105 protein-coding genes, 10 tRNA genes, 3 rRNA genes, 1 riboswitch and 1 other annotated feature (2 of these 120 running past the window's edge) are annotated in these 115,343 nt (G+C 38.6%); of the genes, 18 read left to right on the top strand and 100 right to left on the bottom strand.

Translation table 11 applies throughout. The annotated features are described in order from the left end of the window. The 6 genes from JNUCC76_RS09385 to JNUCC76_RS09410 all read right to left on the bottom strand — a co-directional run. Positions 1-71, bottom strand: partial view of a DUF956 family protein gene (locus JNUCC76_RS09385; protein ID WP_454154316.1) — the start only. Its footprint begins 289 nt before the window's first position; the window shows 71 of its 360 coding nt (coding positions 1-71); the start codon lies at positions 69-71; its stop codon lies beyond the left edge, outside the window. 76 nt (positions 72-147) lie between these two features. Further along, the gene (locus tag JNUCC76_RS09390) at positions 148-1,062 is read right to left on the bottom strand and encodes a PTS system mannose/fructose/sorbose family transporter subunit IID (protein WP_260355465.1); all 915 of its coding nucleotides are present in this window, start codon (positions 1,060-1,062) and stop codon (positions 148-150) included. A gap of 14 nt (positions 1,063-1,076) precedes the next feature. Beyond that, positions 1,077-1,883, bottom strand: coding sequence for a PTS mannose/fructose/sorbose transporter subunit IIC (locus JNUCC76_RS09395; protein WP_454154319.1), 807 nt, complete (start codon positions 1,881-1,883; stop codon positions 1,077-1,079). A gap of 39 nt (positions 1,884-1,922) precedes the next feature. Next, positions 1,923-2,873 carry a mannose/fructose/sorbose PTS transporter subunit IIA gene (locus JNUCC76_RS09400; protein ID WP_454154321.1) on the bottom strand — a complete coding sequence of 317 codons (951 nt, stop codon included), beginning with the start codon at positions 2,871-2,873 and terminating at the stop codon, positions 1,923-1,925. A gap of 253 nt (positions 2,874-3,126) precedes the next feature. Then, complete coding sequence (locus JNUCC76_RS09405; protein WP_454154322.1) at positions 3,127-4,086, bottom strand: type I phosphomannose isomerase catalytic subunit; 960 nt, start codon at positions 4,084-4,086, stop codon at positions 3,127-3,129. Between the two features lie 32 nt (positions 4,087-4,118). Further along, complete coding sequence (locus tag JNUCC76_RS09410; RefSeq protein WP_454154323.1) at positions 4,119-4,862, bottom strand: nitroreductase family protein; 744 nt, start codon at positions 4,860-4,862, stop codon at positions 4,119-4,121. 92 nt (positions 4,863-4,954) lie between these two features. Here JNUCC76_RS09410 and JNUCC76_RS09415 point away from each other — a divergent pair, with 92 nt between their 5' ends. Continuing rightward, positions 4,955-5,437 (top strand): FUSC family protein, encoded by a 483-nt coding sequence (locus tag JNUCC76_RS09415; RefSeq protein WP_454154324.1) that lies wholly within the window; start codon positions 4,955-4,957, stop codon positions 5,435-5,437. Between the two features lie 9 nt (positions 5,438-5,446). Here the strand turns inward: JNUCC76_RS09415 and JNUCC76_RS09420 are convergent, their stop codons facing one another. The 16 genes from JNUCC76_RS09420 to JNUCC76_RS09495 form a co-directional block, all read right to left on the bottom strand. Next, positions 5,447-6,265 (bottom strand): HAD-IIB family hydrolase, encoded by an 819-nt coding sequence (locus JNUCC76_RS09420; protein ID WP_454154326.1) that lies wholly within the window; start codon positions 6,263-6,265, stop codon positions 5,447-5,449. A gap of 66 nt (positions 6,266-6,331) precedes the next feature. Continuing rightward, entirely contained in the window at positions 6,332-7,369 is a 1,038-nt protein-coding gene (locus tag JNUCC76_RS09425) for a lipid II:glycine glycyltransferase FemX (RefSeq protein WP_454154328.1), read from the bottom strand. A gap of 6 nt (positions 7,370-7,375) precedes the next feature. Then, complete coding sequence (locus JNUCC76_RS09430; protein ID WP_454154329.1) at positions 7,376-8,026, bottom strand: redox-sensing transcriptional repressor Rex; 651 nt, start codon at positions 8,024-8,026, stop codon at positions 7,376-7,378. 97 nt (positions 8,027-8,123) lie between these two features. Beyond that, the gene (tsaD, locus tag JNUCC76_RS09435) at positions 8,124-9,140 is read right to left on the bottom strand and encodes a tRNA (adenosine(37)-N6)-threonylcarbamoyltransferase complex transferase subunit TsaD (RefSeq protein ID WP_454154330.1); all 1,017 of its coding nucleotides are present in this window, start codon (positions 9,138-9,140) and stop codon (positions 8,124-8,126) included. After that, on the bottom strand, positions 9,133-9,543 hold the full coding sequence (rimI, locus tag JNUCC76_RS09440) for a ribosomal protein S18-alanine N-acetyltransferase (protein ID WP_454154332.1): 411 nt from the start codon (positions 9,541-9,543) through the stop codon (positions 9,133-9,135). The genes tsaD and rimI (JNUCC76_RS09440) overlap by 8 nt, the downstream gene beginning before the upstream one ends. Next, entirely contained in the window at positions 9,521-10,078 is a 558-nt protein-coding gene (gene rimI, locus JNUCC76_RS09445; protein ID WP_454154334.1) for a ribosomal protein S18-alanine N-acetyltransferase, read from the bottom strand. The genes rimI (JNUCC76_RS09440) and rimI (JNUCC76_RS09445) overlap by 23 nt, the downstream gene beginning before the upstream one ends. Beyond that, the gene (gene tsaB, locus JNUCC76_RS09450) at positions 10,062-10,772 is read right to left on the bottom strand and encodes a tRNA (adenosine(37)-N6)-threonylcarbamoyltransferase complex dimerization subunit type 1 TsaB (RefSeq protein ID WP_454154336.1); all 711 of its coding nucleotides are present in this window, start codon (positions 10,770-10,772) and stop codon (positions 10,062-10,064) included. The genes rimI (JNUCC76_RS09445) and tsaB overlap by 17 nt, the downstream gene beginning before the upstream one ends. A 113-nt stretch (positions 10,773-10,885) precedes the next feature. Next, the gene (gene ptsP / locus JNUCC76_RS09455) at positions 10,886-12,601 is read right to left on the bottom strand and encodes a phosphoenolpyruvate--protein phosphotransferase (RefSeq protein ID WP_454154338.1); all 1,716 of its coding nucleotides are present in this window, start codon (positions 12,599-12,601) and stop codon (positions 10,886-10,888) included. 1 nt (position 12,602) lies between these two features. Continuing rightward, positions 12,603-12,872 (bottom strand): phosphocarrier protein HPr, encoded by a 270-nt coding sequence (locus JNUCC76_RS09460; RefSeq protein ID WP_002815800.1) that lies wholly within the window; start codon positions 12,870-12,872, stop codon positions 12,603-12,605. A gap of 259 nt (positions 12,873-13,131) precedes the next feature. Further along, positions 13,132-14,622 (bottom strand): carboxypeptidase M32, encoded by a 1,491-nt coding sequence (locus JNUCC76_RS09465; RefSeq protein WP_454154341.1) that lies wholly within the window; start codon positions 14,620-14,622, stop codon positions 13,132-13,134. 149 nt (positions 14,623-14,771) lie between these two features. After that, a complete protein-coding gene (locus JNUCC76_RS09470; RefSeq protein ID WP_454154342.1) occupies positions 14,772-15,785 on the bottom strand; it encodes an L-threonylcarbamoyladenylate synthase in 1,014 nt (337 codons plus the stop codon). Further along, a complete protein-coding gene (gene prmC, locus JNUCC76_RS09475) occupies positions 15,782-16,774 on the bottom strand; it encodes a peptide chain release factor N(5)-glutamine methyltransferase (RefSeq protein WP_454154344.1) in 993 nt (330 codons plus the stop codon). Before prmC ends, JNUCC76_RS09470 begins: the two co-directional genes overlap by 4 nt. After that, on the bottom strand, positions 16,771-17,841 hold the full coding sequence (gene prfA / locus JNUCC76_RS09480; protein WP_454154346.1) for a peptide chain release factor 1: 1,071 nt from the start codon (positions 17,839-17,841) through the stop codon (positions 16,771-16,773). Before prfA ends, prmC begins: the two co-directional genes overlap by 4 nt. A gap of 81 nt (positions 17,842-17,922) precedes the next feature. Next, positions 17,923-18,534 carry a thymidine kinase gene (locus JNUCC76_RS09485; RefSeq protein WP_454154347.1) on the bottom strand — a complete coding sequence of 204 codons (612 nt, stop codon included), beginning with the start codon at positions 18,532-18,534 and terminating at the stop codon, positions 17,923-17,925. 201 nt (positions 18,535-18,735) lie between these two features. After that, positions 18,736-19,641 (bottom strand): NlpC/P60 family protein, encoded by a 906-nt coding sequence (locus JNUCC76_RS09490; RefSeq protein ID WP_454154349.1) that lies wholly within the window; start codon positions 19,639-19,641, stop codon positions 18,736-18,738. Positions 19,642-19,747: 106 nt separating this feature from the next. Further along, positions 19,748-20,365, bottom strand: coding sequence for a non-canonical purine NTP pyrophosphatase (locus JNUCC76_RS09495; protein WP_454154351.1), 618 nt, complete (start codon positions 20,363-20,365; stop codon positions 19,748-19,750). Positions 20,366-20,612: 247 nt separating this feature from the next. Between JNUCC76_RS09495 and JNUCC76_RS09500 the strand changes: the two genes are divergently transcribed. Continuing rightward, complete coding sequence (locus tag JNUCC76_RS09500; RefSeq protein WP_454154353.1) at positions 20,613-21,971, top strand: MurT ligase domain-containing protein; 1,359 nt, start codon at positions 20,613-20,615, stop codon at positions 21,969-21,971. Beyond that, entirely contained in the window at positions 21,971-22,702 is a 732-nt protein-coding gene (locus JNUCC76_RS09505; RefSeq protein ID WP_454154355.1) for a type 1 glutamine amidotransferase, read from the top strand. Before JNUCC76_RS09500 ends, JNUCC76_RS09505 begins: the two co-directional genes overlap by 1 nt. Before the next feature lie 40 nt (positions 22,703-22,742). Here JNUCC76_RS09505 and JNUCC76_RS09510 read toward each other — a convergent pair whose 3' ends face one another. The 3 genes from JNUCC76_RS09510 to JNUCC76_RS09520 form a co-directional block, all read right to left on the bottom strand. After that, on the bottom strand, positions 22,743-22,907 hold the full coding sequence (locus JNUCC76_RS09510) for a hypothetical protein (protein ID WP_454154357.1): 165 nt from the start codon (positions 22,905-22,907) through the stop codon (positions 22,743-22,745). An 89-nt stretch (positions 22,908-22,996) separates the two neighbouring features. Further along, on the bottom strand, positions 22,997-24,841 hold the full coding sequence (locus JNUCC76_RS09515) for an APC family permease (protein WP_454154359.1): 1,845 nt from the start codon (positions 24,839-24,841) through the stop codon (positions 22,997-22,999). Positions 24,842-24,970: 129 nt separating this feature from the next. After that, entirely contained in the window at positions 24,971-26,101 is a 1,131-nt protein-coding gene (locus tag JNUCC76_RS09520; protein WP_454154361.1) for a PTS sugar transporter subunit IIC, read from the bottom strand. Positions 26,102-26,537: 436 nt separating this feature from the next. On the opposite strand from JNUCC76_RS09520, the gene JNUCC76_RS09525 reads away from it, so the two are divergent. Further along, positions 26,538-27,533, top strand: a complete 996-nt coding sequence (locus tag JNUCC76_RS09525) for an AI-2E family transporter (protein ID WP_454154363.1) — start codon at positions 26,538-26,540, stop codon at positions 27,531-27,533. A gap of 35 nt (positions 27,534-27,568) precedes the next feature. On the opposite strand, the gene metE is transcribed toward JNUCC76_RS09525, so the two are convergent. From metE to JNUCC76_RS09585, 12 genes are all read right to left on the bottom strand, one after another. Beyond that, entirely contained in the window at positions 27,569-29,869 is a 2,301-nt protein-coding gene (gene metE / locus JNUCC76_RS09530; RefSeq protein WP_454154365.1) for a 5-methyltetrahydropteroyltriglutamate--homocysteine S-methyltransferase, read from the bottom strand. Between the two features lie 167 nt (positions 29,870-30,036). After that, a complete protein-coding gene (locus JNUCC76_RS09535; RefSeq protein ID WP_454154367.1) occupies positions 30,037-30,930 on the bottom strand; it encodes a methylenetetrahydrofolate reductase in 894 nt (297 codons plus the stop codon). A 20-nt stretch (positions 30,931-30,950) separates the two neighbouring features. Next, complete coding sequence (locus JNUCC76_RS09540; RefSeq protein ID WP_002815820.1) at positions 30,951-31,073, bottom strand: hypothetical protein; 123 nt, start codon at positions 31,071-31,073, stop codon at positions 30,951-30,953. A 356-nt stretch (positions 31,074-31,429) separates the two neighbouring features. Then, positions 31,430-32,146: a gamma-glutamyl-gamma-aminobutyrate hydrolase family protein gene (locus tag JNUCC76_RS09545; protein WP_454154369.1), complete on the bottom strand. Its 717-nt coding sequence runs from the start codon at positions 32,144-32,146 to the stop codon at positions 31,430-31,432. A gap of 8 nt (positions 32,147-32,154) precedes the next feature. After that, entirely contained in the window at positions 32,155-33,750 is a 1,596-nt protein-coding gene (locus JNUCC76_RS09550) for a peptide ABC transporter substrate-binding protein (protein ID WP_454154371.1), read from the bottom strand. 113 nt (positions 33,751-33,863) lie between these two features. Further along, positions 33,864-35,156, bottom strand: coding sequence for an O-acetylhomoserine aminocarboxypropyltransferase/cysteine synthase family protein (locus JNUCC76_RS09555; RefSeq protein ID WP_454154373.1), 1,293 nt, complete (start codon positions 35,154-35,156; stop codon positions 33,864-33,866). 193 nt (positions 35,157-35,349) lie between these two features. Next, positions 35,350-36,477, bottom strand: a complete 1,128-nt coding sequence (locus tag JNUCC76_RS09560) for a 5-methyltetrahydropteroyltriglutamate--homocysteine S-methyltransferase (RefSeq protein WP_454154375.1) — start codon at positions 36,475-36,477, stop codon at positions 35,350-35,352. A 425-nt stretch (positions 36,478-36,902) separates the two neighbouring features. Next, positions 36,903-37,379, bottom strand: coding sequence for an S-ribosylhomocysteine lyase (locus JNUCC76_RS09565; protein WP_002815828.1), 477 nt, complete (start codon positions 37,377-37,379; stop codon positions 36,903-36,905). 201 nt (positions 37,380-37,580) lie between these two features. After that, entirely contained in the window at positions 37,581-38,708 is a 1,128-nt protein-coding gene (locus tag JNUCC76_RS09570; RefSeq protein WP_454154377.1) for a vitamin B12 independent methionine synthase, read from the bottom strand. A 51-nt stretch (positions 38,709-38,759) separates the two neighbouring features. Continuing rightward, positions 38,760-39,899 (bottom strand): trans-sulfuration enzyme family protein, encoded by a 1,140-nt coding sequence (locus tag JNUCC76_RS09575; protein ID WP_454154379.1) that lies wholly within the window; start codon positions 39,897-39,899, stop codon positions 38,760-38,762. Further along, positions 39,896-41,005, bottom strand: a complete 1,110-nt coding sequence (locus tag JNUCC76_RS09580; protein ID WP_454154381.1) for a trans-sulfuration enzyme family protein — start codon at positions 41,003-41,005, stop codon at positions 39,896-39,898. The genes JNUCC76_RS09575 and JNUCC76_RS09580 overlap by 4 nt, the downstream gene beginning before the upstream one ends. Then, a complete protein-coding gene (locus tag JNUCC76_RS09585; protein WP_454154383.1) occupies positions 41,002-41,919 on the bottom strand; it encodes a homoserine O-succinyltransferase in 918 nt (305 codons plus the stop codon). Before JNUCC76_RS09585 ends, JNUCC76_RS09580 begins: the two co-directional genes overlap by 4 nt. A gap of 54 nt (positions 41,920-41,973) precedes the next feature. Further along, positions 41,974-42,274 (bottom strand) — a binding site (T-box leader). A gap of 155 nt (positions 42,275-42,429) precedes the next feature. Here JNUCC76_RS09585 and JNUCC76_RS09590 point away from each other — a divergent pair. Further along, complete coding sequence (locus JNUCC76_RS09590) at positions 42,430-42,756, top strand: thioredoxin family protein (RefSeq protein ID WP_454154385.1); 327 nt, start codon at positions 42,430-42,432, stop codon at positions 42,754-42,756. Between the two features lie 94 nt (positions 42,757-42,850). Here JNUCC76_RS09590 and JNUCC76_RS09595 read toward each other — a convergent pair whose 3' ends face one another. The 11 genes from JNUCC76_RS09595 to JNUCC76_RS09645 all read right to left on the bottom strand — a co-directional run bounded on the left by JNUCC76_RS09595 (position 42,851) and on the right by JNUCC76_RS09645 (position 52,347). Further along, positions 42,851-43,708: a S1C family serine protease gene (locus tag JNUCC76_RS09595; RefSeq protein ID WP_454154387.1), complete on the bottom strand. Its 858-nt coding sequence runs from the start codon at positions 43,706-43,708 to the stop codon at positions 42,851-42,853. A 91-nt stretch (positions 43,709-43,799) separates the two neighbouring features. Then, on the bottom strand, positions 43,800-45,098 hold the full coding sequence (locus tag JNUCC76_RS09600; RefSeq protein WP_454154389.1) for a sensor histidine kinase: 1,299 nt from the start codon (positions 45,096-45,098) through the stop codon (positions 43,800-43,802). Continuing rightward, entirely contained in the window at positions 45,079-45,780 is a 702-nt protein-coding gene (locus tag JNUCC76_RS09605) for a response regulator transcription factor (RefSeq protein ID WP_454154391.1), read from the bottom strand. The genes JNUCC76_RS09600 and JNUCC76_RS09605 overlap by 20 nt, the downstream gene beginning before the upstream one ends. A gap of 80 nt (positions 45,781-45,860) precedes the next feature. Then, entirely contained in the window at positions 45,861-46,226 is a 366-nt protein-coding gene (locus JNUCC76_RS09610) for a type II toxin-antitoxin system PemK/MazF family toxin (RefSeq protein ID WP_002815839.1), read from the bottom strand. A 38-nt stretch (positions 46,227-46,264) separates the two neighbouring features. After that, positions 46,265-47,386 carry an alanine racemase gene (alr, locus tag JNUCC76_RS09615; RefSeq protein ID WP_454154394.1) on the bottom strand — a complete coding sequence of 374 codons (1,122 nt, stop codon included), beginning with the start codon at positions 47,384-47,386 and terminating at the stop codon, positions 46,265-46,267. Then, positions 47,383-47,793 carry a holo-ACP synthase gene (gene acpS, locus JNUCC76_RS09620; protein ID WP_002815841.1) on the bottom strand — a complete coding sequence of 137 codons (411 nt, stop codon included), beginning with the start codon at positions 47,791-47,793 and terminating at the stop codon, positions 47,383-47,385. The genes alr and acpS overlap by 4 nt, the downstream gene beginning before the upstream one ends. Positions 47,794-47,863: 70 nt before the next feature. Then, positions 47,864-49,150 (bottom strand): D-alanyl-lipoteichoic acid biosynthesis protein DltD, encoded by a 1,287-nt coding sequence (gene dltD / locus JNUCC76_RS09625; protein ID WP_454154396.1) that lies wholly within the window; start codon positions 49,148-49,150, stop codon positions 47,864-47,866. Positions 49,151-49,154: 4 nt separating this feature from the next. Further along, positions 49,155-49,391 (bottom strand): D-alanine--poly(phosphoribitol) ligase subunit DltC, encoded by a 237-nt coding sequence (gene dltC / locus JNUCC76_RS09630; protein ID WP_010292689.1) that lies wholly within the window; start codon positions 49,389-49,391, stop codon positions 49,155-49,157. 70 nt (positions 49,392-49,461) lie between these two features. Continuing rightward, positions 49,462-50,670, bottom strand: a complete 1,209-nt coding sequence (gene dltB, locus JNUCC76_RS09635; RefSeq protein WP_454154399.1) for a D-alanyl-lipoteichoic acid biosynthesis protein DltB — start codon at positions 50,668-50,670, stop codon at positions 49,462-49,464. Beyond that, positions 50,663-52,192 (bottom strand): D-alanine--poly(phosphoribitol) ligase subunit DltA, encoded by a 1,530-nt coding sequence (gene dltA / locus JNUCC76_RS09640; protein WP_454154401.1) that lies wholly within the window; start codon positions 52,190-52,192, stop codon positions 50,663-50,665. The genes dltB and dltA overlap by 8 nt, the downstream gene beginning before the upstream one ends. A 14-nt stretch (positions 52,193-52,206) precedes the next feature. Next, positions 52,207-52,347 (bottom strand): teichoic acid D-Ala incorporation-associated protein DltX, encoded by a 141-nt coding sequence (locus JNUCC76_RS09645; RefSeq protein WP_002815850.1) that lies wholly within the window; start codon positions 52,345-52,347, stop codon positions 52,207-52,209. Positions 52,348-52,493: 146 nt separating this feature from the next. Here JNUCC76_RS09645 and JNUCC76_RS09650 point away from each other — a divergent pair, with 146 nt between their 5' ends. Both JNUCC76_RS09650 and JNUCC76_RS09655 read left to right on the top strand, forming a co-directional pair. Further along, the gene (locus tag JNUCC76_RS09650; RefSeq protein ID WP_454154403.1) at positions 52,494-53,690 is read left to right on the top strand and encodes a PTS sugar transporter subunit IIC; all 1,197 of its coding nucleotides are present in this window, start codon (positions 52,494-52,496) and stop codon (positions 53,688-53,690) included. Then, complete coding sequence (locus JNUCC76_RS09655; protein ID WP_454154405.1) at positions 53,680-54,516, top strand: alpha/beta hydrolase; 837 nt, start codon at positions 53,680-53,682, stop codon at positions 54,514-54,516. The genes JNUCC76_RS09650 and JNUCC76_RS09655 overlap by 11 nt, the downstream gene beginning before the upstream one ends. Before the next feature lie 22 nt (positions 54,517-54,538). On the opposite strand, the gene JNUCC76_RS09660 is transcribed toward JNUCC76_RS09655, so the two are convergent. From JNUCC76_RS09660 to JNUCC76_RS09755, 20 genes are all read right to left on the bottom strand, one after another. Continuing rightward, positions 54,539-55,090: a sigma-70 RNA polymerase sigma factor region 4 domain-containing protein gene (locus JNUCC76_RS09660; RefSeq protein ID WP_454154407.1), complete on the bottom strand. Its 552-nt coding sequence runs from the start codon at positions 55,088-55,090 to the stop codon at positions 54,539-54,541. 38 nt (positions 55,091-55,128) lie between these two features. Beyond that, the gene (gene rlmB, locus JNUCC76_RS09665; protein ID WP_454154409.1) at positions 55,129-55,878 is read right to left on the bottom strand and encodes a 23S rRNA (guanosine(2251)-2'-O)-methyltransferase RlmB; all 750 of its coding nucleotides are present in this window, start codon (positions 55,876-55,878) and stop codon (positions 55,129-55,131) included. Next, positions 55,875-56,282, bottom strand: coding sequence for a Mini-ribonuclease 3 (locus JNUCC76_RS09670; protein ID WP_454154411.1), 408 nt, complete (start codon positions 56,280-56,282; stop codon positions 55,875-55,877). Before JNUCC76_RS09670 ends, rlmB begins: the two co-directional genes overlap by 4 nt. Before the next feature lie 216 nt (positions 56,283-56,498). Beyond that, entirely contained in the window at positions 56,499-60,161 is a 3,663-nt protein-coding gene (rpoC, locus tag JNUCC76_RS09675; RefSeq protein WP_454154413.1) for a DNA-directed RNA polymerase subunit beta', read from the bottom strand. Positions 60,162-60,184: 23 nt separating this feature from the next. Continuing rightward, positions 60,185-63,793: a DNA-directed RNA polymerase subunit beta gene (rpoB, locus tag JNUCC76_RS09680; protein ID WP_454154415.1), complete on the bottom strand. Its 3,609-nt coding sequence runs from the start codon at positions 63,791-63,793 to the stop codon at positions 60,185-60,187. A 249-nt stretch (positions 63,794-64,042) separates the two neighbouring features. Next, positions 64,043-64,126 (bottom strand) — tRNA-Leu (locus JNUCC76_RS09685). A gap of 26 nt (positions 64,127-64,152) precedes the next feature. Further along, positions 64,153-64,225: transfer RNA gene (locus JNUCC76_RS09690), tRNA-His, on the bottom strand. A gap of 2 nt (positions 64,226-64,227) precedes the next feature. Further along, positions 64,228-64,301, bottom strand: a tRNA-Trp gene (locus JNUCC76_RS09695). A gap of 97 nt (positions 64,302-64,398) precedes the next feature. Then, positions 64,399-64,472: transfer RNA gene (locus tag JNUCC76_RS09700), tRNA-Asp, on the bottom strand. Positions 64,473-64,474: 2 nt separating this feature from the next. Beyond that, positions 64,475-64,547: transfer RNA gene (locus JNUCC76_RS09705), tRNA-Val, on the bottom strand. A gap of 4 nt (positions 64,548-64,551) precedes the next feature. Further along, positions 64,552-64,642 (bottom strand) — tRNA-Ser (locus JNUCC76_RS09710). Between the two features lie 41 nt (positions 64,643-64,683). Then, positions 64,684-64,800 (bottom strand): 5S ribosomal RNA (gene rrf / locus JNUCC76_RS09715). A 97-nt stretch (positions 64,801-64,897) separates the two neighbouring features. Next, positions 64,898-67,813, bottom strand: a 23S ribosomal RNA gene (locus tag JNUCC76_RS09720). Positions 67,814-68,001: 188 nt separating this feature from the next. After that, positions 68,002-68,074 (bottom strand) — tRNA-Ala (locus JNUCC76_RS09725). Between the two features lie 114 nt (positions 68,075-68,188). Then, a 16S ribosomal RNA gene (locus tag JNUCC76_RS09730) occupies positions 68,189-69,739 on the bottom strand. Together the 16S, 23S and 5S rRNA genes with 7 tRNA genes alongside form the textbook arrangement of a ribosomal RNA operon. Positions 69,740-69,936: 197 nt before the next feature. Continuing rightward, the gene (locus tag JNUCC76_RS09735) at positions 69,937-70,059 is read right to left on the bottom strand and encodes a hypothetical protein (RefSeq protein ID WP_454154417.1); all 123 of its coding nucleotides are present in this window, start codon (positions 70,057-70,059) and stop codon (positions 69,937-69,939) included. 185 nt (positions 70,060-70,244) lie between these two features. Then, the gene (locus JNUCC76_RS09740; RefSeq protein ID WP_454154419.1) at positions 70,245-71,303 is read right to left on the bottom strand and encodes a PTS sugar transporter subunit IIC; all 1,059 of its coding nucleotides are present in this window, start codon (positions 71,301-71,303) and stop codon (positions 70,245-70,247) included. A 34-nt stretch (positions 71,304-71,337) separates the two neighbouring features. Continuing rightward, positions 71,338-72,327 (bottom strand): D-2-hydroxyacid dehydrogenase, encoded by a 990-nt coding sequence (locus JNUCC76_RS09745; RefSeq protein ID WP_454154421.1) that lies wholly within the window; start codon positions 72,325-72,327, stop codon positions 71,338-71,340. Beyond that, positions 72,324-73,517 carry an aminotransferase class I/II-fold pyridoxal phosphate-dependent enzyme gene (locus tag JNUCC76_RS09750; protein ID WP_454154423.1) on the bottom strand — a complete coding sequence of 398 codons (1,194 nt, stop codon included), beginning with the start codon at positions 73,515-73,517 and terminating at the stop codon, positions 72,324-72,326. The genes JNUCC76_RS09745 and JNUCC76_RS09750 overlap by 4 nt, the downstream gene beginning before the upstream one ends. 276 nt (positions 73,518-73,793) lie before the next feature. Continuing rightward, positions 73,794-74,384: a guanylate kinase gene (locus JNUCC76_RS09755; RefSeq protein WP_454156561.1), complete on the bottom strand. Its 591-nt coding sequence runs from the start codon at positions 74,382-74,384 to the stop codon at positions 73,794-73,796. A gap of 115 nt (positions 74,385-74,499) precedes the next feature. On the opposite strand from JNUCC76_RS09755, the gene JNUCC76_RS09760 reads away from it, so the two are divergent. Continuing rightward, entirely contained in the window at positions 74,500-75,900 is a 1,401-nt protein-coding gene (locus JNUCC76_RS09760; protein WP_454154425.1) for an APC family permease, read from the top strand. A gap of 52 nt (positions 75,901-75,952) precedes the next feature. On the opposite strand, the gene ezrA is transcribed toward JNUCC76_RS09760, so the two are convergent. Then, positions 75,953-77,668 (bottom strand): septation ring formation regulator EzrA, encoded by a 1,716-nt coding sequence (gene ezrA, locus JNUCC76_RS09765; RefSeq protein ID WP_454154427.1) that lies wholly within the window; start codon positions 77,666-77,668, stop codon positions 75,953-75,955. 305 nt (positions 77,669-77,973) lie between these two features. Between ezrA and rpsD the strand changes: the two genes are divergently transcribed. After that, on the top strand, positions 77,974-78,585 hold the full coding sequence (gene rpsD / locus JNUCC76_RS09770) for a 30S ribosomal protein S4 (RefSeq protein WP_072614252.1): 612 nt from the start codon (positions 77,974-77,976) through the stop codon (positions 78,583-78,585). Between the two features lie 123 nt (positions 78,586-78,708). On the opposite strand, the gene JNUCC76_RS09775 is transcribed toward rpsD, so the two are convergent. Both JNUCC76_RS09775 and JNUCC76_RS09780 read right to left on the bottom strand, forming a co-directional pair. Further along, positions 78,709-80,031, bottom strand: coding sequence for an ABC transporter substrate-binding protein (locus JNUCC76_RS09775; protein ID WP_454154429.1), 1,323 nt, complete (start codon positions 80,029-80,031; stop codon positions 78,709-78,711). After that, the gene (locus tag JNUCC76_RS09780; RefSeq protein WP_454154431.1) at positions 80,032-80,418 is read right to left on the bottom strand and encodes an SgrR family transcriptional regulator; all 387 of its coding nucleotides are present in this window, start codon (positions 80,416-80,418) and stop codon (positions 80,032-80,034) included. Positions 80,419-80,528: 110 nt separating this feature from the next. Here JNUCC76_RS09780 and JNUCC76_RS09785 point away from each other — a divergent pair, with 110 nt between their 5' ends. The 4 genes from JNUCC76_RS09785 to JNUCC76_RS09800 all read left to right on the top strand — a co-directional run bounded on the left by JNUCC76_RS09785 (position 80,529) and on the right by JNUCC76_RS09800 (position 84,356). Next, a complete protein-coding gene (locus JNUCC76_RS09785; protein WP_454154433.1) occupies positions 80,529-81,758 on the top strand; it encodes an MDR family MFS transporter in 1,230 nt (409 codons plus the stop codon). A 94-nt stretch (positions 81,759-81,852) separates the two neighbouring features. Next, the gene (locus JNUCC76_RS09790; RefSeq protein WP_454154435.1) at positions 81,853-82,227 is read left to right on the top strand and encodes a YueI family protein; all 375 of its coding nucleotides are present in this window, start codon (positions 81,853-81,855) and stop codon (positions 82,225-82,227) included. Positions 82,228-82,233: 6 nt separating this feature from the next. After that, complete coding sequence (locus tag JNUCC76_RS09795; protein WP_454154437.1) at positions 82,234-83,520, top strand: replication-associated recombination protein A; 1,287 nt, start codon at positions 82,234-82,236, stop codon at positions 83,518-83,520. A 392-nt stretch (positions 83,521-83,912) separates the two neighbouring features. Next, complete coding sequence (locus JNUCC76_RS09800; RefSeq protein WP_454154439.1) at positions 83,913-84,356, top strand: universal stress protein; 444 nt, start codon at positions 83,913-83,915, stop codon at positions 84,354-84,356. Positions 84,357-84,411: 55 nt separating this feature from the next. On the opposite strand, the gene JNUCC76_RS09805 is transcribed toward JNUCC76_RS09800, so the two are convergent. Both JNUCC76_RS09805 and JNUCC76_RS09810 read right to left on the bottom strand, forming a co-directional pair. Further along, complete coding sequence (locus JNUCC76_RS09805; RefSeq protein WP_454154441.1) at positions 84,412-85,851, bottom strand: amino acid permease; 1,440 nt, start codon at positions 85,849-85,851, stop codon at positions 84,412-84,414. 70 nt (positions 85,852-85,921) lie between these two features. Next, positions 85,922-86,089, bottom strand: a riboswitch (Lysine riboswitch). Between the two features lie 17 nt (positions 86,090-86,106). Next, positions 86,107-86,535 carry a hypothetical protein gene (locus tag JNUCC76_RS09810; RefSeq protein WP_454154443.1) on the bottom strand — a complete coding sequence of 143 codons (429 nt, stop codon included), beginning with the start codon at positions 86,533-86,535 and terminating at the stop codon, positions 86,107-86,109. Between the two features lie 716 nt (positions 86,536-87,251). Between JNUCC76_RS09810 and JNUCC76_RS09815 the strand changes: the two genes are divergently transcribed. Next, positions 87,252-88,433 (top strand): LCP family protein, encoded by a 1,182-nt coding sequence (locus JNUCC76_RS09815; protein WP_454154444.1) that lies wholly within the window; start codon positions 87,252-87,254, stop codon positions 88,431-88,433. Between the two features lie 60 nt (positions 88,434-88,493). On the opposite strand, the gene JNUCC76_RS09820 is transcribed toward JNUCC76_RS09815, so the two are convergent. The 9 genes from JNUCC76_RS09820 to trpS form a co-directional block, all read right to left on the bottom strand. Beyond that, positions 88,494-89,699: a metal-dependent hydrolase family protein gene (locus tag JNUCC76_RS09820; protein ID WP_454154446.1), complete on the bottom strand. Its 1,206-nt coding sequence runs from the start codon at positions 89,697-89,699 to the stop codon at positions 88,494-88,496. Between the two features lie 26 nt (positions 89,700-89,725). Beyond that, the gene (locus JNUCC76_RS09825; RefSeq protein ID WP_454154448.1) at positions 89,726-91,342 is read right to left on the bottom strand and encodes a peptide ABC transporter substrate-binding protein; all 1,617 of its coding nucleotides are present in this window, start codon (positions 91,340-91,342) and stop codon (positions 89,726-89,728) included. Between the two features lie 316 nt (positions 91,343-91,658). Next, positions 91,659-91,802, bottom strand: a complete 144-nt coding sequence (locus JNUCC76_RS09830; protein ID WP_454154450.1) for a hypothetical protein — start codon at positions 91,800-91,802, stop codon at positions 91,659-91,661. Positions 91,803-91,986: 184 nt separating this feature from the next. After that, positions 91,987-92,280, bottom strand: coding sequence for a hypothetical protein (locus JNUCC76_RS09835; protein WP_454154451.1), 294 nt, complete (start codon positions 92,278-92,280; stop codon positions 91,987-91,989). A 6-nt stretch (positions 92,281-92,286) separates the two neighbouring features. Beyond that, positions 92,287-92,496: a hypothetical protein gene (locus JNUCC76_RS09840; RefSeq protein WP_454156563.1), complete on the bottom strand. Its 210-nt coding sequence runs from the start codon at positions 92,494-92,496 to the stop codon at positions 92,287-92,289. Between the two features lie 71 nt (positions 92,497-92,567). Beyond that, positions 92,568-92,858, bottom strand: coding sequence for a hypothetical protein (locus tag JNUCC76_RS09845; protein ID WP_454154453.1), 291 nt, complete (start codon positions 92,856-92,858; stop codon positions 92,568-92,570). Then, a complete protein-coding gene (locus JNUCC76_RS09850; protein ID WP_454154454.1) occupies positions 92,785-92,964 on the bottom strand; it encodes a hypothetical protein in 180 nt (59 codons plus the stop codon). Before JNUCC76_RS09850 ends, JNUCC76_RS09845 begins: the two co-directional genes overlap by 74 nt. Before the next feature lie 338 nt (positions 92,965-93,302). Next, positions 93,303-94,634 carry an APC family permease gene (locus JNUCC76_RS09855; RefSeq protein WP_454154456.1) on the bottom strand — a complete coding sequence of 444 codons (1,332 nt, stop codon included), beginning with the start codon at positions 94,632-94,634 and terminating at the stop codon, positions 93,303-93,305. A 94-nt stretch (positions 94,635-94,728) separates the two neighbouring features. Next, a complete protein-coding gene (trpS, locus tag JNUCC76_RS09860; protein WP_454154458.1) occupies positions 94,729-95,748 on the bottom strand; it encodes a tryptophan--tRNA ligase in 1,020 nt (339 codons plus the stop codon). Between the two features lie 293 nt (positions 95,749-96,041). Between trpS and hflX the strand changes: the two genes are divergently transcribed. Beyond that, positions 96,042-97,343 (top strand): GTPase HflX, encoded by a 1,302-nt coding sequence (hflX, locus tag JNUCC76_RS09865; protein WP_454154460.1) that lies wholly within the window; start codon positions 96,042-96,044, stop codon positions 97,341-97,343. A gap of 30 nt (positions 97,344-97,373) precedes the next feature. Here the strand turns inward: hflX and JNUCC76_RS09870 are convergent. The 4 genes from JNUCC76_RS09870 to mutY form a co-directional block, all read right to left on the bottom strand. Next, positions 97,374-97,446, bottom strand: a tRNA-Thr gene (locus JNUCC76_RS09870). Between the two features lie 74 nt (positions 97,447-97,520). Next, positions 97,521-97,602, bottom strand: a tRNA-Leu gene (locus JNUCC76_RS09875). Positions 97,603-97,691: 89 nt separating this feature from the next. Continuing rightward, the gene (locus JNUCC76_RS09880; RefSeq protein ID WP_454154462.1) at positions 97,692-98,801 is read right to left on the bottom strand and encodes an AI-2E family transporter; all 1,110 of its coding nucleotides are present in this window, start codon (positions 98,799-98,801) and stop codon (positions 97,692-97,694) included. Then, entirely contained in the window at positions 98,785-99,813 is a 1,029-nt protein-coding gene (mutY, locus tag JNUCC76_RS09885; RefSeq protein ID WP_454154464.1) for an A/G-specific adenine glycosylase, read from the bottom strand. The genes JNUCC76_RS09880 and mutY overlap by 17 nt, the downstream gene beginning before the upstream one ends. An 87-nt stretch (positions 99,814-99,900) precedes the next feature. Here mutY and JNUCC76_RS09890 point away from each other — a divergent pair, with 87 nt between their 5' ends. The 3 genes from JNUCC76_RS09890 to proC all read left to right on the top strand — a co-directional run bounded on the left by JNUCC76_RS09890 (position 99,901) and on the right by proC (position 102,348). Next, positions 99,901-100,044 carry a hypothetical protein gene (locus JNUCC76_RS09890; RefSeq protein ID WP_002815612.1) on the top strand — a complete coding sequence of 48 codons (144 nt, stop codon included), beginning with the start codon at positions 99,901-99,903 and terminating at the stop codon, positions 100,042-100,044. Positions 100,045-100,126: 82 nt separating this feature from the next. Then, positions 100,127-101,524, top strand: coding sequence for an MDR family MFS transporter (locus JNUCC76_RS09895; RefSeq protein ID WP_454154466.1), 1,398 nt, complete (start codon positions 100,127-100,129; stop codon positions 101,522-101,524). 56 nt (positions 101,525-101,580) lie between these two features. Continuing rightward, a complete protein-coding gene (proC, locus tag JNUCC76_RS09900; protein WP_454154468.1) occupies positions 101,581-102,348 on the top strand; it encodes a pyrroline-5-carboxylate reductase in 768 nt (255 codons plus the stop codon). A gap of 72 nt (positions 102,349-102,420) precedes the next feature. Here the strand turns inward: proC and JNUCC76_RS09905 are convergent. The 14 genes from JNUCC76_RS09905 to atpF all read right to left on the bottom strand — a co-directional run. After that, positions 102,421-102,492, bottom strand: a tRNA-Glu gene (locus JNUCC76_RS09905). Between the two features lie 55 nt (positions 102,493-102,547). Then, entirely contained in the window at positions 102,548-103,792 is a 1,245-nt protein-coding gene (locus JNUCC76_RS09910; RefSeq protein WP_454154470.1) for an NADH-dependent flavin oxidoreductase, read from the bottom strand. Between the two features lie 58 nt (positions 103,793-103,850). After that, entirely contained in the window at positions 103,851-104,465 is a 615-nt protein-coding gene (locus JNUCC76_RS09915) for a LysM peptidoglycan-binding domain-containing protein (protein WP_454156565.1), read from the bottom strand. Positions 104,466-104,668: 203 nt separating this feature from the next. After that, positions 104,669-106,174, bottom strand: a complete 1,506-nt coding sequence (locus JNUCC76_RS09920) for a bifunctional metallophosphatase/5'-nucleotidase (RefSeq protein WP_454154472.1) — start codon at positions 106,172-106,174, stop codon at positions 104,669-104,671. Positions 106,175-106,210: 36 nt separating this feature from the next. Next, on the bottom strand, positions 106,211-107,020 hold the full coding sequence (gene phnE, locus JNUCC76_RS09925; RefSeq protein ID WP_454154474.1) for a phosphonate ABC transporter, permease protein PhnE: 810 nt from the start codon (positions 107,018-107,020) through the stop codon (positions 106,211-106,213). Between the two features lie 10 nt (positions 107,021-107,030). Continuing rightward, entirely contained in the window at positions 107,031-107,852 is an 822-nt protein-coding gene (gene phnE, locus JNUCC76_RS09930; RefSeq protein WP_454154475.1) for a phosphonate ABC transporter, permease protein PhnE, read from the bottom strand. Next, a complete protein-coding gene (phnC, locus tag JNUCC76_RS09935) occupies positions 107,852-108,598 on the bottom strand; it encodes a phosphonate ABC transporter ATP-binding protein (protein ID WP_454154477.1) in 747 nt (248 codons plus the stop codon). Before phnC ends, phnE (JNUCC76_RS09930) begins: the two co-directional genes overlap by 1 nt. 93 nt (positions 108,599-108,691) lie before the next feature. Next, complete coding sequence (locus JNUCC76_RS09940) at positions 108,692-109,735, bottom strand: phosphate/phosphite/phosphonate ABC transporter substrate-binding protein (protein WP_282834889.1); 1,044 nt, start codon at positions 109,733-109,735, stop codon at positions 108,692-108,694. A 335-nt stretch (positions 109,736-110,070) separates the two neighbouring features. Then, positions 110,071-110,514, bottom strand: coding sequence for a F0F1 ATP synthase subunit epsilon (locus JNUCC76_RS09945; protein WP_454154479.1), 444 nt, complete (start codon positions 110,512-110,514; stop codon positions 110,071-110,073). Between the two features lie 14 nt (positions 110,515-110,528). Beyond that, entirely contained in the window at positions 110,529-111,929 is a 1,401-nt protein-coding gene (gene atpD, locus JNUCC76_RS09950; protein ID WP_454154481.1) for a F0F1 ATP synthase subunit beta, read from the bottom strand. 155 nt (positions 111,930-112,084) lie between these two features. Beyond that, positions 112,085-112,993 carry a F0F1 ATP synthase subunit gamma gene (locus JNUCC76_RS09955; RefSeq protein ID WP_211636809.1) on the bottom strand — a complete coding sequence of 303 codons (909 nt, stop codon included), beginning with the start codon at positions 112,991-112,993 and terminating at the stop codon, positions 112,085-112,087. 14 nt (positions 112,994-113,007) lie between these two features. After that, the gene (atpA, locus tag JNUCC76_RS09960) at positions 113,008-114,525 is read right to left on the bottom strand and encodes a F0F1 ATP synthase subunit alpha (RefSeq protein WP_272205220.1); all 1,518 of its coding nucleotides are present in this window, start codon (positions 114,523-114,525) and stop codon (positions 113,008-113,010) included. A gap of 12 nt (positions 114,526-114,537) precedes the next feature. Then, positions 114,538-115,080, bottom strand: coding sequence for an ATP synthase F1 subunit delta (atpH, locus tag JNUCC76_RS09965; protein ID WP_454154484.1), 543 nt, complete (start codon positions 115,078-115,080; stop codon positions 114,538-114,540). Positions 115,081-115,091: 11 nt separating this feature from the next. After that, positions 115,092-115,343, bottom strand: the 3' end of a protein-coding gene (atpF, locus tag JNUCC76_RS09970) for a F0F1 ATP synthase subunit B (protein ID WP_454154485.1). It continues 252 nt past the right edge of the window; 252 of the gene's 504 nt are visible here — the last part of the coding sequence; its start codon lies off the right edge, out of view; the stop codon is at positions 115,092-115,094.

The following is a 115,343-nucleotide window of genomic DNA, read 5'->3' on the forward strand; positions in this document are numbered from 1 at the left end:
TTAGCCCCAATACCAAGATAAGAAATCCCCGGTGTTGCTAATTCTGCCTTCGTATTCAAAGATTGTACCATGATTTCTTTCCCCTAACTTCTTATGTATTGACAAAAGCGCTCGCCTCATCGACAAGCACTTTTATCAGAAATCTTATTACATTATGTTTAAAGCATGCATTGCGATACCAAAGATGAAAATACCAATAATCATAACAATTGGAGAAACCTTCTTCTTTAACAACCACATTGCCAAGAATGTCAACAAAAGACCCATCAAACCAGGAATCAAGCTATCTAAGTTACTTTGTAAAGTATTAGGCGCCATCTTAGTTAAAGACAACCCTGATGCCTGTTCACTTAAAATTTTTTGTAATTGTCCACCTGTAACGGCGCCATTTGGGAAGTTAATATAAGCCCCTTCGGACAACTTCTTTGCAGGTAACTCAAGAATAAATTTAATCGATACCCAACGTTCAACTAAGACCGCTAAGATAAACATTCCTAAAATCGAAGCACCTTTGGTAATATCTTTTAGTAAGCCACCTGATAAATCTTGTGTGATAGCGCTACCAGCTTTATAACCAAATTCTTGTGTATACCATAAGAAGGCCATACGGATAATATTCCAAAGAACAAAGAATAGGATAGGGCCAAGAATATTACCGCTCATTGCTAAGGATGCACCTAATGCACCTATAATTGGTCGAATCGTAAACCAAAAGACAGGATCACCAATTCCAGCTAGCGGACCCATCATACCAATCTTAACCCCTTGAATGGCAGTATCATCAATCGGAGCACCGTTGGCACGTTCTTCTTCCAAGGCCAATGTTACACCAAGAATAGGTGAAGCAACATAAGGATGAGTGTTAAAAAATTCTAGATGTCGCTGCAAGGCAGCTGAACGATCTTCTTTTGACTTGTATAACTTTTTAATCGCCGGAATCATGGCATAAGCCCATCCAACGTTTTGCATACGTTCGTAGTTCCATGATCCTTGCAAGAATTGTGAACGCCATGCAACTGACATACGATCTTTTCGTGTTAGTTCAATTTTTGTTTCAGCCATTATCTTGCCCCTTTCTAATACTTATTCAAAATGTCGCCGACTGGATCGCCGCCACCATTTGAACCGCCGCCGTTGTTGTTACCACCCATCTTTGACAAATTAATATAAATCAAAGCAAGAGCAAGACCGATTGCACCTAAAGCAATTAATGTCAGTTCACTAACAGCTGCAAGTGCAAAACCAATGGCGAAGAATGGCCATACTTCACGTGTTGCCATCATATTGATAACCAAGGCATAACCTACGGCAACAACCATACCACCACCGATTGTCATACCACCAGTCAACCATTCAGGCATTGATGTTAATACTGCTCGAACAGCTGCTGCAGGAACAGCAATTAATATTGCAGCCGGAATGGCAATTCGTAGTCCCTGTAATAGCAGAGCAAACAAGTGCAATCGTTCAATTGTTCCTATTTTTCCTTCTTTAGCGGCAGCATCAGCACCGTGAGTCAAACCCACCGCAATAGTACGAACAATCATGGTTAAGAAAAGACCGGCAACAGCCAATGGAATAGCAGAAGCAACAGCCACTGAAATACCAGTTCCTGAGAAATCGCCACCCTTAACCATAATAATCGAAGAGGCTACTGAGGCCAAAGCAATATCAGGAGCAACAGCAGCACCAATATTAGCCCAACCCAAGGCAATCATTTGTAACGTACCACCTAGAATTATACCAGCTGTAAGATGACCAGTTACTAAACCGATCAGTGTAGCTGATACTAGTGGTTGATGAATTTGAAATTCATCAAGAATACCTTCCATACCTGCAAAGAAGGCAATAATTACGACTAACACTATCGCAATAACAGACATATTAGACACCTTTCTTAATTAAACATTTTTCATGTAAAATTATTTAACATTCGCTTTCTTAATCAATTCAAACAAGTTAGCCTTACTATCATTAGGAACCTTTCGAACATCGAATTCAACACCTAAATCACGCAACTTTTCAAAGGCCGCGACATCAGTTTTATCCATTGATAAGACCTTATTGACCATTGTCTTTCCTTCTGAGTGTGCCATCGATCCCACATTCAACGTCTTGATTGGAACACCACCTTCAACAGCAGCCAAAACATCCTCAACAGTCTCAAACAACAAGAAAGCATCAACGCCACCAAAACGATCGTCTTTTGCAACCTCAATCATTTTGCTGATTGGCACAATGTTTGCACGGACATTATTAGGAGCAGCTTGTTGAATCAAACTTTTACGCAACTCGTCTTTTGCAACCGCATCTGAAACCACGATAATGCGATTCGCTTTTGAATCAGGTGTCCATGCAGTGGCGACTTGACCATGAAGCAATCGAGTATCCAATCTCGCTAACTTAATATTAATGTGCCCTTCTTTCAATCCTACTGTAGATGCTTTAGTTGTGTTATCCGCAGACGTATCTTCCTCAGCTTCCGGAACTGACTTCACGCCATCTTTAGCGACAGGAACCAAATAAGTTGCCAAACCTGCTGCAGTTTCCTGACTCAAACGACCAGCGTACGCTTCAATTAACATTGGCAAATTCAATCCGGCAACAATAGCCATCTTTTCTGGATTTTCCTTTTGAATAAGGCTAGCACGATTAAATGGTGAACCACCCCACAAATCAACTAAGAATAGAACTTGATCGTCATTGCTAAACTTAGCCAATGCTTCTTGATAATGTTTATCTAAGTCATCTGGACCTTCATTAGGTAAAAATGTAACGACTTCAACATTTTCTTGTTCACCGAAAATCATTGAACCCGACATCAGTATACCTTTTGCAAAGTCTCCGTGACTGGCAATAATTAGATTAACCATCCGGTTATCTCCTTCTCATTAAAATACTTACTATATGATTATAACGGAACAAAACAGTTTTGTAAACGCTTTCAGTAAAGTTTTTTGTTACCGTTTACATATTTAATTATAATCCTAGTTTACAAAAAAGTACAAGCTTTCACCTTTTCTTACATAGCTTGTATTTTCTTTTCATAAAATAATTTTTTCTAAAAGTAAATTGTGATGAAAACTAATGAAATAATAACTTACAATTTAGCGACATCTTCTAAATTCATCTCACAAATGCGTCTTTATTTGTTGTTGTAGGCGTGACAAAACTGCGTATGAGTGTCATATCACCGTCTAATCGGTAGTTTTTTGCATCACTCAATACGATAAAACTATCACCTTTTTTGATTTGATCGGCATCGATAAAACCGGACCCTTCAATCACTGTAAACAGTTCATAATGATGAGTTTGTTCAAACAATGATGGGCCGCGAACCAACAACTTATCTATGGTAAATTTTGTTGCTACTACCAAACGTTCAATGACAGTTTGATCAACAATCGTTGTATCTTGAATTAAGGTAGGATCTACATGAGGCACAGTCGTAACTGCTAAGGCCTCTTCAATTTGGAGCGGGCGCTTTTCTTTTGTGGTGGCATCAATTCGATCAAAGTCGTAGAATCGATATGTTGTGTCAGAACTCTGCTGTATCTCAAGAGCAATAATACCAGCCCCTAAAGCGTGAAATGTACCAGAAGCAACATAAAAGAAATCTCCTTTCTGCACTGGAATCGTGCGCAATAACTTGTGCCATTCTTTTTGATCAACCATCTTTTTTAATTCATCTCGTGTTTTCGCATGATGACCATAATATATTTTAGAACCTGGCTTTGCCTCTAAAATATACCAACTTTCTGTTTTGCCAAATTTTTCGTAAGACTGTTTATCATTCGGATGAACCTGAATTGATAGATTTTCATGAGCGTCCAAAATTTTCACTAATAGTGGAAATGCTTCATCACGTCCATGACCACCAAACAACTCTGGATGATCTTGCCAAACTCGACTCAATCCTTGACCTGCTAATTTCCCGTTAATTACAGTAGATTGTCCATTACTATGGGCAGCAATTGTCCAAGCCTCCCCAGTATGATCACTCGGAATTTTATAATTAAAGGCTTTCAGGGCACTTCCACCCCACATCTTTTCATGTAGCTCTGCTTGTAAATGTAATATCGTCATAATGTAATCGCTTTCATTTTTATTTAAAAAAATTATTTTAAGTTAAATCCTTTATCTTTAGCATACTTCGTCAATAATGGTGTTGTTTTTTGTTCACGAGTTAACATTCGAGCATTGTTTTCTGTCCAAGAACGTTCAATACCTCGATTCGCATAATATTCAACCATCACTTTATTATACGCGGTAACTGCCTCTTCTAACTGTTCTTGATTATAGCGATCCTTCATCAAAAAGCCACTTTCACCAAGTTTTGGCTTAATACCAGGATTATCCGCCGGATGACCAACCGAGAAGCCCATCACCGCTTTCACATAACGTGGCAAGTTGAGATGCTCTTCGTAAATTTCTAAGGCTCCTAATGCACCAGCCATAGTCACACTGCCTAATCCCAGTGATTCAGCAGCAACTTGAGCCCGTCCGAGAGCAATTCCGGCGCTCACAATACCACCTTCAAGTACTGCATAGCTCTGTATGTTCTCTTCTGCCTGACGGCGCTGCTCATCGTTTAAGCCTATTAAATCTTTATTGTAGTCAACCGTTACAACAAAGTATCTTGCTGCAGTTTCAATATATTTCATGCCTACTTTAGTAGTAATATCAGCCTTTATATCTTGTGATGTAATTTCTATAAAAGTTACTGGTTGGTAATTATTCATATTAGGTCCTGCAGTTGCAGCACGAATAATTTCTGAAACCTGTTGATCAGAGACCATTTCATCTGTAAAGGAACGTATGGACATATGTTGATTAAGCACATCTAAGGTTGGGTTAGACATAGTAAAATCCTTTCATGAAACCAAATAATATTCATACCTAGATAGTACCATAAAATTATGATAAAATAATAAAATATTCATTGGAGAAATTTATGCAATTCGGGAAATTCCGGTTAGGATTACGTACATTAAAGACTGCCCTGGCCGTTATGATAATTATTACGTCTTTTTATTTTTTTCATCGACCACCATTTGTTGCTTGTCTAGCAGCAGTTTTTGCTTTGCGTGAAAGTTGGGACAAAACACTAAATTTTGCGAAAGTTCGTTTGATTTCTAACACTGTTGGCGGTGCCTTTGCACTTTTTTACTTTATTGTTCATCAGCAAACACATCAAGCAGCATGGGTATCCATGATTTTGTTACCAGTATTGGTAATTGTTGTCATTGTTTTATTAGATGGCTTCAACTACAACAGTGGCGTCATTGGTGCAATGGCCGCTTTACTAATGATTTCACTTAATATTCCTGCTGGTGCAACAATTATTTACGTCATTGATCGAATTGTTGATACATTTATTGGTGTTGTCATGGCAATAGCAATTAATCGATTTTGGTCACCAAAAAAAGCGACGTAAGTCGCTTTTTTAGATACCTAAATATTTTTCAATAGTCTTCAAAACCCCATCGTTTGTGTTCACATCGACGGCTTTTTTAGTTACTCTTTGTTGCATAAACGGCTCAGCATTAGGCATCACGAACCCATTTTCGTATTTAGTCAGCATCTCTAAATCATTACCATTATCGCCAAATACCATCACTTCACTATCTAAAACATTGTAGTAATCTTGCAAAACTTGTAGTCCTGCTGCCTTATCAACACCTTTTCCAAGTACATCAACTGAACCAAATCCAGATCCCGTGGCATGTAGCTCGTCACCGAAAATATTGCGAAGTGCAGCCACATGTTGCTGCACTTCATTATTTGGCCACACAAAAGTAATACCTAAGATATGATCATCAACTTGCATTAATTTTTCAACTTGCTTGACATTGGGATAAAATTGAAATACCATTTCTGCTACTTGCCCAGTGGCATGATTAGATACATAAGTCCCCTTATCACCAGTCATGATAATAATATTTTCTGCCGAGTCTGGATTTTTTGCATTCCATTCAATTACTTTTTCTAATTGTTGTGCTGATAAGTGAACCGAATATAATTGTTGTTCAAATGTTGATACAACTGCACCATTGGATCCAACAAAATCCATTTCAAAGCCATTATTAATTGTTGGGGCAAACAATTGTTGTAGATTTTTAACTTGGCGCCCTGATGCTGCCACAAAACGCATCTCACGTGTATTCATGACTGATAAAACACGCTCAAATCTAGCTTGACTGTATTCATCATTTGCAGTCAAAAATGTACCGTCCATGTCTGACGCAATTAATTTAATTGACATTACTTGTCTCCTACCTGTAAATACTATCTTTCAATTGTACCAAAAAAGCGCCGTTAAGCGCTAATTTCATTCAAATTGTTTAAGATATTCTTGGTACCCTGATTCATCAACAACCCAATCTAATTCACCAATATATTCTGCATGTGGATCATGATAGGCAAATTCATGTTTGAATTTGTACAATCCATCCGAATTATCAAATTCGCCAATGCCACCGAAATCATATTCGACTTTGCCTAATTCAAGTCCCCACTTAAGCATCTCATATTGAATAGCTGCAGGTGCATTATGCTTTCCAAATTCACGATATGAACCAGCATACATATACCAAATTTCATCACCATAAGAAAATCCAAGACCACTGGCAATAACTTGCCCTTCAAAATGAGCCAAATAAACACGGAACAATCCTGTTCCACGCCATAACTTTTGCATGCGCAAGAAATAGTCAATTGGTCGATGCGTTATACCATGATTTTTAGCCATTGAAACATAAGTGTCAAAAAGTGCTCGAACATCTTCTTCACTATCACCACTTGTAATCGTTACACCATCACGAAAAGCACGACGAATATCATTTCTAACCTTTGGCTTAAAATGTAACATTAATTCATCTTCATTAGTAATGGGGTCAGCTCCCTCACCACGACCGTCATAATATAAGACCACATTCTTACGCGGTTGAATATTACCATGCATATGTTGAACTTGTTTATTTCTGGTTTGAAAACCAGCATCAAGGTATTTCTGATTTAATTCATCTGAATATGCAATTTCTGGATCCATACGAACCAAAAATACATTATCTGGCAAAGCTGCTAAGGCCTCAGAAATCATTGACTTAATTAAATCAATATTTTCAACGTCTGCCACTGGGCCACGCCCAACATAAGCCAGTAGTTTCCCGGGAACTGCTTCAACAGTCAAAATAGACATCACAGCATCAATTTTTCCATCTGTCTCATGATAAACATAAAGATGTCCCCAATTAGATTTTAATTTCCCCCACAATGGATCTTGTGTCACTTGCCCGCGTGGATTTTCACGAACAAATTTTTGATAATCAGTTACTTTTTTGGAATCATCTAAATTTAAAATAGTCATGTGAAATTATAGTCCTGTCGTAATTGAGCCGTAGTTTTCAATGAAGTAAACTAACGTCTGTAATTCATTTGTTAAATCAACGTTTTGTACACGAACACCTGCCGGAACAGTTACACGCACCGGTGTAAAGTTTAAAATGCCCTTAACGCCCGTTTCTACTAATTGATCTGTTATTTCTTGTGCTACACCTTGAGGAACAGTTAGAATCGCAATATTAATGCGTTGTGCTGTCATCTGTTCTTGTAATTCTTCCATAGAATAAATAGGCACACCTGATAAAATTGTACCAGCACGTTTTTCGTCAGCATCAAAGGCTGCTGCAATACGCATATTCGACGATTGATGAAAGTTGAAATTTAATAACGCTTGTCCAAGATTTCCTGCACCAATTAAGGCCACATTAATTAGACTATCTTGGTCTAAAACATTAGCAAAAAAATCTAAAAGCGCTTTGACGTCATAACCATAGCCACGCTTACCTAGCGCACCAAAATATGAAAAATCTCGACGAATTGTTGCCGCGTCGAACTTAATAGCTTCACTCAACTCTGAGGAAGAAATCCGTTCCTTACCAGCATCATGTAAAAATGTTAGATAACGAAAATATATAGGTAGCCGCTTAGCAGTTGCACGCGGTATTTTAGGTTGTTGAGTCATAATTATCTCCATTAATTAAACTTGTGAACTTTTGCATAACTAGTATACCATATATAAAAAGGTTTTAGCAAAAGATAGTGATGTTTTCACAATGATGTCAGGATTGTAACAATTCAAAATCTAATCCCGGATCCGTGTTTAAATCTAAATCAGCAAAAATATTTTTCTTGTAATTCCAATAACCTGCAGCACCAATCATTGCCGCATTATCCCCTGTATACTGCATCGGAACGGGGATAAATTCTGTCTTTGGAAAATCGTTTAATAGCATAGTCAATTCTTCACGTAATTGAGAATTTGCGGCGACACCACCAGCTAATACAAAACTTTTAACGGGAAAATTTTCTAATGCTCGTTTTGTTCGACCAATTAATGCATCAACAACAGCATTTTGAAAGCTAGTCGCCAAATCATCCTGATTGATCGTTTCCTCTTTTTGATTGGCGTGATGCACATAATTAATTACCGCACTCTTCAAACCAGAAAAACTAAAATCATAATTATCTTCATATGCCATGGCAGTTGGAAATTTAATGGTTGGTTGGCCTCTATGAGCCATCTCATCAATTGTCTTCCCAGCAGGATACGGCAAATTTAATAGCCGCCCAACTTTATCAAAACTTTCTCCAGCCGCATCATCACGTGTTTCACCAATAACTTCAAATTGGTTTTCTTCACGCATCAATACAAGTTCAGTATGTCCACCAGATACCATTAATGCCATGGCTGGATATTTAATTGGTTTGTTGAAATTTGCCGCTGCAATATGGCCTGCTAAGTGATTAACTGGAATAACTGGCAAGCCATGCGCCAGAGCAAATGTTTTCGCCCCCATTAAGCCGACTAATAAAGATCCAACTAGTCCCGGGCCATATGTTACAGCAACCGCGTCAAGCGCTTTGGGTTCGACATGAGCGGTGTCTAAAGCATCGTTTAATACCCGGGTAATCCATTCAATATGATGTCTACTGGCCACTTCAGGAACAATACCACCAAAGCGTTGATGTGAATTAATTTGGGTAGCCACACTGTTGCTTAGAACAATGTTACCGTCTTCAACAATGGCGACACTTGTTTCATCCGCACTTGATTCAAAGGAAATTATTTTAGTCAATTTTTTTCTCCATCATAATTGCATCATCACCATTTCTATAATATTTTTCACGACGATAATACTCTGTAAATCCCAGCTTTCTATATAGTGCTTGGGCACTTCCATTTTGTGCTGATACTTCAAGTAAAAATCGAGTAACTTGCTTCATATTAAAAATATGTTTAAAAATGTTCTGTGCAACACCTTGCTTTTGATAATCAGGATGTACTGCAACACTAACAATTTCAGCTTCATCAAGTATTGTCGTAATACCAACAAAACCACCATCCCCGATAAAATAAGCTGTCCTGGGACTAGCTAAATCATGTTCAAAAACGCTTTTGGGCCAAGGAGATGATCCAAAAGCAGCATCGGCTATATGCCATATCAAGTCAATATCTTCAGTTGTTGCTCGTCGAATCATCAAAGTGTAATGCCATCGATACCGCATCTTCGCGATTATCGAGGTAATATCCTTTCTTAATACCTGTTTGCTTATAACCTAGTCGTTCATACAATGCCAGTGCGCCCAGGTTGGACACTCTGGCCTCCAAAGTCATTGATGACACACCGGTTTTTTTGGTAAACAATTTCAGCTCTTGCATGAGTATCGTGCCTAAGCCGCTATTTTGCCACACGGGTAGGACAGCTATATTAGTAATGTGCATGTCATGAATCTCAGTGCGTAAAGCAGCACCTGCAAAACCAACAATTTGACCACGTCGTTCAATGACCAAATACAGTCGGACATGGGGACGTGACAGTTCACTCACAAAATCACGTAAAAGCCATGGCGCTGAACCATTATAAACTGCTTCTTCAATTTTTATTAGCATATCGATGTCTGACATCGTAGCTCGCCTTAATAAAAATGTTGTCCCTTGGACATCAACAACTTTTTCGGTATATTTTGGCAAACTATTTAATAAATGCTTTGATTTTCTAAATTTCAAAAACATAGTTTTCTGGTTTATCCTCACCAGGATGAGCAGCAATCCAGTTCAGCTCTGCTTGCGTTTTGCGTAGATAATTTGGATTAAAATCCTGAATATTTTCTGTAGGTGTTTCTTGCAACCCAAGTGTTACAATACCCACCCCATCCGGTAAACTCTCTTCTGGTGACAAAATTTTTGCGCGTTCACCAAAAAGCGTTTGCATTTCATCACTAAATTCTGAGGTATCACCCAAAAAAGTAATTGGTTCGTCCTTTGATTCCAAAAAAGCAAATAGATTTGTAATTGGCTGATGAGATTCAGCAAATATACTCATGCCATTTTGATATACACCAGCAAAAACGTTTCTATTGCGGGCGTTAAATAGTGGTACCACTAGCCCGTCAGCTTTAACTTGTTCCGCTAAAATTGCTAAGCTAGATACACCACATAATTCAGCACCTAAGGTATCGGCTAAAACTTTTGCCACCGTGACACCAATTCTTAATCCCGTAAACGATCCTGGACCTTGAGCCACAACAACACGATCAATATCTTGTAGTGTCAAATTTTCAGAGGCCACAACATCTCGAATGGCCGGTAGCAACTGAATGGAATGATTACGTGCTACATTGGTAGTGAAAACGTTTTTTACGCTATTATTTTCTGCCAAGCTCACTGTTAGTGGTTGGTTACTTGTATCAAATGCTAAAATCTTCATAAGTTTAATTTTATCACAAATAATAAAACTTGAATGAGAATTGTTATATTTATTAATAGTCATAAAAACGGTTATAAAGCACAAAAAAACGCCAATGGCGCTTTTCCTAAACCTTACTTTGTTGCTTGCTTAACTAACTCAATCACTTCATCGTTTGTTTCAACGTCCAATGCTTTTTCAGCCAACACTTTCATGTCAGCTGTGTTGAGCTTTTTCATCAAGGAACGAGTTTGCAAAACAGATGGCGCACTCATTGAAAACTCATCTAATCCCATACCCACTAATAGTGGTACTGCCACAGGATCACCAGCCATTTCACCACACATTGCGACAAACTTGCCCTCTTTGTGCGCAGCTGAAATCACAGTATTAATTAACCGTAAGATAGACGGATTATATGGTTGATACAAATACGCCACACGATCATTTCCACGATCTGCAGCCATTGTATAGGCAATCAAATCATTTGTACCAATAGAGAAGAAATCAACTTCTTTGGCAAATTTATCGGCTAAAATTGCTGCAGCTGGAATTTCTATCATAATGCCCAACTTAACTTCACCCGTAGCCACGCCCGCTTTTTCAAGCTTTTCACGTTCTTCAAGGTAAATCTTTTTCGCAGCACGGAATTCGCTTAGTGTTGCAATCATTGGGAACATAATCCATAAATTACCAAACGCAGACGCCCGTATTAATGCACGTAATTGCGTGCGAAAAATATCAGTCTGATCCAATGAAATACGAATGGCACGATAACCTAAGAACGGATTCTCTTCTTCAGGTAATTTCCAATAATCAAGATGCTTATCCCCACCAATGTCCATCGTACGAACTGTAACGGGCTTGTCACCCATTTGTTCGACAACAGCTTTGTAAGCCTCAAACTGTTCATCTTCAGTTGGCAAATGATCAGATTCCATATACAAGAATTCTGTTCGATACAAACCAACGCCTTCAGAACCATTGTCTAAAACAGCTTGCATATCTTTTGGTGCGCCAATGTTAGCACCAACGATAAATTCTTTACCATCAGCAGACACTGATTTCTCATCTTTCAACTTAGCCCATTCTGCACGTTGTGCGAAATAATCGGCTGCCTTTTTTTGATAAGTAGCAAGTGTATCGGCATCAGGATTAACAATTACATCGCCTGTCAAGCCATCAACAATGACCACATCACCACTAGAAACTTCAACTGTTGCTTTTTCAGAACCAACCACCGCTGGAATTTCCAATGTACGTGCCATAATTGATGCATGCGCTGTTCGACCACCAAGGTCAGTTAAGATGCCTTTTACGAACTGACGATCTAGTTGCGCTGTATCAGAAGGAGTTAAATCCTTTGATACAAGAATTACTTCTTCATCAATTAATGCTGGATTAGGCAAAGAAATATTCAATAAATGTGACAAAATGCGCTTCGTTACGTCGCGAATATCTGCTGCACGTTCTTGCATATATTCATTATCCGTCATTGCATCAAACATACTGATGTACATATCTGTGACTTCTTTGACAGCTTGCTCAGCGTTAACTTTGTCATCTTCTATTTTTTGTTTAATTGCACCAGACATTTCTGGATCAGCCAAAACCATTAGGTGTGCTTCGAATACTTCAGCCTCTGCAGCACCTAAACTTTCGGTTGCCTTTGCCTTTATCAATTTAACATCATCACTAGAAGCCTTCAAAGCATCGTCGACACGTGCTTGTTCAGCCGCCACATTTGTTACTGTTGTCTTCTCAAAAGACAAATCTGGATCAACTAACAAGTAGGCTTTAGCAATTGCTACGCCGTTACTTGCCGCGATTCCTTTGAAGTTTTTCGTCATTTTATTCTGCTAGTCCTTCTGTAGCCATTGCTTCAGCAATTGTTGTCATTGCTGCTTCTTCATCAGCACCTTCGGTCTTGATAGTAACATCGGCGCCTTGACCAACACCCAATGACATTACACCCATGATTGACTTCAAGTTAACATCCTTACCTTGATATGACAAAGTAACATCTGAAGCGAACTTTGAAGCTGCTTGTACTAACAAAGTTGCTGGACGTGCGTGAATACCTGTTTCTGCGATGATATGAAAGTCTTTTGATTGTGCCATGTTTAAAATTCTCCTTTGTGCTGTTAATCAGCTTCTGAATATAGTTTATCAAAGCGCTTACAAAATATCAAGTAAAATATTGCACAAATCATTGTTATATCAAGCGCTAAAGCTAGAAATGCCTATTTAACGGCTTTTTTAATGAAAACGTTTACATTGATTATGCGTCCTCTTTTCTGAAAAATAGATTGTTCATACTTGAAACAACTTATATCAACAATAAAAAAAGCGTTAAACATCATCAGTTCAACGTTTTTTTTCAATTAAAATTTTCATACAGGCCATTAACAAAATCTAGCCAGTACTGTGGATTTAGAGGTTCTCCCGTAGCATCTTCCAATACTTTATTAGGGTCTACGGCTCCACCATATTGCCAAACATGCTCCTTGCGCCATTCAAAAATTGGTGAATAATCTCCCGATTCAAAGATAGCTTTAAAATCTAACGTCTTTGTCATGGTTGCTCTAAATTGAGCTGCATATAAATGACCGAGTGCATAACTTGGGAAGTACCCAAATGATCCACCTGCCCAGTGAATGTCCTGTAAAATACCAGTCAAATCATCTGGTACTTCTAAACCAAGATATTCTTTATATTTCTTATTCCAGAGTGCTGGCAAATCACTTATATCAACGTTATCGTTAAAAATTGCTTTTTCAATTTCATAACGAATAATGATGTGCAATGGATAAGTTAACGGGTCCGCTTCAGTACGAATCAATGTGGCTTCAGTTTTTAACCACGCTTGATAAAATTGATCAAAATTAATATCATCAAATGTTGGTGCTACAGTTGCTTGTAACTTTGGATATTCAACTGCCCAAAATTCTTTTGATCTTCCAACCATAACTTCATTAAACAACGATTGTGATTCATGAATACTCATGCTGATTGGCAAAACTGAACGTACATCGTCATACTTAGCATCAACATTTTGTTCAAAGAGTCCATGACCTGCCTCGTGGAGAATACCTAGAACCGCCATTTGAAAATTATTTTCGTCCCAGCGTGTGGTGATACGAGCATCATCACGATTCAGAGCTTCCATAAATGGATGGATTGTATCGTCTAGCCGACCTTTATTTAGGTTGTACCCCAATCTTTGTGCAGCCGCCATAGCATACTTACTTTGTTGTACCTTAGTGACCTTACGGCTTAAAAATTCATCATTAGGTATCGAATCATTGGCTGACAATTTGTGACGCAATGTTGTGATACCATTCTTAACTTGGTCGAATACTGCATCCAATTTTTCGACAGTTAATCCTGGTTCATATTGATTTAATAAAACATCGTATGGTGTTTTTTCATTTTTTTGCCATAGCGGAATGAATTGCTTCAAATAACTAATAATTCGTTCCAAATATGGCTGATAAACTTTATAATCGTTAGCCTCACGCGCTCTTGCCCAAAAATCTTGTGCTTCCGAAAGTGTTTTCTGAAAAGCAATAAAATCCTGTTCAGGAATATTGCCTGTCATATCAAAATCTTTACGTGCCTTTTGAAGCACAAGATGACCTAAACTATCTAATGATGAATCGTCAGCTTCCAAATCTTCTAATATTTTTTTTCGAGCATTTCCAGTTGAAGCTTGAAATAATTTTTCAGCTAGATATGCGTCCATCTCTGCACGAAAATGCCCCGCATCCTTTGGCATCCCCGTCAAAGCATCCCAACCTGAAAGCGCAGCTATTTGTGTCAAAATAGTCTGCTCTTTAACTGAATCAAATAAATTATGTTGCGTCGTCATATACAACTCCTATTAGAATATTTTTAGTTAATAATTATTTTATCATTTCATTTGAAGAAATGTGCCATCATTGATCATTATTTAGAAAACTGTCTTAATTATAAATAAAAAAGAACTAAACCTTTTAGCAAATTTAGTTCTTTTTATTTTTAGTTTTGAAATTCCTGATTTCCCGCTGACTTTCCTAAACGATTATTAAAGGCTTTACCAATACCAATGGGCGGCATCTTTTGAACGTAAATCGTGGTTATCTGACTATCATCATCGTAGAAACGTAACCCAGCAAATAACTGTTCAGTAGCCGTTTCTAGGGTGTTGCCTAATGACCACGCCTGACGGTTCGTTAATCCCATTTTTTCAATCATATCATCTTGGGCCATTACAACATCATTTGGTGCAAGTACTTGTTTTAATTCTAAGGCATCTAATTCGTCAAACATTACGACATTTTTGTCTGGGGCATAGTGGCGATATTTCATACCAGGTGCCTTAGGTGTTACATTGCTCGCAACAGATTCTGTACTAGTTGCATCAATAACTTTCATTTGTAAAACATCTTCAAGTTGTGGTTGGGTCACTGCGCCTGGCCGTAAAATAATTGGTGTCGATATTGACATATCGACAACCGTTGACTCAACACCTACTTGTGTTGGTCCATCATCAACAATACCGGCAATTTTATTTTGCATATCATGCCACACATGCTGCGCTGTTGTTGGGGATGGCTTCCCTGATGTATTTGCACTTGGTCCCACAATTGGTACACCAGCAGCACGAATTAATGTACGTGCCGCGTCGTTAGCAGGTAAGCGAAAAGCAACTGTCTGTAATCCACCGGTTACCAACATGGACACCTTCCCTGGTTTAATAGGCAGGATAATAGTTAATGAACCCGGCCAAAAATGGTTCATCAACCTCCTAGCTTGATCAGAAATGGTTACAAATTCATCCAATTGTGTAGCATCTGCTACGGTCATAATCAAAGGATTATCAGCAGGTCGTCCCTTAGCGACAAATACCTTTTTAATTGCTGATTCATTCGTTGCATCGGCTCCCAAGCCGTAAACTGTTTCTGTTGGAAAAGCAACTACTTCGCCGTTTTGGATAAGTCGACTAGCTTCTTCAATATCATTTTTAGTGGTTTCAAAAATTTTTGTTTTCATTTTTCTACTCGAATCATGCGATCAAGACCTGAAAAATCTTGTCGCAAAGTTATCTTCGCTTTGGGCAATGCCGCTTGTAGTAACTGCTGTACTGCCTTTCCTTGTTTATAACCAATTTCAAAATACGCACGGCCATGTTCAGTTAAATGCGCATCTAATCCACGCGCAAGTTTTTCGTAAATTGCTAAACCATCATTTTCAGCAAATAAAGCTGTATGCGGTTCGAAAGTTACCACACTGTCATCCATCTCATATTCATCACTATTAGAAATATATGGTGGATTACTAACAATAAGATCAAATTTCAATCCGCTTAATGCGCTAAAAACATCGCTTTCAACAAAATGTAGATGTGATAAATTAAAACGTTGCGCATTCATTTCAGCTACCGTCAAAGCATCTTGAGAAATATCTGCGGCAAACCCTTTCACTCGGTCGTTCTCAAGCATTAATGTTTCGATAATAGCCCCACTACCTGTGCCAACATCTAACACAGAAACCGGATGTTTAGCATTACCAGCATCTTTCAAAATCCATTCAACCAGTTGCTCGGTTTCTGGTCGTGGAATCAACACACGTTCATCTACCATAAATTCGCGGCCATAAAATGGTGCATGACCTAAAATATATTGTGGCGGCTTATTTTTAACTAATTCTGCTATCCAACTGGGCCAAAGTGCCGCTAATGATGCCGGCATTTGTCGTGACATATTTGCTCGTAGCATACCATAATTAACATTCAGTGCTCCACTAAGAAGAAAATCAATATTATCCTTAGCATCTTCTGCTGGCATACCAACATTGGTTAACTCCAAGAGAGCCCATTTTTTGGCCTCAAGCAATGAAATTTTTACTGTGGCTGAATTAACTGGCTTTTGAATGTCGTCCCATTCAAACCATTTTGGTGTGTTTAATTTGCTCGAAAGTACTTTTGAATCTGATTTAGATTTTTTAAACTGATCTGGCGTTTCAAAATGCTTTCCAGTCATTTGTTTAGTTCCGCCAACTTTGCTGTTTGATCTGCAATAACCAATGCGTCGATAACCTCACCAAGTTCACCATTCATAATACGATCCAACTTATTCAGTGTCAGACCAATGCGGTGATCTGTCACACGGTTTTGCGGATAATTGTAGGTTCTGATTCGTTCCGAACGATCACCAGTTCCCACTGCCGATTTACGCTGAGCTGCATACTCAGATTCATTTTGTTGTGCATAAAAATCATACACACGACTTGCCAGTAACTTTCGGGCCTTATCACGGTTTTTAATTTGCGTTCGTTCTTCTTGCATCTTGACCATAATACCTGTTGGTTTGTGAATTAAGCGAACTGCTGTTGACACCTTATTGACGTTTTGTCCACCAGCGCCACCTGAGCGGAAAAATTCTTCTTCCAAATCTGATTCATTTAGTTCAAAGTCAATTTCTTCAAATTCTGGCATGACACCAACCGTTGCTGTAGAAGTATGAACACGTCCTTGCGTTTCAGTAGCCGGAACACGTTGCACTCGATGAGCACCAGATTCAAATTTTAGCTTAGAATAAACATTGTCACCCGTAATCATAACAGCAACTTCTTTATAACCACCGACTTCAGTACTACTTTCATCAATAATGCTTAATGACCATCTTTGGCGTTCAGCATACCGGCGGTACATATCCAACAAGTCGGCAGCGAAAAGTGATGATTCATCACCACCAGCTGCCCCACGTATTTCCATAATAATATTTTTGTCGTCATTAGGATCTTTTGGCAACATCAAAACTTTCAATTGTTCTTCCAGTTGCTCTTTTTCAGGTCTCAATGTATTGAGATCTTCTTTAGCTAAAGGTGCCATTTCAGCATCATTTAAAAGTTCTTCGGCATCTTGAATATCTTGAATTACCTGCTTATAACGTGTATAAACCTCAACGGTTTGGCGTATTTCACCGGCTTCTTTAGAAAGCTTCATATAATGTTGACCATCATTCATTACTTCAGGATCAGCCAATTGCTCATTTAGCTCATCATAGTGATCAACGACGGTTTGTAAAGATTGAAATATTGGATCCATTTTATTCTCCAGTAGAAGCTGCCAGTGCTAACACACTAACAGAATTTTATTTTTTATGTACAGGGTCAATGGCCCCTTGATTCACTGACCATGGTCAGTTGGAAACATCTCAGCAATTTTATCTAAATCTGGATTAAACCAATGGTGGCGGCACGTTGGAATGTAAGCTTCATCTCCACCGATAAAAACCTGCGCCCCTTCTCGTTGTGGCTTTCCATCAACAATACGTAGCTGAGTTGTTGCCTTTTTGCCACAAAAAGAACAAATCGTTTTCATTTCTTCTAATTTATCAGCTAATTCAATTAAGCGTTTTGAACCTTCAAACAAATGGTTAAAAGCGTCTTGTTTTAAGCCGAAAGTCATAACAGGAATATTCAGGTTATCAACAACATACGCTAGTTGATCAACCTGTTCAGCGGCTAAAAATTGCGCTTCATCAATTAACACTACTGCTAAATTATCATTTTTCATTTTTTTAATTAACTGATACAAATTTTGATTGGGTTGAACTGTTACTGCTTCACGTGACAAACCAATTCGACTAGCAACAACACCAACACCATTTCGGGAATCCACAATAGGTGTCATCAACAACACTTTCCGACCTTGTGATTCATAATTATGGGCGACCTTGAGGATTTCAATAGACTTTCCGGAACTCATTGCGCCATATTCAAAAAATAATTGTGCCATATCTTTACTGTGTTTAATCCATAGATTATAAACACTTATTCCCCTTTTTATTAGTTTGAATGAAGCCTGAGTACCATATATAAATGAATGCTATTTTTGCTAAAATATTTATCCACACAGACATGCAGACACTGCTAATAATATTATACCAATATTTACAGCAACAAAAAAGCCACGATTAAGTGGCGCTATAATAAATCTTTATTCCGTTACTTCACGACGTACTGTTCCTGGCTTTAATAAATCAGCCCACGTTAATGTCTTAGATGTTTTATAGTTAACCAATTCATTTAAACGACTAACTGCGACACCGTTAGTAGGCGATGAATCATGTAAGATGAATCCATCCCCGAGGTAAATGGCAGTATGAAGACGATCCTCAGTGTAAGTGTTTGGGGTAACAAGAATATCTCCTCGTTGCATATCAGACCATGCGACCTCAGTTCCTGTTTGTGCTAATAAAGTTGTAGAAGCAGCAGATTGCACCACTAATGGTAATCCGGCTTTTCTATAAAACCATGCAATGAATGATGAACAATCAAATTCATTCTTAGCTATAGAACTATCAGTACGACCACCACCATAAGCGTAGGGGCTCTTTCCGACCAAAGTCATACCACCTGAAATAACTTTTTCAATGGTTTCATTGTCACTTTTAACAGACGCCGCAATTTTTTGGTATGCTGTGACAGAATTATTCACGCCATTTTTATCAAAATAATAATAATAACCGTCAATCTTTTTCAAACCATACACCATTTCACCAGTTTGAGGTGAGAAATAATATTCTTTTTTGCCGATTGTTTGTAGTCCCGTCAACTTCTTTTTAGTTGTATCTGAAATCAAAAATGTTTTCCCTAAGACAGTCGTCTTTAAAATAACTTTTTCACCACCAATTGTTGTGAATTTTTGTGATGCGTTGTTCAATGGCGTTGCTTTCAACACTTTTTGTGGCAATGCTTTTATATTATCTGGTAGGTCAATAACGTTTGTTCTGACCACATACGTTCCGGCTAGACCAATAATGATGGGTACTGCCACAATCCACCACCAATGCGTACGCCGTGCATGCTTTTTTGATCTTGATACTTTCTTTCTTGATTTCATTTATCTTAGTTTCCTTCATAAATAAGCAGCTTAAACTTCGTCTTTAGTTTAACAAACGGATCTTATAATAAGATTAAATAATTTTTGAATCCTAGAAAGTTACTGATTACTTATGAACCAAACTTGACAATTCACTAGATTTTAATTGTGCCAATAAGTTTTTTGCAGCCCGCCCACGATGTGAATAAAATACGCGAACGTCAATTGGCATTTCTGCAAAAGTCTGGCCATTTTCAGCTTCAAACAAGGTATCAAATCCTACCGAAAACCGACCTCGTTCTGCCGAAGCTAACTTAGTTCCTCCTCGCCCAATAGCGCGCTGCACTTGACCATCTGGTGTTAATAAGACAAATAAAGCCTCTAAATAAGCACTTCGATCCATATCTGATGTATACAACCCTAATAAATATTCATCTTCTTCCTGAATAGATTTAAGTCCCAAACTTTTAAATTCGCGAGCAATAGTTAATCCAAATCTGGCTGGGAAAGCAGCAAAATATGCACCTGTGTCATCAGCTAAAATCCATTCTTTTGGCAAAAATTGCTTAATAAAACGTGCCTTAGCTAAAGCATTTTCATATTGATCATCAGTAGTTTCTTCTGGAAAAGTTTTTTCACTTATTATCGAGCGATAATTAACCACTTGGACCCCAAACTCAGCAAATACTTGTTGAATTTCCCGTGTTTTAGCTGAATTATTAGATGCAATTACTATTTTTTTCATTATGAAACCTTTCCAAAATAAATTCATACTACTATATTATTATAGTCAGCAGAGTATGGCTTATTTCCCGTCTGTTGGCTCATTTTAATTTTACCATGACTAAGAAGGGACATTTTAGTTAGGTTGGTAACCTATTGTAAAACCTCCTTCAAAATGAAACTTTACAAGTATCTATGCAAACATTGTATGAAATTCCCCACCGCAGACTTGTTCATGGTAAAATTATAATCATGAAAGTGGGGATATTATGACACTTAAAAGTTCAATTGCACGCGCCACAGCAAAATCTTCGTATTGGTTCTTAAGAAATGTTTTGCATCGTGGTGGGACCAGTTTACCCGGTAAACTAGCTGTTTCGATTGATCCTGACATTTTAAAAACAATTCAACAAGATTTTGATTTGATCATTGTCACTGGAACCAACGGAAAAACACTCACAACCGCCTTGATTACTCGTGTCTTACAAGCTGGTGGCTATCAAGTCATCACTAACCCTTCTGGGTCAAACATGATTCAAGGTATTACCGGAACTTTAGTGACAACCAAAGTAAAAAAATCATCTAACGGTAAAAAGCCGCTAGCCGTACTCGAAGTTGATGAAGCCAATGTTGAGAAAATCACGGCAGCAATCCAACCAAAAATGTTTGTACTGACCAATATTTTCCGTGATCAGATGGATCGCTACGGCGAAATTTACACGACTTACGAAAAAATTGTTACTGGAATTAAGAATGCACCTGAAGCGCTCGTTTTAGCAAATGGTGACTCACCTATATTTACTCGCGGCAATTTCACCAACACACGTCGTTATTTTGGTTTTGATCACGTTGCACCAACAGATTACAATCCTGACGTTGCACCAATTAACACTGATGGTATTTTGTCACCGACCGATAATTCTGTACTCCACTATGATTTTATTACTTATGCTAATTTAGGGAAATATTTTAGTACAACAGACGAGTTTTTACGTCCCAAGTTAAATTATCGCATCACTAGTGTGGATGAATTAACACCACGATATTCAACTTTTAGCATTGACAACACACCATTGCGCATTGAAATTGGTGGCTTATATAATATCTACAATGCCCTAGCAGCTTTCTCAGTCGGACGAGAATTCGGCGTGACTCCTGAACAAATTAAAAAAGCATTTGAATCAAATGCTCAAATTTTTGGACGTCAAGAAGCCATTAATGTTGATGGTAAAGATGTAATTATTGTGTTGATTAAAAACCCAGTTGGCACAAATTCAGTCATTGACATGATGTTAACTGAAAAAGATGAGTTTTCTCTTTTAGCATTACTAAACGCAAATTACGCAGATGGCATTGATACTAGTTGGATATGGGATGCTGAATTTGAGAAATTGCATGATACAAAAATACAAGCCGTAGCCACTGGCGGCGAACGTTATAAAGATTTACGCGTGCGTTTAAAGATGGCTGGTTTTACAGACCAAGCCGTTTATGAAGATCTATCAGAAGTCGTGACAGCTATCAAGTCATTACCAACCAAAAAAGTTTATATTGCTGCTACTTATACGGCAATGCTTCAATTGCGCGAACAATTAAGCGCTAAGGGCTACATCAAAGGAGGTTTCTAATGACTAATTATGATATTTCTGTGGCTCATTTATATGGTAACCTAATGAACACCTATGGTGATTATGGCAACATAATCGCCTTAACCTATTATGCTAAGCAAATCGGTGTTTCCGTTGATTACCATTTGGTATCTCTTGGGGATGAATTTGATGCAGATTCTTATGACTTTGTATTATTTGGTGGTGGACAAGATTATGAAGAGACTATTGTCGCCCATGATCTGAAGTTTAAAGCAAAGCAATTACAAGATTATATTGAGAATGACGGTGCATTATTAGCCGTCTGCGGTGGTTTTCAATTATTAGGTAAATATATGCTCATGGCTGATGGTACAAAAGTTGACGGTATCGGCGTGATGGATCATTACACTACCAATATGCATGATAAAAAAATCACCGTTCTAAATGGCGAACGACTAACTGGCAATATTGTGATTAAAAATAATGAGACTGGTGAAACTTATCATGGATTTGAAAATCATCAGGGACGTACCTTTTTGGGTGAAAGCGAGCGCGCATTAGGCACTGTTGTTTCCGGTAATGGTAATAACGGTCTGGACAAAACAGAAGGTGTTATTTATCGTAACGTGTATGGTTCTTATTTCCATGGACCTATTTTCACGCGCAACGGCAACTTAGCCAAACGTGTTTTGGCAACAATATTGAATAAAAAATATCCTACGGTTAATTGGCAAGATAAGTTAAAGGCCGTTGAAACAGAAACATTCTAATAAAAAACCACAACTACTTTCGGAGTTGTGGTTTTTTATTTTAGCGATTATTCAATTCTTTTTTACGATCTTCGGCTTGTTGTTTCTTAACCTTATTAACTTCTCTATGGTACCAACGCATAATCATGACTAACCCTACTGTTGAAATCAACATAGCAATGACTACCCAAATAAAAAATAAAATTAATTTTGTATCTTGTGACATCGTTGTAGCTAATACAGAATGTTATTCAATCTGCACTTTTCCCCTTTTTAATTACTTTATGTACACAACCCTTATTGGGCTGCATTAATTTATTCTGACAAATGGTAATAATAGGTTGATACTGAAATATCCTCACGAGCTGCGAAAGCAGCACGTAAACGAAGTGAATTTTGGTTATGCAAAATATTTTGCCATGGTTGTTTTGGAACAAATTGTGGAATTAATACTGTCACTGAATGATTGCGCTTTTTTGCTTGTTTAACTACAGCATCCACAAAACTCAGAGAAGGCTTAACAATTGAACGATAAGATGAATGAATATCAACATAACGTACATCAGGAAAATCGACTTTAAATTGAGTTGACGTTTTTAATTCTTTTTTAGGATTGACGTCAAAACTAACGTGCATAGCAACAACATAATCACCGATAGACTGTGCATAATCAATAGCTTCCATAGTTACTTTCGTAATATTTGATACCAAAACAATAACTGTTGCCCCATCATAATGATGACGCTCAGCATTATCATTTTCGAGGTATTGTAAACGTAATTGTTTTCCAATACTCATATAATGATGCTTAATTTTTAAGAACATAAACAACACGATAGGCATAATCAGCAAATAAGGCCACACATGTTCAATTCTCGTTGCAAATAGTGTAATTACTAAAACTGCTGAAATAAATGCACCAACAAAGTTAATAATCGCCTTAATAATCCATTTTTGTGGTTTCTTACGCCACCAGTGAATAATCATGCCAGACTGGGACAAAGTAAAGGGCACAAATACACCAACAGCATACAATGGAATCAAAGCATCGGTGGAACCATGAAAAATCATTAACAGAATAATCGCACCAAAGGCTAGTGATAAAATACCATTAGAATATCCTAAACGATCACCTTTATCCATATAAAGATGTGGTAGGTACTTATCTCGTGCTAAATTTAGGGCAAGCATTGGAAAAGCTGAAAATCCGGTATTAGCTGCAACAGCCAAAATCATTGCCGTTGCGAATTGTACAATATAAAAGCCAATGTTATAGCCACCAAATGTTATGGCAGCAATTTGTGACAAAACAGTTGATTTACTATTGGGTGTGATTCCTAACCAATAACTCAAAAATGTGATACCACCAAAAAATATTGCCAAAATGACTGCCATAGTAGCTAACGTTGCAGCTGCATGCTTTTCTTTTGGTTTCTTAAAATTGGGTACAGCATTTGAAATTGCTTCAACACCAGTTAATGATGATGAGCCACTTGAAAATGCACGCATAAACAAAACTAGTGATAAGCCACTAAAGCTTGTACCAACTTTTGCGGCTGCATGATAAGGCAATTGACCTGTTGCTGCTTGAAAAACACCCCAAGCAATCATTATCACTAATACAACAATAAAGAAATACACTGGTACCATCAAAAAATTGGCACTTTCACGTAATCCCCGTAAATTCATTCCCGTTAATAAAAGAACAATAATAATTGACAAAGGCACAGTAAACGGCAGAATAGCAGGAAATGCAGCAGTAATGGCATCAGCTGCGGCTGATGCCGAGACCGCCACTGTCAACATGTAGTCGACGAGTAAGGAGCCGCCAGCGACCAACCCTGCCTTTGCTCCCCAGTTTTCACTGGCAACAGCGTAAGCTCCCCCACCTGATGGATAAGCATGAATGATTTGTCGGTAACTCATCACAATAGCTGCTAAAAGTACTAAAACAAGTAATGCGATAGGAATTTGTAACCATAAAGCAACCGCACCGGCTGTCAATAAAGCAGTCGTAATAGATTCAGTACCATAAGCCACTGATGATAAAGCATCAGATGATAAAAGTGCTAACGCCTTTGTTTTAGATAACGATTGACCACCTTCATCAAGTGTTTTCAATGGTTTTCCAATCAAGGTTCGTTTGATATTTTCAAACATAACGTTTCTCTCAATACAATTATTTATTACTCAACATATTCTACGCCATTTCTTGAAGTAAAAAAAGCCGTCTATATGACGACTCTATGACATTTCTATTGATGACCTATTTCTAGATGATGTTTATATTTAAACTACGTCCAAATGTAAGTCATTTTTCTTAGTCTTACCAAACTTTTTCAAGACATAATAGAATACCAATCCAGCAACAGTTGGTATCACTGCTCCAAAGATAACCATAAGAGCAAAGCCACGTGGGTCAGTTGTTGCCAAAGCAATAGGAGCAATGAATCCGTTAAGACCTAGTCCAGCAATTGCATAAGGTACTTTAAAACTGAAAACACCTACAGCAAAGACTGCTGAAACACCAGCAATGAAAGCAGGACCAAAAAGCAATAATGGACTTTTAAGTAGATTAGGGAATTGCACTTTTGGTGTGACAATTACTTGTGCTAAGTTAGCACCCAAATCATTTTGTTTCCAGCCCATAGCTGTATACATTACAAATCCTGCAGTTGTACCAACAAGAGCTGCCCCACCTGACAATGGATCTAACATAACCGCAATTGCCAAAGCTGCAGATGATGCTGGTGTCATCAAGAATAAGAACCAAACAACAGCAACAACGAAAGCACCTAAGAACGGGTTGATTTTCATTGTGGAAGCAAGTTCTTCAGAAACCCAATTCAAGAAAGGGGTTGTTACAGAGGCAGTAGCTAAACCAAAGAATGTTCCGACTAATACAGCTCCCAAAGGAACTAACATCATATCTAGCGGGGTTTTCCCAGTTAACCAATTACCAACTAATACTGCAGCCAAGGCTGCCAATACAGCTGATACAGGTTGTCCAGATGTCATTACCAATGAACCGGCAGCCTGATCAGCAACCCATCCAGTAGCTGTGTGCGTTGCTGGGGCAACAGCTGTAGTAAAGTAAACAGCGTTTGAGCCAACTGTTGCAGCAATTAAAGCCGCTCCTGTTGTCAGAATATTTGCCCGCATCATCATCGCAATACCAACTCCTAAAGCTGGTGCCAACATTTTTTGACCCATTAAACCGGCTTGAATTAATGGTGTGTAATGAAAAATGTTTCCAATTGACGACATCAAAAGTCCCATACCAAGAACAGCCAAAATGGCATTTGAAATTCCTTGTGAAACATCGAAAACGACTTCGCTTACCTTACGTGGTTTTGCTTTCATATCGCTTACTGTTTTGGCCTCTTCTTTGGCCGGTGTTGTAGACAATGGTGCATCCATAGTCCTATCCTCCTGTATTATCAACAAAAATTTTGCTCTCCATCATAAGTTACCTAATGATTATGGTAAAACTATAAGAAAAAAAAGAAGCGCTAGATATACTAGCGCTTCCTAAAGTATGTTGAAAAAATTCAACAACTCCACGCCAGCCTTTCTTCAAGGCTGGCATCAAAAAGTAGACCAACCGAGAAGTCAAATAATAATGACGACGTTGATCTTAATGACTTTTGTGAAGTTAGTTGAACTTAGACTTTTCATAAGATTTTTTCCTTTTAGTTAATAAAAACATTATGACATGAAAAACAATAAATGTCAATAGTCTAATTTTATTAATTATAAACACATTTTATAGAATGTGTATCATTATCATAAACATAAAACATTTTGATAAAATTCCTATATAATAGAATAATACGATTATTCAGGGGGAAACAACATGAATCTACTAGAAGCAATACAAAAACGAATACCTTATCGATATGGTGTTTTGTTGGTCATCATTTTACTAATTTTTGGCTTGAAAAAATTTATGCCTTTGTTACTGTTAACTATTATCTTTGCTTATTTAGCAATGAGTGTGGCTAAACCTGTAGCCAAATTTTTAAAAATTTCACGAACCTTATCCATTGCACTAGTTTACATCATTTTTATTAGCGTTGTTTCCTTCGCAATTGAGCACGGTGCTTCAACATTAATTCAACAAATCAGAAGCATGCTTACATTGGCTATGCACTGGAACTGGCAAGATAACAGCGTATTACAAGATGTTTATAAAAATGTAAACCAATATACTTCTTTCTTCGATAGTAATAACTTAATTTCGGAAAGTTTATCTCAATTAAGTCAAATAGGACATATTTTATATCAGCTAGTACTTGCTTTGTTATTTAGTTTCATATTTAGCATGACTTATCCAAAACTACGATCATGGAGTATGAATTTTTTACATAGTCCGTTTAAAAAATTCTTTGGTGAATTTTATATCATTGTCCACCGTTTTATTATTATTTTGGGTAAGTTGTTTGAAATCCAACTCATCATTTGTACCATCAATACAGCGCTGATGTTCTTAGTGCTATTATCATTGCATTTCCCCTATTTGTTAGGATTTACTATTTTAATTTTCGTGTTGGGATTGATTCCTGTATTTGGTGTTGTTATTTCATTGGTGCCTTTGACTATCACTGCTTTTATCATTGGTGATTGGGATACCGTGATCATCATTGTAGTTGCTGTTGCTTTAATTCATCTGTTCGAGTCTTACTTCCTACATCCTCACCTAATGTCTCAGAAAACACACATGCCAATTTTAATTATCTTATTAAACTTAATTATCATGGAACATTTTTTTGGTGTTTGGGGTCTAATTATTGGATTACCCATTTTGACTTTCTTACTTGATTTTTTCCAAATACAAAAATTCAATCATTAAAAAAAGATGAACCGCAAGGCTCATCTTTTTTTGTTCTACTCATTGCTAGATATCTCAGAAAAGACTAGATTACGCGCATCTTCCAGATTTTGCAATGCTTCAAGGGTTTGCTTTTCATTACGTGTTTTCAAACCACAATCTGGATTGACCCAGAACTGATTATGATCAATAACTTTCAAGCCACGACGGATATTGTCCGCAATTTCTGCAACTGAAGGAATACGAGGTGAATGAATGTCATAAACACCTAACCCAATTTGCTTATCATAATGTGCATCTTCAAAAGCTGAAATAATTTCACCATGTGAACGAGAAGTTTCAATGGAAATCACATCAGCATCTAATCCGGAAATAGTGCTGATAATATCCTCAAAATCTGAATAGCACATGTGTGTGTGAATCTGCGTCTCATCACGCACACCGGTTGTGGTAATTTTAAATGAATAAATTGCTTCGTCCAAATAATCCTGCCAATTACGTTGTTTCAATGGTAGCCCTTCACGCAAAGCTGGTTCATCTACTTGAATAATTTTAATACCAGCCTTTTCCAAATTAATAACTTCTTGACGCAAAGATAAGGCAATCTGATTCTGAACTGTAGCGCGTGGAATATCATCACGCACAAATGACCAATTAATAATTGTTAATGGCGCAGTTAACATCCCCTTTACGGGTTTATTAGTTTGCGCTTGTGCAAAGGCTGACTCCTTCACAGTAATGGGCTCAACATAATCAACATCTCCAAAAATAACTGGTGGGCGAACACCACGTGAGCCGTAAGATTGAACCCAACCATTTTGTGTGGCAAAGAATCCAGCCAGTTTTTGTCCAAAGTATTCCACCATATCAGTACGCTCAAATTCGCCATGGACCAGAACATCTAGATCAATATCTTCTTGTAGCTGTATCCAACGCTTGGTTTCTGATTCAATGAAATCATTGTATTGCTCATCAGACAGTTCACCCTTACGCCAAGCTGCACGCTTAGCTCGTACATCGGCTGATTGCGGGAATGATCCAATTGTAGTTGTTGGCAACAATGGCAGGTGCAAGCTGGCTTGTTGCTTCTTAGAACGTTCTGCATACTTTGAATCACGCTCGAACCGTTCTTGTGATAAATGTTTTATGGCTTCTTGCACTACTTTGTTATTCCGGGCTTGTGAACTATTCAATGCATCCAGAGCAGCGGCATTCTGTTCAAATAATGCTTTCACGTCATCGCCATTCAACTTTTTAGTTAAAGCAACTAACTCTTGCACTTTTTCGTCAGCAAATGCTAACCCACCAAATAGTTCAGGACTAGCCTTAGTTTCATACTTTTTAGTAATGGGTACATGAAGCAACGTATTGGAAGGCTGTAACCATAGTTTTGGTGCTAGCGTGCGTAGTTTTTCAGCAAAATTAGCTTTTTCTTGCAAATTAGCAGTCCAAACATTGTGCCCATCAATTATGCCTGCTGCCAATATTTTATCTTCTGGAAATCCAAACTTGCGAATATTATCGAAATTTTCACCGTTACCATGAACGAAATCTAATCCGATCGCTTGTACGGGCAATTTAGTGACTGCCTGATAAGGATCAATTGAATCAAAATACGTTTGCAATTCAATGTTTAATTGCGGTGCCACCTCATTCAAATACTCAGTAGCACGACGATATGGTGCCACCTCAGCTTCATCCGCTACTTTAACTAGCGTGGGTTCATCTAGTTGGACCCATGTCACACCAGCTGCTTGTAGTTCCTTAAATACTTGTCCATATAGTGGTAAAATTTGCTCTAATAATTGATTAATGTCAGATGAAGCAGATACATATTCACCACTCAACTTACCAAGCTTGATCAATGTCACAGGACCAACAATGACAGGCTTACCATTGATACCTAATTCATCTTTAGCTTCCTGCCAATACTTTAACCAACGATTTTCTAACAAACGTGGGGTTGTATTATCAAATTCAGGAACCGTGTAGTGATAATTGATATTAAACCACTTTGTCATATCGGCAGCCACGTTGTCTTTGTTCCCACGAGCCACTGCAAAATATTCATCTAACGTTAAGGGACGATCATAACTACCAAACCGAGTAGGAATTAAGTTAAAAGCAGCTATCGTATCTAATACATGGTCGTAGTTTGAATTGTCCGCGACAGGAACAATATCCAAACCAAATTCAATTTGTTTTTTTAAATTAATTAAACGTAGGTTTTTAGCAGTTTTATTAAACTGCGCTTCATCTATTTTACCTTGCCAATAAGATTCAAGTAGTTTTTTCCACTCACGGTGTTCGCCTAGTCGTGGGTAACCTAAGTTTGATGATTTTACTGTATTTGTCATGTTTTTCTCCTAATTTTAAATAAGTTGGTAATTGACAAATAACTTCATCTAAACCTATCAACAGAACCACTACCGGTAAGAAAGACAGCCGTTAGAATTTTATTAGCATGCAAGTAATAGACTTTTCGACATGTTACTTTCATGAGCTTCTTCTTTCGTTTATTGCATCAAAGCGTTAATATTTTTGATTGAATGTGCTTATTAATTTCTGGCAACATTGTCTTCAAAACATTTGGTTGATTCATCGCATACAAATGAATACCGTCAACCCCATGATCTAACAAATCATGAATTTGCTCCAATGCATATTCAATTCCAGCCTGTTGCAAGGCTTCTGGTTGATTTTCATATTTATGAACAATTTTTGCCAAACGTGCCGGTAAAGATGAACCAATCATATAAGTAATACGTTCGACTTGCGCACGACTAATGATAGGTAAAATACCAGCAGATACTGGTACCTTAATATAATTTTCCTTCAGTGCCTCTTGCATGTTATAGAAAACGCCATTATCGAAAAATAGCTGAGAAATTAGAAATTCTGTACCACTAATCACTTTTTCTTTAACCCCAGTTACACTAATTCCTGTAATTGGATTATCAACATGTCCTTCGGGATAAATTGCTGCACCAATATCAAACCGTCCGTCTTTTTTAATCTCTTTAATTATATCTTTTGCAAACGGATAATATTCATTCACATAATCTTTTGTCGGTGTGTCACCGCGAAGTGCAAATATATTTTCAATGCCCGCCACGCTTATCTTTTCAAGATTATCCTTTAAACTACTTGGTGTTTGATTAATGCCAGTGAGATTGTGTAAAGCTGTTATACCGCAATTCCTTTCGATATATTCCGCAATCTCTTTAGTCCTTTTATGATTACTACCACCGCCTGCACCGTATGTCACACTAATATAATCAACGCCAGTTTCTTTTGGATCTACTTCTTGTAAAGTTTTATACAAAGCGTGTAGTCCATTTTCTGTTTTTGGCGGAAATATTTCAAAAGACAGCACCGGAGCTGACTTCTTTTTATAAATGTCCGTAATTCTAGTCATAGATATCCTCTCAATTTTTACTACCAAATCAATGAAAATTGAGTTAATATAACCGCATCAACGGCCCCACTGCCATTTAAATAAACTGCTGTCGTCATTTTATCAGTGTGTAAATAATAAATTGTTTGATTATTTACGCGCACAATCTTCTCTCCTTGCTAATTAAACTCACCTTAGCAAACTCCCTACTCTTAAAACATAAAAAGTCCCGCAATCCGAAAAAATTCAGATTGCGGGACGATTTCTCGTGTTACCACCCGTTATTCGTATGCTTTGTTGCACACCTTAACTTCAGTCTTCCAATACAGGATTAGAAAACCAAAACAGCTATAACGGGCTTTCCCGGCCATAGTTTACGTCGCTTTGATTTCAAAAATCATAGCACGCTCACTAAAGCAAAACTCCAAGACCATCTTCATGATATGGCATTACCTGTTTTCACCAAACACAGGCTCTCTATCAATGCATCAATCACTACTTATCTTTTCTTCGTATAAAACTATTCAATCTTTTCCACAAATGAATCAAACAATTCTTGAGCATCTGGATTGTCCATCAATAACATTTCTGGATGCCACTGTACTGCATAAATACGTCGTGATTCATCCGAAAATGCCTCTACAACGTTATCCGAACTCGTGACGTCCAGTTTCAACCCATCTGCCAATCTTTTCACTGCTTGATGATGAAAAGAATTAACCAGTGATTTTTCATCAAAAATATCACTCAACCAACTTTGACGTTGCAATACTATATGGTGTGTTGGTACATACCATTTTGTCGGATATTGATTATGCTTTACTGACAAGCCGTCATACTGACTACCTAAATCTTGGTACAAGGTGCCACCCAGTGTAACATTAATAATTTGCAATCCACGACAAATACCTAGAATTGGTTTTTCTTGTTTAAGCGCTTCGATTACCAGCGCCACTTCAAAAGCATCACGTCGATCATCAGTTTCATGTAAATTAATATGTGGATCTTCACCAAAATACACTGGTGAAACATCTTGACCGCCTGCTAATAACAAAGCATCAACTGAATCGATATATGCCTTAGCCAACTTTATATCACCAATTGGGAACACAATAGGTAGCGCATTCGCACCGCTAATACCATCAATATAATTTTTTTGGATGTAGTCGACATAATTGGTGCCAAAATGAGCATTCGCATGAACAAGATTATTACTTGGTATACCTATTTTTTTCATCTTTCCACTCACTTTGCATACTTATAGTTCTGATAACCAATTAAGGGATAATCTAAGTTTTTAACCGATGAGCGTAATAAATGAACATTGGATACTTGATACAATGGCGTAACACCATTTAAATCATTATTCAACTTGGCTGCTTGTTGTTCCAACTTATAACGGGCGTCATTGGCCTCATGTTGCTCAGAAACCTTGTTGATAATCTTCTCATATTCCGAATTAGTCCAATTTGTAAAATTAATCGCGCCCTTCGAATAAGCTATATCCAAGAAATCAATGGGATCATTATAATCTGTTGACCATGTTAAAGTTCCAGCCTGAAAATCATGATTTTCAAAAGCGGAAATTTCAGCATTTAATGGCAACTGCTTTAGGTTAATTGTAACATCAGGCAACGTTGCTTCAATGCTCTGTTTCAAGTAAACACCTAATGCCTTATAAGCATCAGTATCAGCTGTATTAAGTGTAATTGTAATTTTTTGTTGATTTAATTCTGATTGCGCTTGTTTCAAATACTTTTGAGCCAATGCCTTGTTATAAGGTAGTGACAAGTTCGCATTGAAATCTTTACCGTCTACTTTTACTTCACCACTTGGCACAATTGATTTGGCAGGTGTTGAACCATCAGCCAACGCTGATTTTGTTAACTCCTTGCGGTTTATTGCTAAACTCAAAGCTCGTTTGAGATTTGTATTGCTGACTGTCTTATCAGCAGCATTCCAAACAATAAACGCCACACGTCCCTTTTGTGTTGATTTAATATCAGTAGCATGACTCTTCTTCAAATCCGTTAAAATACCACCAGAAATTTCTGCTTCATCGACCTTCTTCGCTAGATATTGTTTAGAAGCTAGCGTTGCATCAGTAACTTGAGTAGCCTTAATGGTATCATAATGAACATTTTTAGCATCAGCATAATACTTATTTTTAACAAATTCCCAAGTCGTTGATGATTGATTCCATTTTTTAACCGTATAAGCACCATTTGAGACAGTCGTCTTAGCTGTTTGGCCATACTTGCTACCATATTCTTTTAATTTATCCGAATTAATTGGATACAGTTGATTAGCCAATATAAAATTAAAATAAGGGACTGGATGGGACAGTTCGATTTTCACCGTGTATTTGTCTGGTGCACTAATACCAAGTTTATTAACGTTTTCTTTATTATTATATACAGCATCATACCCAGCGATATCCTTAAAATGGTTAGCACGAGTAGATTTTGTCGCTGGATTTACTTGACGTTTAACTGAATTAACAAAATCAGACGCCGTTACTTGTGATCCATCAGACCACTTTTGATTCTTCTTGAGCTTAATTGTATAAACCTTATTACCTTGGGTTGGTTGAACTATTTTTTGAGCGACCCCCGGAATAATTTTGCCATTAGCAGATGTTGTATAAAGCCCCTCAAGTGTTTGCACTTCTGCCCAATTCGCACCAACTTGATCAGCTAGATTGGGATCCAACGTTGAGATGTTGTTTTGAACAGCAACTCTTAACGTATGACCTTCCGCTGATTTTGACGGACGCGTTGCAGCATAAATGCCAGCAACTGCGATAACAGCTACAGCACCAATGACTATTTTTTTATTCATATTCTTTCGCTCCCAAATACATTAATAGTGTCATTTTAACATGCCTATGACTTTATAAAAGCAATAACCACTATTAAATGCTGTTACATCTCTCCCACAGTAGTAAACGCTACTTATTTAACATATGATAACGCTTCGTCTAAAGCGTTAATTAAATCATCTACATTTTCAATACCAATTGAAATACGTATCAAATCCGGTGTAATACCTGCTGCTTGCAACTGCTCATCATTTAACTGGGCGTGTGTTGTTGATTTTGGATGAATAATCAAAGACTTAGCATCCCCAACATTAGCCAGTAACGAGAAGATATCTAAGTTATTTATCAATGTTTCTGCACCAGCTTCGCCAGCTTTTAAGCCAAATGTGAAAATCGATCCAACACCATTCTTAAAGTATTTGTCAGCGAGTGGCTTGTATGGAGAATCATCTAATTCTGGATAACTGACCCAAGCCACTTTATCATTATTGTTCAAGTAAGAAACAATTTTACGTGTGTTTTCTACATGGCGCTCAACACGCAAAGATAATGTCTCTAGTCCTTGCAACAGATAAAACGCTGATTGTGGTGATAATGTTGCACCTGTATCACGTAAATGTTCTGCACGAATTTTAGTTACAAATGCGCCTCCTTTTAGATCAGCCCAAACAATACCATTGTACGAAGGTGTTGGCGTGGTGAAATCAGGGTAGCGTCCTGAAGCCTCATAATCAAAATCTCCTTTTTCAATCACTACTCCACCTAACGTTGTACCATGTCCACCAATAAACTTAGTAGCTGAATGAACAACTACATCAATGCCATATTCCAGCGGACGAGTCAAAAATGGTGTTGCAAAAGTAGAATCCACAATAGAAATAATACCATGTTTTTTCGCAATTGCTGCAACGGCTTCAAAATCAACAATATTTATTTTCGGATTTCCTAAGCTTTCGAAAAAAATAACTTTTGTATTATCTTGAATGGCCTTTTCAAAATTTTCAGGATCATCTGGGTCAACAAATGTTGTATCAATAGATAATTTCTTCAATGTTTCTGAAAACAACTCGACTGTGCCACCATATAGCGTTGATGCGGCAACAATATGATCGCCAGCTCCAGCAACATTCAATATTGCTGCAGTAATTGCAGCTGCACCAGAAGCTAGCGATATAGCCGCCGTACCACCTTCGAGCGCTGCAACTCTTGCTTCAAAAGCTGAATTTGTTGGATTGGTTAAACGCCCATAAATATTGCCAGCATCCGTTAAAGCAAATCGCCCAGCAGCTTGTTTAGCATCCTTAAAGACAAAAGAAGTTGTCTGATAAATTGGTACAGCACGAGCACCTGTCGCTGAATCTGGCTCTTCTTGGCCAGCATGAAGTTGTAGTGTTTCAAATGCGTATTTTTTTTCTGGATTAGTCATAGAGTATTTTCCTCAAGTAAGTTATTTTTATGCAACATTTAATAAAATTATTACTGATACCACATTCGTGTTTGCACTAAACCACAACCAAGAAGTGTACTTAATGCTCGTGTTGTCTCAAAAAATCGATTAGGCGCTGTTGCTTGCATTTTTCTATTCCCTATAAATATCACATCATATATGATGCATTCATCTATCCCCAAACTTCATCGAGGATTTCTTTAACGAGCGCTAACTTAGCCCATTGTTGTTCTTCTGTTAAAATATTACCTTCTTCAGTAGAAGCGAATCCGCATTGTGTTGACAACCATAAACGATCCAATGGCAAATATGTTTCCGCTTCATGGATTCGCTTAATAACGTCTTCCTTCTTTTCTAATTCACCTGTTTTAGTTGTAATCAAGCCGAGAACAACTTTTTTATCCCCTGATACTTTAGCCAATGGTTCAAAGCCACCTGCTCGTTCTGAATCATATTCTAGGAAGTAACTTGATACATTTTCTTGACCAAATAATTCATCAGCAACAGCTTCATAACCACCAGAAGCTGCCCAATCTGAATGGTAATTTCCACGACAAATATGTGTGTTAATGGTTAAATCTTCTGGCAAGTTAGCAATTGCACCATTGTTCAAGTCCAAATACAGCGCCTTTAGTTGTTTAACATCAAAGCCTGATCCAGCCATTTTTTCCCAGAAATCAGCATCTACTAACATACCCCATGTACAGTCATCTAATTGAACTGTTTTAGCACCTGCTTCATACAATGCAAGAATCTCTTCATGATAAACACGCTTAATATCTGCAAAAAATTCTTCGTCAGAATCATAGAAGTTCGATACAACATCAGCATTTGTACCACGAACTAGTTCCGCATAAAATTGAGATGGCGCCGGAATTGTAATTTTGGCCTCTACGCCCGCTTCATCAGCAAGTGCTTTGAGAAACTTAAAATGTTTAATAAATGGGTGTACATTAGCATCAAAGCTCAATTTACCATTTAAACGTGCTGAATCATCACGTGTTTCCTCATGAGCAAAGAAGTAGCCTTCTCCGTAGCTTAATCTTTCAACACCACCAAATCCCCAGAAATTATCCAAATGCCAATATGAACGGCGGAATTCGCCATCTGTTACTACTGCTATTCCAGCAGCCACTTGTTGGTCAACCAAATGTGCAATCGTTGAATTTTCAACACCTTCAAGTTCTTCTTGTGTCAATTTACCAGCTTCAAAATCTTGCCGTGCTTGTTTTAATTCAGCTGGTCGTAGAAATGAACCAACATGTTGAAATCCTAATGCCTTTAGTGTCTGTGTTGTCATAATTTTTCCCCTTGTACTTTTTCGCATTTTAGCAGTGGTTACAAAACAACAAAAAAGTCCCGCAGTCTAATTAATTTAGACTGCGGGACGACTCGTCGTGTTACCACCCGGTGTTTATGTGTCGACAAAAAGCCTACACACCTCAATATCAATCATCTTTATTATGCTTCGAGAACATCTGTACATAATATTGAGAATTGATGTCGCTATATCGGGCTCTCCCGGTTATCGCTTGCGTCGTTTCAACAAATGAATCAGCGTGCGTTCGCAATAACAGTAACTCCAAGACCATTTTCATGTGTTCGCGATGTCTACTTTCACCAAACGTAAACTCTCTTTCTAACGCTCCAACACTACTTATCTTTTCTTTGTTAAAATAATCATACTATATTATAATAATTTGTCAATACTTTTTTCATTAAACGTTAAACAATTTTACGTTCGAACGCATCACTGGAAATGCCTTGTGCCAAGATGATTTTTGCCCATTCCTTAGCTGAATGTAAGCTATGATCTTTATAGTTACCACAACTTTCGATTTCTGCTGCCGGTACCTCTGTTACTTCATCACTGACAATTTTTTCCAATACTTTTTTGAAAACTTTAGCTAACGTTTCCGAATCATAGTTCACCCATGAGATAACATGGAATCCAGTACGGCATCCAAACGGTGACATATCAATAATGCCATCAATTTCATCACGAACAAGACCCGCAAATAAGTGTTCCAATGTGTGTAATCCACCCGTTTCAATAGATGTTTCATTAGGCTGTGTTAAACGCAAGTCGTAGTTTGTAATGCTGCCGCCATTAGGACCAGCTTGTGTTTCAATCACACGCACATACGGTGCCTTAACCTTTGTATGATCCAAAGTAAAACTTTCAACAACTGTTTCTGACATTATTTTTCTCCTTCAAGATAAGATAGTGGCTTAATGACTTGCGTCTTTATGCCATACTGCTTCTTAGTGACATACTGTTGGAACGTTTTTGCGCGGTACAACGTTGCCAACATTTTATCTGTCTTTTGATCTTTATTTTTAGCCGCGGTTATTATTATATTAACATTTTACAGGTGTGATTGTTAACACATGTGTTCATTCTCAAGCAAGTTCCTCATCAGCAATATGTTTGATCAACGCTAATTTTTTCCATTGATCAGGAATCGTTAAGATATTTCCCTCTTCCGTTGAAGAAAATCCACATTGTGTTGACAGAGCCAAGTTAGACTTAGGCACATAGTTGGCTGCCTCGTCAATTCTGGCAACGACTTCATCAACATCTTCCAAATCTGCTGACTTAGAAGTTAACAGTCCTAATACAATTTCAACATTTTGACGATTATTGTATATTTCTTTCAAAGGCTCAAATCCACCCGAACGATCATTATCATATTCTAAGAAAAAGGCATCATAGTTAAGTTGGCCTAGATATTTTGCAATTGGCTCATAACCGCCTTCAAACAAGTAAGTCGACTTAAAGTTACCACGACAAATGTGTGTTGCTAATTTCAAGTCCTCTGGTAAGCCAGCCAATGCCTTGTTAATTACATAAACATCATCGGCTGCTGTTTTTTCAAATTTTGCACGCTCCTCGGGATTGCCAACATTGGCGTTCAATTGCGCTATCAAGTATGCCCAAGTTGTATCATCAATTTGTACATAGCGCGCGCCTAGATCATAGAACTTCTGCAGTGTATCATGATAAGCTTGAGCTAAATCGTCTAAAAAGTCTGACCATGAATCATAATATTTTGACCATAAATCAGAACGGTGATCGCGATTAATAATCAAGCTCGGTGATGGAATCGTTTGTTTTGGCTCCACCCCTTCAGGCGTCACTGACTTCAAATATTCAAAATCCTTAAAGAATGGATGGTCTAAATTAGCATGCACTTTCCCATTTAAACGAACATTAGTTGATCGCGTTTTTTGACCGTGAAATTTGTACGAGTCATTTTGATCATAAAACTCAAATCCACCAAGTTGACCTAAAAAGTCTAAATGCCACCATGAACGGTTAAATTCCCCATCAGTGACAGCTGATAGACCAACCTTGACTTGTTCATCAACTAGATTTTTAATTTCATCATATTGAACCTCTAGTAAATCATCGTGCGAAATTTCGCCTTGTGCGTATTGCTCACGCGCTTTTTTCAGGTTTTCTGGACGTAAGTAAGATCCCACTTGATCAAAATGATAATTTAATTTTTTTGTTTCTGTAGCCGTCATGTTTTTCTCCTTAAACACCGGTATTTTAATACCTACAAGTAATCTATCAAGCTAAATTAAGGCTAATGCACTATCTAAATCTGCAATCAAATCATCTGCATCCTCTAATCCAACCGAGAAGCGTAACAAACCAGGAGTAATACCGCATTTAGCCAACTCATCAACATTTAACTCTGCGTGGCTCATTTTTGGCGGGTAACTAATGATTGTTTCCACTGCTCCTAAACTAACCGAAAATACTGGGATATGTAAGGACTCCACTACTTTCTTAGCATTTTCTTGACTTCCTACATCAAAGCTCAACACCGCCCCACCATTTTTAGCTTGTGAAGCATGAATTTCATAGCCTTTATGTGTTTTTAACCCTGGGTATAGGACATTTGATACTTTTTCATGTGCCGCTAAATGCTCAGCTATTTTATACGCTGATTCACTTGAATGTGTCATACGAACACCAAGTGTCTTTATGCCACGCAACAACAGCCACGTATCAAAAACGCTCAGCGTTGCCCCAACCGCATTTTGAACAAAATAAATTTGGTCTGCTAACTTTTCATCATTAACTACAACAGCACCAGCAAGAATATCAGAATGTCCTGCCAAAAACTTTGTTGCCGAATGAACCACAATATCAACACCTAGATCCAAAGGCTTCTGCAAGAATGGTGATAAAAAAGTATTGTCAGCAATAGTAAACAACTGATGTTTCTTGGCGATACCAACTACCGCACGAATATCAGTAATGTTCAAAACTGGGTTCGAGGGTGTTTCAATATACAATGCTTTGGTCTCTGGTTTAATAGCCTTCTCGATTGCTGCCAAATCGCTAAAGTCAACAAAGTCGTGTGTGATACCCCAGCGCGGCAAAACATCTTCTAAAACTCGAAATGTGCCACCATAAACATGTTTACTAACAACAATATGATCGCCAGCTGATAAGGTAAACAACACACTACTAATTGCTGCCATTCCAGTACTAAAAAGGTACCCATACTTTCCATGTTCAAGCTGCGCAACTGCTTTTTCACCCGCATCACGAGTGGGATTTCCAGAACGAGCGTAGTCATATTCTCCAAATTCATCAAAAGATTTTTGACTAAAGGTTGAACTTAGTTGAATCGGTGTATTAATTGCACCTGACAGTGGATCATTTGTTGTTGCTGCATCAATAATATTTGTCCAATCACTCATCTCTTTGCTCCTTCAACTGCTTGTCTTAAATCTGCCAATAGGTCCTCTTTATCTTCTAATCCGGCACTCACACGCACCAATTGGTTGGTAATACCCAAGTGATCACGCTGCTCTTGACTCATATCGTGATGTGTTTGCACCGCAGGAATCGTAATTAGCGTTTCTGGGCCACCCAAGCTTTCTGCAAAAGACCCGATTTGTAATCCTTTCAAGAAGGCATCCACATCATAATCTTTTGACAAATAAAAGCTTAACATTCCACCAACACCAGCATATAAGACTTTATCTACACCGGGAATACACGGTAATTTTTTGGCCAAATATTGACCATTTTCATTGTGCCGTTGCATCCGTAGATGCAGTGTTTTCAGACTGCGTAACAATAACCAAGAACTAAATGAATCTAAAACTTGACCACGTGTTGTTAATGATGTTTCTAATTTTTCAGCTAAAACATCACTATTAACAATTACTGCTCCAGCCAAAATATCATTATGTCCACCAAGATACTTTGTGGCGGAATGAACGACAATATCTGCGCCAAGTGTTAGCGGTTGTTGAAAAATAGGTGTTAAGAAAGTGTTATCAACAGCAATTAAAATATCGGGATTGATGTCTTTTACTTTTGCACTTATCTGCTGAATATCAATCACTTTCATCGTTGGATTAGATGGGGTTTCCAACCAAACAAGTCGCGTGGCTTCGTTAATTAAGCTCGAAATGTCATCCACACCATTCCAAACATCATAGTTCACACCACTCTGTTCAACAATGGCATCAAAATAGCGATATGTGCCACCATATAGATCATCCGAGGTAACAAAATGATCACCATTTTTAATCAATGAAACGAACAAAAGATCAATTGCTGCCATACCAGAGCTGGTAGCAAATGCCTGAACGCCCTGTTCCAAATCCGCTAACTGCTCTTCCAATATTTGACGTGTGGGTGTTTGTAGTCGTGCATAGTCAAAACCAGATGATTCACCCAAATTGGGATGTCGATAGGCCGTTGAAAAATATAGCGGACTAACTACTGCCCCTGTTTTAATGTCATCACTGCCGTTACCGCCCTGTGCTAATAATGTATCAATTTTAACGCTCATAAGTATTTACATTGCGAGGTCCCTAGACCGAGCTTATTCCTCTCCTGATTTAATGTTGATATTGCTGATCTTGATGAAGTCATCTTTTCCACCAACAGTTCCCCCCAATTTACAAAAAATTTTTCAGCATAAGTCTGCCATATATTGGTTGGTTTATTATTATAAAAATAGTTCTTAGGTTTAATTGTGTTTGGGTCAATTGCTATATCACGAAGATATTCGTTCTCTAAGGTCTCAGTGTCGTATTCAAAATGGCCAGTAATGTAGGTTGAATTTACATGTTCATCCCTCAAAATGAATGCGCCCAAAATATCATCGCCAGCAACTTTCAAGCGCCGAGCCACACCAAAGTTTGGTACCGTAAAATAACGAGATTGTGGCATACTAATGTTTTCCAAATCTTTTAATAATGAATGACGTTTAAAAATTTGGCTAGCTTGAAAGACACCAGAAATTTTTTCTGACAAGGCTTTGACAGGAAAGTTTCTCTCTGCATAACCAGCGCCATACGCTGCCCAACATGCAAATAGACTTTCCGTTACATGTGTCTTTCGCCATTCCAGTAAATGACGAAATTCATCCCAGTAATCAATTTGTTCAAATTTCATGCGATCCACTGGCGCACCTGTAACGATCATGCCATCGAATTTTTTGTGCCAAATGTCGTTGAGTGTGACATAGCTAGTCATAATTGCATCCGTGTCGTGGCGAATTTTATGCTGACTTGGTACTGCAAATGTTACTCGCACATTCACAGATAAATGACTCAATAATCTCGTGAACTGCTTTTCAGTTTGTAATCGATTGGGCATTAAGTTGACCAAGAGTATATTAATAGTCGGTTCTAATATTTCAAAACGACCGATTACAAAGCTTTCCCGCTTCAACAAACCGTTATTTAATATAACACTCATACGTTCCCTCCAAATTCTTAAGAAATAAAAAACGTCCCGTAGTATCCAAAGATACTACGGGACGTTAATTGACGTGTTACCACCCGGTATTTATGTAAACATTCCCAGCTTACACTTCTCCAAACGTACGCCAAAAACTTTCGTCGAGAACATCTGTGAAAGCTTTGGTTTATACGTTGTCCAGTAACGGGGACGCCCGATTTCAACTTACCGCGTAACACATATGAGTGTCCGCTTGCTCGTATCCGTGAAAAACTCCAAGACCATTTTCCAACTAATTATCTTACCCGTTTTCACCAAACACGAGCTCTCTAACTAAGACTCAAAGATGTACTTATCTTTTCAACGTTTATATTGACTATTACTATAACTTTTAATTTGATATATGTCAATAGTTTTTAATATTTCTCATGGTATTTTCTTATACCTTCTTTCATCTCGGTTTTATATTCAGCATTAGAAACTACTTTATGGTACAATTCTACTAGAATTTAGTGAGGTGAATAAATTATGTACGAACCAACACATAACTCAAATGAAGCTGTTGAAGAGCATATAAACAAGCCAGGTCGGCATGTCATGTTTCTTTCTGCAGATTGGTGTGGCGATTGTAAAGCCATAAAGCCTTTTGTTCAAACTATCAAAGATGAAGTTACACAAACTGCTGAATGGTTTGATGCTGATAGAGACGAAAATATTGATGTCGCAACAAAACATAACATGCGTGGTATTCCATCTTTTGTTTTGTTTGAGAATGGACAAGAAGTTTCACGTATCGGACACGGTGAACGCCTAACACCAAAAGAAATTGTAGATTGGTATCATTCAACACTTTAGTTTCAGTGCCAAAAATAGCCCACAAACATCGCAAGAAATTACTAAACTTGTGATATTTATGGGCTATTTTTATGTTGCATTAATATACTAGTTACTACTTTTCGGTATTCTTAATAAATGTCTGAACAATATCTGCTGGAATAGCAAATCCCATGCCTTCGACACTCGTACCATCCGTAGAAGAAGCTATTTTTGACGAGTTAATACCAACTACTTCACCTTTTAGGTTAATCAATGGTCCACCAGAATTACCAGGATTGATAGCAGCATCTGTCTGAATAGCAGTAGTTGCTGAAGAACCCGTTTCTTCAGCAGAAAGTGTACGGCGTGGGGCTGAAACAATACCGCTAGTCAAAGAAGTAGCATAATCAGAACCCAAAGGAGAGCCGATTGCTAAGACCTGTTGACCAGACTGCAGTTTTTTAGCATTGCCAAAGAACGCTGATGTTTTGATATCTGTGGTTTTTGCCTTTAATAGAGCCAAGTCTTTGCTTGAATCTGTGCCAACGATAGTGGCTTGAATTTTTTTACCGCTAGCGGTAATTAGTTGTAATTCATCAGAATCAGCTACGACGTGATTATTAGTAATAATATACGCATAGCCACCAGAAATTTTATAAATAACACCTGAACCTTCTGATGCTGTTTCCAATTCAGAACTGCTATCTTGCTGATTTTGCTGGAAATATGATGACCAACTATTGCTTGATGATGTTTTCTGTAAATTCTGAACAGTAACCACAGCGTTTTTCACTTTATTATAAGCTGTTGTTGCCGTGTCACTACTTGTGTAAGCTGTTTTGGCAACAGTTGTTGTGCCAACTGAGTTGCTTGTTTTTGTTGTATTTGTACGTTGCTGGAACCAAGAATCTGGTTGTAATCCAGAATAGACAACAAAACTTGCTACCAATGCCGAAACTATAGCAACGATAATTAAAGAATGCTTTTTCATAACTCGCCCTTTCATCCATGTACATTATTGCTTTTCTGACAAAATCCACACCCTATTATGTTCATAATAATAGCATAAAGTAAATTAAACATTAAAGGGGTAAATTGACTTTAAAAACAGTACCTTGCGGCTGATTATCTGCAACTGTTATTTTACCACCGTGAGCATGAACTACCCACTCAGCAATCGATAATCCAAGTCCGGTACCACCAGTTTGACGATTACCAGTTTTATCTTCGCGATAGAAACGATCGAAGACATGTTTTTTAGCTTCATCACTAATTCCTCGACCGGTATCAGCAATGGTGAGGACAAATTTTTTCTTTTCAATACCTGCTTTCACAGCAATTGTCGCACCAGCATCTGAGTACTTCAATGCGTTATCAAGTAACAAAACTAATAACTGATGAATTCGTTTCTGATCTATAAAAATCGCTTGATTTACATCAACCTCGAGTGTTACAGCTTTCTCTTCAAACTCTGCCATTTCTTGGTATGGTGTGATAATGTTTTCTAAGAATTGCTTGATATCCGTTGATTCTTTTTCAATGGTCGTCATATTAGAACCCGTTTTTGCTAACGTTAACATATTATTTGTTAACGAATTTAACCGTCGCACTTCAGACAGCGATAAAATAATAGCATTCGACTGTTCACGAACTGTTGATTCCGGTTTTGTCAGCATTGTCTCTAGCTTACCTTGAATGACGGCCATAGGTGTCCGTAATTCATGAGCCGCATTGTTAACGAAGTCTTGTTGTTGTTGCCAAGATTTTAATATTGGTTTCATATTTCGCCGAGCAATTAAGTACGATACTATCACTAACAAAATACCAAAGAGACCAAAGGACCAGAACAATACTTTCTTAAAATTATTCAAGTTATCCATAGTGTCTGTAACATTAACCGTCACCATACCATGGACTGCAATTTGATTATAACCTTTAGCGGCATTTTTCTTGAACTGAAAACCAATGATTCGGTAATAATTACCATAAAATTTATAAGTATGGGGTTTAACCGTCATTGTTGTTTTATCAAATTTGATAGCTTGCTGCAGTGCTTTTTGCAAAGCTGCTTGACGAGTCTCCTCTGTATTACTATCAATTATCAATTTACCATTTTTGTCAAATAGCCATGTTTCTGTTCGCGTACTAGTATTATTATACAAAGGTTGTGGCTTCTTGACGACCTTGTCAGAAGTTGAAAGTAAACCATTACTATCATACATCGAAAGCGTCTGATTGATTGCAGAATCCGCACTGTTAAAGACCGTTCGAGTGTATGATACGAAAATGACACTAGCTAAAATTGAAAATATAACAAAAAAGCTGGCGAGTAGCCAGATAAATCCACGTACTTGTTGCTTTTTATTGATTGCGTTCGGCATCCTCTACCTCTAGAATAAACCCTATATTACGTAAGGTCTTAATTAAATTGTTTTGTCCAACGGCTTCTAATTTTCGACGTAAGTTATTTAAATAAATATTAACAACGTTAATTGTCGTATCTGAATCAATACCCCATACGCGATCAAAAATTTGATCACGAGTGACAATAATATTTTTATTTTGTGCAAGATAAGTTAAAATATCAAATTCTTTACCAACCAATTTAACCGGTTGACCATGCACTTGCACACCACGATTTTCTAGGTTAATCATCACATCCCCAACCGCTAGCGTATTATCCTCAGAATAGACTCCCGAACGGCGCAAAAGTGCTTTTACACGAACAAGTAATTCTTCTCGATGAAAGGGTTTCGTTAAATAATCATCAGCACCAACATTGAAACCCTCTATTTTATCATCCAGTGAAGTTTTTGCTGTTAAAATCAAAACTGGCGTTTCAACATCATTAGCGCGCAAATTTTTGATCAACTCTAAGCCAGTTTCGCCAGGTAGCATGAGGTCAGAAATAATCAAGTCATATGGTACTTCTTGCGCCTCAAATTCACCATCAAGTCCATCTGTAACAGCATTGATATCTGCAAAGTCCTGCAAAAAACCAACAACATTATCTGCTAGATTGACATCATCTTCGATTAGTAGTATTTTAATTGCTTTTGACATTTTTATATCCCTATTTACCTGTTTTATTACATTTATTATACAAATTGTAGGTTAAAAATAAGTTAAATATACTGACAACTTCACTTCAACCCCACACTAATCCGCAAAGCATGTGCCACAAGTTGCATTTCATTTGAAGAAGCATTTATATGTGCAATTTTGTCACGTAAGCGGCGTTTATCTATAGTTCGCACTTGCTCTGCTAAAATGACGGAGTCTCTTTTCATACCGCTCATATGTTCAGGTAATAGTACATGTGTCGGCAATTTTGGTTTAGAAATTTGAGACGTTATCGCAGCGACAATAGTTGTAGGTGAATTGGCATTTCCTACATCATTTTGAATGATTAAAACGGGCCGTACACCAGCCTGCTCAGATCCTATTCCTTGCTTTAAATCGGCGTAAAATACGTCACCACGCATAACTGCTTGATGTTCTTCTGTCATAATATTCTCACTTCTATGTACGCGCCGTTAGACGCTTTTTAATAAATTCTAGGCAAACGAGCACCAAAATTTGTTAGTATTTCATGCGGAATCGTCTGAGCATATTCCGCAACCTCTTCCACCGATATTTGATTCTCACCTTCAAAGCCAACCAAAGTAACAGTTTTCCCAACAGGGTATTTCTGATTTAATGTTATCACAATCTGGTCCATTGTGACACGTCCAATTACATGTTCAATATGTCCATCGACCAAGACTTTCATACCACTCATGCGACGCAAATAGCCATCTGCGTAACCAATAGGCAAAGTAGCTATCCATTGTGGCTTCTCTGCCGTATACATTGCACCGTAACTTACTGATTCACCAGTTTTTAGCTGATGTACTGAACCCAACTTTGATTTCAATTGTAGGGCTGGTTCTAAGGGTAAAGGCATTTCTTTTTCGGGGGCACCCGGATTATACCCATAAAGCACAGAACCTACCCGGATCGTATTCGTATAAATTTCATCATGATGCCAAATCGCAGACCCTGAATTTGCTAAATGCCAGTACTGTTTAGGAATACCAGCCGATTGTACCCATTGGTAAAAACGCTGAACTTGTTCATCATAATAGTTTTGATTATTATCATCAGCTGTGGCAAAATGAGTAAACACACCAGCCAATCGAAACTTTTCAGTACTTTGAATCAGATGATACATGTCTTCAACAGCACTTGCTGAATGAGCACCCATTCGCCCCATACCAGTATCAACAGCCAATTGAACATCTAGCTTCTGACCGTCTTTGATGTAATTTACTGCCTCATCGAGCCATTCAATCGTTCCAACAGCTGGTGATAAACGATTTTCCACCATAACTTCTGTTTGGGCAACATCTTGGACACCAAGCAGAAAAATATTTATTTTTGCTTGGGGATAATATTTACGTAGTTCAACACCTTCACCGATCGTCGCTACCGCAAAATCATAGACACCCACCTCAAGTAACGCCCCCACAACTTGTTTTGCACCGTGTCCGTAAGCATTGGCTTTAACCACAGCAATCAATCTCTGTGCGCCCGCGTGCTTCATAATTAATTTAGCATTTGTTTGAATTGCCTTTAAATCAATATCTAGCCATGTCGGCCGTAAACATAATATATCATTGTCTGTCATGATAATACTCCTCGTTTAGGAAACAGCTTTATACTCATTTTTTCCAGCAGCGTCAAACGTTCAATAACAACAACCGTATTCACTTGATCACCGCTATGTGTGATTGCAACATAGGTGTGATAGGGGAAGTTTTTCACTTTCATTACAGGTCGACCATTTGGCTCATTTAAAATTTCAATATCTTGCCACTGAACTTTCTCACCGATTCCATAGCCGGTAGCTTTTGAAAAAGCCTCTTTGGCAGAGAAACGTCCGGCAATATATTCGTTTTGATGCTTACCTTTTCGCTCAGCCGCTGCAGCACGTTCTGCCGGCGTTAAAATGAGTGTTATAAAACTCTTCTGACGCTCGACTATTTCTGCAACTCGACTGATCGCTTCTGTGTCATTTCCAATTCCTATAATCATGGTTCTATTGTAACAAAAGGTCAAGTGTTGACAAAGTTTTTTTGCCTACACTTAACCTTTTTGACCCTTATTATTTAAAGTTTTTAAGATTTGTGTCTGTTGGTATCAAATTTTGCCATTTTTTGGATAGATAATTATCATTGATATGATATGTTGGTTCTTGATAACCTCGTGCAAAAAAAGGCTTTATCTTCGTATCAGCAGCTACCCAGCCTCGCCATCCCATATGAATGGTGTCCTGCATAAAGTACTTATGTCCACCATCATGAGAAAAATCAGCAATTTGGTTAAAGCCTTGTGACTGTAACTGTTTTTTTACTTTATCCACACTCTGATAATATCTTTTTGTACTCAGCCCAGTATACTTTGACCATTTTTTATTAACAGGCTGAATAATGAACAAAACGTCAGTATGCTCTTTTGCAAACTCTTGTAATACAGCCTGAAAATCAGAATACTCATCAGACTGTCGGTAATCAAAATGACTTTGAGAGTTCTCCAGCTTCTTCAAACTTGGTTTGACTCGCATTTTGAAAAATGAGTTTTTTATGCCAAATTTATTATTACCAGTTTGCTTCTTCGCAACTCTCATCGCTTCCCGCTCTAACAACGATATATTATCAGTTTTTGGTAACGACTTTAGTGCTGGCTCAACTTGCTTATCCCAATTATTAGATACTTTAAAATTTGAGAATAGTTGGTCTTCGCGCAATAACATTCTATTTCGTAACATTAACAAGCTCTGATCAGTTTCTGACAAAGGTTCATTATTTTTAATCTTCGTAATGAGACGAGCATAAAAGCTATTATCACTAATTTGTTTTTGTTCCAATAATCGTTTCGCAATAAATCGATCAGTTGCACTAATTGTCTTAATGTTTCGCAACCAGTTAACAGTCTGCAACGGTGAATAAAACTGTGGAAATGCCCACTTACTATCACGTTTGGTAAACCACTGTTGCGAAATAATAAATACCGCCTGTTTTTTATGCAAAGCCGGTGTCATTTCTTGCATCCCCAAGTAATGCGAAAGAGATTCTGTTCCAGCCTGACCAAGCAAAAATGGTTGATAATTACGCTTATACTTTGCCGCCAACACCGATGGATGCATTGTATCCAAACGGAGAAGTTCGCTTGACCCAAAGAAAGGCACATAATTTGTCTTTGAATTACTGAAGGCCGCCATTTTGACACTTTCGCCTTTAAAAACGTTTTTAGAAAATGACACAGACGCTTTTTGAATATCTTTATTTGATAAATAATTTAATGAAAATGGTGCCAAAAATAGTGCAGTAACCATGACGAATGCCAAGATTACTGGACCAAATATCCACCATAGCCCCCGTTTTTTCAGCATTTTTTTATCCAATCAATGATTCAACTTTGGCAACTACCTTGTTTGGTGTATTCCATTCATCGCGATTAAATTCAGAAACAGGTGCTTGAATATTGAACTTACTTTCTAAATCAAGCAACAATTCCACCGTCGCCATTGAATCTAGCAACCCATTCTCAAAAAAATCATCGTCCATTTGATCAGAAATGTCTTCACCAATAATTGTGTTTAAGATTTCTACTATTTGTTCTTTCAAGTCCATTATTCTTTTCCTCGATTTCTAATACTATTATTTATATAATAACTATTACTTTCCATTTGTTTCCATTACATTAACCTTGGAACCAGATTTTGTCCAACAAACCACTGAATAATAAGAAACTAATCATTACTACGTTGAATGTTATCACAATCGCTAACGCATTCGTAAACTTATTATGCGGTACATGATGTTTTTTCTTATATCGTAACCACATATCATTAATAACAAGACCAACACCATGAAACAAGCCATAAGCGATATAGTACCATTTCAATCCGTGCCAAAATCCCATAATCAACATATTAATGATATAAGCCACGTTTGAGGTTGTGACTCGACTTTTAAACCACTTTTTCTTCATCATCAGAAACACGAGTCTCATAAAGACAAAGTCACGGAACCAAAATGATAAAGTCATATGCCAACGATTCCAAAATTCTTTTAAGTTTCTGGACAAAAATGGTAAATTAAAGTTCATTGGCACTTCAATCCCCATCACATACCCAGTTGCTACAGCGAACATGGAATACCCTGCAAAGTCAAAAAACAAATTCAAACCGTAAATATACATATACGCTATAATCCACCATGACCATCCGCCTTGAGCATGTGCAGAAACAATCGCCATATGCTCAACATTTGGCATTAATACAGTTCCCAAAACATGAGACACGATGAATTTATACAAAAAACCAATGAAAAGATATTTGACAGCTTTGCCAAGCATTTCTAGATACTTATCACGTGTCGGTGCTTTCTCAACATCTTTCACAAAACGACGGTACCGATCAATAGGACCTGACGAAATTGTTGGCATGAACAGCATGAAGCGCAGGAAAAACCAAGGCTTAAATTCTTGAATCGAACCATCACGTATTTCCATCACCATACCAACTGAACGGAATGTCAAATACGAAATACCCATGAATCCGAGTAAGGTTGTCACTTGCAACCAATTAGTAACTGGCGCAACCTTAATTAATACTAGCGGCAAGATAGCTAAAATAGTTGTGACATAAAACACCCAAGTTTGGTTGTACTTTTTACGATACAAAGTATAGGTCCAAACAAGCAGCCATTGCCAAATCATGTAGATAATTAATGCAATACCTTCATGGTATTTCTCACCATCAAACATCAAGAAAATAAAGACAAGTGAGACCAATACTTCATACCAAGCTAGACGCTTCCCAAAGTATAAACCGATGGCTAGAGGCACTAGTGCCAACAACAAAATAATGAAGTACTGCGGATCTGCATAAGGTTGTAGATTAAGCATTGCCGTTCACCTCAGTAATCAACCCTTTTAAATCAATTTTACCATTCGGTGTCAATGGCATTGACTCACGATATATAAATCGACTCGGCATCATATAAGGCATCATAATGTCTTTCATGTCATCTTTAATTGCATTTGTTAACAACATAGGTTTAGAAAAATCATTTTCTTTAGGCACTACAACGGCCAATAACTGCTTAACTTTACCATCAGCGTCATAACGTGGCACAGCGACCACTTGTTCTATCCATTGACTTTGTTGTAGTTGTTGCGCAACTTCTTCCAATTCAATTCGGAATCCATGTAATTTTATTTGAAAATCACTACGTCCTTTATAATGCAACAAACCATTTTCATCAATTGTTGCTAAATCACCAGTTTTATACGCTTGTTCACCGTTAAATTTCGTGAAAGCGGCATTTGTTTTTTCAGGGTTGTTCAAATAACCTTTGGAAACTGAAGGGCCTGAAATAATAATTTCACCTTTTCCCCCTAAAGAAACTTCTTGGTCATCGCTATCTTGAATACTAATTGCCGTATCTTCCTTTACGTAACCAATTGGCATTTTATCGTAGTTTTCGATGATTTTCTTAGTAATGCGTATACTTGAAACAGCAACTGTGGCTTCCGTCGGCCCATACGTATTGTATATTTTTACCTTTGGAAAGCGCGCTAGTAATTTCTCGGCTGTCGTTCGTGTTAATACTTCGCCACAAAACAAAAAGGCCTTCAAATTTGGATTGTTCGCTTGATTAAATTCTGGATCCAAGAGAGCAACATCAGCAAATGATGGTGTCGACACCCATGTAGTTAGATCTAACTTTGGTAAAGTAGCAAATAATAGTTTAAAATCCTCAGCTACTGATTTGGGTAATGCTTTCAAAGTCCCGCCCGTAACAATAGTGGGGACCCAATCCATCACTGATAAATCAAAAGAATATGGTGGCTGTGATAACACATTGCTGCCTTCTTGCCAATCAAATGTGTCGCCAATCATCCAATTAGTAAAACTTAGTAAATTACGATGTGAAATTTGAACGCCCTTTGGACGCCCTGTTGTCCCAGAAGTGAAAATAATATAAAAATTATCATCGTCTTTAACAGAATGTGTCAATTCATAAGAAACATTCGTAGAAAGTATACGATCAAGATGTTCTTTATCAATTATTAGAATATCTGAAATTGATGTTGGTAACTCATCAATGGCTAATATCACTGCAGGCTTAGCAATTTCAATAATATCTGTCAATCTTTCCTCTGCTGAATTAACATCAACCGGAATATAGGCATGTCCTGATTTAGCACTACCTAAGAAACTTGCAACCATTTCAAATTGCTGCCCACCATATACCATAACTGGCGCTTTTTTCGGCAAATTTAGCTCATCTAAAGCATGAGCTAAATTATCAGATGCTTTTTTCAGCTGTTCATAAGTATGCTTTTCTCCCAATTCATCATACGCAACTTTTTTAGGCTGCGTTGTCGCGATGAGATCAACCTGTTTTAACACATTATCAATCATGTGTGCTCCCCCATTTAAAATTCATTATAAAGAAAATGTCCTTCCCCAACGCCAGAATAGCCGTATAAGTACAAAAGTGATAGAATGATTAAGAAATAAAAAACAGTGCGCCCAACAAAATTAATAACTGGATGTTGGAAAAAATGCTTTAACATTCGCAGTAACCCCCGTATAAATTGTCTCTTTAAAAGTTATTAAATTTAACTTTAAAGTATCGTCAATAATATAATGAACTATATTATAACATATATATTTCAGAATGTTAAATTTATATATCAAAGAATGGAACGATAAATTACTTATGATTAAAAAATGTTTCTCGCTTATTGTTAAACTAGACAATATCGTATTAAAGAACCATATTTTCCAAGCAATATTCTCAGCGATGCGACAAACACTTCCTGTTTTGGCAATCGACGTTTACTTGCGTCTGTTGTTCATATTATTTTTAGCACCAAATGCTTTATTTCCTGTCATTTTTAATATCAATTTAAAAATAACAGGTTTGCAGATAACCCTTTCTATTTTGGACGTCGTTATACTCATGATTTTTGCCGCTGCCTTGACAAATAACTACTTGATTTACCGTGGCATAAAAAATAACATATTACCAATATTAACCAATTTTTTGGCCACCTACCTTCTTTTCACTGTCAATACACAGAATTTTTCACATAATGTTTCACAATATTTAGTGGTCAGCGTATTAACTTTGCTCAGTAGTGAATCCTACTATCAATACCAAAAACTCTTTCGTAAAGACCTCCAACCCTATTCGGCAAGATTTTTGGTTTGGTCTGCCTTTATCATTAGACTCTATTTTTTGGTTCAACCGTATGTTCAACAAACTACGTTACAGTTACTAATCAGTAACATTTTGTCATCTAATTTCTTCATAACATTTCTTGGTCTCCTACTAGTAGGAGCTTGTGCACCAGTTCTGTATTGGTTAGGCATTGCATTGCCAAACGAGCTGACTTCTAACCAAACAACAATTAATGCTGTCGTTAAAAATTTAGATGTAATTTTGAAAAATACTCACGCGACATTGCCATATCCTGAAAATCTCTATAGTGTGTATGGTACGTTTTCATTACTTGGCGGCATTGGCAATACACTAGCAATTAGTTTTTTGCTTTTATTTATGTCATCAAAAAGAAAGCAAAATTTAGGAATGTTATCCGTATTCCCTAGCTTATTCAATAATAATCAGTTGCTTTATTTTGGATTACCACTATTCTTAAGACCTCTGCTGTTGGTTCCTATGATTTTGTCTAGCATAGCTGGCACCTTGGTTGGCTATGTAGCAATTGCCACACATTTGATAAAACCGGCTGCCTTAGTGATACCAAACAATGCTCCTAATTTATTAACTGCATTCTTAGGAAGCGGTAAATTGTCTTCCTTAATTGTGGTAGCAATAGTCTTTGGGTTGACAGTATTGATTTACAAGCCATTTATCGAACTTGATAATGCTGAGGTACAAAATGAGAAATAAACTAATCATATTATCCAGTTTCATATTATTAATAGTAATTGGTATTTTTAGTCATAGTTGGGTTGTCCACACTCGTACCACACAATCGAAGATACAAACATCACGTATGTCACCAATTATTCTAATTCCGGGTTCAAGTGCTTCAGTCAATCGATTTGACAGTCTATTAACGAAGCTCAACACTAAGAGCCAGCGACACGATATTTTAAAAGTTTTGGTCACTAAAGATGGTAAATTGGTATATAGTGGCAAAATTCGATCTAGTGATGAGCAACCATTTATTGTCGTTGGTTTTCAAAATAATGCTGATGGTTACGACAATATTAAAAAGCAGGCTAAATGGCTAAATACTGCTCTTATTGATTTGCAAAATCGTTATCATTTCCATAATTTCCAAGGAATTGGCCACTCAAACGGTGGACTCATTTGGACTAGGTATTTAGAAAACTACTACAGTTCTGATAGTTTCAATATGGCAACTCTAATGACGCTAGGTACCCCCTTCAACTTTTCTGAATCCTCATCACAACGGCGCACAGTCATGTTAAAAGACTTTATTGAAAAAAACACCAAAATACCCTCTAATTTGATTATGTATTCGATAGCTGGCACAGAAGATTATACAGATGACGGCATAGTTCCAGTTCAAAGTGTTTTAGCTGGAAAGTATATTTTCCAAAAACATGTCAAATCCTATACTCAAATTACCGTTTCTGGAAATGATGCGCAACATTCAAGTCTCCCAGAAAATACAGAAGTTGTGAAATTAATACAAGAACATATACTTAAGGACAACACTAATAATAACTTTCGAAAACCACAATAAAAGCAGCCCAGATGGGCTGCTTTTATTTTATAGCAATCTCTTGTATGATTTTTTTTAAACGATATTGCATTTGCTCAAATCGTCTTTTTTCACTATCTTCAATATCATATTTAAGTGCCCCTATGATTTGTAATAGTGCTTCTTTGAAAGCAACGGATTCAGCCATATTTATTTTTGAAAGTGATTCGCGCAATGCAAAAATATGCTCTGGATTATATGTGTCAGTTCCCACATTAATAGTAGTTAAATCATCATCCATAGCCAGCATTTTATGGTTAAATTGCGCTTTTTCAGTGTAGTGATGACGGACTAAATCAGTAGCCCTATTTGATAAAGCCGTAATAAAATAAGTTGAAAATTTAGCCCGTGGTCGATTACAATCATATTTCTGTACACACTTCATCAGGATTTCTAATCCCTCTGAATACCAATCATCCTGTTTCATTCGACCACTAATCTTTCGCGAATGCACATCAAATATAGCTGCTTTCAAATGTTTAATCAATACATTATACGCAAATTCGTGTCCCCTTTGAGCCGCGATAACTGCTCCAATTAATCTATCTGTCCCCAATTATATACTCCCGCCATATTAGTAGTTTAATCAACTACTTATAACGGATTTCGTGAATTATATCCTTGATAAATCAACAAACTAGCAGCGACACTAGCATTCAAACTCTGAACATGCCCCACCATTGGAATCGTGACCATACCATCAACTTTTTTCTTTAATAATGGCGAAATGCCTCTCCCTTCATTACCAATAATCAACGCTACCGCGCCATTTGCATCCCAACGGCGATAATCATCACCAGCCATGTCTGTTCCAAAAACCCAAACATTACGCTTCTTAAGCTCTTCCACTACATTCACTAAGTTCGTCACTCGAGCAACAGGAACATGTTCAATGGCACCGGTAGATGTCTTAGCAACGGTCGCCGTAAGTTGAACTGCCCGACGTTTTGGAATAATGATACCGTGAACTCCAGCTGCATCAGCAGTACGCAAAATAGACCCTAAGTTGTGTGGATCTTCAATGCCGTCTAAAATAACAAAAAATGGTGCTTCGCCTTTTTTGTCAGCCTGATCAAATAAATCATCAATTGACGCGTATTCAAAGGCCGCCACACTTAGAACAACACCTTGATGATTACCACCATCGGTTAGCTCATCTAGTTTTGACTTTGGTGCCTGCTGAATAACCAACTTCTTCTTCTTGGCCAATTGCGTAATTTCGTTACGAACTTTGTCTTGTAACCCTGTTTGTAGCCAAACCTTATTTATTTCTTGCGTGCTTCTTAATGATTCAACACTGGCATGATGCCCGTAAACGAATTCTGTTGATTCTGTTAGTTTCATTTGTTTGTACTCCCTGTCTCCACCTGTTCAAAAATCCATGTCATTAGTTCTAAGATGCGTTCATGTTGTTCAGACATATACAAATAACCAAATAATGCTTCAACACCTGTTGAAATTCGATACGTAATGACATCAGTATTTTTTGCTTTTGTATGTGACTTAGCATTGCGACCGCGTTTAAAATAATCTAATTCATCCTTGGTTAGAATATTGGTTACCATCATTTGCTCAAATAACGCAGCATGCGCTTTCGCGGAAACATAATGTTTACTACGTCTTTGTAGTTCATTTACTTTTGTTAAGCCTAAAGACAATAAGTGCCGTCGTACTTCTAGTTCATAGATTGCATCGCCAATATAAGCCAGCGATAATCCGTTCATTTGTCTGTAATTTAAATTATGCATAATTCAATTATACGCAATTATGTTGACTTGCGTACAAATTTCAATAAATGTTCTGCAGAACTATTTAAGTTTACCTATTTTTACTGAATATAAGAAGCTCTTTGGCATAAATGGTATCATTTTTGGCATAATAAGCACATTTATTTTAAAAATACCTTTTTTATGATTAAAAAAAACACCTATCATATATGATAAATGTTTTTAAATACTATGCTTTTAGTTGTCAAATGTTTTTGCAACATCGTCTAACTTAGGAATATCTGAAGCTTCTTCGCTTTCAGATTCAGGTTGGGCGATAACATCCCCGACAACTTTACTCTTGATCTTACGATATTCAGCCATACCAGTTCCAGCAGGAATAATCTTACCAATAATAACGTTCTCTTTCAAACCAACAAGTGGATCATTTTTGCCACGAATAGCGGCATCTGTCAAAACACGTGTTGTTTCTTGGAATGATGCGGCAGATAAGAATGAATTTGTCTCAAGTGCAGCCTTAGTAATTCCCAGCAGAACTGGACGAGCAGTCGCTGGTACTAAACCTTCAAACAAAGCTGGTTCGTTAGCGCGCTTGAAATCAGCGATATCCATTAATGTTCCTGGCAACAAGTCTGTTTGACCTGGATCCATGACACGGATTTTACGTAACATTTGACGAATCATTACTTCAATATGTTTGTCAGAAACTTCAATACCTTGCAAACGGTAAACCTTTTGAATTTCTGTTAACATATATGACTCTGTTGTCAAAGTGTCTGTAACAGCTAACAATTCTTTAGGATCAATTGGTCCTTCATTGATAGCCTCACCACGCTTAATTTCGTCACCTTCACCAAAACGCATACGTGTTGTCAAAGGTAATGTATAAGTTCTTGTATCAGTTTCACCTTCAATTGTAACTGACTTTGTACGGTCTGCAGGATTTTCTTCAATTACAGTAATTGTACCCGTAACTTCAGAAATTTCTGCACGCCCCTTAGGAATACGCGCCTCAACAATTTCTTGAACACGAGGCAAACCTTGCGTAATATCATTACCGCCGGCAACTCCGCCCGTGTGGAAGTTACGCATAGTCAATTGTGTACCTGGCTCACCGATTGATTGTGCAGCAACAGTTCCAACAGCTTCACCAACTTCAACTTCTTCACCAGATGCCAAGTTTCGACCATAATCAAGAACTGAGACACCGTGTTCTGTTGTTGATGTGAAGACCGAACGAATAGTTACTTCCTCGATGCCAGCATTGACAACCTTCTTAGCAATGTCTTCATCAATCATTTCATTACGCGAAACAATCTTTTCACCTGTTTCAGGATTGAATACAGACTTCATTGCATAACGACCTAGAATACGATCATAAAGTGGTTCAACGACAGATGTACCGTCCATAATTGCATGAACAGCCACACCACGATCTGAGTCATTATCAAACTCACGAACAATTACATCTTGCGCAACATCGACTAATCGACGAGTCAAGTAACCTGAGTTAGCTGTCTTTAAGGCAGTATCTGACATACCCTTGCGGGCTCCGTGAGTAGAAATAAACATTTCCATCACTGTCAGACCTTCACGGAAGTTAGCAGTAACTGGCAATTCAATAATTTTACCACCAGGTCCAGCCATCAATCCGCGCATACCAGCTAATTGAACGAAGTTTGAAATATTACCACGAGCTCCTGAATCCTGCATCATGAAAATAGGGTTCGTTGGTTCGAATGATTCAATCAACTTATCTTGAATAATATCTTTTGCCTTCGTCCAGATTTCGGTTACACGTTGGTAACGTTCTGCATCTGTTATCAATCCACGACGGAATTGTTTTGTTACTGTAGCAACTTGACTATGAGCATCCTCAAGAATAGCAGGCTTTTCTTTCAAATCAGTAACGTCTGTCATGGCAACTGTCAACCCAGATTCAGTAGACTTTTCGTAACCTAAGTCCTTCATACGGTCCAATAACAATGAAGTTTCTGTTACCTTATAACGCTTGTAAACTTCAGCGATGATATCTGACAAGAATCCCTTCTTGAAAGCATTAACAACTGGTGTATCTACCAAGTAATCATGTATATTTTCACCAGCATCAATAAAGAAACTATCATCAACTCGCTTAAAGTTATCTTCTGATGGTTCGTTGATATATGGGAAATCTGAAGGCAAAATTTCATTAAAGAATAACTTACCCACTGAAGTAATCATAATTTTTGAACGTTGCTGATCAGTAAATGGCTTTTCAGTTGGGAATGAAGAAGTTTGAATACCTACACGTGTATGATAATGAACAACCTTGCTTGCAAAAGCAATTCGTGCTTCATCAACACTAGAGAAAATCATTCCTTCGCCTTCACGACCAGCTTCTTCAGTAGTCAAATAGTAGTTTCCAATAACCATATCCTGTGATGGTGCAACAATAGGCTTTCCATCTTTAGGTGCCAAGATATGCCCAGCAGCAAGCATTAACAAACGTGCTTCAGCTTGTGCTTCATCAGATAATGGTACGTGGATGGCCATCTGGTCACCATCGAAATCGGCGTTATAGGCTTCAGTAACCAATGGGTGCAAACGCATTGCTTTACCTGAAACTAACACTGGCTCAAACGCTTGAATCCCCAGACGGTGCAAGGTAGGTGCTCGGTTCAAAAGAACAGGGTGTTCCTTGATAACATCTTCCAAGACATCCATCACGTCGCCATCAGCTTTATCAATCTTGCGCTTAGCAGACTTAACGTTACCAGCCAACTTGCGCGTTGTTAGTTCTTTCATGATAAATGGGCGGAATAGCTCAATAGCCATTGGTACAGGCAATCCCATTTGGTTCATTTTCAAGAAAGGACCAACATCGATAACCGAACGACCAGAATAATCAACACGCTTACCAAGTAAGTTCTGACGGAAACGCCCTTGCTTACCCTTCAACATGTGTGACAGTGATTTCAATGGGCGATTACCTGGACCGGCAACTGGACGACCACGACGACCATTATCAATCAATGCATCAACCGCTTCTTGTAACATACGCTTTTCGTTCTGCACAATAATGCCTGGCGCATTCAAATCAAGCAATCGCTTCAAACGATTATTACGGTTAATAACACGGCGATATAAATCATTCAAATCAGATGTGGCAAAACGGCCACCTTCTAATTGAACCATAGGACGCAAATCAGGTGGAATAACTGGAATAACTTCCATTACCATCCATTCAGGTTTGTTATCTGACTGGAGAAAGGCTTCAATAATGTCCAAACGACGTACCGCACGTACTCGTTTTTGTCCTGTTGCTTCTTGCAATTCACGCTTTAATTCATCAGCTTCCGTAGCTAAATCTACGTTTGCAAGTAATTCTTTAATTGCTTCTGCGCCCATGCCAGCCTTAAAGCCAGCACCATATTCTTTTTTCAGTTGACGGTACTCACGTTCCGTCATCATTTGCTTCTTTTCAACAGGTGCATCACCTGGTTCAATAACAACATAAGAAGCAAAATAGATAATTTCTTCAAGTGAACGTGGGGACATGTCCAAAACAAGTCCCATACGTGAAGGAATTCCCTTGAAATACCAAATATGTGTAACAGGAGCAGCTAATTCGATGTGACCCATACGTTCACGACGAACTTTTGATGATGTTACTTCAACACCACAGCGGTCACAAACAATACCCTTATATCGGATTCGCTTGTATTTACCACAGGCGCATTCATAGTCTTTTGTAGGTCCGAAAATACGTTCATCGAACAAACCATCTTTTTCTGGCTTAAGTGTTCGATAGTTAATCGTTTCTGGCTTCTTTACTTCACCATAAGACCATGAACGAATCTTATCAGGGGAAGCCAAAGCGATTTGCATACTTTCGAATTTATTAACATCGATTGCCATCTATTTGCTGTTACCTTTCTAAATTATTTTTCCTCAAATGTTTGACTTTGTTCTTCAACCTTAGAGAAGGCTGCAGCAACTTCTTCATCATCTTTGTTTAACAAATCAGGATTTGTACGGGCTAGTTTTTCAAGTGCATCAACCGGCAAAATCGAATCATCTTCGTCCATTTGACGTAACTCAACTTCATCACCTGCACCATCTAGTACTTGCATGTCCAAACCAAGTGCTTGCAATTCTTTGACTAAAACACGGAAAGACTCTGGTACGCCAGGACGTGGAATTGGTTCACCCTTGATAATTGATTCATACACTTTGACACGACCTGCAACATCATCTGACTTATACGTCAAGATTTCTTGCAAGGTATAAGCAGCACCATAAGCTTCCAAAGCCCAAACTTCCATTTCACCGAAACGCTGTCCACCAAACTGAGCTTTACCACCCAAAGGCTGTTGCGTAACAAGTGAGTAAGGACCGATTGAACGTGCGTGAATCTTATCATCGACCATGTGCGCTAGTTTCATATAATGCATGACACCAACACCTACACGCTTATCGAAAGCTTCACCTGTACGGCCATCATATACAACTGACTTTCCATCTTGAGGTAATCCAGCTTCACGCAAAGCCATTTCAATTTCATCATCACTTGCACCATCAAAAACAGGTGAAGCAACATGAATACCAAGTTTTTTGGCAGCAAATCCTAAATGCAATTCAAGTACTTGCCCAATATTCATACGTGACGGCACACCCATAGGTGACAATAGAATGTCAATAGGTGTTCCATCAGGCATATATGGCATATCTTCTTCTGGCACAACAACAGAAACAGTTCCCTTGTTTCCATGACGACCAGCCATCTTATCACCAACTTGAATTTTACGCTTTTGTGCAATGTAAACACGAACCATCATGTTGACACCTGGAGCTAATTCATCACCATTTTCAGGTGTATAAATACGAACGTTTTGAACGACACCGCCGCCACCATGAGGAACACGTAATGATGTATCACGTACTTCACGCGCTTTTTCGCCAAAAATAGCATGCAACAGACGTTCTTCAGCAGAAAGTTCAGTAACACCCTTAGGTGTTACCTTACCAACTAAGATGTCACCATCATGAACTTCAGCACCGACACGAATAATACCGTCCGCATCCAGATCCTTCAACTGATCTTCACCAGTATTAGGAATTTCACGGGTCATTTCTTCCGGTCCAAGTTTTGTGTCTCGCGCTTCTGAATCGTATTCTTCGATGTGAATTGAAGTATAAACATCTTCACGAACCAACCGTTCATTTAGGACAATGGCATCTTCGAAGTTATATCCTTGCCAAGTCATGAAAGCAATTAATGGATTTTGTCCCAAGGCCAATTCACCTTGTTCCATTGAAGGACCATCTGCCAAAACCTCGTCGGCTTCAATATGCTCACCGACATGTACAATTGGCTTTTGGTTATAGTTTTTACCACCGTTTGAACGACGGAATTTCATCAATTCATAAGTATCTAGTTGACCATCTTCACGGCGAACACGGATTTGACGACCGTCCACATACTCAACTTCACCAGATGCGCGTGCAATCATCGCAACACCAGAATCGTGAGCTGCTTTATATTCAATTCCTGTTCCCACTAATGGTGAATGTGGATCAAGCAAAGGCACTGCCTGACGTTGCATGTTGGCACCCATCAAAGCACGGTTGGAATCATCGTTTTCCAAAAACGGAATAGCAGCTGTTCCAACAGAAACAACTTGCTTTGGCGAAACGTCCATGTAGTCAATACGATCAATTGGTGTTTCAATGTTTTCTTCACCAAAACGAGCCATAACTGTACTGTGCACAAAGCTACCATCTTCATTCAATGGTGAGTTGGCTTGGGCAACAATATAGTTATCTTCTTCATCGGCTGTCAAATAATCAATCTTATCTGTAACCTTATGAGTTGTCCAATCAACACGGCGGTATGGTGTTTCGACAAAACCATACTTGTTAATGCGGCCATAAGTAGCCAACGAGTTAATCAAACCAATGTTAGGACCTTCTGGTGTTTCAATCGGATCAATACGACCATAGTGTGTATAGTGAACGTCTCGAACTTCAACGCCGGCACGGTCACGAGTCAAACCACCCGGTCCAAGAGCTGACAAACGGCGCTTATGGTTCATTTCACCCAATGGGTTGGTTTGATCCATAAACTGCGACAATTGTGAAGAACCAAAGAATTCTTTGACAGCAGCTACAACAGGACGTATATTGATTAACTGTTGTGGCGTAACCGTGTTGGCATCTTGAATTGACATGCGTTCACGAACAACACGTTCCATACGTGTTAAGCCGATACGGAATTGGTTTTGCAATAATTCACCAACAGAACGAATACGACGGTTACCCAAGTGGTCAATATCATCAACATGGCCAACACCTTCTTGCAAGTTCAAGAAGTAGTTCATACCTGCCAAGATATCAGCTGGACGTACTGTACGATCATCTTCATCAATGTGCCCATTCCCAATCAACAATAATGTCTTTTCTGGGTTTTCGGGAGATTCGATTTTGATTTTTTGAAGGGTTACAGGTTCTTCAAGAACAGCATCACCTGATGGAGTATATGTTGTTGTCTTAAAGTCTTCACGATCCAAATATGGTGTTAATTTAGAGATAACTTCCTTATCAACTAACGTACCTTTTTCAGCAAGAATTTCACCAGAATCAGGGTCAGCCAATGTTTCCGCTAAGGTTTGGTTTAACAAACGTGTCTTAAGTGCCAGTTTTTTATTAATCTTATAACGGCCCACAGAAGCTAAATCATAACGCTTTGGATCAAAGAAACGAGCAACTAATAGCGCACGTGATGAATCAGCTGTCTTTGGTTCACCCGGACGCAAACGTTCGTATACGTCCTTCAATGCTTCTTCAACACGAGAATCTGACATATCCTTGTGGACATCTTTTTCAAGGGTCATGTTCAATGCATCATATTGATCTGAAAAAATATCAATAATGTCTGAATCAGAACCAAATCCAAGTGCACGCACTAATTCAGTCATTAGCAACTTACGTGTGCGATCAATACGTACGTTAGCGATGCCCTTGGCATCTGTTTCATACTCTAACCATGCACCACGGTTAGGTATAACAGTCGTTCCAAAATGCGGACGTCCATTTTTATCAGTTGTCTGGTTATAATAAATACCGGGTGACCGAACAAGCTGTGAAACAATAACACGCTCCGCTCCATTAATAATGAACGTTCCTTGTTCTGTCATTAATGGGAAATCACCGAAGAATACGTCTTGCGACTTAATTTCACCAGTTTCGTGGTTCGTTAAACGCAATGTAACGTGTAATGGTGCAGAATAGTTTGCATCATGCTCACGTGCTTCGTCAATATTATATTTGGGTTCCATCAATTGATAATCAACGTATTCCAAAGATAACGTACCTTGGAAATCATCAATTGGCATGATGTCGCCAAACATTTCCTTGATACCATCTTTCAAAAACCATTGATATGATGCCGTTTGAATTTCAATCAAATTCGGCACATCAAGTACTTCTTTGATGCTAGCATATGAACGACGAGTACGGTGCTTACCGTATTTTACTAAATGTCCTACCACATTTATCACCTCATTTGTTTTTTACTGTGTTTTGATATTACAATTTAATTACAAAACAAGATATTCCACTAATTTTGCTTGCCAATAGGCACAAAAAAAGCAATCGCCGCTGTTTCCGCAGTGAACGTTTGCCTCAATATAAAGGGATTGCGGACAATATTTCGCAAATTTCCAAATTTATTCACAGTACTACAATAGTCAATTATACAGAAAATAAAAAAAAAAGCAACCACACGGTTACTTTGTGTATGCCGCCGGTGGGAGTCGAACCCACACGGTGTTGCCACCACTGGATTTTGAGTCCAGCGCGTCTGCCAATTCCGCCACAGCGGCATAATATAAAGCCCTAAAGCTTATAGGGCGGTAGAAGGGGATCGAACCCTCGCATGCTGGATCCACAAACCAGTGTGTTAACCACTTCACCACTACCGCCATGGCAGGGATAGAGGGAATCGAACCCCCATCAACGGTTTTGGAGACCGCTATTCTACCGTTTAACTATATCCCTATAACCTTAAGCTCAGTCATCAGACTGAAATAACATGGTGAGGAATTGCGCCCCACATTACACTGGCTTGTACATGTTTGTCAGTAGTACTTTATAGCGGTCACAGCGGGGCTCGAACCCGCGATCTCCTGCGTGACAGGCAGGCGTCCTAACCAGCTAGACCATGCGACCAATGGACGCTACAGGGATCGAACCTGTGACCCCCTGCTTGTAAGGCAGGTGCTCTCCCAGCTGAGCTAAGCGTCCATGATGGAGAGGAAGGGATTCGAACCCTCGAAGCAAGTTCCCCTGCTTACACGGTTTCCAACCGTGCTCCTTCGGCCAGACTCGGACACCTCTCCGATTATCTTCCTACTGCTCTCTACTTCTTTTCATATGTACGGCACCGCATCGTCCTATCCTCGCAGGAAGCGATCCTCCAACTACTTTCGGCGCTATAGAGCTTAACTTCTGTGTTCGGTATGGGAACAGGTGTGTCCTCTATGCTATCGACACGACACCTTGAGTGTTAGCCACTCAAAACTAAATAGTAACAAATTCTTCTTCTATCCTAAACCACTCATAATTGCTTATCGAATATTTCTATTCTTTAGACTTTGGTTAAGTCCTCGACCTATTAGTACTAGTCCGCTTCATTGATCACTCAACTTCCACTTCTAGCCTATCTACCTCATCATCTCTAAGGGGTCTTACTCTATTAAATAGATGGGAAATCTCATCTCGAGGCGAGTTTCACACTTAGATGCTTTCAGCGTTTATCTCATCCATACATAGCTACCCAGCAATGCTCCTGGCGGAACAACTGGTACACCAGCGGTATGTCCATCCCGGTCCTCTCGTACTAAGGACAGCTCCTCTCAAATTTCCTGCGCCCGCGACGGATAGGGACCGAACTGTCTCACGACGTTCTGAACCCAGCTCGCGTACCGCTTTAATGGGCGAACAGCCCAACCCTTGGGACCGACTACAGCCCCAGGATGCGATGAGCCGACATCGAGGTGCCAAACCTCCCCGTCGATGTGGACTCTTGGGGGAGATGAGCCTGTTATCCCCAGGGTAGCTTTTATCCGTTGAGCGATGGCCCTTCCATGCGGAACCACCGGATCACTAAGTCCTACTTTCGTACCTGCTCGAGTTGTAGCTCTCGCAGTCAAGCTTGCTTATGCCTTTACACGCTACGAATGATTTCCAACCATTCTGAGCAAACCTTTGAGCGCCTCCGTTACCTTTTAGGAGGCGACCGCCCCAGTCAAACTGCCCGCCAGACACTGTCCACGATCACGTTGAGTGACCAGTGTTAGAATGTTCATACAACGAGGGTAGTATCCCACCGTGCGACTCCGACTAGACTAGCGTCCAATCTTCAACGTCTCCTACCTATTCTGTACAAGCAGCACAAACATTCAATATCAAGCTACAGTAAAGCTCCATGGGGTCTTTCCGTCCTGTCGCGGGTAACCCGCATCTTCACGGGTATTTAAATTTCACCGAGTCCCTCGTTGAGACAGTGCCCAGATCGTTACGCCTTTCGTGCGGGTCGGAACTTACCCGACAAGGAATTTCGCTACCTTAGGACCGTTATAGTTACGGCCGCCGTTTACTGGGGCTTCAATTCGTACCTTCGCCGAAGCTAAGCACTCCTTTTAACCTTCCAGCACCGGGCAGGCGTCAGCCCCTATACTTCATCTTACGATTTTGCAGAAACCTGTGTTTTTGATAAACAGTCGCCTGGGCCTATTCACTGCGGCTCATGTTTTACCATGAGCACCCCTTCTCCCGAAGTTACGGGGTCATTTTGCCGAGTTCCTTAACGAGGGTTCTCTCGCTCACCTTAGTGTTCTCCACTCGACTACCTGTGTCGGTTTGCGGTACGGGCAGTGTAATACTTCCTAGAAGCTTTTCTCGGCAGTGTGACGTCTCAGACTTCTCTACTTTATTTCGATCCGCATCACAGCTTGTCCTTATAGAAAAAAGCATTTCACTCTTTTCAAGACTTACTGCTTGCACGCACATATCCATCAGTGCGCATCTGGTAGCCTCCTGCGTCCCTCCATCGGTAATAACGCATTACAACTGGTACAGGAATCTCAACCTGTTATCCATCGACTACGCTTCTCAGCCTCGCCTTAGGTCCCGACTAACCCTGGGTGGACGAGCCTTCCCCAGGAAACCTTAGTCATTCGGTGGACAGGATTCTCACCTGTCTTTCGCTACTCATACCGGCATTCTCACTTGTAAGCGCTCCAGCAGTCCTTACGGTCTACCTTCATTGCCCTTACAACGCTCTCCTATCGCGCACTTACGTGCACCCGCAGTTTCGGTAATATGTTTAGCCCCGGTACATTTTCCGCGCAATGGCACTCGACTAGTGAGCTATTACGCACTCTTTAAATGGTGGCTGCTTCTAAGCCAACATCCTAGTTGTCTATGCACTATCACATCGTTTTCCACTTAACATATATTTAGGGACCTTAACTGGCGATCTGGGCTGTTCCCCTTTCGACGGTGGATCTTATCACTCATCGTCTGACTCCCATTCATACATATCTGGCATTCGGAGTTTATCAAACTTTGGTAACCCGAGATGGGCCCCTAGGCTTAACAGTGCTCTACCTCCAGTATGCTTATAATGAGGCTAGCCCTAAAGCTATTTCGGAGAGAACCAGCTATCTCCAAGTTCGTTTGGAATTTCACCGCTACCCACAGTTCATCCGAGCATTTTTTAACATGCACCGGTTCGGACCTCCAGTAAGTTTTACCTCACCTTCATCCTGACCATGGGTAGGTCACCTGGTTTCGGGTCTACAGCATCGTACTATTCGCGCTATTCACACTCGCTTTCGCTGCGGCTCCGGTCTTTCCACCTTAACCTCGCACGATACCGTAACTCGCCGGTTCATTCTACAAAAGGCACGCCATCACCCATTAACGGGCTCTGACTTCTTGTAGGCGTCGTGGTTTCAGGAACTATTTCACTCCCCTTCCGGGGTGCTTTTCACCTTTCCCTCACGGTACTGGTTCACTATCGGTCACTAGGGAGTATTTAGCCTTACGGGATGGTCCCCGCAGATTCCGACCGGATTTCACGTGTCCGGCCGTACTCAGGATCCTGAAAAGAGTGTGCTTCATTTCGCTTACGGGGCTATCACCCTCTATAGCCAAGTTTCCCAACTTGTTCTGCTATAAAACACTTTTGTAACTCTTATATATCAGTCCTACAACCCCAACATGCAAGCACGTTGGTTTGGGCTCTTCCCCGTTCGCTCGCCGCTACTTAGGGAATCGATTTTTCTTTCTGCTCCTGCTGCTAATGAGATGTTTCAGTTCACAGCGTATTCCGTCAAATATCCTATGTATTCAGATACAGACAACTCTTACGAGTTGGGTTTCCCCATTCGGAAATCTTTGGGTCATAGCGTACTTACCGCTCACCAAAGCTTATCGTAGTTAGTCACGTCCTTCATCGGCTCCTAGTGCCAAGGCATTCACCACGCGCCCTTATTAACTTAACCTATACAACCGTAGTTGTGGTTTAAGTTTATGAGTTGGTCATTTTTCAGACCTGCGATTAAACCGTTCTTTTTAAAGAACTTTTTGTGTTGTTTCTCGGTTCATTTTAGTACAATCTTTCGATTGCTTTTAAAAGAATTTGTTACTATTCAGTTTTCAATGTACAACATGCTAGCCTTTCGACTAGCTATGGAGAATAGCGGGATCGAACCGCTGACCCCCTGCTTGCAAAGCAGGTGCTCTCCCAGCTGAGCTAATTCCCCATAGGATCACTTTGAGACCATGATACCTATTAAAGTATCACACTCAAAACTAAACAAAACTTTGAAACAAACAAATTGACACTTAAGTCCCTGTCGCTTTCCGATTATCCTTAGAAAGGAGGTGATCCAGCCGCAGGTTCTCCTACGGCTACCTTGTTACGACTTCACCCCAGTCATCTGTCCTGCCTTAGACGGCTCCTTCCTAAAAGGTTAGGCCACCGGCTTTGGGCATTACAAACTCCCATGGTGTGACGGGCGGTGTGTACAAGACCCGGGAACGTATTCACCGCGGCGTGCTGATCCGCGATTACTAGCGATTCCGACTTCATGTAGTCGAGTTGCAGACTACAATCCGAACTGAGACGTACTTTAAGAGATTAGCTCACCCTCGCGGGCTGGCAACTCGTTGTATACGCCATTGTAGCACGTGTGTAGCCCAGGTCATAAGGGGCATGATGATCTGACGTCGTCCCCGCCTTCCTCCGGTTTGTCACCGGCAGTCTCGCTAGAGTGCCCATCTGAATGCTGGCAACTAACAATAAGGGTTGCGCTCGTTGCGGGACTTAACCCAACATCTCACGACACGAGCTGACGACGACCATGCACCACCTGTCACTTTGTCTCCGAAGAGAACACTTCTATCTCTAAAAGCTTCAAAGGATGTCAAGACCTGGTAAGGTTCTTCGCGTTGCTTCGAATTAAACCACATGCTCCACCGCTTGTGCGGGTCCCCGTCAATTCCTTTGAGTTTCAACCTTGCGGTCGTACTCCCCAGGCGGAACACTTAATGCGTTAGCTTCGGCACTAAGAGGCGGAAACCTCCTAACACCTAGTGTTCATCGTTTACGGTGTGGACTACCAGGGTATCTAATCCTGTTTGCTACCCACACTTTCGAGCCTCAACGTCAGTTGCAGTCCAGTAAGCCGCCTTCGCCACTGGTGTTCTTCCATATATCTACGCATTCCACCGCTACACATGGAGTTCCACTTACCTCTACTGCACTCAAGTTAACCAGTTTCCAATGCCATTCCGGAGTTGAGCTCCGGGCTTTCACATCAGACTTAATAAACCGTCTGCGCTCGCTTTACGCCCAATAAATCCGGATAACGCTCGGGACATACGTATTACCGCGGCTGCTGGCACGTATTTAGCCGTCCCTTTCTGGTATGGTACCGTCAAACTAAAATCATTTCCTATTCTAGCTGTTCTTCCCATACAACAGTGCTTTACGACCCGAAAGCCTTCATCACACACGCGGCGTTGCTCCATCAGGCTTTCGCCCATTGTGGAAGATTCCCTACTGCAGCCTCCCGTAGGAGTTTGGGCCGTGTCTCAGTCCCAATGTGGCCGATCAGTCTCTCAACTCGGCTATGCATCATTGTCTTGGTAGGCCTTTACCCCACCAACTAACTAATGCACCGCGGATCCATCTCTAGGTGACGCCGAAGCGCCTTTTAACTTTATGTCATGCGACACTAAGTTTTATTCGGTATTAGCATCTGTTTCCAAATGTTATCCCCAGCCTTGAGGCAGGTTGTCCACGTGTTACTCACCCGTTCGCCACTCACTTGAAAGGTGCAAGCACCTTTCGCTGTGCGTTCGACTTGCATGTATTAGGCACGCCGCCAGCGTTCATCCTGAGCCAGGATCAAACTCTCAATTTGAAAATTTGAAGATTGCTCTTCGATTAAACTGACTATCTTTCGCTATATCTCTATAACGTAATCCGTTTATTGTTTGTTACGAATTGACTTCGCAAATTTGTTTTTGTTACTTTACGTAACAGCCACAGATTCGTTTGTTCAAAGTTTTGTTCAGTTTTCAATGTGCTACTCGTTGTCGCTGAGACAACTATATTATCTTACCACGCTCGTTTAGCTTTGTCAACTACTTCTTTTAAGAAGTTTTTCTCGACTTCACTACCTTCACGCTCTCGCTCCCCTTGCTTCGCAACGCTTTGCGTCGTTTCGCTCCGTTGGAACATATACTAATATACCAACTTTATCCTCCCTCGTCAACTACTTCTTTTACTTCTTTTTTACTTTCCTTTACCCGTTCGCTTTTTATCCCTTTTTACCCCCTTTCTCCCATTCCTTATTCGCTTTATCCCCCCCTTCTTTATCCCTTTCCTCTTTTTTGTTCCCTCTCCCTTTACCTTTACTTAAGTAATTACTGCAATGTTAGCTTAAGATCCTCTGCGCTAATCATTTTCAACTTAGTCATGAATAACCATTTTAAAACTGTGGCGATAATAATAGGAAGTATGACAAATACCAGTAGAATACTGAATATAGATACAACGCTTTTGTCTGATTCCGACCAAGCTGTCAACGGACCGACTAATCCAGAGAATCCAAACCCCGCGGAAAATGGCGTTCCTTTGATATTCAACATAGTTGCTACCGCACCCATTATTGCCGCACCAATACTTGTTGGTATAAATAGTTTGGGTTTTACTAACATATTTGCCATTTGAATTTTTGGTGAGCCAACAAAATGTGCCAATGTGCCACCAATGGGATTCACACTAGCGCCCATTAACGCTAATGTAAAACTTGCCACTGTAATCCCTGCATTAGCAGCACCTGATCCAACCCCTGCTAAGCTAATAGCCATAGCAATACCTACCGAAGATAACGGGGAAACAATGAGAAAAGCAAAAATCACTCCTAAGACCGCGCCCATTACTAGTGGTGTTAGTTCAGTAGCATAAGCTACGCCATCCCCTATCAAAGTTTGCAAGATACTGATTGGCTGCAAGGTCATCAGCCCGATGCCGCCAGCAATAACCGCTACAAATAATGGCTGTAATAATATTTTAAAATGTCCAAAAGATTTCTCAGTGAGTTTTACCAATATAGATGCCAAAAACGCTACAAACAAAATATTGAGCATCACACCGCTACCAGAAATGATTGTGCCATTGGCTGTGTTTTTCACAACACCAGCAGAAACAAACATCGCAAGCGCGATGGCGCCTGAATCAATTACTGTCAATTTTAAAATTTGACCCACAGCAAATCCCGCTACTATTGGCAATGTACTTTGAATCAGTGTTGTCATAAACGCAATCTGGGTAGCAATTTCGTTACCAGAAAACAATAACAGTAATTGACTGACCAATGCACTAGGAATCAAAGTTAAAACTATACCCAAGCTCGTACCGTTCAATATATCAATAATGAATTTTTTTATTGTTGCCGCGGAACTATGTTTAACTGATTTCATATTTTTTCCCTATGTATGCGCCGAAGCGCTTATTTTAAACTTCGTGTGGTGAAGATTGACCGTTTAGTATCATTAATGTGTCATCTAACGAAATATCAACCATGTTCTTGACGGCTATGTTAGTAAAGAAGCCAACATGAGGCGTAATAATTACGTTTGACATTGATAATAGTTTTTGGATGCGTGCATCTTGCACCCTCTGATCATGTAAATCGTGATTGAAGACACCGGACTCGTTTTCCACCGTATCTAACGCCGCGTCACCCACTTGCCCATTCTCTAAAAAAGTAATTAAATCATTTGTGTTGATAACTGGGCCACGCGAAGCATTTATTAACAACACACCGTTCTTCATTTTTAGGAAATCCGCCTCAGAGAGCAAATGAATTGAGGTTTCATTTAAATCGACATGTATACTAATTACATCACTTTGTGCCAATAGCTCATCTTTTGTAACGTAGGTAATCACATCACAAAGTGAAGTATTAGGGTTCGTATCGTAACCTAAGACGTTGACACCAATATTACTTAGTAGTTTTGCCAATGTCCCACCAATTCGCCCTACACCGACAATGCCAATGGTAACAGAATGAATTTCTCTTGCTTGTAGACCTGTCCAACGAAAATCATTGTTAGCAATCCGTTTATCAAATTCTGGCGTATGACGCAATAATCTTAGTATCTGCATAAGTGCCATTTCGGCTACTGATCTTGGTGAATAGGCTGGTACATTGGTTATTTTCAAACCAGCCTTTTTAGCCAGATCAACTTCAATCATGTCATATCCGGCGGTTCGTGTCGCTATTTGAGTTATTTGTTTAGCAATATGATCATAAAATTGTTGATTTCCACCAATTTTTGCAGTTTGTTGTATGACTAATCCGTCAATTTCTGTTAAGTCAGGTAGTGTTTCAGGATGGAAATCATCACGAGAAATCACTATTTCCACATTATTCTTTTCAGCGTAGTGATGAATAGCCTGCTCTTCGTCACTACGCACACTTGTCATCAATATTTTATTCATTTACCATTTTCTTCCATATAAGCAGTCAAACGATGCATGGCTTTTTGCAATGTTTCAATTGATGCCGCATAGCTTAGTCGAATATATCCTTCTCCTCCAGGACCAAATGACGAACCTGGAATCAAAGCTAGACCATTCTTTTGAGCTAAATCACGAGCAAAAGCAAAATCATCCTGAATATAGCCAGCCGGTATTTTAGCAAAAATGTAGAATGCTCCATCTGGTTTAGCAACTTTAAAACCAAGTCGTGTCATTGTGTCATAAACATAATCGCGTCGTTGAAGATACTCAGCCTTCATGACTAACGTATCTTGTCGCCCTGCTTCTGTTCCTAAAGCCTCTGCAGCTGCAGCCATAGCTGGATTAGAAGCAGTTGTTGTTGCAAATTGGTGAATCATCGCAATTTTTTGAACCAATTGTGCTGGACCAGCCAAAATACCAATGCGATAACCCGTCATTGCGTGTGATTTTGAAACACCATTCAGCAAAATGGTTTGTTCAGGCAAATATTTAGCCATTGATACATGACTATTTTCATATGATAGCTCAGAGTAAATCTCATCGGAAATAACAATAATGTCAGTACCACGCAAAACATCTGCAATCGCTTTTATTTGTTCATCATTGTAAGTAACCCCAGTTGGATTAGATGGGAAGTTTAGTACAACGGCTTTGATATCATCCCCATGCTTAGCAATTGCATCCTTTAGCATCTCTGGACTTAATACAAAATCATTTGACGAAGTATCGATAAATACCGGTTCAGCACCGTCTACTAACCCCACTGCTATATATAATGGAAAAATCGGTGTAGGGAGTATAATTTTATCCCCCGGATTTAATATAGTTGTGAGCGTATCATAAATAGCTTCAGTTGCTCCTATAGTCACAATAATTTCGTTAGCAGGATCGTAGTCAATATCATAACGGTCTGCCAAGAACCCACTCGCAGCCTCACGTAAATGAATCGTACCATTTGATGCAGCATAGTGTGAATCATTTGCTTCAATCGACCGAATTGCCGCTTTTTTGATGTGATCAGGTACATTAAAATCTGGTTCCCCCAGCGTCAGCTTAATAATATCTGGAATCTCACTGACCTCAATATCAAATGCTCGAATAGCTGATGGACCAACAAGTTTTAAATGTTGATTCAGGTTATTTAATAACGAGGGTTTTACTTCTGGCATAATTTTCTCCCTAATTTAACACAAAACGCACATCCAGAAAAAATTCTGAATGTGCGTTTGCTCAAATATAGATGAACTCACTAGGCATTCAGAGACTTAATCCGAATACCTACGCAAAATGCCTTAAGTACTTGGATAGTTAGCCAAAATACTTAAAGTAAAAATTTGCTGTAGTTTTGTTCATTAAATGCGACATTGTGTTAAAACCTTTTTTATTTTTTATGAGATTAATTTTAATATTAATTCAATCATTTGTCAAGTTTCTTATTAAGAAAATCACATTTTACCTTTTTGGGGTAGGCTACGGCCGCTCATAATATCATTGACAAGTAGATCGAGACGTACTTTAGTTTTTGCCCAATCATCGTTCGCTAATTCGTAGGCAACATTTTTCAATTCTTTTGGCAAGGTTACATCGCGTAAAAATTCCGGCGAGGCTATTCGTTGTTCAACCACTAATGGATCATCTCCCCGAACCTGCACACGGTCAATTAACATATCAGGATGCGTGACTGTAACGAAAATAATCACAGCTTGCTCACCTAGTTCCTGAGAATACGTAATAGCCCCCGCAGTGTCCAAGACTATTGTTGCATATGGACTTTTTTCCCAAGCGCGCTCTAATGCCTCGTATGATGAGCCATACTTATACCCAGCATACTGTACCCGTTCCAAATAATGATTCTTTTCAAAACTATTATCAGTTTCAAAATAATAGGCTATACCGGCCTCTTCCCGCTCTCGCGGGGGGCGCGTTGTATGCGTTAAAACTCGTGGCATCCGATATGTGTCTTGCAAATAGCGGGCAATTGTTGTCTTACCGACGCCTGTGGCACCAGTAATTACAAAAACTTTGTTATTTTTCATCATTCAAATTCCTTAGTTATTATTGTATCGTAAAACTATTTATAAAGTTCGACAAGTATACTTGAAATTGATAGAATAGCTGATGTACAAAACTATTAAAAATGGGAGAACTATTATGTCACTTCTTGCGCGAGCTTTTAAGCGGGAATCTGTTGATAATTACCTAAGTGCAGATTCACATATGTCGCGTGTTTTAACAACGCGCGACTTGATTAGTCTAGGAGTAGGCACAGTCATTGGTACAGGAATATTTATTTTGCCTGGCCACGAAGCCGCTGATCATGCGGGTCCAGCAGTAGCTATTGCATTTCTAATTGCTGCAATTTTCTCTGGATTATCAGGTATGGCTTTTGCTGAGTTTTCAGCCGCCATGCCAGTTGCTGGCTCAGCTTACTCATACGGGGGCGCTATTTACGGAGAAATCATTGGTTGGCTATTAGGTTGGTCATTAATTGTCGAATATTTCTTAGCAGTATCAGCAATTGCAACCGGATTTTCAGCCTACCTTGGTAATTTATTAGCTATATTTGGCATTCATATCCCAAAATATTTATCTGCCGGCCCAATGGAAGGCGGCATTGTCAATTTATTTGCAGTATTAATTATCTTATTCGTCGCTGCTATACTGTCACGAGGATTAAATACTTCAAAGAAGGTTGAAAATGGCGCAGTCGTTATCAAAATCGCTATTTTAATCTTGTTCATTGTTGGCGGATCATTTTTTATTAAAACAAGCAATTATGTACCATTTTACCCTAAAGAATTTCACAGTGGATTGGGCGGTTTGAACGGAATTTGGGCCGCAACCGCCAGCATTATTTTTGCTTTTCTAGGCTTTGATACCATCGCCGCCCACGCTGCTGAAGTTAAGAACCCACAAAAGACAATGGCCAAAGGTATTGTTGGTACGGTTATTATTTCAGCCCTATTATATACACTCTTCTCTATAGTGTTAACGGGAATTGTCAATTATAAAAAGCTTGGTGTTGATGACCCAGCAGCATTTGCGCTGCAAGTTGTCCATCAAACACAGTTCTCTATCGTCATTACTATTGGTGCGTTAATCGGTATGTTCACAGCTGTATTAGCCCTGATCTATGCCTCATCCCGTTTAACTTATTCCTTCGGCCGTGACGGTTTACTCCCCCGCAGCCTAGGTAAAATATCATCAGGATCGCATTTACCAGTAAATGCATTAATTTTGGCAGTTGCTGTTGAGGTTATTTTCGCAGGTCTTATCCCCCTCAGCACATTGGCTAGTCTAATTAACGCGGGTACTTTAACAGCATTCGCCTTTATTAATTTTGGTATCCTAATCCTTCGTCGTCGTAAAGATTTAGCTCACGATGGCTTCAAAGTGCCTGGCTATCCAATTGTACCGTTTATTGCGGGTATGATAAGTTTGTTCTTTATTACGCAGCTATCTGCCGAGACGCTCAAGATGTTCGGCCTCTGGTTAATACTTGGTATTATCTGGTACTTCTCCTATGGCATTAAGCATTCTAAATTATCATAATCTAATATAAAAAAGAACCACCGCTCAATAGAGGTGGTTCTTTTTATATTGACTATACTAATGGCGTTTTTCGGCGCATGTATGAATCAACTAATCTTTCATAAACACCTGGTTCAGCACTGTCAAGAGCTGAGCCAAGGATATCCATTGCCTGCTTGAAATTATAATCCCTCTCGTAAAACATCCGTGCTTGCTCGCTCGCAGCAGCAACACGCTCATTCGAAGCACGATAACGATTGGCATATTGTAATAGCTGTTCAGTGAGTGCAGCCTGATCAACAATTTCTTCTGTCTTTTCTTTTAATGTATCAATGTCAGCTGATACAATGTTCAATTGACGTTGTACCTCATCCATATCAATTAAATTTGTATTTAATGACTTAGCAAGACGCTTTAATTCATTTGATACGGCATAAAAATATTCCAGATAAGCAACTGGTAAACCAGGCAAGTTCATCCGTTCAACGGCGTTCTTAATTGCTTCCACTTCTTTTTGATATTGTCCACCAAGTTGTCTAGCTGATCGATCAGCTTTTTCCAAACCAGAAATTTTATCCCAAATGTCAACCTGTTGCGTCTCAATTTCTTCAAACTGCTTCAGCAATTTTTCTTGCTGAATTCGCAACTCACTGTATGATATTTCTTTGGATTCAAGCAAATCATCATTATGATTAATTTGCTCCTCTGCCATGTTGATTTGTTCAAGTAAAGTACGTCGTGTTTCCAACTCTTTATGATTAAATTGGAAGCTTTGACCTAATCTATCCAGCTCAATAGATAATGTCTGATTCTGCTCACGTAGACGTAACAAATCAGAAGATAGACGCTCGGCATTTTTAGTGACGTGCTTGCGTGCGGTTACTTCCGTTTCCATCGTTTCGTACATTGCATCAATGCGCTGTTCGATATATCCAGTTTGTTCAGTTACTTCCTTTAGCTTCAAATCTGCTAATAAATTCAAAACTTGCTGACGTTGTGAGTCAATTGCTTGAAGTTCTTGCTCCACGCTATCGTTTGGAAAAACATAACCGGCTTCTACAAGCTTAGCATGCCCTTGGGCTAATTCATTTAATTGATCAACATACTTAATGTTTAATTGATCAAACAACTCCGGAATATCAGCCATCATTTTTTCCATTTGAGTTGTTTCCATCGCTAATTGCTCATAGATATCAGAAGCCGTAGCGTGATCACCATTCTCTGTTAACTTTGTAAACTCGTCGTAGTCTGCTTCTAATTGGCTCAAAAACTTATCTAGGGCAGGGTTAGCTGGTCCAAACTTAAAGTTTTCAGCAAGCAAACGCTTACGCAATCCCTCATACTTCTTCTTAAGATCATTAATTGCCTCGCGATGCTCTTCATCAGTTTTCTTTAAATCAAGCAGGCCAGCCCGCACATCCTTAATGGTAGTTTCCGTATCATCCACCATACCTTGCAAACGTTCTAATTCATTACGCGTTTTAATAAAGTTGATGCCTCGAGCCTCAAAAAGTACTAAATTAGCTTGTTGATCAATTTTCAAAAACTTATTATTTTGAACATCATTAAAAGAACTCTCAAATGTCTGATAGTTCTTTAAAGACTGACCTGTTAAAGGTAACTTTCGTCCCTCGACAAGCTCTTCGCGAACTTTCAAAGATTCAAGTTGATCTTTTCTTGCCCTGAGGTCACTGACTTTTTTGACCGTAGTTCTTTGCATCACAAATATTGCTAAATAAGCGATGACAACCAAAAGTAATATAATTGCTAAGACTGTAAAGTTAAACATATGGATAGTTTCCAACCTTTTAATTTTCACTTTCCATCTTAGCACTTATACGATTCAATTAAAGGAGATTTGCCAAATCTCAAATCGTTTACAATTTTCTTAACAATTTGCTATTCCTTAATGGTTCTGATATCATATAATAAGTTGTTAAATTGAGTAGCAGTAAGTAAAGAAGCGCGTCAACAACGCCCCAAATCGTTAGTAAGGCCATAGCTACTGGCTCTGAGAAACGTCAAGATAGGCGCTGCACGCATCTGGTACTTACCCTCAAATGTACAGCATAATACATTTTGGAGGACATATACATGTCACGTTATACAGGTCCAAAGTGGCGTATCTCACGTCGCTTAGGTGTTTCATTGTCTGGTACTGGTAAAGAATTGTCACGTCGTGCTTACGCACCTGGTGATCACGGTGCCGGCCGTCGTGCTAAAATTTCTGAATACGGAATGCAATTGCGCGAAAAGCAAAAGTTGCGTTTCACTTATGGTTTGACTGAACGTCAATTCAAAGCTTTGTTTAACAAGGCTGGTAAGATCCGTAAGGGTACTCATGGTACTAACTTCATGATCTCATTGGAACAACGTTTAGATTCAGTTGTTTATCGTCTCGGTTTGGCAACAACACGCCAACAAGCACGTCAACTTGTTAATCATGGTCACATCTTAGTAGATGGTAAGCGCGTTGATATTCCTTCATACAACGTACAACCTGGACAAGTTGTATCTGTTCGCGAAAAGTCAAAAAACATCTTGCCTATTCAAGCTGCTATCGAATCAGTTGTGGCTCGCCCACAATTCGTATCATTAGACACTGAAAAGCTTGAAGGTTCACTCGTTCGTTTGCCAGAACGTGAAGAATTAGATGCTGATATCAACGAAGCGTTGATCGTCGAATATTACAACCACTTGGGTTAATATTTTAATTCTTAGTTGGTTGAAACGTCACCTAGACATGGTGACGTTTTTTATTTTTATTAGTAACGAGCAAAAAGGCAACCTAAAATCAGGCTGCCTTTTTGTGCGAACTTTTTTATTCGTTTAATTATTTATTTCTGGCATTTTCCAAGCATTTTTATAATCATATTGATCCCCTTCATTTACTAAAAACTGATGGACGTATATCTCTCGAACAGCATGAGCCGTGTAGAACAAGATATTTTGTTCTATTAGCCAATTATCAATTTTCAAATAAATAAGATGTCGGTCTTTTTCACTTTCAGTTTGCTTGAAAAGAAAAATCAAATGCTGTAGTTGTTCTAATAATAACGGTGTTAGCATTCTTTGTACAAGCAATGTCGGACTACTCACAAATTCAATATACGCAAATTCATCAGGGTTCATCGGAATGTCAGCCAACATGACCAAATCTGCATTTTTTTCTAAAAATTCGGTATAGTAATCTGTAGCAAAATTATAGTAAATTATTTCCATATTCAATCCTATTTTCTTAGCACGTCTTTGAATCCATTTTGAAAGTTCTTCAGCTTCTTTCGAATGTGACAACGTAGCTAGAACAATAGGCTCCCCTTGATAGTTCGCTTGATTTAATTTTTTTTGAGCCTGCGCTAATGATTTATCCCTTCGTACTGCTGAATCACGAGAATCATAATGACTGGCAGGAATTCCGCCAATGCCATCGTAAACTCGTGTATCAACAACATGATATAAAGCTGCTCGAACGAGTGGTTCTTGAATTATTGTTGGGCGTTTTAAGTTGGAAATGATGAACTCTGCGCCAGGAAATGTATGCTTCTTTTTCACATAATCATGATTGCCATAATCCGCTGGATTAAGGAGACCTGACACAACTTTCCAGTCATCTACTAAATAATAAACTACCTCATCTATCATCGGACGCAACCCGTAATAATCATCAAAAGCCGCCAGTTTGAACATCGTATCAGTGCTTTCCGTCACCTGAAATGCACCTGTTCCTACCCAATGAATTTCATCAAATTCAACATCACAATCAACAATAACATATTTTGCATCAACAACATATCTCACGAATAAGGGCTCGGGTGCTGAAAATTTGAACTGGACAATATCATCTGCTAGCAGGATGATATCCATTAAATTAACAAGTTGCCAGTACGATTCCCCCACTTCATTTCGAACTCGTTCAAACGTTCGTTTCACATCAACCGCTGTCATCGTTTTCCCATTATGAAACCGTACCCCTTTGCGCAAATAAAACGTCCAAACGGTGGCATCGTTATTTGACTGCCAATGGTGAGCCAATCCAGCTTTCAATCCTTCATCGAATTGAACTAATGTATCTCCCAACTGCAAAACTAATTGATACTCACGTCGAATGGCCACTTGAACTGGATCCAAGGTTGTAATAGGTCGCGTCGCCAACTATCTTAAAATACGTTTATTTTCACTATACGTTTGTATGCCTAAAAAATTAGTGAGATTTCCCCGAAAAGATGCCAGCCAACTGGCAGGTACTGATAATTTTAGCAAGTAAAAAATCGTTATTATGTCCTCAGTAACAATTGCTTGCTTCATCCCCATAATCACCTCATCTCTGAAGCTACTTTGAAAAATGATTTGCGTTAGATGTCCACGCCCCTGTCCGGGGTAATACTGCAAAAGTTTTTGCTCTTCATAAGCACGTAAACGACGTTTAACCTGCTTTGTTGATATCGACCAAAACTTAGCTAATTCAGAAATACTGATAGTTAGTTTTTGCCCAAATCGTTGATATGTCATTCGTAAATCAAAGTATGTCTGGTCAACCATTAATTTCACTCACCTTTTAAAGTGGACATTTTTTTATATAAATGTCCATTTTAAGATTTAGATGTCTATTTTATAATCTTAACATATCGTTTGAAAGTAGGATAAACAATATGTGGAAAAATTTACATCCAAACATCAGAAAAAGAATCCAAATTGAATTCTTAAGTCGCCTCGGAAGTTCTCTCATATTTCCTTTTATGTCAATTTACCTTTTTCATGCTTATAATGCACAAACCACAGGTGTGTTAATGATGATAAATATCGTCATTTCTTTTCTAGCTGGCATTTATGGTGGATATTTAACGGATGTATTTGGGCGACGACGTTTACTTATTTTTGGGGAGTTCATTAAGCTATTGGCTTCTATTGGTATTGTCTGCGCTAATCTACCTGTTTATCATTTTCCTTGGCTTACCTTCGTGATGATGTTTCTTGGAAATATTGCTAGTGGCTTGATTAGCCCAGCTAGTGAAGCCATGCTCATCGACGTCTCAACTGAAAAAACACGTGCTTTCATGTATGCCATCAATTATTGGGCTAATAACCTGGCATTGATGGTTGGAATGCTCATTGGTGGCTGGTTATTTGAACGACATTTCTTATTACTTACTACTATTCTAGTTATCATAAATATTAATTCATTACTTTTGACCAAATATTTAATTACTGAAACCCATGAACAAACAATTAATAAAAAAAGGCACGTTGGGTTTCAGTCTGTATTTCATAGTTACCAGATTGTATTATACGATGTTCGTTTTGTTATCTTCACATTAGGTGGCATCTTATTACTTAGTGTTGAATTTCAACGCACTAACTTTATCGCCATTCATTTGGCACAAAGTTTTATCCATACAAAATGGTTGGGTATATCATTTGATGGTGTAAAAATGTTAAGCCTATTGACAAGCATTAATACAGCTATTATCGTTTTGTTTACTGCACCAATATCTCGTTGGATAACTAATCGCAATACGAAAAAAATATTTGTAATGGGTACTACATTATTTACGTTAGGCTACGCTCTGCAAGCATACGTCAACACGCTACCCTTATTAATTTTGTCAAGCTTCATATTATCTTTTGGTGAATTGATGTATGTCCCAACACGTCAATCAAAATTAGCCGATTTAATGCCAGAAAATAAACGTGGCGCCTACCTTGCTTTTAATGGTTCAATTTTTCAATTAGGAAAAGTCATTGCATCATCAATGCTGATTGGTGCACCATTTCTTGGTTCGTTTGGTATAGCTACCACAATTATTTCCCTGGGCTTAGGAGCGATTATCTTAACTCTTTGGGCACTACATTTAATACCAGATAGCCGAAACAACATGTAGGTTTATCATTGTGCTCCATTGACTGAGAGTTTAGGTATAAATTAACGACTAAGATAACGTATAATAGGAGTATCAAATATTAATGGAGAAAATCATGGACGTCAATGAACGCTTACAACAAGAACAGCTCGGTAATGGCAGCCCAAAAATTAACCCTGATGAGCAAAACCGTTATCTTGGCACGTTCCGAGAACGTGTCATTGTCGCAATTAAGGTATCTCAATTGGGCAATTCAAACATCCAATCACAATTTGCCGCATCACTTAAATCACACAGTATTGGTAAGGTTCTAATTGATCAGCAACTTGCCGGCGACTATTTTTCAACGTATGTTGGTTTAGCAACGAAGAGCAACCATACTTTCACCTTGCTTTCCGACTCTACAAAATCCGCACATCAAGAGGATCCAATTGCAGTGGTACTAGCCGCTAATACTGCTGTCAATGTAGATAATATTTACTTAGGATAAACGTTTATGACACAAGAACCGCTAGCGTACCGTATGCGCCCCACAAAAATTGAAGAGATTGTTGGCCAACAACATTTAGTTGGTGAAGGCAAAATCATCTGGCGCATGGTCGCTGCTCATCGGCTGAGTTCGATGATTTTATACGGACCGCCTGGTACTGGTAAAACATCAATAGCTAGTGCCATCGCCGGTTCATCAAAATATGCGTTTCGCATGCTAAACGCTGCTACCGATAGCCAAAAAGACTTGCAAATCGTTGTCGAAGAAGCAAAAATGTCAGGGACTGTCGTCTTATTACTAGACGAAATTCATCGTTTAAACAAAATCAAACAAGACTTTTTACTACCACATTTGGAATCTGGAGCAATTATATTAATTGGTGCGACGACAGAAAATCCTTATATTAATGTCACACCAGCTATTCGTTCCAGAACGCAAATATTTGAAGTTAACAGTCTAAGTGAAACAGATATCACAAACGCCGTTAAACGAGCCATTGCTGATAAAGAAAAAGGCCTTGGGCAATACAATATCGTTCTCGATGATAACGCTATGTTGCAATTATCGCGAGCAACAAATGGAGATTTACGTAGTGCTTTAAATGGTTTAGAATTAGCAGTTTTATCAACAAAAGCAGATAAAAAGGGTGTCGTTCATATCAGTTTGCCAATCATCGAAGAGACTGTGCAACGGAAAGCATTATCAGCAGATAAAGATGGGGATGCGCATTATGATGTGATTTCAGCACTGCAAAAGTCAATTCGCGGATCCGACACCGATGCGGCGTTACACTACGCTGCCCGCATTATCGAATCCGGTGATTTACCGATTTTAGCACGCCGACTTACCGTTATTGCCTACGAAGATGTCGGGTTGGCAAATCCACCGGCAGCTCAGCGAGCAGTCACTGCTATTCAAGCCGCACAAACACTAGGATTCCCAGAAGCCAGAATTCCGCTCGCCAATGCTATTATTGAGCTCTCTCTCTCTCCTAAATCTAATTCAGCCTATAAAGCAATTGACTCGGCCATTAGTGATGTTCGTCATGGCAAATCTTACGATATACCTAATCATTTAAAAGACGCACATTATAAGGGCTCTTCGGAGCTGAATCACGGTGTAGATTACACATATCCGCACGACTATGATAATGATTGGGTAGCTCAGCAATACTTACCAGATAAAATGACAAACATTCAGTACTTTCACCCTAAAGGTAATTCGAAAGTTGAACAACAATTATTTGATGTATATCAGACACTAAAATCGCGACAACAAAACGGGCTAAACTAAAAAGTCAAGTCTTTTAGTTAGCGAGTTTTCGCGTTATAATACTATATGAATTCCTCAGATATACGCATTGCTACATCATCAGCTTTTTCCTTACAACTTTTATTTTCGGTTGGGAATTCATGACTTAGAAGATATGCCCTTTCATTCGGTAATCTGACAATCTTGATGAACCATCCACCTCGATAATTTCGAGGAAAATCTGCGTAGCGATTAACGGTATTAATTGAGTGTTCCGGGCTAAGCCCGTGCGTCCACATTCGTGGGCGCTTTTTGTATAAATTAAAACCCGTGTTTAATTAGGTTAAAGAACATACTATTAATTTTATTATGAAAGCGCTATACTAGAGGTGTAGAAGAAGAACACATTGCATATTGCAAGAAGGGATGTTATTATGACAGCAAATTATCATAGGATTTTAGTACCAATGGATGGATCAAAAGAATCTGAAGCTGCATTAACGCGTGCGGTTGAACTGACCTTGGATGCTGGTGATGAAGGCGTCTTGTCAATTTTAAACGTTATCGATACCCGTGCATTTCAAAATGTGGCTAGTTTCGACGATACAATGGTCGAAGCAGTGTCAGATGAAACGCGTAAGAGCTTAGAAAAATATAAAACACAGGCAATTGAAGCTGGTGTTAAAAATGTTGATTATCTAATCGAATATGGTTCACCCAAGTCATTAATCGCTAAAGATGTACCTAACGAAGTCAATGCTGATTTGATTGTTATTGGTGCAACTGGATTAAACGCTGTAGAACGTTTAGTTATTGGTTCTGTTACTGAATTCGTAACGAGATCTGCTAAAGTGGACGTCCTAGTAGTTCGCGGTTAAGTTATTACTCATAAAAAAGACACTACAATGATGCAGTGTCTTTTTTTGTATGCCTTTATTTATATTGTTTTAGATCAACATCTTTTAGAGCAATTAGCTTCGTTTTGTGAGAAACTTTGTACCAAAAATATAAGATTACAAACAAAGGAACTGATAAGTAAGTCACAAATATTTTTTCCCAATTTAGATGGGCAAAACTGTCCGGATCCTGACCAATAATAACACCAATAGAAATTACTAGCGCAAATAGTGGACCAAATGGGAACCACTTAGCCTTGTATTTCAAATCAGACAGACTCTTTCCTTGCGCCACATAAGCTCTTCGGAAGCGATAATGAGAGATAGCAATGCCGACCCAAGCGATGAATCCAGTTAACCCAGAGGCATTGACCAGCCAAGTATAAGCAACTGATCCCCCTTTGGTGTTAGCAATAAATGCTAATAGGCCAATCGCAGTAGTTAATACTAAGGCTGCAACTGGTACCCCTCTACTTGAAAGCTTGGCAAAAATTTTAGGGGCATCGCCTTTACGCGCCATAGCGTACAACATCCGTGTAGAAGCATATGAACCTGAATTTGCTGACGAAACAATTGATGTTAAAATAACTGCATTCATTAAACTAGCCGCAAAAGCAATTCCTGCATTTTTAAATACAATAGTAAATGGTGAGACAGCAATGTTTTGTGTAGAAGAACTCAACAAGCGCGGATCTTTATAGTAAACCAAAGCGGAAATGACAAAAATTGCCAGAATATAAAACAGTAAGATACGCCAAAACACTTGATTTATCGCCTTAGGAACTGACTTATCAGGATCCTTAGCTTCTCCAGCAGTAATACCAATTAACTCAGTTCCTTGAAAAGAAAATCCGGCAACAACGAATACTGACAAAACAGCTTGAGGTCCACCAACAAATCCGTGATTACCGACCGACAAGTTTTTCATGACATTGATGTCAGAATGAATTACACCAAAAATAGTAGCCAGACCAACAACTAGGAAAGCAATGATAGTTATCACCTTAATCATTGATAACCAAAACTCTGCTTCACCAAAAGTACCAACCGAAAAGATATTAATCAAAAAGATAAGTAATAACGCAACTGCGGAAAATATCCATCCAGGTGTATGTGGAAACCAGAACTCAGCTACTAAACCAACAGCAACAATATCAACAGCAAGCGTGATAGCCCAATTGAACCAATAGTTCCAACCCATTGCAAATCCCAATGCGGGATCAACATATTTTCCAGCATAATCAGAAAATGAACCTGATGTTGGTGAATATGTAGCCATTTCCCCCAGTGAGGTCATCAAAAAATAAACCATTACACCAATAGCTAAATAAGCAACAATAGCTCCTAGTGGTCCAGCTTGAGCAACAGTTGCTCCTGATGCTACAAATAATCCCGTTCCTATTGAACCACCTAATGCAATCATCGACACATGTCGCGTTTTCAATCTACGCTGTATGTGTCCATTATGTTCAGACATAATATCTCCTTCTCAAAATAAAAAACCTCTTCACAACAAACGGAAGAGGTTTAAAAAGTCATTATTAATCACTTTTCAAAGCGCACCGCAATTTTGCGACAGTCTAGCAACTATTAATCACTAGCCCAAGAATTATCTTGCCAGATAATTCTTTCGGCAACCTTCCCTTTTACATGATTTCAACATCCTGGCGGACTTCATCATGCGACTCATGTCGGTTGCAACCTCTTTGACACAATCAAAATAATAACACACTTATACGCGCCCGTCAATTTCAAGTACCTTTTGCCAATGTCGCGCCCGTTTATAATATTGTTGTGCACTAAACTGCCACCAAAAATAGCCAAAGGTGATTGCTCCCAACCCACTAGTCAATGCCATATGATGAGACTGAATACGGGCTAGCATAATTGATAACCAAAACAAACCAATGACAATATTGATCATCACTTGAATTTTTCTCGACTTGACCAAATGTGGCATAATAATGACCAACAGCAAGAGCAATTGCAACCACCACACCAACAATAAGTTAGGTATAGTTTCACCTATTTTAGGGCCATCCTGCCAATGAATGCGTAAAATAATTGTAATAACCCATGTCAGCAACATCGCAACAAGTTGTGTAATGGCAAACCACCAGGCAGCAATCTTATAATTTATGAAATAAAGAAATGCTACCATGACCGCTATCAATGGGATGACGACCCAATAATGGGAAAAAAGATTACCTAACCCTAAGTATAGGGGTATTTTCAACGATAAAATATTGTTTACTGCAAAATCTGTAGTCGCGTCCAGAACTTGCATAAATATCATATGAAATCGAACTTGAATACCTAAAAAAACAAAAATAATGCCAAAAGTAATAATTAAAATTTTTCTTAGTTTATCCGGTGGAATTAACATTATTTATAATTGTGATGATACAGATAAGCATATTCAAATTGAACTGACACAAACATAGTTTTATGACGACAATAATACTCAATTGACACCGCTTACTCACATTCTCCCAAATATTAAATTTCTACAAACTCATTTGCTTATAGCTCTTAATAATTGTAGCATTATATGAGATATAATTATAAAAAAAAGCTGATATGGTTAAAATTTAATCTTGACTTTAACTTGGTCCGATATCATTACTATCAGTTGGTTTTTGCCGATATTTTTAGTCGTGCTCTTAAATATCTATCACATGGCAGATGAATTATTGCTAGATGAATAATCTCAAAATATGGTGAGAACAATAGTTACTATTTTTTGATTAATCGTTAGTTTCCAGTCTTTTGCCTTTGTTACCCCAAAAATAGCAGTATATCGATACAACTCGGTAGCTGTCTTTATTATCTTACAAACCGCCATATTTCATTGGCCAAAACAATCGAGAGACCGTTATGAAAAAAAATAAACAAACTGCAGTTAAGTCCAGAATTGCTCGCTATTCAAAAAGTAGTCACAAACTACGAAATATTATCTTACTTGTTGTCGGTCTCTTACTTATCGTGTCGGGCACATTTGCTTGGATGGCTATCCATAATACTAAATCAGCAATTGATAAAACATACAAGAGCAGTGGCGTCACTAAATCCCGAAACGTCTCAAGCGTTGTTCAAAGTGGAAAGCCTTTGTCTATTTTGTTGTTTGGAACGGATACCGGCGAATTAGGACGTACCTACAAAGGACGTACCGATTCAATGATGTTGCTTCTTGTTAACCCCAAGACAAAAAAAACAACAATGATTTCTATTCCTCGTGATGCAATGGTTTCTATTCCGGGATACGAAAGTACTTTCCCTCAAAAAATAAATGCAGCTTACGCCTATGGTTCAACGGCAACTGCTATTAAAACTGTAGAATCTTACTTAAACATTCCTATTGATTTTTATGCCTTAGTCAATATGTCAGGTTTGGAAAAAATGGTCACTCAAGTTGGAGGGATTTCTGTTAAGTCTCCAATTGATTTCACTTATAGTCAAGAGACAGCTCATGATTACGGTGAAAACCTGTACCGTTTCCACAAGGGAAGCACAGGCTATGAACATTCTGATGATAATGGGGTAACTTGGTCAGCAACCAAGCATGTTATGACCGGTGATGCAGCCCTTGCATTCTCGCGCATGCGTTACGATGATCCAGACGGTGATTATGGGCGACAAAAACGTCAACGATTAGTATTAGAAGCGTTAATTAAAAAATCAGCTAATGTTTCTAGTTTATTAAATACCAAGTTTATGAACACAATGAGTTCAAATGTTCAAACTGATTTATCATTTGGTGACTTAACTACAATTGCTAGCAAATATATTAACGCCGCAAAGAAAATTGTTACAGAACATATTCAAGGTGTTAGTACGAGCTATCCTGATTCCGAAGGTAATAATGTTTCATATGAAGTTGTTACTCAAAAAGAAAAACAACGTGTTACTAATTTAGCTCGTAACGCCCTTGGCTTGAAGCATGCTTCTACTGGTTCAGCCTACGGCGGCGATATACCAAGTTCTCTGCAAACAATAGCTGATTCTCTCCGACCAGCAGATGATGAATCAACAGATTCTGATGATGATTCTTCAAACTAAAAAAATTAACTGAACTAAAAAAGACGTTGTGATAACGTCTTTTTTTATTTGTGTTTTATCTTATATTACAGCACGACCATGTTGAAAAATTTGCTTCTGTTCTTGCTGCAAAACTTTCATATTATTAATTGGATTTTCCCGAATCACCATAAAATCTGCATATTGACCAACCGCAATAGCACCATAGTTATCATTAATTCCCATCATTTTAGCTGCGTTAACAGTTGCTGATTTCAGAACTTGCTGAGGCGTCATATGGCCAAATTCAACCATCATATCCATTTCAACAGCACTTTCATTTCCAAAACCATTGAACGGTGTACCAGAATCTGTTCCCATTACAATATTCACTCCCGCCGCTGCTGCTTTCTCGATACTTTTTTGATGTGCCTCCCAGTGTGTAATGGCTCGTTCAATCATCCATGATGGCACTTCATCTGGTTGATCAATAATCCTCTTCATAGCAATCATTGTTGGTACGACAGATGTTCCTTTGTTTTTCATCAATTCTATCGATTCGTCATCAATATGAAAAGCATGTTCTACAGAATCAACTCCAGCTCGGACGGCAATTTTTATTCCTTCGGCACCTTGAGCATGTGCCGCAACTTTAATTCCTTTTTTATGTGCTTCAATCACACCTGCTCGAACTTCATCTTCATTTAATTGAACCTGATCTGGGTTCTCAAAATCTCCAGCACTCACACCGCCAGTCACCATAAGCTTGATTACTTGGGCACCATTTTTCATTGCTTGACGTACTGCCTTACGAACCTCATCAATACCATCAACTTCAATACCACCACCATTGCTACCATGGCCACCTGTCATTGAAAAGGCTGCACCACTAGCAACCATCATCGGCCCTTGAATATTACCTTCACGTTGCATACGTGCAATTTCAATATCAGTCATACGTGCTGTGCCAACATTTCGTACAACCGTTACACCATAATGAAGCATTTTTTTCATATTATTTTCGGCCACAATAACCGCTCGAACATGCTCTGCATCGCTATCGACACCAAATTTTTCCTTACCAAATTCATGGTTCACATCAGAGTCAATGTGAATGTGCGCATTAATTAATCCTGGCATAATGTATTTTCCCGCCATATTGATAGCATTTTCGATATCAGGGCCATCACCTTTTCCAACATCAATATAGCGTCCTGATTGTTCATCAACAATAACGTACCTATTTGGATCAAACTCACCTGTTTGTGCATTAAAGCCATTAAAATTGTAATATTTTGTTTTTGTCATTTGATAATCTCTCCTTACTCATTAAGTTATTTCCAGTACATATCTTGATATGCTGGTGAATGAAAGCTATTTCCTTTAAATCCACCAATTTTATCAGTAACAACATTTGCCGTTACCGGTTGATAAATCGGTACCATATATGCTTTTGTTTTAGTAAAATACTGGTTAGCTTTCTGTAACGTTGCATAACGTGCTTTAGCATCGTTTACTTCTTTCACTGCCTGTGCTAAATAACCATCGTATGTCGCATCGCTCACTTTTGAAAAATTCAACCCATAACCTGTCTTGCCAATCGCCAATGGGTAAGACGCATCTGGTACAGTAACGCTTAATCCCATATTCACCATGTCAAAATCCTGTTTTAATACTTCTGAAACAGCTTGTGAATGTGGCACGTATTTCGTATTAATAGTGATGCCCTTGAATGCATGCTCCACAGTATATTGAATATAAGCACCAACTTTTCTACTTGTAGAATCGTCATCAAATGTCATTGTGAATGTTGCACTAGTTTTCCCGGTATCCTTTAGATAGGCTGCCCATTCAGTTTGTGCTTTTTTCTTATCAACTGTAAACTGTGTGCCGGCATCCTTGGTAAAATCCGCACCAGTTTCCGGATTTGTCATAATACCTTTTGGCACCGCATTTGACTGTGGCATTGAGCCATCATTCATTATGTTAGAAGTAATCTCATTACGGTTTATTACGTATCCAAATGCTTGTCTTAAGTGTATATTGTTAGTCTTTTCGCTTGTTTCATTAAAATATATTCCCCTCACCACTGCTTGTGGGGTTGCATGATAATACTTTGTGTTTTTGTAGGTTTTAATATAGTCATCAGAAAGCTGAGCAATGTCTAAGTGTTTATTCTTAAATTCGTTCGCTGCCGTCATTGGTGTCTTAATAACTCGCACTTTAACCTTTTTAATTTGTACCTTCTTCGCTGCCCAATAATTAGAATTTTTAGTGAAAGTAAAGCTAGAGTTAGTGCCAGTCCAACCAACCATTTGATAGGCCCCATTCGTCACCATATACTTTGACGACGTACCGTATTTAGTACCCCACTTTTCATAATCTTTAGTATTAACTGGAATAATAGAGGTTGCTAATTTGTCAAAAGAAGGTGTTGCTTGTGTTAATGTGATTTGCAACGTATGACTATTAATTGCCTTAACACCAATTTTGTCCGGTGATATTTTACCTGAGTGAACATCTTCATAATTTTTCATGATTGATATGGCATCAGCTGAATTTTGTGATTTTGTTTTTGGATCTGCTATTGCACGGATTGCTGTCACAAAGTCTTGGGCAGTAACTTTATCTCCATTTGACCATTTAGCATTGTTCCGAATCTTAAATGTATAAACCGTACCATTTTGAGTTGGCTTCACAACTTTATCTGACATTCCGGCAACAACTTTATCACCTTTATAACGATAAAGCCCTTCATAAACTTGATCTTGGGCCTGACCTGAATAAATATCAGTTGTCATAATTGGGTTCATCGTCATGACATCATCTTTCATCATAGTTTGCAAAGTTTTAACCTTGTTCTCTGATCCGTTAATGTGTTTCACAAACCAAGTGCCTGCTATAGCACAGATGACGAATGCACCTGCCGCCCAACGTATTTTTTTGTTCATTTATCTCTTCCTCATATTCTTGACTTAAAACTTGTTTAACAAATAAAATAAAAAACCAATCCTATATTGGATTGGTTTCGTGATTGTATCATTATTCACGGAGAGCAAATCCAGTCGCATATATTTTAGCGACTGAAAATGCTCAACCGCCTTACTCGAGAATGAGGGCGTTGAGAAGTAGTTGTGATTGTACAGCCTTTTTTTGAATGTTTATTTTAATCATCATGTTGTTCTCCCGACATATTTGATGAAATTAATATTACATTATTTTCTTTATATTTTCAATACTTTTTCCAAAATCTAATAAATATAGTGTTCAGCTTATATTTTTAGGATATTCAATATGTTGCCAATCCTGATCAAATAATATTTCTTGTAATTCATCATCTGTCACATCTTGCCCATCAAGAGACTTTTTATATACTCTTCTTTGATCTTGTAGTGCTCCGTTTTGATACATTTCTGCTCATGAAATCGCATATTTTATTAATGAATTGTCTTCAATTTCATTGCACAATTGCGCTGATAAAGTTATCGAAGAATTAATAACACGTTGGTTTAGTTCGTTTAGTGTTTGTTGCATATTTACAGAGAGGCCAATCGATTTGACAAAATTTTGAAGGTTATTCATCATATTGGTGGCTTCATTTTGGTACCCAGTCATCTTCATTCATCACAAAATACATTACTAATAATCGAATAAAGCGAACCGTAGAACTACGAATACCTATTGATGAAGTTGAGTCTAAATCCAACATACGTAATTCCATATAATCAACACCGTTTTGTGCCATATCTTTTAGACCTTTTAATGCCTTTAATCGAATGAGTCCGTGGAATTCTGACTCAGACTGAATTTCTTCTGAAACAATAGCTACTAAAATAGCCTTCTCATAGTCATGGATACTCGAATAATTTCCTCGAAAATTACTAAACAAGCCATATTATCGTGATCCCCTTAGTGAGCGTACAGGATAATCTGGAACACTGCCGACATAAAAATTTTGTTCAGAAATAGGCGTAGCATCAAACAAGTAAGTCAACAACCAACTATACTTAATAAAGCCATGTGTTACCTTTTCAAATAAAGCATTACGTATCGCTGATTTATCTGTATAATCATTTCTAACATAAGCATAGAGTGAATTAATCAGCGCACTGTCAAAGCTTAAATTAACATGTACACCTGTGTTGGTAGTGCAAGTCGAATATCGTGCTTAGATAACTACTCATGACAGTATTTTTCTTTTTGGGGACTGGCATGTGATATTTCTAATGTATTTAAATTCTCAGGTAATATTGGTGGTAATGAAAGGGGCCAAAGTACTTCATCTTCTTTTAATGCCGACCGTAATGAATAATTCAGTGTGGTTAAATCGCGAATTGCTTCAGCCGCATTTGCAGCAGTAGGCGTTATAATTTCACTTTGCATATTAAAAAAATTATTTTTTGATTCGTCTATTTTTCTCTTGCTCACCAAGTTCTTCTGGAAATCCGTGATTAGATAACTTACCATTTTTAAACACTCTGTGTATTTCAACTTCTATACCCATTTTGACGTCCATTAATGCTGTTTCCAAATCTTTCGATAGTATTAATTGACCAACTTTGTCTAATTCCATGTTATTTACCATCAATTCACAATGTTATTTTTAAGATAAGAAATAACATCATTATTTTATCATCGCAATAAATTGTGATTTCTCCTTTTTTAATCGCCGTTTGAACAAAAAAACCTATCCGAAACCGGATAGGTCATGTGAATACGTTCTGTTCAAGACAGCTACCTCCAGTCGCAATATTAGCAACTGAAAAGACTCAGTCACCTTATTTAAAAATAAAGGTACTGAGAAGATATACATACGATGTCTTTATATTCATTGTTTTCTTAATCATAATGTACTCTTAACTTATTTAATGAACTTAATATTACACTACTAGATGAATGTTTGCAAATGTTTTATTTGTTATTTATACGGCGAGAAAGAACTAGATAAACCGGATATCCTAAAGCAACAATTGCAATTGAAATGAGCACGCCAGAAAGATCATGCATAATTTCCGAAATTTCGACATACACTGATCCCAAAATTGCTAGAATTGGTAGCCAAGGATAAAGTGGCATTGAAAAGTTACGTTGCTCACCCAAAGGATCTCTTTTACGTAACTTAAAAACGCCAACAAATACTAATATATAAAACAGAAATGTTGTAAAAATCGCAATATCACTTAACCTATCAGGATTAGTAAAAATTATCATTAGAATTCCTAGCAAGATCATAAACCAAATCGATTTATTAGGCGTACGTGATCGCATATTAATTTTTGAAAACTGTTTAGCAAATGGAAATAAACCGTCATTAGCCATTGCAAAAAGAACACGAGGAAAAGAGACTATTTTACCATTGAGGGTTCCAAGTAATGAAATTAAAACCGCTACACTTAATAATCTCCCACCAATAACCCCGAAGGCATTAGTAGCCATGTATAGTGTTGTGTTTTGACCTAACTTAACAATGTTATTAGCTGGTAAGCTTTGGTAGACACCAAAACTTACCCCAACATACGCCACTATCACAATCAAAATTCCAAAGATTATCGCTCTAGGCAAGACTTTTTGCGGATTTTTAATTTCTCCACTAATATTGGCTAATGTAACCCAACCATCATATGCAAACAACGTTGCTAAGACAGCCACACCAAATCCACCTTGACCGCTTTGTGAAATATAAGCAACAGTTTGTCCAAGCGCATTATGCTGTCCAAAAAAGATTCCAAAAATAATTAGTGCAACTATAGGCAACATTTTCACTGTGGTTGTTATTATTTGAAAACTTGCACTAAAACGATTAGGAATCGAATTGATAATACCAACAAATGATAGCGCAAGAATTGCCGAAGGAATTGCTAAGCTTTTAGATAACCCAAACAAATCAACAAACAGTATTCCAAAATACGCAGCAATTGATCCCATCATTGCTGGACCATAAAATATTACTTGCATCCATCCCGCTAAAAATCCCCAAACTTTACCGTAAATTTTTTCGATATAGATGTAAATTCCACCAGTTTTATCCATTTGAGAACCAATTTCAGCCACACTAATTCCTGAAGCCAAAGTTAGGATTCCTCCAGCAATCCATGCCAGCATTGCCGCAGTTGTACTACCTGCCGATTCTAAAACACTACCTTGCTTGAAAAAAATACCAGAACCAATAATTGTTCCAACAACTAACGCCAATGAAGCGGTTAATCCAAATCCACGATTTAATTTTTGATCATTATTTCCCATTATATCTCCAAGACAAATAAATTAAATATTCTATATATTTATCGTTCATCTCTCTTCACTAATTCAAATAAAAAAGTTCGGAAAGTCCGAGCTTTTATTTACCAAAATAATCCAGTCCCATTACATGACGAACATCTTTCATCGTTTCTTCAGCTACTGCATTAGCTTTATTTGATCCCTCTTGTAGCATATCCAAAACTGCTGGAATATCCTTAGCAAATTCTTCTCGTCTTTGACGAATAGGTGCCATTTCAGCTTCCATGACATCTATCAAATGCTTTTTTATTTTCATATCACCTAAGCCACCGGCAGTATACTGGTCTTTTAGTTCTTGAACACGTTTTTTATCCGGATCAAAAATATCTAAGTAGGTAAACACCACATTACCTTCAACATGACCAGGATCAGTAATATTGATATGTAAGGGATCTGTATACATTGACTTAACCTTTTTCACCAATGTATCCGCATCATCACTCAAGAAAATACCGTTATTTAATGACTTGGACATTTTTGCATTACCATCTAAACCTGGTAAACGCCCTTGTCCCTTGGGTGGGAAAACACCAACTGGTTCAACTAGGACATCAGACTCATAGGCATTATTGAACGAGCGTACTAACTCACGTGTCTGCTCAAGCATAGGTTCTTGATCATCCCCTACCGGCACCTTTGTTGCTCGGAAAATAGCGATATCAGCCGCTTGTGATACTGGATATGTCAAAAATCCTGCAGGGATTCCCTCATCGAAGCCTTTTTGTTTAATTTCTGACTTAACTGTTGGATTTCTTTGCAACCGAGCAACACTAACCAAGTTCATAAAGTATTCTGTCAGTTCGAATAATCCTTTGATTTGTGATTGTACAAAAATAGTTGTCTTAGATGGGTCAATGCCAACCGCCAAATAGTCCAAGGCTACCTCAGTTAATGATTGACGTATTTTTTCCGGATTACGAGCATTATCTGTAAATGCCTGTGTGTCAGCAATCATAACAAATGGCAAGTAATCGCCAGAATTTTGCATGCTCACACGGTTTTTTAACGATCCAATATAATGACCAATATGTAGTTTACCAGTGGGACGATCACCAGTTAAATAAATTTCTTTTGACATGTTCAAAACCTTCTATTAATTAGTTAACTTATTCTATTATACGTTAAATCCAGGAACAGCGTTGAAGAAATTATCACAAAACAAAGTACGTTATTATTGACATTTTCCTATAAAACTTATACACTATCACTATTAAGAAGAAAGAGGTACGAGAACTTGTTGAACAATTTTTAAGATGTGGTGAATAAAAGCAATAGATTGTTTTTATGCGCTTTTCTTGAGATTGGTCTGCCTTTTTCGTACTAAACACGTAAACTGCCACCAGTCTCGCAAGTTGATTGGAGGCATTTTTTATGCAAGAAAACCCTCGTAAAGTATTTTTAGTTGGCTTAACAACTAATCAGGGAAACCTAGACTACGAATTAGAAGAACTAGCGAATCTAGCAAAAGCAAATAATCTTGAACCCGTTGAAACTTTTACTCAAAATCTAGAACGGCCAAATCCTAGTACTTACTTTGGTAAAGGCAAGGTCGAAGAGTTAGGTGAAGCTGTAAAAACTTATGATGTTGATATGATTGTTGTCAATGATGAATTGACACCTTCTCAAATTCGTAACCTAGAAAAAACAACCGATGCTACTGTTGTTGATCGTACTGGTTTAATTCTCGAAATTTTCGCACAACGAGCCCAGACTAAAGTTGCAAAACTCCAAGTCCAGTTAGCGCGTTTACAATACCAATTACCACGCTTACGTACAAGCATGTCGATTTCATTAGATCAACAAACAGGTACAGGTGGCGCTGGTTTCACCTCACGTGGTTCTGGTGAAACAAAGCTGGAACAATCTCGCCAACGTATTACGTCTCAAATGGTTCATGTTCGTCAAGAACTGGCTGATTTAGACAAAAGTGAAAATACGCGTTCAATGCAACGACATGCTAACAACTTACCCAACGTAGCACTGGTTGGCTACACAAACGCTGGAAAGTCTACCTTGATGAATCGTTTGTTGATGCGTTTTGGTGTTGGTGCAGACAATGATGATAGTAAGCAAGTGTTTGAAAAAGATATGCTATTTGCTACGCTAAATACCACAGTTAGACAACTAACTCTTCCTGATAAAAGACAGTTTTTATTAAGTGATACGGTTGGTTTCGTGTCAAAGCTGCCTCATAACTTAGTTGCTGCTTTCAAATCAACGTTACAAGAAGCGGCAAATGCAGATTTAATACTGCACGTGGTGGATGTTTCAGACGAACATTATAAAGCTATGATGGAAACAACTGAAAAAACATTAACTGAGATTGGTGTTACTGGTAAACCCGTTATTACGGTATATAATAAAGCTGATCGCACTGAGTTGCACTATCCAGACATCTCTGGCGATAACGTAATTACTTTGTCAGCATTAGATACCAATTCTCAAGATGCATTGATCGATCTCATTGTTAAACATATTTTTAACGATAGCGAAGTCGTAACTTTGCATATACCATTTGATAAAGGAAATATTGTTGCCCAATTAGCTGCAAAACATAAATTTATAGAAGAACAATATGACGAAACTGGTAGTTGGCTAACCATTGAGTTATCTGAAGTCGAGCGAAACTTATTTCAACAATATATCACGAAATCAAAAAGCATGAATTCATAGGAATTCATGCTTTTTGATTGAAAATAATTATGCCGACCGCCGGGCTCAAACCGGCGACCCCCTCATTACTAGTGAGGTGCTCTATCAACTGAGCTAGGTCGGCAAATTAAAGTACTCAGGTACTACAAGTGAATAATACCAGATACCTCAATATATAATATGGCGGCGACCATATTATACGGGTGACAGGAATCGAACCTGCACGGATTACTCCACTGGAACCTAAATCCAGCGCGTCTGCCAATTCCGCCACACCCGCATGTATCACACAACCCTTTAATTCTACTGGAAAAATCTAAATCAGTCAAGAGGGTAATACAACTTAAATCAAAAAATATTAAAAAAATGCTATTCTAACGATTCCTTAGTCAATTGACGCATTTCAATGGCAAATTTAACAACAGTTCGAGCAACCGCATACATTGGCACAATCAATATCATGCCGAAAATACCCCAAAGATTACCAGCTACCATCAAAAGAATCATAATTGTTAATGGGTGAATTTGTAATGACTTTCCAATAACATTTGGATAAATAAAGTTTCCATCCAATTGCTGAACAACCATCATCACAATCATTACTAACAACATTTGTTTCCATGATTGTGTACTTGCAACAATCAACGCTGGTATAACCCCAATCCAAGGGCCAATATATGGCACTATGTTGGTAATACCTGCAATCACACCCAGTAACCATGCATATGGTTCACCAATAATTAAATAACCCACAGCCATGGTCACCCCGACAAACAGCATTTCAATAGCTTGACCTGATATATATCTTTCAATGGTTTTATCCATTTTAAGTGTCAATTCTTTGACATTATCGGCAAAACGAGCTGGAAAAAGCTTCTGGATTGCCGGCAACAAGCGATCACCATCGCTTAGCATATAAAATAAGACAACTGGAATAGTCACGACATTAATCGTGACAGATGTAATCATCGAGACAGCACTGCCTAATGTACCTGCCGTAATAGTTAAAAAAGAAGCCGAGTACTTGCCAACAGCACCCTTTACTTCATCTACATCAATTGACAAATTTAAATTTGATAACCACTTACTTTGCAGTAAATCTGTTACAAAGAGCTGTACATTTTGTGCAAAATCAGGCAATGCAGTAATTAAATTAGTAATTTCCGCCACTAGAGTTGGTATCAATAAAATCAAGGAACCAGCTATCACGGCTAGGAACAACACAAAAGTAATTATAACAGCCAGTTGATGCGGCATTTTATGCCCTTTAACTGTAATTTTTTTTAAAAGTGTCAAAACAGGTTTCAAAACATAGTACAAGAATCCGGCTACAATTAATGGTACAAAAACCGTGGAAATAAATACTGAAATTGGTTTCATAAGAAAATCAAATCGGGAAACAATCAAAATTAAGAGCGATAGCGCTAATAATTCAATGGTCCAAAAAAATATATTTTTGTATTTAGAATTCGGTATCATATAATTTCTCCAATAATTTATGTTGTACCTTTGGCAAGCTTAATGCCGACCATTCATCAGAACTAAAATATTGTTGATTATCATTCAACATAGCTGTTTCTTGCTTCACTAACCAAATTTCCCATCGACGATGTGTAAAAATATGTGTCACTGGCTTAATATTTAACTGTTGACCCGTAATTGATTCCATACTTTCAATTTGTGTTAGTGGGAATGTCCAAAATCCAGCCAACAAACCGCTATCCGGTCGTTTTTCAAATAATAATTTACCATCTTTTTCAAAAACAGAAGCCATAAACAACTGTTTTACTGGCCGTTGTTTCTTGGTTTTAACAGGGTATTGATCCTCCACACCATCTCGAAAAGCCGCATTAAATTCACGTACCGGTGAATATAAGCTATCGGGATTTTTAGTTGTCATATAACTTGATCCCAAGTCCATAATTGCTTGGTTAAAGTCCCCCGGTCTTTCCGGATCAACAATTGGCGCAATAATATCATAAAATATCTTACGTGATTTTGCATCAGCAATGTCAGCGTCAATTTTAAGTAATCGACTAAAAACACGATATTGGTTGCCATCAACAGCCGGGACTACCTCATTGAAACTTATTGACGCAATAGCTGCAGCTGTATATGGGCCCACTCCTGGCAAACTTTGCAGATCATCACTGCTCTCTGGCCATTGTCCATGCAATTCATTGACAACAAATTGTGCCGCTTTTTGTAAGTTTCGCGCCCTTGAGTAGTAGCCTAAACCCTCCCATAATTTAAGCACCACATCTTCTGGTGCGGTCGCTAAATCACCAACTGTTGGTAAGGATGTCATGAAGCGATCAAAATACGGAATAACTGTATCTACGCGTGTCTGTTGCAGCATAATTTCTGAAACTAAAACACGATAGGGATCATGATTGACACGCCATGGCAAGTGCACTCGCCCTTCTCTATCATACCAATTGAGCAATGTTTTACGAAATTCTTTAATTGTTTGTTTATCCCAAGTTTCCATAATATATATTGTAACACTTGTATTCATATGAATTTTGCCGTATAATTATTATTTGTATGAAATCATTGAATAAAAAGGAGCACAATTATGGTATTAAAGAAGCCACTTAACTCATTTGCACGTGCCCGCAAAGTTAGTCATAGCGCTGCTAAGAAACAACGTCAAGCTGCTATTGCAAAATTGCAACAATGGGCAAAAGGTAAGTCAGAAGAATTACCTTCTACAAAGTAATTTTATTGACTACTTAAAACCAGTATTTATACTGGTTTTTTGTTTGCATTTTTATGACGAAAAAAACGGAAAGTGGATACTGTTGAATATAACACAAAAGCAAAGAACAATCTTAATCATATTAGTTATCGGTACCTTTTTGGGCTTTTTAAATCAAACATTAATGAATGTTGCCTTGCCAGATATCATGCATGAATTTCATATTTCCACAGACTTGGGTCAATGGATGACAAATGGCTACATGTTAGTCAATGGCGTAATGGTTCCATTAACAGCTTTTTTGATTCAACGCCTAACAACACGTACACTATACTTAACCGCCGCTGGACTGTTTGCCGTAGGAACAGTAACTGCTGGATTTGCACCAACATTTGATATTCTCATTATTGGGCGTATGATTCAAGCGATGGGTGCCGGTGTATTCGGCCCTTTAATGAACGTCGTTGTCATGAACTTGTTTTCGCCCGATAAACGCGGGTCTGCAATGGGAACAATCGGTTTGGCGCTTAACTTCGCCCCTGCTTTAGGTCCTAGCTTGTCGGGCTTAGTCGTTACTAATTTAAGTTGGCGCTTCCTATTTTATCTTGTAGCACCATTAATTATTGCGAACTTCATCTTGGCTTATTTCTTACTGCAAAATATTGGGCAACAAAAGAGATTAAAATTCGATTTTATCGGCGTTGTTTTGTCAAGTATTGGTCTCGGATCATTACTTTACGGATTTTCTAACGCAGGTGCAACCCCTTGGAATGAGTTTACTGTATGGGGATTTGTATTGATAGGTATTATTGTTACAAGTTTATTCATTTGGCACCAATACACAACCAAAACACCATTGTTGAATATGTCCGTATTTAAATATCGACAATTTAACGTTGCTGTTTTAATCAATGTTGTTTTGATGATTGCTATGTATGGCGGTGCCCTGATGTTACCCCTCTATATGCAAAATGTGCGTGGTACCACAGCTTTTCAATCAGGTCTAGTGTTGTTTCCTGGTGCCTTAGTAACCGCATTTTTATCACCATGGAGTGGTCGTTTATATGATCGCTACGGTGCTAAATACTTAACATTAGTTGGTATTATGATTACAGCATTTGGTACTTTTATTTTAGCTTCTTTGACATTAACGACTTCACTTTGGCTCGCTGTTCTTGGACAGTTTGTCCGTCAACTTGGACTAGTCTTGGTCCTAATGCCAATTCAAACAGAGGCCTTCAATGCATTACCTTTAATACTTATTCCTGATGGATCTGCCATGTTTACTACAATTAGACAACTTGCAGCATCATTTGGTACAGCCACTTTGGTAACAATTATGACAAAAAGTGCACTTAACTATGGCCATAAACACACACACCTCAGTGCCGAAATAGTTGATTTACATGGTGTACAAGTAACTTTTTTAACTGCAGCATTCTTAATGTTGGTTGCAGCAAGTTTAACTAGCCTACTAAAACTTAAAACACGAACCACATAAAATAAACAGCTATTGTTTGCTATAATGTAACTATAAAATACAAAGGGGTCTCAACTATGAATTATGGTTTCATTGGTGCTGGTAACATGGCTACTGCGATGATTAAAGGCTTAATTCACGCAGGTATTGCTAGTAAAAATATTTATGTTTCTTCTCCACACAGTGCGGCTAAATTGGCAGAAAATTTGCATATCCAAGCAGCTGACTCAGACACAATCACAAAAGAGTGTGATATTATCACTATCGCTTTCTTGCCTAGCCAGCTACGTACGCTGGGTACTTCTTTAACCCTAGACGGTAAAATTGTTATTTCAGTACTTGCGCAAGTGACGGTTGCAGATCTTGATGAGGTGTTCCCAACAGCTTTTAATGTTCGTTCATTACCCAATATTAACTCAGCAATCGGTAAAGGTAGTACCGCTTTAGCATTTTCAAAACGTTTAAGTGAGAGTCAAATTGAAGTAGTGCAAAATTATTGGCACTTGTTAGGTACTACTAGTGTCCTTGATGAACAATATTTTGCTATTTTTTCAGCAATCGCGGGTTCAGGTCCTGCATTTGTCCTCAAATTTATCGATTCATTAACTCAGGCTGGCATCAACAACGGATTAGATAGCGAGAGTGCAGCCACCATTGCTGCTTCAACTGTGGCCGGTACAACTGAAACCCTACAAAAATCAAATAGCGATGCAGTAACATTAATGAACAACGTTGCTTCACCCGGTGGATCCACTCGTGCTGGATTGGATGATTTTGAACAAAATAATTTTGATGCTATTGTGAACTCAGCCATCGATGCTACTGTTAATCATAAACATACTTAAGCGTTCTTAGAACGCTTTTTATTTGCATTTTTTATGCACAAAAAAAGCCACAACCGAAGTTGTGACTTTTGATAGCTCGTGAGAGAATCGAACTCTCGATTCTGCCGTGAAAGGGCGGCGTCTTAACCACTTGACCAACGAGCCGTGATCAATATGTCATTTGTTTCGATCAAACAACTATATTAGTATATCAAGAATACTAATTACCGTCAACCCTTTTCTTCAAAGTCATCAATTTTGTTGGATCAATCTGTTGTCTGGGCTGAGTTGGCGTACTTTTATAGTATTTCCAAGGTGTCTTTGGATCGAATTCTATGTCAGTTGTTACTGGGAACCCATTTTTAAAACGAGTTAACAACCACTTTTTTAATGGTTGGGGCACTCCTAATAAATCAAAATCGGCTGGAGAAACGGCGTACCTAATAGACTTTTCATCATTTAATTTTACTTTCTGAACCCAATTTGGGTCAGCAATCAGCGCTCTACCCATGGCTGCAAAGGTCACCCCTTCATCGAGTAATGACTCGACTTGCATAGGTTGCTTAATGAGTCCTGCCACCATTAGTGGCACATTATCTGGTAAAACTTCCGTATAATAAGTCGTTACTTGTTTGATAGCTTTTGCGTCACGAAAAGGCTTTTGAAAGGCATCCTTTAGTGATAGATGTAAATAATCTATCGGCAGGGAAACCAACCTTTCTACAAAAGCCAATGAGTCTGCCAATGTAATTCCTGGGGTAGTTGATTCCTCTGGAGACTGCCTATAGCCCAGTAAAAATGGACGCTCTGCATACTTATCAATCGTATCAGCGACCTTTGCGGTGACCGCTAACCCAAAACGCATTCTTTTTTCTAAAGTCCCACCCCAAATATCTTGGCGTCGATTACTTTCTGGTGAAAAAAACTGCTGTAACAAATACAAATTGGCACCATGCAACTCAACACCATCGAATCCAGCTAAGATGGCCCGTTTTGTTGCCGCTGCAAAATCCTCGATTATTTGCGAAATTTCCTCATGTTTAAGCTCACGAGGCGTTTCATGGCTACCGTGAGGGTAAGGCTGAGCAGAAGCTGAAACAATTTGCTCACCACGCAAAATTGTTTGGTTTGATTGACGACCAGCTGCAAATAACTGCAAAATAGCCTTAGCACCACCAGAATGAATTGCACTAGCTAACCTTGACAGTCCCACAATCTTATCGTCATCAGCAGCTGAAAGACCACCTTCCCAGCCTTTCCCGAGTTCATTAACGTATGCTGCTTCAACAATAATCATTCCTGGTCCAGATGAACGCATTTGATAATATTTTATTTCGTTATCCGAAACACTGCCATCTTCCAATGAACTTCTCAAAGTTGTCGGTGCCATAACAACATGATTTCGAACAGTCATCTTCTTGTTTTTAAATGTATATGGATCTAAAAAATCATAATTTATCTGCATAAGTTAATTATAACGAAAAAAACGCCACAAGGGCGTTTTTTATTTATAAAACTAAATTTTAATACCAACCAGTAGCATTTGAATGTGCCAAAGCATTTTCAGCAGTACCATAACGTGCTGCAATATATGCCTTCATAGCATTTAATTGATCATTATAATCGGTTGAGTTACCACCGTAAATAGCACGTGCTTGTGCTGATAATTGACCCAATCCATAATATTGACCATTTGTAGCATTAACATTACCACTTGATTCGCGAGCAATCAAAGCATTCAATGCATCTGAATTTGTTGATGATGATGTTGATGCAGTTGTAGTTGTTGATGCTGCTTGTGTTGTTGTTTCTGTAGTAGCAGTCGCTGTAGTTGTTGATGCTGCTGCTTGTGTTGTCGTAGCAGCTGCTGTAGTTGTTGACGCTGCTTGTGTTGTTGCGTTGCTTGTTGCAAAATTCAAATGTTGTCCGACTACGATCCAGTTAACATTTGAAATGTTATTTTGAGTGGCAATTGTATCAACTGAAACATTGTATTTTGCTGAGATTTTATTTAATGTGTCACCTGATTGTACAACGTAATCTGATGTTGCTGTATCGGCGCTAGCATGAACTCCTCCAAACGCTAAGGCACCAGCAACACCGGCAGCGATTGTCAAAGTCTTCTTAATATTAAACATATGTGATTGTACTCCTAAATTATCTGTTCTGAATGGATAAACCAGAATTGACGTATCCATGTAATTAACTTACGAGTATTAGTTTAGTCGTTGAATATAATAGGCAAACGTCTGTAACATATCAAAAATATTACATACTATTATTTAGTATACACTCAACATCTACATTGTCTTATAACAATCTTAAGATTTACAATAAATAATTAATATAGCACTTTCAACATTAATTGTGGGGTCTTTGGTAATTGATCATGATCCTCAAAATATGCAACTAACATATCTTGAATTGACTTATCCCCAGTATAAATTGTCTCTGAATTCGCATAACTTTGGTAATCACCGCCACCGACAGCGCGATAATTATTCATCGCAACGCTAAAGTAATCAGTATCTTGAATATCTTCCCCTTGATACTGTAATTTTGTAATACGGTGTCCGACTGGCTTACGGACATCAATTTCATAATCAATGCCAAAGGCCAAGTCATAATTATAATGTTCCACTTTTGGTTTCAACCAATCAGAATTAACAGCTAACTTCTGATCTTCAATAACAAAATAATTTGCTGTATGCTCCAATCCAACGCGTAAATCAGCACCAGAAATACGTTTTGTGACTAACGTATTATCAAATGGGTAATTTTGCAGAATCGATCTGAGTGTCAACTTTTTTGGTAAACTCGACGGATTATTATTTAAGCCCTGCAATGTGATTTGCGCACCAGTCGCAGCCATTTGTACCGCCGCTACCCAGCGCAAAACCTCATTACCATATTGCGCCAAAATTAACGGTTCTTCAACTGCAACAGATGATGTCAAATTCGCAATCGGCTGATCCAACCATGCTTCAACTTTATCATTAAGTGGTTGTAAGGCCTTAAACATGTCAGGCTGGCTAATCTTACCGGCAGAATTTGTCGATGCGGTGAATAACCATTTTCCGTCTCTTAACTCGCCATCAATTTGCGCAAAAAACTTAGCTTGATTTGGTAATTGTAGCGTTAATGTGTCATTAATTAACTGGGCTGGTACTTGCCCATGCTGATGCGCAGTCAATAAGATATCCAAATCTAGTTCTGCGGTGAGTTGCCAAGCAATATTTTCAGAGGTCGTACTAATTACCTTACCTGAATCCAAGTCACGCTCATAACCGCCATGATAAATACCAATCACAACATCGGCTGATTGACGCAGGCGTGCAATAGTTTGAGCGGCTTTGATCAAAGGTGATTCAATTTTAATTCCCGCGAGATGTTCAGGTTTCTCCCAAATATTAATATAATCAGTCACCAAACCAATTAAACCAACTTTTGTGCCATCAGCTAATGTCTTAATTTCTGCTGGATATAGTGTTTGCCCGTTCTCATCTGTAACATTTTCGGCTAAAACCGTCGCATTTAAATTTACCAAATGCTTCTTCAGTTCGTCATAACCTGCATTGAAATCATGATTACCAAGCGTAACATAGTCATATCCAGCCATGTTCATCATATCTGACACTGCATCAATGTCTTCATGCTTCTTGAGATATTGTAATAGTGGAGATCCTTGATACATGTCACCGCCATCAATCACTAGGGTATTGCTATCTTTTTGATAGTTAGCAGCTACATTTATGAGCCCTTGTGGTTGTGATTCGCTTTGGATGTAGTCAGTTGGCCATAAGTACCCGTGAACATCCGAAGTGTAATATAACTTGAAATGCTTCATTAAATTCCTTCTTTCAAAAACAAGGCCGACCATCTTCTAACCATGTAGTAAGTGCTGACGTAATTTATCTGATAAGTACTCAATGACAAAAATTAGTATAAACAGACCAATTAGAATGGCACCAACTTTGTGCCATTCATACCCACTCATCGCAAAAATCATTGGCGCACCAATACCACCAGCGCCAACTAATCCCAAAATAGTGGCTTCACGCAGATTCATGTCAAATCGGTACGCAAGAATTGAGATAAAATCGGAACTAAGTTGTGGTAAAACACCATAACGGATTTTTTGGAAAAATGTACTACCTGCTGCATCTAAAGATTCCAATATGCCCGAATCCAAATCTTCAATTGTCTCAATAAATAGTTTTGAAATCATACCGATAGAGACAACTGCCAGTGTCATCACACCGGCAAATGGTCCTGGTCCAGTGACTCGAATAAACATCAAACCATATACCAATGATGGTACTGTACGAATCGCCATAATCACAAATCGCGTTACCACGACAACTGGTTTCGGCACTATATTTGTGGCGGAAATAAATGACAATGGCACCGCAATAATTGCACCAACTAGTGTACCAAGAAAAGCAATTGCGATTGTTTGCAAAATCAAATAAGCAACACCACTATCACCACCACCAAATAATAGGTCTTTGTCTGGTGTCACAATTCCTTCTAGGATATTCCAACCGATTCGCCAACCTTTATCGGTTAAAGTCATTTGATTTAAAGCAGATGATGACCAAACCAAGGCAATCAATACAATGATAGCAGCGGTGATATAGTATTTCGCACGTTTAGGTTGTGTCAGCAGAACAGCTTCTAATTTTTTATTCATGTTGTTCTCCTCAACTCAAGAATTTTCGTAGTTGTTGACTCAATGTTTCAATCAGCACCACCGCAACAAATAACGATACCAAGATCATACCGACACTTTGAAATTCACGCCAACCAATTTTTTGGTTCAAAATCATACCAATACCACCAGCACCTACATAACCTAAAATGGCAGCATAACGAACATTACCTTCAAAAGCAAATAACGATGTCGACAAATAAGTCGGCAAAATTTGTGGCATAATAGCGGTAACAAAAGCTCGTGGTGCATTTGCACCTGTGGCAATCAAGGCTTCATACGCACCCATATCCACTGTTTCAATATACTCAAACAGTTGTTTACCAACGAATGATAAACTAAACATAAAGATAGCAACCGTACCAGCAAATGTGCCCAATCCAAAAATATAAGTCGCAATTAAGGCAGCAACTAATGTTGGTAATGTCCGTAACACCGTCAATACAAACCGCACAATTAGATTAACTAAACGATTATTAGTAACATTGTTAGCAGCCAATATTGCCAATGGCAAGGCCACCACTGCCCCAAAGAAAGATCCAAAGAGTGACATTTTAATCGTATCAATTAAAGGTTGCCAAACTGATGGAAAATAAGACCACTTTGGTGGAAATAAATCGCCAAAAACGACCCAAAACTGCTGAAAATTAGCAAATAAGGTTGGCAAACTAAAACCAGTCACAACAACTGAAATAATTAAAATAATTAACAATATCAGCAAAATGAGTGGAGTTCTCGTAAACTTCTGGCTGACTGTTTTACCGTTGGCTAACGTGTACTTTTTAGCTTTAAATAATTTATCATACCACCACATTATTCAGCCTCATCTTTTGAATAGATATTATCTAAAATTTCTTGTGTCACACCAGAAACTGGTCCGTCGTATACCACACGACCAGCACGAATACCAATAATGCGTTTGGCATAGTCAAGTGCCAGGTCCACATGGTGAATGTTGATCAAAACTGTTTGACCAAGGTCATCATTAATGCGCTTAAAATCATCCATTACTTCATGTGCTGTTACAGGATCAAGTGCCGCCACTGGTTCATCAGCCAAAAGCACTGATGGATTTTGTGCCAAGGTTCTCGCCAACGATACGCGCTGCTGTTGTCCTCCAGACAATTGATCAGTTCTAACAAAAGCCTTATCTAACATCGAAACACGATCTAAGGCCTTTAGCGCACGCATTTTATCATCCTTTGAAAATAGTCCTAAAATGACCCGCCATAACGACATATCAGGCACCAATGAACTCATGACGTTACGAATAACCGTGATACGAGGCACCAAGTTATATGACTGAAAAATCATACCAACCTTTCGACGAAAACGGCGTAATGCTTTGCCTTTTAAGTTAGAAATTTCAACGCCATCAACCGTCAATTTACCCTCTGTGATATTATTCAATCGATTAATGGTTCGAATAAATGTAGACTTTCCAGCGCCAGACATGCCGATAATGCCCACAAATTCACCATCTTCAATTTCTAAATTGATATCTTGCAAGCCCTTCACACCGTTGGGATAGGTTTTTGAAACATGCTCAAATTTAATCATTTTTTCTTCCTAAACTATAATATGTATTGGCGCCATTTAAGACACCAAACGCAATAAAAAGCAGCTCAGGAGCCGCTTATTAATGTCGTTGATTTACTTAGTTGACTCTTTCAACACTTTTTGTGCTGCACGTTCACCGTCATAGTTAGATGACTTTGCTTTAACATAACCTTCGTGTGAATAGATTGCAATCACTTTTTTACCTTCTTTTGTCTTAGCCAATTTAATAAATGACTTTGACAAAGCTGACTTAAAATCCTTAGTCATAATCTTTGACTTCTTTGAAACTGAAATTGTATCGTTGTAAATTGGTTGTGAAACACCAATAACATTTGTTTCATCCCAAATTGACTTTGATTGCTTGTAATCTTTGGTCCATGCATCCGCAAAATCACGACGCGCATCTGCATAAACTGGCAAAATATCAATTTGTCCAGAAGCTAAACGTGCCATACCTGAACCGTATGAATCAACTTGTACTGTATTCGACAAATCAGTTACCGTCTTCTTGTAGTTTTTGTTCAACCACAATGATGGATAAATATACCCAGCTGACGAAGTGGTTGATGACAATCCCCACTTAGCAGAATTCAAATCTTCCCATGTCAACTTCTTGCCTGAGTTGATTTTCTTAGCCAATTCTTGTCCTTTAGCAGAAGGACCAGCGATAAACAGTGAACGGTATGTCGCTGCTTGTTTTTGGGTAGGTTCAGTTGCCTTACCATCGTTCCACTTTGCAGCAGAAGTGAAGTCTTTATTTAAACCAGCACGCGTTGCTGTCAACAAAACTTGAACACCGTCTTCATACATCACATAAGTACCACCCGGAATGAAACCAACATCAGCAGTTCCAGATGTTAGCGCTTCTCCAGCAGCTTCATAACTTGTACCTACTTTAATATCAACATTCTTAACATTGTAACCTTGCTTTTTTAATTGTGCTTTCAACAAGCCTTTCAATGGCTTAGTTGCCGTTACAATTTGGTCAGGTTGCTTTGAAGGAACAAAATAAATTTTCAATTCCTTGATTGTCTTAGTTGCTGCACTTGCGCTCTGCACGCCCAATGTTGCAAAAGCAATCAATGCAACAGCAAAAACCATACTTAAACGGATGATCTGTTTAGCGGTCTGTTTCATGATTCAGTTCTCCTGTGACCTTAATGGGTCTCTCTCGTTTTAGTAACTATTGCGTTACCAGTATATTCTACACAAGCATTGTCAATTTTTCGTCAAACTTTTGTCAAGAAAAATTCAATGTTTGTCTAAATACTACTTTATCAAAAAAAACATCAACATAACGAAATAATTATTAAGTATTTCCTCATTTTTAAAATTAAAGTACGGTACGTTCTGAACATTCGTTATGTTTTTTACAAAAAAAACGAACGTTTCTTTTGTAAACGTTTTCCCTAATGAATAATGCCATCATAAAAACCCTCGAAACAATTGTTTCGAGGGTTTAAAATTTAAATTTAACGGCCTGATTTCAAAGCAGCAACGTGAATACGGTTCACAGCACGCATCAAAGCGATTCGTGCCCGACGTAATTCAGCATCGTTGTTATCATCTTGCGCATGTGCTAAACGTGCTTCCGCACGCTCTTTGGCACTTTCAGCACGAGATACATCAATCACGTCTGAAGTTTCAGCACTATCGGCCACAACTGTTAATGTATCATTTGAGAATTCGGCAATGCCACCGTTAACGGCCAAAGACTCTTGATCATTACCGCGCTTAACGACTAATTCATCAATTGTCAATGCTGCCAACATAGGTACGTGCTTAGCCATGATACCAACTTGACCACCCTGTGTGTTTACAACAGCAATATCAATACCGCCTTCATTATAAACTTCACCAGCGGGTGTCACAATTTGAACAGTAATTCCATGTGTTGCAGTTGTTTCGTCTGCCATATGTCAATACCCCCTTATTGGGCCATTGTCTTGGCTTTTTCAACAACCTGCTCAATAGCACCAACGTTACGGAATGCATCTTCTGGTAAGTCATCATACTTACCATCCAAAATTTCCTTGAATGAACGTACAGTCTCAGCAACTGGGACATATTCACCATTGATACCAGTGAAGGTTTCGGCAACTGAGAATGGTTGTGACAAGAAGAATTGAATACGACGTGCACGATTAACAGTCGTTTTCTCTTCGTCTGACAATTCATCCATACCCAAAATCGAAATAATATCTTGCAATTCACGATAACGTTGCAAAGTACGTTGTACTTCAGTTGCAACTTCATAATGCTCTTGACCAACGATTTGTGGATCCAAAGCAGACGAGGTTGAAGCTAGAGGATCAACAGCTGGATAAATACCTTGCTGTGTCAATGCACGTTCCAAGTTAGTTGTTGCATCCAAATGCGCGAATGTTGTGGCAGGAGCTGGATCAGTATAATCATCGGCAGGCACATAAACGGCTTGAATTGAAGTAACAGAACCCTTCTTTGTTGAAGTAATTCGTTCCTGCAATTGTCCCATTTCTGTTGCCAATGTTGGCTGATAACCAACGGCTGATGGAATACGTCCCAACAAAGCTGACACTTCTGAACCAGCCTGAGTGAAACGGAAAATGTTATCGATAAACAACAACACATCCTTACCTTCATTATCACGGAAGTTTTCAGCCATTGTCAAACCTGTCAAAGCAACACGCATACGTGCACCTGGTGGTTCGTTCATTTGACCATAAACCATAGCTGTTTGCTTCAAAACGCCTGATTCTTCCATTTCGTGGTACATATCATTACCTTCACGGGTACGTTCTCCGACACCGGTAAAGACTGAAATACCATTGTGGCCTTGTGCAATATTGTGAATCAATTCTTGAATAAGAACTGTTTTACCAACACCAGCACCACCAAACAAACCAATTTTTCCACCACGAACGTATGGAGCAAGCAAATCAATAACTTTAATACCTGTTTCCAATATTTCTGTTGAGCTTGTTAACTCATCATATTTAGGTGCTTCACGATGAATTGAACTACGACGAACATCAGAATCAATTGCACCGTTATTATCTACAGGTTCACCCAATACGTTGAAGACACGACCAAGTGTAGCTTCACCAACTGGTACCTCAATAGGATTACCAGTGTCAACTACTCCCATGCCTCGTTGGAGCCCGTCTGTTGAGTCCATGGCAATCGTGCGGACAACGCCGTCACCCAAAGCCAAAGATACTTCAACTGTCAATGATTGCCCATCACCCTTATCAATTACAAGGGCGTTGTTGATATCAGGAACTTCTTGCCCTGCTTCAAATGCAATATCGACGACCGGACCAATCACTTGTACGACTTTTCCAGTACTCATTGTCGTTTCCTTTCAGTTTTTAAGTATGAGGCAATGCATGACCTGAACACATCAATGTTAGAACAACCATCGATTGTTATTTCATCATGCTATACCAAATACATTCCTACACAAATAATTGTGCGTATTTTTAATAATTGAATAGCATAGTCAACTTATTCCAAAGCTGCCATACCACCAGTAATTTCAGTAATTTCAGTCGTAATTGCTGCTTGACGTGCACGGTTAAACTGTAATTCCAAACGACCAATAAGATCTTTCGCATTATCAGTTGCACCCTTCATCGCTGTAGATGAAGCCGCGTGTTCCGCTGTTTTTGCATCAAGCACTGCTTCATACACTAAACTCTGCGCAAATTGTGGCAAAATAACATTTAATACTGCTGTTGTATCTGGTTCAATTTCATAAGTAGCTTGAACGTCTAATTCAGCTTTTTGTTCTTCTGTTCCACCCATTGCATTCAATGTGTCACCAGTCAACGGTAACAACTGTACATCTCTATACTCACTAGTCAAACGGTTCACGAAATGATTATAAACAACATGAAGCGCATCAAACACTTCATTTTCATAAAGGCTCGTTACCGTTTTAACTACTGAACGAATTTCATTAAATGTTGGAACATCTGAAACACCACGGTGTTCTAAGATAACCTCAAAACCACGCTTCTTATAAAAATCTGCACCATTACCACCAACAGCCAAAATTGTTGTGTTAGTTGTATCCAAATTTAGCTTTTCCATCAATACGTTTGTTTGTTTGATGACATTTGCATTGTACGAACCAACCAAGCCACGATCTGATGTTACCACCAAAATACCTGTTTTTTTGATTGGTCGTTGTGCAATCAATGGAATATGATCAGCATCTGCGTTATCAAAGAGATGTGCTGAAACTAAATGTTCAACAACAGCCTCTAAACGTGCCGCATAATCACCATACCCTGCACTGTACTTCTGAATTTGGCTTAACTTTGCCGTGGAGACCATTTGCATGGCACTCGTAATTTGACGTGTTTTTTTAGTGGATGAAATACGACGCTGAATATCTTGCAAAGAAGCCATCACAACGCCTCCTTTTATTCCGCTGATTCAGATCCAGCAAATCCAGCCTTAAAGGCTTCGATTGCTGCATTCAAATCAGCCTCTTCAGGTAAGTTCTTTGTTTCAACAATTGTCTTGAATAAATTAGAAGCATTTGCGTCAACGTAAGCAATCAATTCATCTTGGAAACGTTCAATGTCTGAAACAGCTACGTCATCTAGGTAACCATGCGTCAATGCGTACAATACAACAACTTGATGTTGAACTGGCATTGGCTTATGCAATGGTTGCTTTAGAATTTCAACTGTACGACGACCACGAGCAAGCTTTGCTTGTGTTGCCGAATCCAAGTCTGAGCCAAATTGCGCGAAACTTTCCAACTCACGGAAAGATGCTAAGTCCAAACGTAACGTACCAGCAACTTTCTTCATAGCTTTAATCTGTGCATCTCCACCAACACGTGAAACAGATGTTCCAGCATCGATAGCAGGACGAACACCAGCATAGAATTGATCGGCATCTAAGAACACCTGACCATCAGTAATGGAAATTACGTTGGTAGGAATATAAGCAGAAACATCACCTGCTTGTGTTTCAATGAACGGTAATGCAGTCATCGAACCACCACCAAGTTCATCACTCAACTTAGCCGCACGTTCCAATAAACGTGAGTGCAAGTAGAAGACGTCACCAGGATAAGCTTCACGTCCTGGCGGACGACGAAGAATCAATGACAGCTCACGATATGCCGTAGCTTGCTTTGACAAATCATCATATACAATCAAAACATGCTTGCCATTGTACATGAATTCTTCACCCATGGCTGCACCAACATAAGGAGCTAAGTACAACATTGGTGCTGGTTCTGAAGGGCCAGCATTAACAACGATTGTATAATCCATAGCGCCCATTTGACGCAAGGTTTCAACTTGTGCACGCACAGTTGAATTCTTTTGCCCAATGGCAACATAGATAACAATCATGTTTTGATCTTTTTGATTCAAAATTGTATCAATGGCCAAAGATGTTTTACCAGTCTTACGGTCACCGATAATTAATTCACGTTGTCCACGTCCGATTGGAACGAGGGCATCAATTGCTTTAATACCTGTTTGCAATGGTTCGAAAACTGATTTACGTTCCATAACACCAGGTGCTTTTACTTCTACAGGGCGTGTTTTATCTGTCTTGATTTCACCCAATCCATCGATTGGTTGACCCAAGGCGTTAACAACGCGTCCAATTAATTGTTCGCCAACTGGCACTTCCATAATGCGGCCAGTACGCTTTACTGTGTCACCTTCGCGAATGTCATCAAAACCACCAAGAATGATGATTCCGACTTCGCTCGATTCGAGGTTTTGGGCCATGCCGTATGTGCCATTAGCAAATTCGACAAGTTCACCAGCCAAGGCGTTAGCCAAGCCAGTTGCACGGGCCACACCATCACCGACATAGGTAACAGTTCCCACTTCTTCTACAGTTAGCGTTGTGTCGAACTTTTCGAGCTGTTGCTTAATTAAAGCAGAAATTTCTTCAGCTTGAATAGCCATTATTCTTCCTCACTAACCTAATAATTGTGCCTTCATTTTGGCAATTTTTGTTTGCAAGCTACCATCAATCAAAGTTGATTGTGATTGCAAGATAACACCACCAAGGATTCTTTCATCAACAACGTTCTCAATATTAACTTGTTTTGCACCTGTCTTTGATGCGAAAACAGAAGCCAATTTATTTAAACGTCCATCATCGAGTGAAACAGCCGTAGTTGCTTTTACATCCACAATACCATTAGCTTCGTTATAGTGATTGATGAATTCATCAATCACTAGTAACAAAACATCTAAACGATTATTGACTTGTAACAACTTGACAAGATTCTTAACAGAATCCGTGCTGTCATTTGTTAACGTTTTTAACAAATCATCACGCGACGAAACTGCAACATCTGATGATGATACAACAGTAACAAAATTTTTGTTTTCATTAAGTACTGTTTGAATTGTCCGTAAATCCTCTAAAACTTCGTTAACGTTATCCTGTTCGCCAGCAAGTTCAAAAATTGCTTTGGCGTATTGGTCAGCAATATCTTTAATATTTTTTGCCATCCCAATACTCCTTATTTAGTTTCTAAATCTGAAATGTAAGCATCAATTAATGCTTGTTGATCATTTAACGATAATTCTTTTTGCATTAACTTTGAAGCAATTGCCACTGAAAGGGCTGCAACATCGTTCTTTGCACCAGAAATTGCGTCTTCCTTGAGCTTCTGTGCATCTGTCTGAGCTTGTTGGCTAACTGAAGTAGCACGATCATTAGCAGCTGCAACAATTAAGTCACTTTGCTTCTGAGCACTAGCTTTAGCGTCATT

The sequence above is a fragment of the Leuconostoc sp. JNUCC 76 genome, assembly GCF_053667755.1.

Coding starts and splice junctions, on each gene's coding strand:
- JNUCC76_RS09390 (WP_260355465.1), bottom strand. CDS start 1,062: ATGGCTGAAACAAAAATTGAACTAACACGAAAAGATCGTATGTCAGTT.
- JNUCC76_RS09395 (WP_454154319.1), bottom strand. CDS start 1,883: ATGTCTGTTATTGCGATAGTGTTAGTCGTAATTATTGCCTTCTTTGCA.
- JNUCC76_RS09400 (WP_454154321.1), bottom strand. CDS start 2,873: ATGGTTAATCTAATTATTGCCAGTCACGGAGACTTTGCAAAAGGTATA.
- JNUCC76_RS09405 (WP_454154322.1), bottom strand. CDS start 4,086: ATGACGATATTACATTTACAAGCAGAGCTACATGAAAAGATGTGGGGT.
- JNUCC76_RS09410 (WP_454154323.1), bottom strand. CDS start 4,862: ATGTCTAACCCAACCTTAGATGTGCTTAATCAACATATGTCCATACGT.
- JNUCC76_RS09415 (WP_454154324.1), top strand. CDS start 4,955: ATGCAATTCGGGAAATTCCGGTTAGGATTACGTACATTAAAGACTGCC.
- JNUCC76_RS09420 (WP_454154326.1), bottom strand. CDS start 6,265: ATGTCAATTAAATTAATTGCGTCAGACATGGACGGTACATTTTTGACT.
- JNUCC76_RS09425 (WP_454154328.1), bottom strand. CDS start 7,369: ATGACTATTTTAAATTTAGATGATTCCAAAAAAGTAACTGATTATCAA.
- JNUCC76_RS09430 (WP_454154329.1), bottom strand. CDS start 8,026: ATGACTCAACAACCTAAAATACCGCGTGCAACTGCTAAGCGGCTACCT.
- rimI (WP_454154332.1), bottom strand. CDS start 9,543: ATGATTCGACGAGCAACAACTGAAGATATTGACTTGATATGGCATATA.
- rimI (WP_454154334.1), bottom strand. CDS start 10,078: ATGTTTTTGAAATTTAGAAAATCAAAGCATTTATTAAATAGTTTGCCA.
- tsaB (WP_454154336.1), bottom strand. CDS start 10,772: ATGAAGATTTTAGCATTTGATACAAGTAACCAACCACTAACAGTGAGC.
- ptsP (WP_454154338.1), bottom strand. CDS start 12,601: ATGACGAAAAACTTCAAAGGAATCGCGGCAAGTAACGGCGTAGCAATT.
- JNUCC76_RS09460 (WP_002815800.1), bottom strand. CDS start 12,872: ATGGCACAATCAAAAGACTTTCATATCATCGCAGAAACAGGTATTCAC.
- JNUCC76_RS09465 (WP_454154341.1), bottom strand. CDS start 14,622: ATGACGACGCAACATAATTTATTTGATTCAGTTAAAGAGCAGACTATT.
- JNUCC76_RS09470 (WP_454154342.1), bottom strand. CDS start 15,785: ATGAAAACAAAAATTTTTGAAACCACTAAAAATGATATTGAAGAAGCT.
- prmC (WP_454154344.1), bottom strand. CDS start 16,774: ATGACTGGAAAGCATTTTGAAACGCCAGATCAGTTTAAAAAATCTAAA.
- prfA (WP_454154346.1), bottom strand. CDS start 17,841: ATGGATCCAATATTTCAATCTTTACAAACCGTCGTTGATCACTATGAT.
- JNUCC76_RS09485 (WP_454154347.1), bottom strand. CDS start 18,534: ATGGCACAATTATTTTTTGAATATGGCGCAATGAGTTCCGGAAAGTCT.
- JNUCC76_RS09490 (WP_454154349.1), bottom strand. CDS start 19,641: ATGAAATCAAGAAAGAAAGTATCAAGATCAAAAAAGCATGCACGGCGT.
- JNUCC76_RS09495 (WP_454154351.1), bottom strand. CDS start 20,365: ATGAAAAAAATAGTAATTGCATCTAATAATTCAGCTAAAACACGGGAA.
- JNUCC76_RS09500 (WP_454154353.1), top strand. CDS start 20,613: ATGACACTTAAAAGTTCAATTGCACGCGCCACAGCAAAATCTTCGTAT.
- JNUCC76_RS09505 (WP_454154355.1), top strand. CDS start 21,971: ATGACTAATTATGATATTTCTGTGGCTCATTTATATGGTAACCTAATG.
- JNUCC76_RS09510 (WP_454154357.1), bottom strand. CDS start 22,907: ATGTCACAAGATACAAAATTAATTTTATTTTTTATTTGGGTAGTCATT.
- JNUCC76_RS09515 (WP_454154359.1), bottom strand. CDS start 24,841: ATGTTTGAAAATATCAAACGAACCTTGATTGGAAAACCATTGAAAACA.
- JNUCC76_RS09520 (WP_454154361.1), bottom strand. CDS start 26,101: ATGGATGCACCATTGTCTACAACACCGGCCAAAGAAGAGGCCAAAACA.
- JNUCC76_RS09525 (WP_454154363.1), top strand. CDS start 26,538: ATGAATCTACTAGAAGCAATACAAAAACGAATACCTTATCGATATGGT.
- metE (WP_454154365.1), bottom strand. CDS start 29,869: ATGACAAATACAGTAAAATCATCAAACTTAGGTTACCCACGACTAGGC.
- JNUCC76_RS09535 (WP_454154367.1), bottom strand. CDS start 30,930: ATGACTAGAATTACGGACATTTATAAAAAGAAGTCAGCTCCGGTGCTG.
- JNUCC76_RS09545 (WP_454154369.1), bottom strand. CDS start 32,146: ATGAAAAAAATAGGTATACCAAGTAATAATCTTGTTCATGCGAATGCT.
- JNUCC76_RS09550 (WP_454154371.1), bottom strand. CDS start 33,750: ATGAATAAAAAAATAGTCATTGGTGCTGTAGCTGTTATCGCAGTTGCT.
- JNUCC76_RS09555 (WP_454154373.1), bottom strand. CDS start 35,156: ATGACTAATCCAGAAAAAAAATACGCATTTGAAACACTACAACTTCAT.
- JNUCC76_RS09560 (WP_454154375.1), bottom strand. CDS start 36,477: ATGACAACACAGACACTAAAGGCATTAGGATTTCAACATGTTGGTTCA.
- JNUCC76_RS09565 (WP_002815828.1), bottom strand. CDS start 37,379: ATGTCAGAAACAGTTGTTGAAAGTTTTACTTTGGATCATACAAAGGTT.
- JNUCC76_RS09570 (WP_454154377.1), bottom strand. CDS start 38,708: ATGACGGCTACAGAAACAAAAAAATTAAATTATCATTTTGATCAAGTG.
- JNUCC76_RS09575 (WP_454154379.1), bottom strand. CDS start 39,899: ATGAGTGATTGGACAAATATTATTGATGCAGCAACAACAAATGATCCA.
- JNUCC76_RS09580 (WP_454154381.1), bottom strand. CDS start 41,005: ATGAGCGTTAAAATTGATACATTATTAGCACAGGGCGGTAACGGCAGT.
- JNUCC76_RS09585 (WP_454154383.1), bottom strand. CDS start 41,919: ATGAGTGTTATATTAAATAACGGTTTGTTGAAGCGGGAAAGCTTTGTA.
- JNUCC76_RS09590 (WP_454154385.1), top strand. CDS start 42,430: ATGTACGAACCAACACATAACTCAAATGAAGCTGTTGAAGAGCATATA.
- JNUCC76_RS09595 (WP_454154387.1), bottom strand. CDS start 43,708: ATGAAAAAGCATTCTTTAATTATCGTTGCTATAGTTTCGGCATTGGTA.
- JNUCC76_RS09600 (WP_454154389.1), bottom strand. CDS start 45,098: ATGCCGAACGCAATCAATAAAAAGCAACAAGTACGTGGATTTATCTGG.
- JNUCC76_RS09605 (WP_454154391.1), bottom strand. CDS start 45,780: ATGTCAAAAGCAATTAAAATACTACTAATCGAAGATGATGTCAATCTA.
- JNUCC76_RS09610 (WP_002815839.1), bottom strand. CDS start 46,226: ATGACAGAAGAACATCAAGCAGTTATGCGTGGTGACGTATTTTACGCC.
- alr (WP_454154394.1), bottom strand. CDS start 47,386: ATGACAGACAATGATATATTATGTTTACGGCCGACATGGCTAGATATT.
- acpS (WP_002815841.1), bottom strand. CDS start 47,793: ATGATTATAGGAATTGGAAATGACACAGAAGCGATCAGTCGAGTTGCA.
- dltD (WP_454154396.1), bottom strand. CDS start 49,150: ATGCTGAAAAAACGGGGGCTATGGTGGATATTTGGTCCAGTAATCTTG.
- dltC (WP_010292689.1), bottom strand. CDS start 49,391: ATGGACTTGAAAGAACAAATAGTAGAAATCTTAAACACAATTATTGGT.
- dltB (WP_454154399.1), bottom strand. CDS start 50,670: ATGCTTAATCTACAACCTTATGCAGATCCGCAGTACTTCATTATTTTG.
- dltA (WP_454154401.1), bottom strand. CDS start 52,192: ATGATTGATAATGTGTTAAAACAGGTTGATCTCATCGCGACAACGCAG.
- JNUCC76_RS09645 (WP_002815850.1), bottom strand. CDS start 52,347: ATGTTAAAGCATTTTTTCCAACATCCAGTTATTAATTTTGTTGGGCGC.
- JNUCC76_RS09650 (WP_454154403.1), top strand. CDS start 52,494: ATGATTAAAAAATGTTTCTCGCTTATTGTTAAACTAGACAATATCGTA.
- JNUCC76_RS09655 (WP_454154405.1), top strand. CDS start 53,680: ATGAGAAATAAACTAATCATATTATCCAGTTTCATATTATTAATAGTA.
- rlmB (WP_454154409.1), bottom strand. CDS start 55,878: ATGAAACTAACAGAATCAACAGAATTCGTTTACGGGCATCATGCCAGT.
- JNUCC76_RS09670 (WP_454154411.1), bottom strand. CDS start 56,282: ATGCATAATTTAAATTACAGACAAATGAACGGATTATCGCTGGCTTAT.
- rpoC (WP_454154413.1), bottom strand. CDS start 60,161: ATGGCAATCGATGTTAATAAATTCGAAAGTATGCAAATCGCTTTGGCT.
- JNUCC76_RS09735 (WP_454154417.1), bottom strand. CDS start 70,059: ATGTTCCAACGGAGCGAAACGACGCAAAGCGTTGCGAAGCAAGGGGAG.
- JNUCC76_RS09740 (WP_454154419.1), bottom strand. CDS start 71,303: ATGAAATCAGTTAAACATAGTTCCGCGGCAACAATAAAAAAATTCATT.
- JNUCC76_RS09745 (WP_454154421.1), bottom strand. CDS start 72,327: ATGAATAAAATATTGATGACAAGTGTGCGTAGTGACGAAGAGCAGGCT.
- JNUCC76_RS09750 (WP_454154423.1), bottom strand. CDS start 73,517: ATGCCAGAAGTAAAACCCTCGTTATTAAATAACCTGAATCAACATTTA.
- JNUCC76_RS09755 (WP_454156561.1), bottom strand. CDS start 74,384: ATGAAAAATAACAAAGTTTTTGTAATTACTGGTGCCACAGGCGTCGGT.
- JNUCC76_RS09760 (WP_454154425.1), top strand. CDS start 74,500: ATGTCACTTCTTGCGCGAGCTTTTAAGCGGGAATCTGTTGATAATTAC.
- ezrA (WP_454154427.1), bottom strand. CDS start 77,668: ATGTTTAACTTTACAGTCTTAGCAATTATATTACTTTTGGTTGTCATC.
- rpsD (WP_072614252.1), top strand. CDS start 77,974: ATGTCACGTTATACAGGTCCAAAGTGGCGTATCTCACGTCGCTTAGGT.
- JNUCC76_RS09780 (WP_454154431.1), bottom strand. CDS start 80,418: ATGGTTGACCAGACATACTTTGATTTACGAATGACATATCAACGATTT.
- JNUCC76_RS09785 (WP_454154433.1), top strand. CDS start 80,529: ATGTGGAAAAATTTACATCCAAACATCAGAAAAAGAATCCAAATTGAA.
- JNUCC76_RS09790 (WP_454154435.1), top strand. CDS start 81,853: ATGGACGTCAATGAACGCTTACAACAAGAACAGCTCGGTAATGGCAGC.
- JNUCC76_RS09795 (WP_454154437.1), top strand. CDS start 82,234: ATGACACAAGAACCGCTAGCGTACCGTATGCGCCCCACAAAAATTGAA.
- JNUCC76_RS09800 (WP_454154439.1), top strand. CDS start 83,913: ATGACAGCAAATTATCATAGGATTTTAGTACCAATGGATGGATCAAAA.
- JNUCC76_RS09805 (WP_454154441.1), bottom strand. CDS start 85,851: ATGTCTGAACATAATGGACACATACAGCGTAGATTGAAAACGCGACAT.
- JNUCC76_RS09810 (WP_454154443.1), bottom strand. CDS start 86,535: ATGGTAGCATTTCTTTATTTCATAAATTATAAGATTGCTGCCTGGTGG.
- JNUCC76_RS09815 (WP_454154444.1), top strand. CDS start 87,252: ATGAAAAAAAATAAACAAACTGCAGTTAAGTCCAGAATTGCTCGCTAT.
- JNUCC76_RS09820 (WP_454154446.1), bottom strand. CDS start 89,699: ATGACAAAAACAAAATATTACAATTTTAATGGCTTTAATGCACAAACA.
- JNUCC76_RS09825 (WP_454154448.1), bottom strand. CDS start 91,342: ATGAACAAAAAAATACGTTGGGCGGCAGGTGCATTCGTCATCTGTGCT.
- JNUCC76_RS09830 (WP_454154450.1), bottom strand. CDS start 91,802: ATGTATCAAAACGGAGCACTACAAGATCAAAGAAGAGTATATAAAAAG.
- JNUCC76_RS09845 (WP_454154453.1), bottom strand. CDS start 92,858: ATGGTAAGTTATCTAATCACGGATTTCCAGAAGAACTTGGTGAGCAAG.
- JNUCC76_RS09850 (WP_454154454.1), bottom strand. CDS start 92,964: ATGGAATTAGACAAAGTTGGTCAATTAATACTATCGAAAGATTTGGAA.
- JNUCC76_RS09855 (WP_454154456.1), bottom strand. CDS start 94,634: ATGGGAAATAATGATCAAAAATTAAATCGTGGATTTGGATTAACCGCT.
- trpS (WP_454154458.1), bottom strand. CDS start 95,748: ATGTCAAAAGAAATTTATTTAACTGGTGATCGTCCCACTGGTAAACTA.
- hflX (WP_454154460.1), top strand. CDS start 96,042: ATGCAAGAAAACCCTCGTAAAGTATTTTTAGTTGGCTTAACAACTAAT.
- JNUCC76_RS09880 (WP_454154462.1), bottom strand. CDS start 98,801: ATGATACCGAATTCTAAATACAAAAATATATTTTTTTGGACCATTGAA.
- mutY (WP_454154464.1), bottom strand. CDS start 99,813: ATGGAAACTTGGGATAAACAAACAATTAAAGAATTTCGTAAAACATTG.
- JNUCC76_RS09890 (WP_002815612.1), top strand. CDS start 99,901: ATGGTATTAAAGAAGCCACTTAACTCATTTGCACGTGCCCGCAAAGTT.
- proC (WP_454154468.1), top strand. CDS start 101,581: ATGAATTATGGTTTCATTGGTGCTGGTAACATGGCTACTGCGATGATT.
- JNUCC76_RS09910 (WP_454154470.1), bottom strand. CDS start 103,792: ATGCAGATAAATTATGATTTTTTAGATCCATATACATTTAAAAACAAG.
- JNUCC76_RS09915 (WP_454156565.1), bottom strand. CDS start 104,465: ATGTTTAATATTAAGAAGACTTTGACAATCGCTGCCGGTGTTGCTGGT.
- JNUCC76_RS09920 (WP_454154472.1), bottom strand. CDS start 106,174: ATGAAGCATTTCAAGTTATATTACACTTCGGATGTTCACGGGTACTTA.
- phnE (WP_454154474.1), bottom strand. CDS start 107,020: ATGAATAAAAAATTAGAAGCTGTTCTGCTGACACAACCTAAACGTGCG.
- phnE (WP_454154475.1), bottom strand. CDS start 107,852: ATGTGGTGGTATGATAAATTATTTAAAGCTAAAAAGTACACGTTAGCC.
- phnC (WP_454154477.1), bottom strand. CDS start 108,598: ATGATTAAATTTGAGCATGTTTCAAAAACCTATCCCAACGGTGTGAAG.
- JNUCC76_RS09940 (WP_282834889.1), bottom strand. CDS start 109,735: ATGAAACAGACCGCTAAACAGATCATCCGTTTAAGTATGGTTTTTGCT.
- JNUCC76_RS09945 (WP_454154479.1), bottom strand. CDS start 110,514: ATGGCAGACGAAACAACTGCAACACATGGAATTACTGTTCAAATTGTG.
- atpD (WP_454154481.1), bottom strand. CDS start 111,929: ATGAGTACTGGAAAAGTCGTACAAGTGATTGGTCCGGTCGTCGATATT.
- JNUCC76_RS09955 (WP_211636809.1), bottom strand. CDS start 112,993: ATGGCTTCTTTGCAAGATATTCAGCGTCGTATTTCATCCACTAAAAAA.
- atpA (WP_272205220.1), bottom strand. CDS start 114,525: ATGGCTATTCAAGCTGAAGAAATTTCTGCTTTAATTAAGCAACAGCTC.
- atpH (WP_454154484.1), bottom strand. CDS start 115,080: ATGGCAAAAAATATTAAAGATATTGCTGACCAATACGCCAAAGCAATT.